This is a genomic window from Lentzea terrae, from assembly GCF_003265345.1.
GTDB classification, from domain to species: Bacteria; Actinomycetota; Actinomycetes; order Mycobacteriales; family Pseudonocardiaceae; genus Lentzea; species Lentzea terrae.
The window spans coordinates 208233-305578 of the sequence record NZ_QFWW01000037.1; the positions used below are offsets into that span (position 1 = coordinate 208233).

Here is a 97346-nt window from a genome sequence, read left to right on the forward strand (position 1 = left end):
GCCGACCAACAACGGAGATGACAGCGCCGTGGTGTGGACCCCGATTGCAGAAGAGGCGGCTCGTGCGGCAAGCGTGCTGCACCCCGACGAGTCAATGCTCCCCCGACCTACGCACCGGCGGGTCATCACCGTCGCCAACCAGAAGGGTGGCGTCGGCAAGACGACGAGCACGGTCAACCTCGCCGCAGCTCTCGCCATCCACGGGCTCAAGACGCTCGTGATCGACCTCGACCCGCAGGGCAACGCCAGCACGGCGCTCGCGGTCGAGCACCGCAGCGGCACGCCGAGCGTCTACGAGGTGCTCATCGGCGAGATCTCCATCGCCGAGGCGGCTCAGGTCAGTCCGACGTCCCCGAACCTCTACTGCGTCCCGGCCACCATCGACCTCGCCGGCGCCGAGATCGAGCTCGTCTCGATGGTCGCCCGTGAGTCGCGGCTCAAGGAAGCGCTGAGCCCGGAGGCGCTCGACGCGCTGCAGCCCGACTACGTCTTCATCGACTGCCCGCCGAGCCTCGGCCTGCTGACCGTCAACGCGATGGTCGCGGCCCAGGAGGTGCTCATCCCGATCCAGTGCGAGTACTACGCGCTGGAGGGACTGAGCCAGCTGCTGCGCAACATCGAGCTCGTGCAGCAGCACCTCAACCCGGACCTCGGCATCTCCACGATCCTCCTCACGATGTACGACGGCCGGACCAAGCTCGCCGACCAGGTGACCAGCGAGGTGCGCGGCCACTTCGGCGACACGGTGCTGAAGACCGTCATTCCGCGCAGCGTGAAGGTCTCCGAGGCACCAGGATTCGGCCAGACGGTGTTGACGTACGACCCCGGCTCGCGGGGGTCGATGAGCTACCTCGACGCCGCCAAGGAGATCGCGATCCGCGGGGCCAAGGAGGAGGGCGCATGACGGAGCAGCGCAAGGGCGGACTCGGGCGCGGCCTGGCCGCGTTGATCCCGCAGGGTCCTCCGCCCGGTGCGCCCAGCACCATCCGGCCCGCCGCGGCCGGCAACGGGGCGGCGGCGAAGGCCCAGCCGGTCGGCGAGGTGGCGGGTGCGGTCTACCGCGAGGTCGCGGTCACCGCGATCAAGACCAACCCGAAGCAGCCGCGCCAGGTGTTCGACCAGGACGCGATCGACGAGCTGTCGTTCTCCATCAAGGAGTTCGGGCTCATGCAGCCGATCGTGGTCCGGGAGCTCGGAAACGAGACCTACGAGCTCGTCATGGGCGAGCGCCGGTGGCGGGCCACGCAGCAGGCCGGGCTCAAGACGATCCCAGCGATCGTGCGGCAGACCGCCGACGACGTGATGCTGCGCGACGCGTTGTTGGAGAACATCCACCGCGTCCAGCTGAACCCGCTCGAAGAGGCGGCGGCGTACCAGCAGCTGCTTGAAGAGTTCGGTGTCACGCACGAGCAGCTCGCGGACCGCATCGGCCGCAGCCGCCCGGTCGTCACGAACACGATCCGCCTCCTCAAGCTCCCCCTCCCCGTGCAGCGGCGGGTCGCGGCAGGCGTGCTCAGCGCGGGTCACGCCAGGGCGTTGCTCGGTCTCGACGACGCCGGCATGCAGGAGGACCTGGCTGCCAAGATCGTCGCGGAGGGCATGTCGGTCCGCGCGACCGAGGAAGCGGTGACGCTCGCCAAGAACGAGAAGCCGAAGAAGGAGAAGGCCGCCCCGCGCAAGCAGATGCACGCGCCCGGTCTGCAGGAGCTCGCCGAGCGCCTCTCCGACAACTTCGACACCCGCGTGAAGGTCGAACTCGGGCAGCGAAAGGGCCGGATCGTCGTCGAATTCGGGTCAGTTGACGATCTTGAACGGATCATCGGACTGATGAGCCCAGAAGCGACAATTCGGACATCGGAGTAGGCCCATAGGATCACCCACGGGTCTTATGTCACGGTGACGATGACGCCCCGCAGCCGAGCTGGCTACGGGGCGTCACCTATTTCAGTCAGCCGACGTAGATCTTCGTGAGCGTCTGAAAGTCGGTAGCGATGACGTCACCGGGCCTGAAGACGCGCCGGGTGGCCGTGCCGACCGGATCCACGACCTCGACCCAGCCGGTGTTGCCGCCCGCCTCGACACTCGACGAGCGCGGGAGATTGACGCCGAGCGTGCCGACGCCGCCGTAGCAGTTGGTCTGCTGAGCGCCGGACCCGTCGGTCCAGTGGATCTTCACTGCGGCACTTCCGGCCGAGCACTCGATCTCCTCGGCCGCGAACGCCGGCGTGGCGATGAAAAAAGTCGCCGCCACCGCGGCGACGATCATGGGCGTGCGCAAACTGGTCCCCCTAGATCAGTCCCTCTTCGAGGACAGCATGGCGCCCAGCCGCGTACCGGCCCAAGCATTTTCAGCACAAACGAAGAGCGCGGCACCGAGAAGCTCGGCACCGCGCTCAGACCGGAAACTCAACGAGCGACAGCGCGCTCGATCAAACCGGCGTAGATCTCGCCCAACGACTGCCCCGCCGCCTCGACGGCCATCGGCAGCAGCGACGTCTCGGTCAGTCCCGGCGACACGTTCACTTCGAGGAAGTAGACGGTCCCGTCCTCGGCCACCACCGCGTCGGTCCGCGAGACGTCCCGCAGCCCGAGCAACCGGTGCGCCGCGACCGCGAGCTCCCCCACCGCCTTGGCCGACGCGGCCTCCAGCCGAGCCGGCGCGTGGAAGTCGGTCAGCCCCGCGGTGTACCGAGCGGTGTAGTCGTACACCCCGGTCTCCGGAACGATCTCGACGGCGGGCAACGCGGTCGGGCCGTCCGGGCCGTCGACGACGGTCACCGCGACCTCGACGCCGGAGATGAACTGCTCGGCCAGCACGGTGTCGCCGTACGCCAGGCACCCGACCATCGCGGCCGGCAGCTCGGCGGCGTCCCGGACGACCTGAGCACCGAGCGCCGAGCCACCCTGGTCCGGCTTGAGCATCAACGGCAGCCCGAGCGTCGAGACCATCGCGTCCAGCACGGGCTGAGCACCCAGCTCCCGGAACGTCGCGTGCGGCAGGACGACCCACTCCGGCGTCGTCAGCCCGGCACGAGCCAGCTCAGCCTTCGCGGTCGGCTTGTCCCACGCACGTCGGCACGCGCGCGAGTCGGTGCCGACGTACGGCACGCCGAGCATCTCCAGGATCGCCTGCACCGAGCCGTTCTCACCCTCGCCGCCGTGCAGAGCGACGACGACAGCGTCCGGACGTGAGGTACGAAGACGCGTCAGCAACGACGAGTCGGCGTCCCACTCCTCCACCGTCACGCCCACCGACCGCAGGGCAGCCGACAGCCGGCGACCGGAGCGGATCGAGACCTCGCGTTCGTGGGAGAGCCCACCGGACAGCACAGCGACCATTCGGTCAGCCACAGCAAAACTCCAAGGATCAGGCGGTGTCGGGCGACGGGGTCTGCGGGCCGGACAGCTGACGGCCTGACGTCGCCCCGAACGTCGCGTGCAGCTGCATCTCTTCCTCGATGACGTTCGCCAGGCGGCGGACGCCCTCACGGATGCGCTCCGGGGTCGGGTAGCAGTACGAGATCCGCAGCTGGCGGGAGCCGAAGCCGTCCGCGTAGAACCCGGTGCCGGACGCGTACGCCACGCGGGCCGTCACGGCGCGGGGCAGCATCGCCTTCGTGTCGATGCCCTCGGGCACCGTCACCCAGACGTAGAAGCCGCCATCGGGGATGTTCCACGTGGAACCTTGCGGCATGTGCTGCTCGAGAGCGGACACCGCCGCGTCCCGGCGTTCCCGGTACGCCTCGCGGTACGTCTTGATCTGACCCTTCCAGTCCTGGGTCGAGAGGTACCGCGACACGATCATCTGGTTCAGCGTCGGCGGGCACAGCGTGGCCGACTCGGCCGCCAGCACCAGCTTCTCGCGCACCGCGTGCGGCGCCAGCACCCAGCCGACCCGCAGACCGGCGGCGAACGTCTTCGAGAACGACCCGAGGTACACGACGTTGTCCGGGTCCATCGACCGCAGCGCCGGGTACGTCTGGCCGTCGAACCCGAGCAGCCCGTACGGGTTGTCCTCCACGACGAGCACGCCGTACGAACGGCAGATCTCCAGGATCTCGGCCCGCCGCGACACCGCCAGCGTCACGCCGGCCGGGTTGTGGAAGTTCGGGATCGTGTAGAGGAACTTGACCCGCTGACCAGCACGTTTGCAGGCCTCGAGAGCCTCTCGCAGCAACGACGGCACGAGCCCGTCGGCGTCCATCGCCACGTGGACCACGTGCGCCTGATACGCGGTGAACGAGCCCAACGCGCCGACGTACGACGGTCCCTCGGCGATCACCACGTCACCGGGGTCGCAGAAGATCCGGGTGACCATGTCGAGGCCCATCTGCGAGCCGACGGTCACCACCACGTCGTCCGGGTGGCCGTTGATGCCCTCCAGCGCCATCACGTCGCAGATCTGCTCGCGCAGCAACGGAACACCGTGCGCCGAGCCGTACTGCAGGGCCACCAGGCCTTCCGTGGCGACGAGATCACCGATCTCGGCCGACAGCGACTCCAGCGGCAGCGCGGCCAGGTGCGGCATCCCGCCGGCCAGCGAGACCACCTCAGGACGCGACGCGACTGCGAAAAGTGCCCGGATCTCCGATGCCGTCATCCCTGCCGTGCGCGCTGCGTAGCGGCGGAGGTGTGGGTCGAGGCTTCTGGGGCCCTGCTTAGCGGGCTGTCCGGGCATCGTCATGTGGGACTCCTGAATGGGAAACGTCCCGAGCGAGTGTAACCGTCGTCCCGTTCAGGGCACGTGCCTTCCCGGTTCCGTCACATTCGCCTACCCTCGTACGGGTCTACTGTGCGTGTTTAGGGGTGGAGGTCGGGGTGTCGCGACGCGTTGTGGGCGTCACGCTGGACAACCTGGAGCATCTCTCCAAGCACAGCCGTACGTGCGTTTTTTGGGAACTTGCCCCTCACCTGCGTGAACAGGCCGAGGAATACGGTGACACCGAGTTCGAGAAGGAAGCCTGGGTCTCCAGCGTCCTGCTCGAGTGGGGCTCGTGTGGCCGGATCATCTACTGCGACGGCATTCCGGCCGGTTCGGTCTTTTACGCACCACCGGCCGCTGTTCCGCGCAGTGCCGCCTTCCCCACCTCCCCGGTGAGCCCGGACGCGGTCCTCATGACGTCGCTGGAGGTCCTGCCGGAGTTCCGAGGGGGAGGACTCGCGCGCGTGCTCGTACAGGCCGTGGCGAAGGATCTGACGCGTCGTGGCGTGAAGGCCGTCGAGGCGTTCGGCGACATGCGCCCGGACGAAGAAGGCAGCTGCGTCACGCCCGCTGAGTTCCTGACGAGCGTCGGCTTCAAGACCGTGCGGCCGCACCCGCGCTGGCCCCGGTTGCGCCTGGAGCTGCGCAGCGCCATCACCTGGAAGGAAGACGTCGAGGCCGCCCTCGAACGCCTCCTCAACAGCGTCACCGTCTCGACCGCGGAACCCAGCTTCCGTCCCGTCTGACCACACGAAAAAGGCCCCCTCCCTTGGGTTCTAGGGATCGTTGCAACACCTGAGTTGTTCAGGGGTTGCAGTGTTCGGGATCCGTGGGGACCGGTCGCCGCAGGGACGTAAGAAGTTGGTGGCGGAACGCCAGCAATATCTTGATCTTGTGGCGAAGGGTGTGGGCACCGCGCAGGCGTGCCGGATCGTCGGGATCCACCGGCGGACCGGGCACCGGTGGCGATACGGAAGACCAAGCCAGGCCAAGGCCGGGCGGAAGGCGACTCTGCCTCCCGCCCGGCCTGCGCCGTCCTCGGACCGGTTGCTGACCATCGATGAGCGGATCGTGATCGCCGACGGGCTGCGGGCGGGCCGCTCACAGCGGTCGGTCGCGGCCGAGCTGGGCCGCAGCCCGTCCACGATCAGCCGGGAGATCAAGAACAACGCCCATCCCGGCTCGGGTGACTACCGGCCACACGCGGCCCACGACCTCGCCGCGGCCAGGCGCCCGCGGCCCAAGCTCCGCAAGATCACCGCCTGTCCCGGACTACGAGGTCTGGTGCAGGGCATGCTGGACGACCGGTTCAGCCCCGAGCAGATCAGCCGCCGGCTGCGCCGTGATCACCCCGACCGGCCGGAGCTGCACGTGACCCACGAAACGATCTACCAGACCCTCTACCTGCAAGGTCGCGGCGAACTACGCCGCGAACTGGCCCGCGCCCTGCGCACCGGCCGCACCGTCCGCAAGCCTCACCGCGCACCAGACCAGCGCCGGCCCCGATTCACCCACCCGATGATCATGATCAGCGAACGGCCCGCCGAAGCCGAGGACCGCGCCGTCCCAGGCCACTGGGAAGGCGACCTGATCATCGGCGGTGGTGGCACCTCGGCGATCGGCACGCTGGTCGAGCGGGCTACCCGGTTCGTGTTGCTGGTCCACCTGCCCGCACGCCACGACGCCGAGACCGTCCGCGACGGCCTCATCCGCACGATCGGCACCCTGCCCGAACTTCTGCGGCAGTCGCTGACCTGGGACCAAGGCTCGGAAATGGGCCGCCACCACGAGTTCAGCATCGCCACCGGCATGCCCGTCTACTTCTGCGACCCGCACAGCCCCTGGCAACGCGGCTCCAACGAGAACACCAACGGCCTGCTACGCCAATACTTTCCCAAAGGCAGCGACCTGTCCGTCCACAGCGCCGACGAACTCACCGCCGTCGCGGCACAGCTCAACCGCCGCCCACGCAAAACGCTCGGCTGGGACACCCCAGCCGAGCGCTTGACTAAACTCCTGGCCGAAGCCAGTTGATCACGTGTTGCAACGACCCCTCGAATTCGCCTCCACGTGGAGGGGGCCCTTTTCGTGTGGTCAGCTCTTCGACATCTCGTAGCGCAGCAGGTCGTTGAACGTGAACGTGCCCGTCGGCTGGTCGTCCTTGCCGAGCAGGTAGAGGCGCTTCACGGCGACGAGGATGCCCTCGGCCACGATGTCGCGGAATCCGGGCGTCGCCAGCCGCGCGCGGTCCTCCGCGTTCGTCAGGTAGCCCACCTCGACGCGGACGGCCGTGCAGCGGGTGAGCCGCAGCAGATCCCACGTCTTCGGGTGTGATCCGCAGTTCTGCATCGACGTGCGGGCGGCGACCTCGCGCTGGATGAACCCGGCCAGCGCTTCACCCACGGTCGACGACGTGCCGTTGCCGGTGCCGTAGTGGAAAGTCGCCACGCCCTGGGCGTTCGGCGAGGAGTTGCCGTCGGTGTGCAACGACAGGATCAGATCGGCGCCTGCCTCGTTCGCGAACCTGGCGCGCTCCGCCTCGTCCGGGCAGTTCGCCGGGCCACGCGTGAGCAGCGCCTCCATGCCGGTGGCGGCCATCTTGCCCTCGAGGCGCCTGGCCAGGTCCAGCATCAGGTCGGCCTCGGACACGCCGTCCACGACCACACCGCGGTCCTGACCGCCGTGACCGGGGTCGATGACGATCCGCTTGCCGGACAGTCGGGAGCCGGCGTTGCGGACGCGCTCCTGCTCGCGCAGCAGCACCGGACGGCCACCGCGGACCTTCGGCTGGAGCTGCCGCAGCGCGCGCACGGTGTCCGGACCGCACATGCCGTCCACGATCAGGCCGTAGTCGCGCTGGAAGTTCTTCAGCGCCTGCTCCGTCTGCTGGCCGAACACGCCGTTCGCCCGGCCTGCGTCGTAGCCCAGCTCCAGCAGGCGTTCCTGCAGCATCAGCACGTCGTCGCCGGTGGTCGGCTGCGACATCAGGTATGCGAGCGGCCGGTCGCCGAGTGAGAACGTCGCGTCGCGCAGCGCGCGGTAGGTCGCCGGGCCGACGATGCCGTCGATGATCAGCCCCCGCTGCTGCTGGAACGCTCGCACGGCGTGCTCGACCTGCTGGTCGAACACCGGCGGCGCCTGGGGGTCGGCCGGCGGAAGCAGTCCGAGCCTGGTCAGGGTCGACCGGATCTCGGCAACATCACTTCCGACGTCCCCGCGGCGGAGCAGCTGCATGCACCCTCGCTCGACTAGGGCGCCGAACTTGGTCGGCGCGTCAGTTGGGAAGCCCTTATTGTGCCCTGCTCCGCAGAGTGATCGATGCAGGGCTACTCACAGTCGCACCGAGATCACGTTCCCGGCACCTGACAAGCGTGACCCGCCCGTCTTATCGATAGACGGGCGGGTCACGTTGCGCGTTGCCTCGACTTTGTTCAGCCGATGCAACTTTCAGCTCAGGCCAGGACGTCCTGCAGGTCGTTGAGCAGGGCCGCCTTGGGCTTCGCGCCGACGATCTGCTTCACCGGGCGGCCGCCCTGGAAGAGGATCAGCGTCGGCACGGACATGATCTGGTAGTCGCGGGCGATCGACGGGTTCGCGTCGATGTCGACCTTGGCGACGGTGAGCTTCTCGCCGTGCTCGGCCGCGATCTCCTCCAGCACCGGCGCAACCATCTTGCACGGGCCGCACCAGGTCGCCCAGAAGTCGACCAGCACGGGCTTCTCGCTGGTCAGCACGTCGTCCGCGAACGACTTGTCGGTCACCGTGACGGTGGCGCCTGCCATGTTCTCTCCCTAACTCGCAGAAAAACTTCAGATGCTCTTGCCGTAGCCGCCACCGACCGCCTCGGCGGCGATCTCGGCGTGCTCCTCGCCGTGCTCGGCGAGCCACCGTTCCGCGTCGATCGCAGCACTGCAACCGGAGCCGGCGGCGGTGATGGCCTGGCGGTATTCGTGGTCGACGAGGTCGCCTGCCGCGAACACGCCGTCCAAGTTCGTGTAGGAGGTCCTGCCCTTGGTCAGGACGTAGCCCTCCTCGTCGAGGTCGACCTGGCCCTTGACCAGGCCAGAGCGCGGGTCGTGGCCGATCGCCAGGAAGAAGCCGGTGACGGGCAGCTCGGACTCCGCGCCGGTGACTGTGTCCTTGACCTTGATCGAGGACACCGTGCCGTCACCCAGCACGTCGGTGACCTGCGTGTTCAGCTGCCACTTGATCTTCTCGTTGGCGCGGGCGCGCTCGAGCATGACCTTGGAGGCGCGGAACTCCTCGCGGCGGTGGATGACCGTGACCGACTTGGCGAAGCGGGTGAGGAACGTCGCCTCCTCCATCGCCGTGTCACCGCCACCGACGACCGCGATGTCGTGGTCGCGGAAGAAGAAGCCGTCGCAGGTGGCACAGGCCGACACACCGCGGCCGAGCAGCTCCTGCTCGCCGGGGATGTTCAGGTACCGGGCAGCGGCACCCATGGCGAGGATGACGGCCTTGGCCTGGTACTCGACGCCGTTGGCGACGACCTTCTTGATCTCACCGGTCAGCTCGACGGACTCGACGTCCTCCGCCCGCAGCTCGGCGCCGAAGCGCTGCGCCTGCTCGCGCATCTGCTCCATGAGCTCGGGGCCCATGATGCCGTCGCGGAAGCCGGGGTAGTTCTCGACCTCAGTCGTCGTCATGAGGGCGCCGCCGTACTGCGAACCCTCGAAGACCAGGGGCTCGAGCTGCGCGCGGGCGGCGTAGACCGCCGCGGTGTAGCCCGCAGGCCCCGATCCGATGATGATCACGTTGCGCACGCTCACGGCCCCAGCAACTCCTCGATCTCGTCGTCTGACTGGCTCAACGGATCGTAGGTGCAGCTAATTCCGTGACTTGAGCGACTACCTCTGCTTGATGGTGGTGTCCGCGAGGACGCCTTCCGGCTTGTCCGGTCCGCAGGTCTTCGGGTCCAGCACGACCAGCCGGTACTGCGCGAGACCGCTCGGCAGGATCGCCATGACGGCTTCCTTGCCGTCGAGGGTGATCGGGCTGATGCCGAGCGGGTTGCCCGAGCTCGTGATCCCGCCGCCCTTGAGACAGCCCGCGAGGCGGTCCGGGGTCTCCAGCGGGCCGAAGTTCTGCGCTTTCAGCACGTCACCGACCGCAGAGCCGAGTTCGGACTCCTTCACCGCGAGCGGCGGGGCGGCGTTCGGCTTGGAGGACGACGTTGTCGGTGCCGGTTGAGCGTCGTTCGAGCTCGGCGTGGTGCCCGGCGACACGGCCAGCACGACACCGAACGCCGCGGCGGCCGCGACCAGCACGCCGGCGCCACCGAGGCCGAGCCTGCGGTTGCGGCGCTTGCGGGCCTCGTCCAGCGACACGACCGGGGCGGACGGCCGGGCCTCGGCGGCGAGCGCGGCGTCGATCCGTGCCGCCACGTGGTCGGGCATCGGGATCGGCGGCAACGCCTGCAGGTCCTCCAGCGTGGCGTCCAGGGCCTGGAGGATCTCCCTGGCTTCGGGGTCCGCCTCGACCCGCGGACGCAGCTGTGCGGCGACCTCAGGGGGCAGCACGCCCGCGTGCAGATCCGCGATGAGGTCAATCGACCACGGCGGACCCATCGGCACGCGCTCCATGCCGGTCATCGGCCCTCCCACTGACGTTGCTCTTGCACATTCACACCGTCAGCTGGGACGTTCGCATCTGCGATTCGGTTCCTGAGGTGCCCGAGAACTTTGGCGAGCTTGGCGCGACCTCGCGCACACCGGCTCTTGACCGTGCCCTCCGCAATGCCGAGCATCTGCGCCGTTTCGGCGACCGAGTAACCCTCGACGTCGACGAGCACGATCGGCGCCCGCTGCTCCTCCGGCAGTTCCATCAGCGCTTCCTGCACCATGAGGCTGGTCTCGCGGTCGCTCATCGCGTCACGGGGCGCGACGGGCTCGCCGGGACCGGCCTCTGGCAGCGGCACTGTCGGTCTTGTTTGTCGCCGTCGCATCCGGTCGAGGCACGCGTTCACCACGATCCGGTGAAGCCAGGTGGTGACCTGTGACTCAGCGCGAAACGACGAGGCCGCGCGGAAGGCGGAGATGAACGCCTCCTGCAGCGCGTCGGCGGCCTCCTCCGGGTCGCGCAGCGTGCGCAACGCCACGGCCCACATCCGGTCGCGGTGCCGTTTCACCAGCTCCGAGAACGCGTAGGGGTCACCTGCGGCGTGGGCCGAGATGAGATCGGCGTCCGAGCTGGCTGCGGCGGTCACGCCAGCACTTTAGCGAGGACGATCACAGATCATCCGAACAGGGCTACTGCGCGCGGGTGTAGAGGATCTCGCGGATCTCCGACTGGTTCTTGCCGCCACCGGCGTTCGTCAGCTGCGTGATCCAGATCAGCACGTGACCGGTCGGTTCGTGCTCGTTCAGCTGGATCTGCGTCTGCCCGTCGGACAGGTCCGCGATCCCGATGACCTTGGTCTCCTCCAGCGGGGAGTCCAGCGCGGACGCCACCCTGATCTCGACGTGCGTGCCCTTGCTCGGCGAGGTGATGGTGACCGAGGCCAGCCGCACCGGCTCGGCGAACGACGCCATCAGGCCGATGCCGGGCTTCAGGGCCGGGAACTGCTGGAAGTAGTTGTCGGACCGCCAGAACGTGTTCGCGTTGTTGTCGACCGCGCGGCTCGCCTGGTTCGCGTTGTCGGGCTGGTTCGTCACGTCGTAGACGCCGATCCGGCCGGGCTGCACCGGTCCGGCCGGTGTGGGCGCCGGCGCGGTCTGCCCGTTCGAGTTCGGCTGGTTGATCACCACGGTCGGGCCGCCGCCCTTGGACGGTTCGTCGCTGAAGAACCCGACGATCTGCACGCTCAGCCACACGATCACGGTCACCGTGGCCAGGGCGAGCACGCCGACGCTGATCCACAGCTTCTTCTTCTGCTGCTTGTCCTGGCGCGGCCGCTGCGTCGTCCACACGACCTGCTCGTCGTCGTCTTCCCGCGGCGTCACGGCCTGGATCAGCGACGTCTCGGCCTCGTCGGCCGCGATCTGGTTGAGCACCTGCAGAATCGCCGCGGACGTGCGGATACCGCCGACGGACGTGTCTTCCAGCGACCGCACCGCGACGGACGACAGCTCGTGCGGCAGGTACGGGTGCAACGCGTTCGGGGCCACGACGGACCCGTCCGGCCCGGTCGGGGCCACCGGCACGCCGCCGGGACCGCCCGGCAGCGCCCACCGGCCGGTGAGCAGCAGGTACAGGATCGCGCCGAGCCCCTTGACGTCGTCGCGCGCGATCGCGTCCGGCCGCGGACCGGGGAACGCGAGGCGCAGGCGGCCGTCCGAGGTGACCCGGATGCGCTGCGGGTGGTCGGCGCCCAGCACGAGACCGGCGTGGTGCGCGCCCTCGATGGCGGCGCCGAGCGGTTCGAGCAGGCGGGTCGCGGCGCCCGCCGGCAGCGGGCCCTCCGCGATGAGGTCCATCAGGTCGGTGCCCTGGGTCCACTCGGCGACGACCATGCCGAGGATGCCCTCGTCCGGCCGGATGCCGGTGCCGGGCGTGAGCACGTCGATGACCCTGGAGACACCGGGGTGCGTGAACGACGCGGCGTGCATGGCGCGTTCGACCGTGCGGCGGGCCCGAGCGGCGGCCTCGTTGTCGGCCAGGTCGCCCAGCAGCACGGTCAGCGCCACGTCCCGGTTGAGCTGACCGTCCCGCGCGCGCCAGAGCTCGGCGTTCGATCTGGCGTCCGCACCGGATTTCGCGAGCAGGCGGTAGCGGCCGTTGCCGATGACGCCGCCGGGGACAAGGGCGGCGTGAACTCCGCTACTCACGGGCACGAGGGTACGGGACGACGCTCACCGCCAGGGGTCACCGCCGCCGCACCAAACGGTTGATCTTGTCGATGGCCGGCTTCATCTCGGGTACCCGGAACGCCGCCAAAAGGCCGAACGCGAGCGGCAGACCGACCAACGTCACCACGATGACCTCGAGCCAGGCGGCCAGTTGCGGGTCCGACAACCCGATCGCGCTCTGGACCAGCCAGTTCACCGCCTTGGCCGCCGCGAACGCCAGCGAGGACGCGACCACGGTGAGACAGACCGTCCAGATGGTGAAGCCGGTGCGCAGCCGACCGAGCCGGATCCGCAGCCAGACCTGACCGACGATCGCGCCGAACACGAAGCTCAGCGACATCGCGAGCGAGACACCGACGGCGAGCTGCTCCGGCTCCGACACCGCGAGGAACAGGTACAGCAACGCGACGCGAACCGCCACGATCAGCGCCTGGATCAACGTCGGCGTGCGGGCGTCCTTCATCGCGTAGAAGACGCGCAGCTGCAGCAGCGTGACGGCGTACGGCACGAGGCCGAACGCCGAGAGCGAGAGCGCGAGACCGATCCGGGTACCGGACTCCACTCCCGCCTCGCCGAACGCGAAGGCGGCGAGACCGATGGCCACGCCGGAGACCGTCATCAGCGCGCTGAACGGCATCAGCAGGATCGTCGACATGCGGTTGCCGAACAGCAGGTCGCGGACGATCTGGTCGTTGTCGCCGTGCGCGGCCGCCCGGCTCATCTTCGGCATCAGTGCGGTGAGCAGCGAGACCCCGAGCACGCCGTACGGCACCTGGGCGATCAGCCACTGGTAGTTGAACGCCACCAGCGCGGTGTCCGAGTGCGTGGCGACGTTCGTGAGGAGCATCATGCTGACGAAGCCGAGTGCGACGTAGAGCAGCACCCAGAACGCCAGGCCTCCGAACTCCGACAACCGCGAGTCCCAGCCGAAGCGCCACTTGAACCGGAAACCGGTCTTCCTGAGCGCGGGGAACAGCACCATCGCCTGCACGGCCACACCGAGCGCCGTGCCGAGGCCGAGCACCAGGATGTGGACGTCGGTCATCCGGACGGGGTTGAGCGTGATCTCACCGGGCAGCATCGCGTAGACGCCCAGCACCACGATCACCACGACGTTGTTGAGCACAGGGGCCCAGGTGGGCACGCCGAACACGTGCCGGGCGTTCAGCACAGCGCTGAGCAGCGCGGTCAGGCCGTAGAAGACGATGCCCGGCAGCACGAGGTACGCGAACGCCGTGACCAGTTCCGGGTTGGCTTGGTCGGAGTCCGCGATGAAGGCGTCGGTCAGCAGCGGCGCGCACGCCACGGCCAGGACCGTGCCGACACCGAGGATCACCGTGCCCATGCTGATCAGCCACTGGGCGTACGACTCACCGCCGTCGCCGTCCTCCTTCTCGGCGCGGACCAGCAGCGGGATCGCCACGCTGGTCAGGATGCCGCCGAGGAGCAGCTCGTTGATCATCGTGGGCAGCGTGGTGGCGGCCTGGTACGAGGTGTTCAGGAGCTCGCCGCCGATGACCGCGATCAGCAACACCTTGGAGAGCAGGCCGGTGACGCGGCTGACGATGGTCGCGATGGCCATCGAGCCGCTGGCCCTGGCTACCGAAGGGCCCTGCTGCTGGGGCGTTTCTGGTTCGGTGGTCGTGGCTGTCTCGCTCACGCGCTCGACTTCTCCGGTGTGACGTTCTCGATGGACGGTGCGTCGCCGCCGTTCTCGCCGTTGCGAGCACGGACCCGCTTGTAGATGCGTCGTCCGGAGAGCAGGACGAGCGCGATCCCGGCGATCACGGTGACGATCACCGTGATGGTGCCGTACGCGGACGAAGACACCTCCAGCTTGACAGTGTCACCGAGAGCGACGCCCTCGGGAGTGGTCAGCCGGACGTTGACCGGGAACCTGCCGGACCGCAGCACCTCGACCGGCACCCGCACGACCCGCTCGCCGCGGGCGGGAAGCACCTGGTCAGCGAGGTCGAGCTTGCGGATGCCCGGGGTGTCGGCCAGCACGATCCGCACGGTGACGCGGACGTCGAGCTTGTTCGTGATCGTGACCGGGATGGGGCTGTCGCCGGAGCCGAGCAGGATCGGGCTCGCGGGCTGGGTGACGCCGACCATGCCGGTCAGCGAGTCGATCTCGCCCTGGCTGGTGAGCGCGGCGGACCGCGCCCCCTCCTCGTCCGACCGCCACGCGCCGGACATCGCGCGCAGCAAGCCGAGCCACAGCGGGCCGGCGAGGTCGCCGGGTGCGGCGTGCTCGGTGTCCTCCTGCTGCATGGCCGCGACCAGGCCGGCGAGCTCGGCGCTCTGCCTGGTCACCGAGTCGGAGATGGTGGCGGAGATCTCCCGTGCGCCGGCCTCCGGCGGGTAGGCGATCTTGGCGGTCGTCACCGACGGCACGGCCTTGGTCAGCTCCTCCAGACCGGTCTGGGAGGCGTAACCACTGGCGAGCAGCTTCTGCGCGGCGCCCAGGAACTCGGTCATCTCCGAGAGCGGCGCGTTCCACCGGCGCGGCGGCGTGACCAGCACGTTCCGGCCGTCACCCTGCCAGCCGGCGCGGAACACCAGCACGGACAGCGCGTTCTGCACGGACACCGGCTGGTTCTCGACCGGCGTCGTGACCCCGGAGAGCGTGCGCGTCCGGGAGCCACTGCCCTGCAGCGCGTCCGACACCATCGAGTCGATCTTCACCGCGGTCACCGGGTGCTGGCCGGCGATGCCGACCGGACCGGTGCCCGGCGCGTCGGACAGACCCGTCGGGTCGAGCAGGACCGACTTCATGCCCTGGTACTTCTGCTCGGGCTGCGGGGTGACGAGCTCGTCGAACGTCGGCTGGTCGAGCACGCCGTCCTCCGGCCAGACGAAGTCCGGCAACGGCTGCACGCCGAGGATCTGCTGGATGAGCTTCGGGCCGTCGGTCAGCGCGAGCGAGCGCATGTTGCCGAGCTTCGCCCTGTTCAGCGCCACGAGGTCGGCGTCGGCGTACGGCAGCGCGACCACGCAGCGGCCCGTGACGGCGAGCTTCAGGCGGTCGAGCCACAACTTCGCCTCGGCCTGGCCCTTGCCCTCGGCGCCACCGCGGACCTTGTAGCCCGTGCTCATCGCCTGGACCGTGCGCAGCAGATCGGGGTCGATGGCGGCGCACATGGAGGTGCTCATGGACGAGATGGCCTGCTCGTAGGCCTGCAGCAGGCCGTACAGGCGTCCGGTGGCCGAGAGCGACGCCACGAGGTCGTCGTCGACCAGCTCGGACTGGCCCTCGCCGCCGGCCCTGACCAGGCGCGGCCGGTCCGCGATGGGCCACAGGACGGTGAGCTTGGCAGGAGCACCCGGCTTGCCCTTGGTCTCGCCGCCGGGCACGCCCAGCACGGGCAGCAGCGTCGAGAGGGCCGCGAGCCGCGCCTGGCCGCCGTAGTCCGGCCGGCCGTTGATGTTGGCGAGGACCGGGTAGATGCCGGGCTGTTCGATCGCGAGCGAGGTGGGCGCTTTGCCGCGCAACGGCACCTCGAGCGTGAAGTCCTTCTGCTGGCCGGACTCCAGCTCGTCCGCGACCTTGGTGAAGTTCGGCTGGATGAACTCGGCGGCCGCCGGTTCCCGCAACGCCTTGCGCAGGTCGTCCTCGGTGTCGAGCGGCTGGCCGCGTTCCAGGCGCAGCACGATGTCGGACACCTTGCGGTCACCGACGTTCACGATCTTGCCGGTGATCTTGACTGTCCCCGGCGAGTCGCTCGTCACGAACCGGGGCGTGAGCTGGTCGATGTCGAGCCGCAGGAACTGCTGCTGTTGCTGGCCTGGCTGGGCGGAGAGAGATCTGGTCGCCCACACCTGGGTGGCGGGCGGCATGAACGGCAGCGCCGCGTCGTTCTCCGGTTGGACCTGCTCAACGGCGCCCGCGGGCGGCGTGACGGCCAGCAGGAACGCGGCAGCAGCTGCTGTGCAGACGAGCTTCCTCACGCTCACGCCGACTCCGCCCCGTTCCGGCAGCGGTCGGCGAGCAGTTCGGCTGCTCGGCGGACCAGACGGCGCTCATCGGCATACGCGAGTCGCTCGTCCAGCTCGCCGAGTGGCACCCACGCCACCTCGGTGACCTCCACGTCTTCGTCGGAAAGCTCTCCCCCCAGCGCTTCGAGGAGGAAGTGGTGAACCGTCTTGTGCACCCGGCGGTCGTCTGCGACGAACCAGTAGTCGATCGACCCCAACGGACGCAGCACCCTGCTATGAATACCGGTCTCCTCGGCGACCTCGCGCACCGCGGTCTGTTCCGCGGTCTCGCCGGCCTCGATGTGACCTTTCGGCAAAGACCACAGCAACCGGCCGCGCCGGTCAAGTCTGCCGATCACCGCAGCCCGTTGCTCACCGTCGAGCACCAGGCCACCCGCGGACGTCTCGTCGACGGTCTTCAGCCTCCTGCCCCGCCGCCTCTTCCGGCGCCCCGGCTTGGGGCCTCCTCCGGATCGTGCGGCTGACGCGGGCATACGGCCGATCGTACTTACGAACCTTAAGTACGCTGGTTTCTCGTGTCTCGATCGCTCCAGCAGAATGCGGTGGTGGAACAACCCACCGTCACTCCAGTCGTCGCCGAGCTCGCCGCCCGGTTCGCCGCCGAGGGCAAGCGCCTCTACCTCGTCGGTGGCAGTGTGCGCGACGCCGTGCTGGAACGCCCGACGAACGACTTCGACTTCACCACGGACGCGCGACCTGCGGAGATCCAGAAGCTGCTGACCGGCTGGGCCGACGCCCAGTGGGACACCGGCATCGCGTTCGGCACGGTGGGTGCCTCGAAGAAGGGCGAGATCCTCGAGATCACGACCTTCCGCGCGGACGTCTACGACGGCGTCACCCGCAACCCCGAGGTGACCTTCGGCGACACCATCGACGGCGACCTGGTCCGCCGCGACTTCACGGTCAACGCCATGGCGTTCGACGTCGCGGCCCGCGAGTTCGTGGACCCGACCGGAGGCCTGCAGGCGGCCCGCGACGGTGTGCTGGACACGCCGGCGACCCCGCAGGAGTCGTTCGGCGACGACCCGTTGCGGATGCTGCGCGCGGCCAGGTTCGTCTCCCAGCTGGGCTTCACCGCCGCGCCGCGGGTGATCGAGGCGATGCGGTCGATGGCAGGCGAAATCGCCCGCATCACGCCGGAGCGCGTGCAGGTCGAGCTCTCGAAGCTCCTGTGCGGCACGCACCCGCGCCGCGGCATCGAGCTCATGGTCGAGACCGGGCTGGCCGACATCGTGTTGCCAGAGCTCACGGCCATGAAGCTGGAAATCGACGAGCACCATCAACACAAGGACGTCTTCCACCACTCGCTGGTTGTGCTGGAACAGGCAATTGATCTTGAAGAAGTTGATCAATCACCCGATCTGGTGTTGCGGATCGCGGCACTCCTGCACGACATCGGCAAGCCGGCGACCAGGAAGTTCGAGCCGGGCGGCGGCGTCTCGTTCCACCACCACGAGGTCGTGGGCGCGAAGATGGTCCGCAAGCGCTTGCGGGCGTTGCGGTACTCGAAGGAGATCACCGAGGACGTCGCCAAGCTCGTCTACCTGCACTTGAGGTTCCACGGCTACGGCAACGGCGAGTGGACCGACTCGGCCGTGCGCCGGTACGTGACGGACGCGGGCGACCTGCTGACGCGGTTGCACAAGCTCGTTCGCGCCGACTGCACGACCCGCAACAAGCGCAAGGCGAACCTGCTCAAGCGGACCTACGACTCTCTCGAGGAACGCATCGCGCGCATCGCGGCCGAAGAGGACCTCGCGCGCGTGCGGCCGGACCTCGACGGCAACGAGATCATGAAGCTGCTCGGGTTGCCGCCGGGTCCGCAGGTGGGCGCGGCCTGGAAGTTCCTCAAGGAGCTGCGGCTCGACCGGGGACCACTGGACCGCGACGAAGCCGAGGCGGCGTTGCTCGACTGGGCGCGCGAACAGGGCATCACTCCGCCAAATGCGTGACGCATAGTGAGCGCATGAAATCCCCGCGTTAGCGAACTGACAGCGCCACACTGCACCATGGGTAGTGCTCATGGGGGTGATGCAGATGTTCACTTGGGGACTTTCCGCAGGTCCGGCGGTGCACGACCTGCAAGTGCTGACCGGCGACCAACGAGCGGTGCTGCGCTGTCTCGCGCGTGGTCACGCCGACCACGAGATCGCGCGCGTGCTCGACATCGGGCAGCGGCGGGTGGCGGACGAGGTGGCCGAGATCCTGCGGCGCCTGGATCTACCCGATCGGGTGGCCGCCGTCGTCTTCGCGCACGAGGCCGGGATGCTGCACCTGCCGTTTCCGCGCTAGCAGCAGCAGGTACGCGCCCAGTCCGACCAGGTAGAGGCAGGCGGCGGTGAGGATGAGGGCGGGCGAACGTCCGTCCAGGGGGACCACCGTCGCCGTGATGGACACCGCGGTGACCTGCGCGATGTTGAAGAGGGTGTCGTAGAGGGCGAAGACCCTGCCGCGCACCTCGTCGCCGACGTCGTGCTGCACCGCGGTGTCCACGCACAGCTTGACGACCTGACCGGCGAAGATGATCACGAAGCTGGCCGCGAGGATCGTCACCAGCGTCATCGGCAGCCCGAGCCCGATCTGGGCGGCGGCCGTGAGCAGCAACGAGCCGCAGATCGTCTTCTTGACGCCGAACCTGTCCACGATCCGGTCGGTGAGCACGCCGGCGAGCAGGATGCCCGCGCCGCCGGCCACGGCGACCTCGCCGAGCCCGCCGATGCCCGCCTTCAGGAAGCCGACGTCCTCCAGGCTGTAGCGCATCAGCAGCAGCGTGACCATGAGGCCGATGCCGAACGCGGCCCGGTGCGCGAGCAGTGCGGCCAGCCCGGCCGCGACGTTGGGCGTGTGCCAGGTGGCCTTCGCGCCGTCCACCAGACCTCGTGCGACGGCCTTGAACGCGTTGGGCGGCTCGTCGACCTCGTCCGGGCCCAGAATCCCGGCCTTGAACCTGCTGGCGATGAACGCGCTGGTCAGCATGCCCACCACGGCGATGCTGGTGGTCCACCCCGACCCGCCGTCACCAGCGCCGAGGAACGTGCGGAACCCGATCGCACACGCCGCGCCGATCACCGCGGTGATCGCACCCGCGGTCGTGGCCAGCGCGTTCGCCTCGACCAGGTGGTCCTCGTCGACGACGTGCGGAAGGGACGCACTCAGTCCGGAACCTATGAACCGGCCGATGCCCATGACGACGAGGGCGGAGACGTAGAGCGGCAACCCGCTCAGCCCTGCCCCGACGGCAAGTGCGGTGAACAGCACGAACGCCGCGCGGAAGACGTTCGCGACGATGATGACCTTCTTGCGGTCCCACCGGTCGAGCAGCGCGCCCGCGAACGGTCCGACGAGCGAGTACGGCAGCAGGAGCACGGCGAACCCGGCCGCGATGGCCGCGGGATCGGCCTGCCGCTCGGGGTTGAAGAGCACCGCGCCGGCGAGCCCGGCCTGGAAGAGACCGTCACCCCACTGCGAGGCGAGCCGGGTGGCGAGGAGCCTGCGGTATGCGGGGATGCCGAGGAACCGGCGTGATCCCCAGTGGTGCTTCTCCACCGCAAGCGTTGTCACCGTTGCACTCTATGCGTGTTCGGGTGAAAACCACGAAAGCCGGACCTCTCGGTCCGGCTCCCCTGGATCGGATGCCAGGTCGCCTCACGGCGCGGTGCACTACGCGGCTCCAGCCGTACGGTATTCCGCGAAGGCGGTTGTCTGTTGAGCCCGGGGGACACAAAGACATCCGACACCTGAGTCTAACGGGGCGCGGCCCTGAGTTGTTCCGGCGATCACGGATGATTTCATGGTGACGTGCGTCCCGATGCCGAGGTCGAGCCAGGCTCCCTGTTGGTTGCCGCCCCGAGCCTGAACGACCCGAACTTCAAGCGCACCGTCGTCTACATCATCGACCAACGTCCAGAGGGGACTCTCGGCGTAGTCCTGAACCGCCCCTCCGAGGTGGCGGTGCACGACGTGCTGCCGCCGTGGGGCCCGCACGTGACGAAGCCGCAGTGCATCTACATCGGCGGTCCGGTCGAGCAGAAGACGGCGCTGTGCCTGGCGGCTCTGAAGGCGGGCACCGATCCGTCCACCGTGGAGGGTCTGGTCGGTGTGCAGGGGCCGGTCGCGCTGATCGACCTCGACGCCGAACCGGACGACCTGATGCCGCTGGTGCGCGGCCTGCGGGTGTTCGCGGGGTACGCCGGCTGGGGCGAGGGCCAGCTCGCCGGCGAGATCGAGCGCGGTGACTGGATCGTCGTGACCGGACTGGCCGACGACGTGCTCGTCGGCGCGAACGTCGATCTGTGGGGACGGGTGCTGCGCCGGCAGGGCATGCCGCTGGCGCTGCTGTCGACCTACCCGACCGACGTCCGGCTCAACTGATTCACGTGAAACGTCTGGTTACAGACCGGCGAGCGGCGAGCAACCGCCACCACCGCAGGCGCAGCCGCCGCAGCCCTTGGGCTTGACCGGCTCCGGCACCAGCGCCGCCGCCCGGCTGCCCACGATCCCGCCGGCGAAGGCGATCGCGAGTGCGCCCACCAGTCCGATGATCCCAGCGGTGACGGCCAGGTCGGCCATGACGAACGCCATCGCGCCCGAGACGATCGCGACGACACCGGCCGCGACGTTCGGCACCCCGGCGACGCGGTTGGCCAGCGCGAACGTCTCCTCGTCGCGCAGTGCCGCCGCCGTGCGCACGCCGACGAAGCGGTTGCGCCGCAGCTTGCCCTGCAGACCCAGCAGACCGACGGCGCCGAGAGCGACGCCGAGCACACCCAGGACGACCGACAGCACGATGTTCACCCCATGAGGGTAGGTGCCAGCTGCAGTTCACCGAGCGGTCACCCCGGTCAGGTGTGCTGTGCGCCATGCTCAGACGACTCCTGCTCGTCCCAGTGCTGCTCGGTCTGTGCGCGACTCCCGCACAGGCACACAACCCCGAAGTCCGGTTCCTCGCCGCACACGTCGTGCCGAAAGGCCTGGTCGTGGGCGGTACGACGGTCGGTGGCATCTCCGGCCTCGACTACGACCAGCGCTCGAAGAAGTGGGTCCTGATCAGCGACGACCGCGTGGCGCCCCGGTTCTACGAGGGCAAGCTCTCACGCACGGGCGTCGAGTTCACCGACGTGCACTCTCTCGTCGGTCCCAACGGCCCGTACCCGCCGGGCACGGTCGACCCGGAGGACATCCGGGTGGATCGCTGGACCGGTGACCTGCTGTGGAGCCAGGAGGGCGACCGCACGCCCACCACGCTCATCGACCCATCGGTGCAGTTCAGCCGCACGGACGGCACGTTCAAGCGCGGGCTGCCCACACCGGAAGACCTCAAGATGAAGCCGGACAGCGGGCCCCGGCAGAACCAGGCGCTGGAGGGCCTCACGTTCGCGCTCGGCGGCAGCCTCGTCGTCACCGCGGTGGAAGGCCCGCTGTTGCAGGACGGCCCGCCGGCCACCACGACCACGGGCGCGGTCTCCCGAGTCGTCGTTCAGACGCGCGCGGGCCAGGTCGTCGCCCAGTACCGCTATCAGCAGGAACCGCTGCACGCTCCCGACGCGAGCACGGGCGTCACGGCGATCGTGGAGAAGGCGCCCGGTGTCTACCTCGTGCTGGAGCGGTCGTTCAGCCCGACAGTCGGCCAGAAGGTCCGGTTGTTCGAGTACCGCCCGTTGCAGAACCGGAAGCGCCTGCTCGCCGACATCGGTCAGTTCGTGAGGCCGGACAACCTCGAAGGCATGGCCTGGGGCCCGGACGGCACGTTGTGGCTGGTCTCGGACGACAACTTCAACGCGGCCCAGGTCACCCAGTTCATCGCGCTTGCGGTGCGCTGATACCGTTGACGACATGAGCACGGCCCGCCTGCTCCTTATCTAGCCGCGCAGACCTGATCGCAAGACGGTCGGCGCGGCAGCCCCCATGCCCTCTCTGGGCTGGGGGTTTCGTCATGTCAGGGGCAGGAACAGACGTGAGAGGGACGTTGAGATGAGCACGGACGCGGCGGAGATCCCCGCCTACCGCTACACCGCCGAGCTGGCGAACCAGATCGAGCAGCGGTGGCAGCAGTACTGGGAGGACCACGGCACCTACCACGCGCCGAACCCCGTGGGGGCGCTCAAGGGTGACGTGCCCGCGGACAAGCTGTTCGTGCAGGACATGTTCCCGTACCCGAGCGGCGCCGGCCTGCACGTCGGCCACCCGCTGGGCTTCATCGGCACGGACGTGTTCGCGCGCTACCACCGCATGAACGGCCGCAACGTCCTGCACACCATGGGCTTCGACGCGTTCGGCCTGCCCGCCGAGCAGTACGCCGTGCAGACGGGCCAGCACCCGCGCAAGACCACCGAAGACAACATCAACACGTACCTGCGCCAGATCCGCAGGCTGGGGCTGGGCCACGACGAGCGCCGGCGCATCTCGACGATCGACCCCGAGTACTACAAGTGGACCCAGTGGATCTTCTTGCAGATCTTCAACTCCTGGTACGACGAGGACTTGAAGAAGGCCCGCCCGATCGCCGAGTTGATCTCGCAGTTCGAGTCTGGCGAGCGGGACGTACCGGACGGTGGCAAGTGGTCTGAGCTGTCTTTTGCCGACCAGCAAAGGATCTTGGGCGAATTCCGCCTGGCCTACTTGTCGGAGGCGCCCGTCAACTGGTGTCCCGGACTGGGTACTGTGCTGGCGAACGAAGAGGTCACCGCGGACGGTCGCAGTGAGCGTGGCAACTTCCCGGTGTTCAGGAAAAACCTGCGCCAGTGGATGATGCGCATCACCGCGTACTCGGACCGGCTGATCGACGACTTGGACCGGCTGGACTGGCCGGACAAGGTCAAGGCCATGCAGCGCAACTGGATCGGGCGCTCGCACGGTGCCCGAGTCCGATTCGCGGTGGGAGACGAGAACATTGAGGTCTTCACGACCCGTCCGGACACGTTGTTCGGCGCGACCTACATGGTCCTGGCACCGGAACACGAGTTGGTGGACGCGATTGCGACGCCCGATCGCGTGGCAGACATCGCCGCGTACCGGCGCGCGGCGTCCCTGAAGTCCGAACTGGACCGTCAGGAGAACAAGGAGAAGACCGGCGTCTTCATCGGGGCGTACGCCACGAACCCGGTGAACGGCCAGCAGATCCCGGTCTACATCGCCGACTACGTGCTGATGGGCTACGGCACCGGCGCGATCATGGCGGTGCCCGGCCAGGACCAGCGCGACTGGGACTTCGCCAAGAAGTTCGACCTGCCGATCATCCGCACGGTCCAGCCCTCTGAGGGCTTCGAGGGCGAGGCGTTCACGGGTGAGGGCCCGGCGATCAACTCCGGGTTCCTGGACGGAATGCTGATCGACGACGCCAAGAAGACGATCATCGGGTGGCTGGAGGAGAACGGCCACGGCCACGGCACCGTCCAGTTCAAGCTGCGCGACTGGCTGTTCAGCCGCCAGCGCTACTGGGGCGAGCCGTTCCCGGTCGTCTACGACGAGGCCGGCACCGCCATCGCGCTGCCGGAATCGATGCTGCCGATCGAACTGCCGGACGTCGACGACTACTCGCCGCGCACCTTCGACCCGGAGGACGCGAACACCGAGCCGTCGCCGCCGCTGTCGCGCGCCACTGAGTGGACGACGATCGAGCTGGACCTGGGCGACGGTGTTCGCACGTACCGCCGCGACACGAACACCATGCCCAACTGGGCGGGTTCGTGCTGGTACCAGCTGCGCTACGTCGACCCGGTCGAGAGCGAGCGGTTCGTCAACCCGGAGAACGAGAAGTACTGGCTGGGCCCGCGCACGGCCGAGCACGGCCCGACCGACCCCGGCGGCGTCGACCTGTACATCGGTGGCGTCGAACACGCGGTGCTGCACCTGCTGTACTCGCGCTTCTGGCAGAAGGTCCTGTTCGACCTGGGCCACCTGACCGGCGACGAGCCGTACCGCCGCCTGTTCAACCAGGGCTACATCCAGGCGTACGCGTACGTCGACCCGCGCGGCGTCTACGTGCCGGCCGACGAGGTCGTCGAGGAAGACGGCAGGTACTTCTACAACGGCGAAGAAGTCCGTCGTGAGTACGGAAAGATGGGCAAGAGCCTGAAGAACGTCGTCACGCCCGACGAGATGTGCGAGCGATACGGCGCCGACACCTTCCGGTTCTACGAGATGTCCATGGGCCCGATGGACGTCTCCCGCCCGTGGGCGACCAAGGACGTCGTTGGCGCGCAACGGTTCCTGCAGCGTCTGTGGCGCAACCTGGTGAACGAGACCGACGGCTCGCTGCGCGTTACGGACGAAGCCCCCTCGGTCGAAGCGCTGCGCCTGCTGCACAAGACCATCGCCGGCGTCCACGACGACTACGCGAACCTGCGCTACAACACGGCGGGCGCGAAGCTGATCGAGCTGAACAACTTCGTCACCAAGCACTACGCCTCCGGCACGCCCCGAGCGCTGGCCGAGCCCCTGGTGCTGATGCTGGCCCCGCAGGCCCCGCACGTGGCCGAGGAGCTGTGGGCGAAGCTGGGCCGCACCGACTCGCTGGCGCACGGGCCGTTCCCGGTCGCCGACGAGCAGTACCTGGTCGAGGACACGGTCGAGTACCCGATCCAGGTCAACGGCAAGGTTCGCTCGCGGGTCGTGGTCTCGGCCTCTGCTTCGCAGGACGAGATCAAGGCCGCGGCGCTGGCCGAGGAGAAGATCGCCGAACTGGTCGCGGGCGGCGAACCGCGCAAGGTGATCGTGGTGCCGGGCCGTTTGGTGAACGTCGTTCTGTAGCAACGAGAAGAGCCGGCGCGGCTACGGCTGCGCCGGCTCTGCCTCGGGCCACGACTCGGGCGCCGGGCCGAACGCGCGCCGCGCGGCACGGACTGCCAGGGTGGCGACGGTGGCGTTGGCAGCGCCCCCGATCAGGGCACCGATGCCGAACGGGACTGCCCGGCCGAGCACGATGATTCCCTGCTTGGTGCCGTACTTGGTGATGAAGTTCTTGCCCAGGACTTTGTTGATCTGCTTCAGCGTTGCCGTGGGCACTGCGCTGACGAACTGGCGGGCCCAGTGCTTGGCCCGTGCACTCGGCGACCTTGCCGATGCTCTTGGAGCCGGACTCTCCGAGTGCGCGTTGACGCTGGCCTTGATCGCGAGTTGTCCACAGGCTTCAGGCGTTTCGACCTGCGGTTATCCGGATCCGAGTAGCCTGTGGACAAGGGCGGAACCAAATCGGGGGTTCGCGCGTTGCGTCACAAGGAAAAGGCGCGGGGGTGGCGAGCGCCGACCGCGGTCAGCCGGATCGACCTGTGCGGCCCCGGCTGCGATGCTGAAGGCCGCGCTCACCCACAGCACCTACCAGGTCGTCGGCCCGGAGTCGGCGAGCGGTGCCCGATCCGGCCCAGATCGGGGCGAGGATTTCGGTCCGGCGGCGATCCTGGCTCGCCCGCCGAGGCCGAGGCCATTGCGGAGCTGCGGAGCCGACCCGCCACGTACGTTCCGCGCGTACGTGCGCGACAACGCGTGCGCGACAACGCGTGCGCGACAACGCGTGCGCGACAACGCGTGCGCGACAACGCGTGCGCGACAACGCGTGCGCGACAACGCGTGCGCGACAACGTCAGCTGACGTCGTCTTCCTGGAACCCGATGTCCGTCAGCATCTGGTCGAGCATGCTGTCGAACATCGGCTCCGGGTTGCTCACCGCGAACGGGAACCTCCCGAACACCTCCAAAGCCACGTGCCCGTACAGCCGCACCCACGACTGCACCACGTGGTAGATCTTCCCCAAGTTCAGGACGTCGTCCTCGACCGTGACCCCGTGCACCGACACCGCGTCGATCAGGACCTGTTGGAACCTGACCAGGTCCTCGTGCAGCACCTCGGGCACCTCGTCGTCCGCGTGTTTGGCCACCAGGTTCGAGGCGATCAGCCGACCGGCCAGCTGCAGGAACACCGAGCCGAACTGGTCCGCGCCCAGCGGGTCCCGTGGCGAGGCGAAGACCAGGGCGAACTCCTGCGGGTGGGCCAGCGCCCAGCGGCGGAAGCGTCGACACACCGCGCGCACCTGGCACCCGACCTGGCCTGACGTGTCCTCGGCGAGAGCGTCGTAGAGCTCGGTCGCCATGTCCGCGCAGATGTCGTCGCAGAGTTGGCGCAGTAGCGCGTCGTGGGAGTCGTAGTAGCGGTAGAGCGCGGGTGCGGTGATGCCCAGTTCGCGGGCGATCGCACGCAGGGTTACTGCGTCGCGGCCGCGTTCCACCAAAAGGGCGCGGGCCGCCTGCCGAATCTCACGCTCGGTCTCCGCGCGGAGTCGTTCTCGGCGAGTGGCCTCGGTCATATGTCACTCCATCGGGTTGTAGACCCCGTCCACGGCCCCGTACGGTTTTTGGTGAACGGTGTTTACAAGAGTTCACGGGATTCACAGCACGGTAACCCAGGAGGCCGTCGTCGATGTTCGCGAAGTGGGGATCTATCGCATATCGCCGCCGGTGGGTGGTGTTGATCGCGACCGTACTGCTCGCCGTCGTCGGCGGCGTGTGGGGACTGGGCGTGTTCGACAAGCTCAGCCAGGGTGGTTACGAGGCTCCTTCCAGCGAGGCGGCGCGGGCCGACAAGGTAGCCGAGGAGGCGTTCGGGCGGCAGAACGGTGACGTGATCGTCATTTACCGCGGCGATTTCGCCAACCCGCTCGAGCTCAAGAAGGTCGCCGACCACGTCAGCGGCTTCCCCAAGGACGACGTGCTCAAGGTCAACGGGCCGGTGCCGTCCGACGACAAGCAGCAGGCCCTGGTCGCCATCACGTTGACCAGCGGTGACTCGAACGAGCAGATCAAGCAGTTCGAGGACATAAGCAAGCAGCTCGCCATCGACGGGCTGACTCAGCAGGTCGGTGGGCTCGTGCCCACCCAGAAGGCCATCAACGACATGTCGCAGGACGACCTGACGCGGGCCGAGATGTTCTCGTTGCCGCTGGTCCTGCTGCTGCTCGTGATCATCTTCGGTGGTCTGGTCGCCGCCTCACTCCCCGTCGTCGTCGGTGGGCTCGCGATCATGGGTGCGCTCGGCGTGCTGCACGGCGTCGCGATCTTCACCGAGGTCAACTCGTTCGCGGTCAACGTCGCGTCGCTGCTCGGCCTGGGCATGGCGATCGACTACGGCCTGTTCATGGTCGGCCGGTTCCGCGAGGAGCTCGCGGCAGGGCGCACCACCGAGCAGGCCGTCGGCCGAACAGTCGCGTCAGCAGGCCGCACGGTCATGTTCAGTGCAACGCTGCTGGTCATCGCGCTGGCCGGCCTGCTGCTCTTCCCGCACGGCTTCCTGAAGTCCCTCGCGTACGGCGGCATGTCGTCGGTCGCGATCGCGGCACTGGTCTCGTTGACGCTGCTGCCCGCGTTGCTCGGCGTGCTCGGGCACCGGGTCGACAAGCTCGCCATGCCGTGGCGCAAGAAGGCGCCGAGCGAGCGCGGCTGGCGCAGCCTGAGCGGCAAGGTCATGAAGCGGCCGTTGCTGTTCGCCGTCCCGCTGATCGCGGTGCTCGCCGCACTCGGAGCGCCGTTCCTCAACGTCCAGTTCGGCCAGGTCACCGAGAAGGTCCTGCCGGAGGGCAACGCCGTGCGCGTCGCCACCGAGAACATCAACCAGAACTTCAGTGCGCTCTCCAACACCGGTCTGAAGATCGTCATCAAGGGTGGCGACCAGCAAAAAGTCCAGGAGTACCTGGACAAGGTCAAGGACATCAAGGGCATCGGCGACGTCCGGCCGATGGGCGCGGACAAGGGCGTCACCGCCGCGGCCGCAGGACTCGAAAACGACGCGCTGAGCGACGAATCGAAGCAGGCGCTCAAGGACGTCCGCGCACTGCAAGCACCAACCGGCGCTGAAGTGCTGGTCGGCGGCAACACGGCCATCGTCACCGACTCGCTCGACGCCATCGCGGACGGACTGCCTTTGATGGTCGCGCTGCTCGTCGGCGCGACGCTGATCCTGATGTTCCTGGCGTTCGGCTCGGTCGTGCTGCCGATCAAGGCCGTGATCATGAGCGCGCTGTCGCTGTCCGCCACGTTCGGCGTGCTGGTGTGGATCTTCCAGGAGGGGCACGGCGCCGACCTGCTCGGAGTCACGCCGGGGCCGCTCGAGTCCGGCATCGTCGTGCTGATGGCGGCCATCGTGTTCGGTCTGTCGACGGACTACGAGGTCTTCCTGCTCAGCAGGATGGTCGAGGCCCGCAGCCAGGGCGCGACCACCGAGGAAGCGGTGAGCACCGGCCTGGCCAAGACCGGCCGGGTGATCACCTCGGCGGCTCTGTTGCTGATCGTGGTGACCGGCGCGTTCGCGTTCTCGCAGGTGGCGATGATGCGGTTCGTCGGTGTCGGCATGATCCTCGCGCTGGCGCTCGACGCGACCGTGGTCCGGATGCTGCTCGTGCCGGCCGTGCTCAAACTGCTCGGCAACGCCGCGTGGTGGTCACCCGGTCCGCTCAAGCGGATCCAGGAACGCCTCGCGCTTCACGACGAGCCGGTCGACGACGACTTCGACGACCAGGTGCGCGAGCCGGTCGCGGTCGGCTGACCCGGAGGGAAGGCGATGATGGCCGCGTCGAACTGGCGCGGCCTCGTCTCCCTCAGGTCGACCGACTTCATCCGGAACGTGGCCAGCACCGCGTTCGAACTGTCGAGCACCGTGGTCGTCGGGCCGGTGGCGAGGAAGACACGAGGGTCACCCGGCGCGATGGCGACGCTCGGCGAGTCGATGGGCAGGCGTTCGCGCAACGTCATGGTCGCCGCGTCGATCACCGCGACCGAACTCTCCTTCGGCAGCGCCAGGTAGACGGTGGAGCCGTCCGGCGTGACGGCGACGCTGCCCGCTCCCCTGCCCACGCTCAGCGAACCGACGACCTGGTTCGTGGTCGTGTCGATCACCGACAGCGTGCCCGGCGTCTGCTCGCCCAGCCGCATGCTGCTCACGTAGAGGCGCTTGCCGTCCGGTGAGATCGCCAGGTGCTGTGGCAGTCCGCCGACCTGCACCGTCGACGTCTGGAACGCGGTCGCCGTGTCGACCAGGCCGACCGTGCCGTCCTGGGCGTTGGCCACGTAGAGGATCTGGTTGTTCGGGTGGACGGCGAGACCCTGCGGCTGACCGGCGACTTTGACCGCCGCGACCAGCCGGAAGTGCTCGGGGTCCACGACCGCCACGCCACCGCTGGCCGAGACGTACAAGCGCTTGCCGTCCGGGCGCATCGCGGCCTGCGAGAGCTGGACCTGGGTGAAGATCCGGTCGATCACCGCGCCGGTGTTCGGGTCGACCTCCGTGATCGACCCGGTCCACCCGTTGACGACGTAGACGCGTTGCCCGTCCGGCGACACGGCGACACCCGTCGCGCGCCCCGCTGTGTCAGCGTGCGCGAGCACCGTGCCGGTTCTGGTGTCGACGACCTGGACGAGCCCGGTCTTGCCGACCACGTACGCACGCGGGGCTGCCGCTGTGGAAGTGGTCGTGAAGTCGTGCCGTTGCTCGACACCCATCGCCGCGATGGCCGCTGAGAGCGCTAGAACCGCGGCCACGAGCCGTGGCTTTGCCATACGCCCGATGGGACCACTTCCGGGTGCTTTCGATCTACTTCCGTCACCCGGTCGAGCGAAATCTTTGCCTTGTCGTAGTACTAGTCGGGGGTCTTCGCGCTCGCGACCAACTTGGCGTATCGGGTGCCTGCGGTGAGCAGGACCAGACCGGCACCGAGGAACGCCAGCACGCGCGCCACACCGTCCAATGCGGACAGGTCGAACAGCACCAGCTTGATCACCGCTGCGCCGACCAGGATCAGCCCGGAGATCCGCAACGCCTTGTTGTTGATCCCCTTGACCAGCAGGAACAACGCGGCGACCGTCCACGACACGGTGACCACCGAGTGTCCGAAGAGGAATCCGCTCTCGTCCGGCGACACCAGCAGCGCCGCGCACAGCACCGCACCCGCCGCGCCGTAGAGCAACACGAGCCCGGAAACAATCCACGGGAACGGGTGCCTGGCGGGCTCACGCAGCACCTGCATCTTCAGCGCGGCCCACGGCGCGGTGGCCGCGAAGACACCCAGCACGAGTGCCGTGACCAGGCCCGCCGCGTAGTCACCCGAGTCGATGCCGAGGTAGCGCGGTTCGTCCAGCAGCCACGTGATCGGCACGGCCTGCCCGACCGTCATCAGGAACCCGACGACACCGAACACGATCGACCCGACGAGCGCGCTCTTCTTGTTGAGCCGGGCCGCGAGGAACGCCAGCAGCACCGCCTCGGCCAGCACGATCGCCGTGCGAATGTCGCCGTCGAGCGCGATCACGGTCGTCTGGAACAACGCGAGCATGCCCGTCGCACCCGCCGCCGTCGTGAACGAACGCGGCAGGTCCGGGACCATCCAGATCGACAGCAGCACCGCGGCGACCGCACCCGCGAGCACGGAGTTGACCGGGTCGTCGAGGAGCGTGGTCGCGAACAACGAGGGCAGCGCCGAACCCGCCGCCAGCGCCACCGCGACGACGTCGTCCGGCCGCTTCCAGATGGTCAGCAGCGCGACCACGATGCCCACGACGGTCGTGGCGGCGGCGACTCCGACGACGGTCCACTCGTAGTCCCGAGGGATGGCGTTCGCGGTGGTGAGCAGCGAGGCGATGATCGGCGGGAAGCCGCCGGCGATCGCGAGACCCGGCCAGTTGCGCTGGATCTGGACCGGCGTGCTGGCCATCTTCAGCACCAGCAGGAAGCCGACCAGCAGCACCGTGAAGCCGTCGGTCAAGATCGGCGAGCAGATGGCACACGCTGCGACGACGCCGACCGCGAGCGTTTGCGAGTCCCACCGCAGCGCGAGCACGACACCGGCCGCCGCGACGCCGAGTCCGACGACCAGACCCACGCCGGGAGGCAGGTACTCGTAGAGGCTCGTGGCGGCGATGACGTCGAGGTAGAGGCCCGCGAAACCGGTGGCCGCCAACGCGAACGCCCCGGTGCGCCCGGCCGGGTTGCGGTGCAGCCACATGCCGATGCCGACCAGCGCGCCGCTGAACACCGCGCCGCCGATCACGCGCGGCATGGGCCCGAGCCACCCACGCTGGATGGCGAGGATCAGCAGCAGCACGAAGCCGAGCACGGTGATCGCGCCACCGACCCAGGCCAACAGCTTCGAGCCGGCGCCGTCCTTGCCGAGCTTCTCGAACAACGTCTCGCGCGGTGGCGGCGGTTGCGGCGCGGGCCACTGCGGAGGCGGAGGTTGCGGCCACTGCTGCTGGGGCGGAACCGGACCCTGGTTCGCCCAGGGACTCGGCGGAGGCGCAGGTACCGCGACAGGAGGTGCCACCACAGGTGGCGGAGCGACCGCGACCGAAGCCGAGCGCTCCCGCATCTCCGAGCTGATCGTCACCAGCCGCTGCCCGATGGCGGCGAGCTCCAGCGCGAGGCGCTGCTCGTACCCGAGGCGATCCTGTCCGTCCATGTGATCAGGGTGAGGCAGAGCACGTCTGGTGACATCCGTACACCTACTCATCCGGCTTGACTAGATCCATGTGTAATCGATTAACTACGCCCTCGTGACGACCATGAAGGACGTCGCGCAGCACGCAGGCGTCTCCACGGCCACCGTGTCGCGCGTGCTCAACGGCCATGCCGCGCCGACGCCGGAGACCCGCGAACGCGTGCTCGCCGCGATCGAGGAGCTCGGCTACCGGCCCAACGCCCTGGCGCGATCCCTCAGGACCACCAGCACCCAGACCCTCGGTCTGGTCATCAGCGACCTGCTGAACCCGTTCTTCGCCGAGATCGCCAGAGCGGTCGAGGACGAAGCCCGGTCACACGGCTACTGCGTCGTGATCGGGAACGCCGACGAGAGCGCCGAGCAGGAAGCGACGTACGTGCGCACCCTGCTCGACCGCCGGGTGGACGGCCTCCTGCTGTGCCCCGCGACCGACGACCCGAGTCTGGTTCGCGAAGTGAGCGCAGGTGGCGTTCCGCTCGTCCTGCTCGACCGGACGGTCAGGGGCGCCACATGCCCCGTCGTCCGCGCCGACGGCAGCGAGGCATTGACCGCGCTCGCCCGGCGGCTCGTCGGCGCCGGCCACACCCGCATCGGAGTGATCGCGGGCCCGCCGAACACCTCCACTGGAAGAGAACGAACCGACGTGCTCACCGCCGCGCTCGGTGGCGTCGCGCAGGTCGTGCACGGCGACTTCCGCCAGGAGAGCGGCAGCCAGGCCGCCGCCAAGCTGATCGACGACGGCGCCACCGCGCTGGTCGTCATGGACAACCTGATGGGCCTCGGCGCGTTGGGCGAGATCAGGGCCCGCGGCCTGCAGATCCCGCACGACATCGCGCTCGCCGTGTTCGACGACCAGCCGTGGTTCCCGCTGCTCGACCCGCCGATCACGGTGATCGCGCAGCCGACCGTGGAGATGGGCCGCGCGGCCGCCCGCAGCCTGCTCGCCCTGATCAACGGCCAGCAGCCGGACGACGTCCGCCTCACCGCGAAGCTCGTGCTGCGCGGCTCGTGCGGGGAGGCCGAGCTGTGAAAACCCTGATCACCGCCCGTGGCATCACCAAGCAGTTCGGCACCACCAAGGCGTTGGACGGTGTCGACCTCGACATCAACGCGGGCGAGGTGCACGTCCTGCTCGGCGAGAACGGCGCGGGCAAGTCCACGCTGGTCAAGGTCCTCGCGGGCATCCACAGCCCCGACGCGGGCACGATCGAGGGCAACGCCAGCCTCGCGGTCATCCACCAGGAACTGGCGCTGGTCCCGGAACTGTCGGTCGCGGAGAACCTGTTCCTCAACCGGCTCCCGCGCAAGTTCGGTTTCGTCGACCGCGCCGAGATGCGCCGCCGGGCACCCGAACTGCTCGACCGCGTCGGCCTCGACGTCGACCCGAACGCCAAGGTCAAGGACCTCGGCATCGCCCAGCAGCAGATGATCGAGATCGCTCGCGCGCTCGACAAGAACGCCGGCGTGCTGATCCTCGACGAGCCGACCGCGGTGCTCACCGACACCGAGACCGACCGGCTGCTGCAGATCATGGCTCAGCTGCGCAAGAACGGTGTCGGGCTCGTCTTCATCACCCACCACCTGGACGAGATCCAGCGCATCGCCGACCGCATCACCGTCCTGCGCGACGGGCGGTCAGTCGGCGTCCTCGGACCGCGCGCCACCACCCAGCACATGATCGAGCTGATGGTCGGCCGTTCGATCGAAGAGCAGTACCCGCGCGCAAGGCAGCGGCCGGGTGAACCGCTCCTGCGCCTCTCGAACTTCACCAGACGAGGCGTCTTCCGCGACATCAACATCGAGGTCCACGCGGGTGAGGTCGTCGGCATCGCGGGACTTGTCGGCGCCGGACGCACCGAGGTCGCACGGGCCGCGTTCGGTGTGGACGACTACGACTACGGCACCGTCGAGGTCGACGGGAAGCCGTTGCGCCGCAACGACGTCCAGGCCGCGATCAAGGCGGGCCTCGGCCTGGTCCCGGAAGACCGCAAGGGCCAGGGCCTCGTGCTGACCGCCACCGTCGGCCAGAACCTCGAACTGGTGACGCTCGCGAACCGCGACCAGAAGCGCCTGCACGACATCGCGGGCAAGCTCCGGATCAAGGGCCGCGTCGAGCAGCCGGTGAAGGAGCTGTCGGGCGGCAACCAGCAGAAGGTCGTCATCGGCAAGTGGCTGCTGGCCGACCCGAAGGTGCTGATCCTCGACGAGCCCACGCGCGGCGTCGACGTCGGCGCCAAGGTCGAGATCTACGAGCTCATCAACCGCATGACCGCGCAGGGCCGGGCAGTGCTGCTCGTGTCCAGCGATCTGCCCGAGGTGATCGGGATGAGCGACCGCGTCGTCGTGATGGCGCACGGCCGCGTGGCCGGTGAGCTGCCCAAGGGCGCGACCCAAGACCAGGTGATGGCACTCGCCGTGCAGGAGATTTCGGCATGAGCACGATCAGCATCCGCAGGTACGCGAGCGAGAACGGCGCGCTGGCAGGCCTTCTGCTGCTCGCGGTGGTCATCGCGGTCATGCAGCCGGCGTTCCTCAACGCGCAGAACCTGCTCAACGTCGGCGTGCAGGCCGCGGTCATCGCGATCATGGCGTTCGGCATGACGTTCGTCGTCGTCGCGGGCGGCATCGACCTGTCCGTGGGCAGCATCGCCGCGTTGGCCGCCATGGTCGGCGCACTCACCGCCGGTCCACTAGGCCTCGTCGTCGGTGCGTTGTGCGGACTCGTGAACGGCGCGTTGGTCAGCTACGGCAAGCTGCCGCCGTTCATCGCGACGCTGGCCATGCTGAGCGTCGCACGCGGTCTCACGCTGGTGTTCTCCGAAGGTCAGCCGCACGAGACTGACGCCGTGGTGACGTTCCTCGGCTCGAACCTCACGCCGAGCTTGCCGTTGCCACTGCTGCTGATGCTGGCGTTCTTCGGCATCACCGGCCTGATCCTCACCCGCACCAACCTCGGCCGCCGCATGTACGCGATCGGCGGCAACGAGGAAGCAGCCAAGCTCAGCGGCATCGACGTCCGGAAGCAGAAGCTCTGGATCTACGCGCTGAGCGGCCTGTTCGCCGCCGCCGCGGGCCTCGTGCTCGCGGGACGGCTGGGGTCCGCCGGTCCGCAGGCAGCGGTCGGCTACGAGCTCGACGCAATCGCCGCGGTCGTCATCGGCGGTGCGTCGTTGTCCGGTGGCGTTGGCCGCGCCACCGGGACGTTGGTCGGCGCACTTGTGCTCGCCGTCCTGCGCAACGGCCTCAACCTGCTGCAAGTGCCGCCGTTCTGGCAGCAGGTCGTCATCGGCGCGGTGATCGCTCTTGCCGCGTTGCTCGACTCACTTCGCCGTCGCTGATATCCCGCAACAGGTAAGGAAGACACCAATGAAGGTGACCCGACGGATCGCGCTGACGCTCGGTGCCGCTGCGCTGCTGGCGACCGGGTGCAGCGGAACAGGGGCGTCCGGAGGCCAAATCACCATCGGGCTGGCTGTGTCCACTTTGAACAACCCGTTCTTCGTGGAACTGCAGCAGGGCGCGCAGGAGATGGCGAACCAGCTCGGCGCCAAGCTGACCGTGGTCGACGCGCAGAACGACGCGACGAACCAGGTCAACCAGGTGCAGACGCTGGTGACCCAGGGCGTCAAGGCCATCATCCTGAACCCGGTCGACTCCAAGCAGGCCGCGCCGGCCGCCAAGGCAGCGGAGATGGCGAACATCCCGCTGATCTCGGTCGACCGCGCGGTCGAGGGCGGCAAGGTCGCCGCCGAGGTCGCCTCGAACAACGTGTCGGGCGGCAGCCTCGCGGCCATCGAGCTCGGCCGCGCCACGTCCGGCGAGGTCGCGCACCTCAAGGGCATCTCCGGCGCGTCGGCCTCCCGTGACCGCGGCCAGGGCTTCGAGCAGGGCCTGAACAGCGGCAACATCAAGGTCGTCGCCACCGCCGTCGCGGACTTCGACCGCGCCAAGGCCCTCAACGAGACCACGAACCTGTTGCAGGGTCACCCCAGCCTCAAGGGCATCTTCGCCGAGAACGACGAGATGGCGCTCGGCGCGATCAAGGCGCTCGGCGCCCGTGCCGGCAAGGACGTCATGGTCGTCGGCTTCGACGGCACGCCGGACGGCCTTAAGGCCATCCAGGACGGCACGCTCGCCGCCACCATCGCGCAGCAGCCGAAGCTGCTCGGCTCCAAGGCCGTCGAGCAGGCGGTCAAGGCTGCCAAGGGCGAAGCCGTCCAGCAGGTCGTGGACGTCGAGGTGAAGGTCATCACGAAGCAGAACGTGGCAGAGTTCACCAAGTGACGAAACCTCTGCTTGTCCTCGGGTCCGCCAACGCCGACCTCGTGGTCGAGGTCGGCAGGCGGCCCGCCGGCGGTGAGACCGTGCTCGGCGGTGACACCGTCGTGCTGCCCGGCGGCAAGGGCGCGAACACCGCCGTTGCCGCCGCACGCGTCGGTGCTTCCGTTTCGCTCATCGGTGCCGTTGGTGGCGACGGGTACGGCTCGCTGCTTCGCGAGTCGCTGGAATCTTCCGGCGTGGACACCGCGCTCGTGAAGACTTCTAAACGCCCGACCGGAATCGCGTACATCACCGTGACTCCGGACGGCGAGAACTCCATCGTGGTGTCGCCCGGCGCCAACGCGGACGTCTCGAAGTCCGATGTGGACGCTCTGTCGTTCGCCGGTGCGAGCGTGCTGACGTGCTCGCTGGAAGTGCCGTTGGAGACGGTGATCCACGCGATCGACGCCGCTTCCCGTGCAGGTGTCCGGCCGGTGTTGAACCTGTCGCCGGTGGCCGAGCTGCCCGCGGAGACGCTGCGGCAGCTGAACGTCCTGATCGTGAACGAGCACGAGGCCGCGCAACTCGTCGGCTCCGACTGGCGTGATCTGCTGAAGCTCGGCCCGATGTCGGCGATCGTCACGCTCGGCTCGCGCGGCGCGGCCGTGGTGGCGCAGGCCGGCGTGGTCGAGGTGCCGTCGATCGAGGTCGACGAGGTCGTCGACACGACCGGCGCCGGTGACGCGTTCGCCGGTGCGCTGTCCGCGCGGCTGGCCGAGGGCGACAACATCGTCCAGGCCGCGAAGTACGCCGTGCAGGTCGCCGCGCTGTCCGTCACGAAGGCGGGAGCACAGCCCTCCTACCCGACCGCGGCCGAGGTCAGCGCGCTAGCGGCGGGATGACCTGCACCGGCTCACCCGGCCCGGTGAAGTCGAAGACGGCGAGCTCCTCCTGATTGCCCAGCTTGGCTTCCAACCTGCGGAGCTTGCCGTCGGGGTCGAGCCAGTAGCGCAGCCGGGCGTCCGCCGCGTCCTTCTGCTTCGGCCCCTCGAAGACGTCGACGGCCGTGTCGCCGATCCGGTCCGCACGCAGCCAGCGCGCCGAACTCTGCAGCAGCAGCTGGGCGTTCTCCGGCCGGTCCGCGCCGAGGTTCACCAGCAGCCGCAGCGCACCGTCGAGTTCGGAGCCGCGCTCCTGCAGGTCGCGGACCTGCCAGTCGGCCGACGGCGACGTCGCGAACGCCATCCGGCCGAGGTTCCACTGCAGGAGGCCCTTGGAGAACTCGTCGTCCCGGCCGTCCGTGCGCATGCCCGCGTGGCCGAGGTGGTTCACGAAGTCGACGCGGCCGTCCAGCACGAGCTTGCCGCCGGGTGACGGCACGGACGCGGTGAACGCGGAGACCCCGGTGGTGTAGTTGGAGAACCTGACCAGCGCCAGGCGTTCTGCCTCGGGGATCGAGAGCGGGCGTGGATCGTTCGAACCGCAGGCCGTCAGCACCAGCAGCAAAGCCAGCGCCCTCTTCACGACTGCACCGCCGCGCGGTCCTCGAACAGGTCCTCGGTCGGCACCGCGTACTTCTCGACGTTCGGCGCCTTGTCCGGCAACGGACCGTCGGGCATGTCCGGCTGCGTGGGCGGTGCCGCGACCTGGTTGAACGGGATTCCGCGTGGTGCCGCGGGTTTCGGCATCGGGGCGCCGACACCCTCGTAGCAGCGCTCGCGGTCGAAGCAGTTGTTCCTGCCGGGCGCGCGTTTCGTGGCCACGTACAGGACGTCCTGGCCGTTGCGGGTGAGCACGTTGCCGTCGAAGCGGTTGTCGATCGGTGGCAGGTCCTCGCTGGACCCGAGCGCGATGCCGGTGCCGGGGTTGCCGGTGATCAGGTTGCGGGACACCAGGTTCCGCGTGCCACCCGCGATGCCCATGCCGAGCCCGAACGCGCCGTCGGCCTGCGCGGGCGAGAGTGCCTCCGCGTTGTCGGAGACGAGGTTGCCGACGAACGTGGCGTCCTCCTGCGGGACGAACGCCTCCTGGTAGTCGGAGTTCGAGGTCATGCCGACGCGGTTGCTGCTGAACCTGTTGCCCAGCACGTACATCCGGCCGGACGCGTTCGTGCCCTCGTAGCCGACGGCGTTGTGCTCGGCGACGTTGCCGCGCACGACGATGTCGCACGGCTTGCACTGGCCGACGTAGAAACCGGAGTCCGCGCTGCCGCTCGCGTAGCTCTGCTCGATCACGCCGTGCTGGGCGTCGAACGCGTAGATGCCGTACAGCGCGTTGTTGCTGGCCGTCACGTACGAGACGCGGAAGCCCTGCAGCGGCGGGAACTTCTGGGTGTCGAGCTTGGTGTAGCCGTTGCTGCCGCGGCCCATCCCGCCGTTTTCACTCAATCCGGTGACCAGCACGCCGTTCAGCGTGTGGTTGCGGACGGTCAGGTTCTGCACCGTCACGTCCGGGGCGGTCACCACGATCCCGTTGGCGCGCTTGACCTCGCCGTCGATGATCACGCTGCCGCGCTGGGTGCCCCTGATCGTCAGGCCCTTGGTCCTGACCTGCACGGACTCCTTGTAGACGCCGGGGGCGACGACGATGGTCGCGCCTTCCTGCGCCGCGTCCACCGCCGCCTGGATGGTGTTCAGCTGGGCCGGGACGTTGATCTCGGGACCGAGGTTCGGTTGCGCCGCCGACGAGCATCCGGCGACCAGGAGCAGTGCTGTGACTGTGTACGGAGCGCGCACAGCCGGTCACCGTAGTGCGCCGTTCGGCCTACTGTCACACTGCCCCTGTGGTCCACATCTCACGCCGTCGTCTGCTCTACGGCGCTGCTGCCATCGGGCTACTCGGCGGCTGTGGTTCCTCTGTTCGGCAGCCGGGTGTGGTGACGCCGCAGCAGCTGCACGCCGACGTCTCCGTGTGGGACGCGGATGCCGTGTCGTCTGCGCAGGTCAGCTCGACGGTGACGGTGACGTACGGGCACGGGGTCGACGGGCTGCCGGAGTTCCCCGGCGACGCGGTCCGGCCGCAGCACCTGGGCGGACGGCTGTTCCTGCAGATCTGCGGGGACGATCCCGCTGCGGTGCGCGACGCGGCTGAGCGGCTGCGGCCCGACGGCCGGTTGCGCTGGCGTGAGCAGGGGTTCTGCAACGCCGATCGCACGAACGGGTTGGGTTTCCAGGACGGCATCGTCGTGCCGAAGACCGCTGCGGAGTTCGAGCAGGAGGTCTGGCTGCCGGACGGGTCGACCATCGCGGTCGTGCGCCGGATCAAGCTCGACTTCGCCGGGTTCGCCGCGCTGCCGGTCAGCGCGCAGGAACGGGTGTTCGGGCGGCGGAAGCACGACGCCGTGCCGCTGTCCGGTGGCGACGAGGTCGATTTGTCGGCAAAGACACCGGACGGCGAGTACGTCATCCCGGCCGACGCGCACGTCCGGCGGGCGCATCCGCTGCTGGCCGGTGCCGGTCTGATGCTGCGCCGCTCCTACAACTACGCAGAGGGCCTGCTCTTCATCTCGTACCAACGTGAGCTGAAGACCTTTGTGAACACGATGTATCGCATGATCGATGGCGACGCACTTTTGCGTTACGCCACGACGACCAGCTCCGCGGCTTTCCGCATTCCGCCGCTGGATTGGTCACACTGAACTGTCGTCGGTTCCCGGTTGAAGGGTATGGTCTAGACCATGTCGAGCGCGCGGCTGAGCGGTGTCGGTGTCAGCAGCGGCCGGGCTTCCGGCCCCGTGGTCAGGGTCGCTGAGGCCCTGCCCGAACCTCCCTTGGGCCCGCGACCTGCGGATACAAAGGAAGAGGCCTCCCGCATCCGCCCGGCCACCGAGGTCGTCGCGCAGCGCCTGATGGAGCGCGCGAAGAGCGTCGAGGGCGAGGCGCGCGCGGTGCTGGAGACGACGGCGGCGATGGCCGGCGACCCGTCCCTGATCAAGTCGGCCGAGAAGCTCGTCGTCGACGAGTCCCTGCCCGCCGCCCGAGCGGTGCACCAGGCCGCCGCGAAGTTCATCTCCGCACTGCAGGCCGCCGGTGGCTACATGGCCGAACGCGCCCGCGACGTCCAGGACGTCCGCGACCGCGTGGTCGCCGAGTTGCTCGGCCTGCCTGCCCCTGGCGTGCCCGACCTGGCTTCGCCGTCCGTGCTGGTGGCGCGTGATCTGGCGCCCGCCGACACCGCGGGTCTCGACCCGTCGAAGGTCCTCGCCCTGGTCACCGAGGAGGGCGGCCCCACCTCCCACACCGCGATCCTGGCCCGTTCGCTGGGCATCCCGGCCGTCGTCGCGTGCCGTGGCGTGCTGGCGCTGGACGTACCTGCTCTCGAGGTCGACGGCGACACCGGCCACGTGCGCGAGTCCGACGGCAAGGTCCGCGCGGCCGGCACGGGCAAGAAGGCCACGTGGAACGGCGTCGGTGTGCTGAAGGACGGCCACCGCGTCAAGGTCCTCGGCAACGTCGGCTCCCCCGCGGACGCTGCGGCCGCTGCTGCTGCCGGCGCCGAGGGCGTGGGCTTGTTCCGCACGGAGTTCTGCTTCCTGGACGCGGCGGAGGAGCCGAGTGTTGCTGAGCAGACTGCTGCATATGAGGCTGTGCTGGCGCCGTTCCAGGGGAAGCCGGTTGTGGTGCGCACCCTCGACGCGGGCGCGGACAAGCCGCTGGCGTTTCTGAACCCGGACCCCGAGCCCAACCCGGCCCTGGGCGTCCGCGGCCTGCGCGTCGCCTTCGACCGCCCCGAGGTGCTCGATCGGCAGCTTCAGGCCATCGCCGCCGCCGCTGCCTCGTCCGGCGCCGACGTCTCGGTCATGGCCCCGATGGTCGCCACCGCCGCCGAGGCCTCGTGGTTCGTCGCGCGTGCCCGGCAAGCCGGCATCTCCCGGGCCGGTGTGATGGTCGAGGTCCCGTCCGCAGCGCTGTCCGCCCGCGAGATCCTGCAGGTCGTCGACTTCATCTCGATCGGCACCAACGACCTGGCGCAGTACGTCTTCGCCGCCGACCGCCAGCTCGGTGGCGTGGCCGCGTTGAACGACCCGTGGCAGCCGGCGTTGTTGCGCCTGATCGCCCAGGTCGGCGATGCGGCGACGGCGGCAGGCAAGCCGATCGGCGTCTGCGGCGAGGCGGCGGCCGACCCGTTGCTCGCGTGCGTGCTCATCGGCATGGGCGTGACGTCGCTGTCGATGAACCACACGGCTCTCGCCGATGTCGGCGCGAAGCTCGCCACGTCCAGCATGGACATCTGCCAGCTCGCGGCCCGTGGCGCGTTGGCGGCGGGCGACCCGGCGACGGCGAAGCTAGCGGCTCGCGCCCCGCACTAGTCCCAAGAATGCCGACCACGCGTCTGCCGACACCGGCAGGTGCGTGGTCGGTGCCTTGCTGTCCCGGACGCCGATGCCACGGCCAACCTCGACGCAGTCGTTCGAGTTGATGCTGTAGCTGCTCTTGCGCCAGACGGACATGCGGAACATCTCCTCAGATCAGGATGCTGGTGATCAGCTCCTTCGAGTGTTCCGCATCCAACGCCTGCTGGTCGATCAGTTTCAGCAGGTCGGCGTAGACGGCAAGGGACGCCTTGTCTTCGAGGAAGAGGCAGGAGTTCTCGCCTTCGAGGTAGACAGCAGGCTCGAACTTCTCGTACTCGAGCTGCATGAACGAGCCGGAAACCCCAGCGTGTGCACCGATTGCGGTCGGCATCACCCGTACCTCGATGTAGGAACGTTGTGCCATCGCCAGGATGTGGAGCAGCTGGTCTTTCATCACGTCCGGCGATCCGACCGGAAGCCGCAACGCCTGCTCGTGGATGTAGAACACGAACTCCCGGCTCCAGTGGAAGAGTTCGCGGCGCGCCAGCTTGGCGGCGATCACCTCCTCGTAGTCGACCGACTTGTTGCGCACCGCCCCCTGAACGAGGCCTCGCATGTAGTCGGCGGTCTGGAGGCGGCCGGGGACCAGGTTCATCGACCAGACCACGATCTTGTTGGCGAGACGTTCCTGTTCCATGAGACTGCGCATGGAATGAGGGATTTGGAGATACCCGTTCTCGCGTGACTCGTTGTAGAGCTTGATCAGGTGACGGGCCTCGTCCGGCTTGACGCGGCAGAACCCGAGCAGCATGGCCAGCTCGGCCTCGGTGACGCCACCCTTTCCCCGCACCAGGTCGGAGAGCTTGGCTTCTTGCCAGCCGAGTGCTTCGGCGATCTGGCGGTGGGTCATCCGGGTCTGCTCGATGGCGCGGCGGAGGCCCTCGCCGAACTCCCGTCCCACCACGCTGGAAATTCGTCGTGGCATGGCGATGAAGCTAGGAGTGCGGGTCCCCTTCGCTCCATCGTTTCCGCCCGAATTTCCCTGAAGGAAGTAGTTTTTGGAGGCCGCACAAGTTTTACTTTTGTGCCACTGAGTGCAGTTCTCCGAGGACAACCTGGATCAACGGGTGGTCTTCTGTCCCACGCCGTACAGCCGCAACGACGCGTCTGAGTGGCGCCACGCCATCGACTGGTACGCCACGAACGGCGTTGCGTGGCGCCAGTGCGACTCCAGCGCCGGCCGTGACGAGTGCCTGGATGGCGCGGAAGTCGTCAGAGGTGTGCCGGATCCGTGGCGCGAACCCGGCCTGCGCACACGCCATCTCGACCACGTCGCGCAACGGGTTCCCCGGCAGCGTCACGACCCAGTCCTCGTCGGCCAGCGCGGCCAGGTCGACCGGCCCGCCCGCCAACGCGTGCCCCGGTGGCAGCACCACGTCGAAAGGCTCGGCGTAGAGCGGAAACGCGGTGAATCGGTCCGTCGACCGGTGCTCCTCGGTGATCGCCACGTCGATCTCACCGTCCAGCAGCAGCCGCACGCTCTCGTGCCCCTCGGCGTCCCGCACGGACAGCTCGATCGACCGGTCCCGCAACGCTTTGAGCGCCGGCGCCACCACCTGCGTGATCGCCGACGCGAACGCAGCCACCGCGACCCGTCCCGCAGTGCCGGCGGTGAGAGCGTCCAAAGTGGCCTGTGCGCGTTCCAGTTCTGCGGCAACGACATTGGCGTGCGCGACGAGCAGTTCACCCGCAGGAGTGAGCGACACCCGTCGTCCTTTTCGGAGCAGCAGCGGGTGGCCTGCCTCCGACTCCAGCGCCGCAAGCTGCTGCGACACTGCTGACGGCGTGAGGTGCAGCGCGGCGGCCGCGGCGGTCACCGTGCCGTGGTCGGCCAACGCGCGCAACACGCGGAGCCGTCGTGGGTCGATCACCCGCTCATGATGAGGGTTCACGCGCCACAACAGCCATGCGACGCAGCTCTGCCGCGGCGGCCCACATCGCCTGCCGGGCGTGCCGGTCGCAGGCCAGGAACGAAGCGAACCCGTGCACCAACCCGTCGCGGTGCAGGTGGACCACCTCGACCCCGGCGGCCCTCAGCTCGTCGGCGTACTCGGTGCCCTCGTCCCGGAACACGTCGAATCCCGCCGTGACCACGCAGGTCGGTGGCAGGCCGCGAAAATCGGGAGCGCGCAACGGCGAGGCGTACGGCTCGAGCAACCGCGTGAGGTCTGCTGTGTAGCAGGACCGGTACCAGTCGACGACCTCGAGGTTGAGGAAGTACCCGCTGCCGAAGAGTTGCCGCGACCGGTGCTCGCTCAGCCCGTCGACGGCGGGGTAGAGCAGCAGGGTGAAGGCCGGCTTCGGCCCGGCTTCGTCGACACACCGCTGTGCCACCACGGCGGCGAGCGCTCCACCCGCGCTGTCGCCGCCCACCCCCACCACGCCACCGCCGAAGCGCTCTGCGTTGGAGACGACGTGCTGGAACGCCGCGTAGGCGTCCTCGACTCCGGCCGGATACGGGTGTTCCGGGGCGAGGGCGTACTCGACCGACACGATCCGCACGCCGCTGTGCCGGCTGAGAAAGCGGCAGATCCCGTCGTGGCTGGCCACGCTGCCGAGCACGAACCCGCCGCCGTGGAAGAAGACCAGCAGGGGCAGCGGGCCGGACGCGCCAGGAGGGCTGTACACCCGCGCCGGAACCGGGCCGCGCGCGCCGGCCACGAAGGTGTCTTGCACCTGCACGTCCGGCGCGACACCGGCGAGCAGCACGGACGACACGATGTCGAAGTCCCTGCGGACCGCCACCAGGTCGGGAACCACGTTGGGGGCGGCTCGCGGCACGGCCCGCTCCAGCGTGATCAACAGCTGCGCGGTGGGACTCAGCTGTGCGCCCTCGACTCGGACCGGCGCACCGACGAGCGCGCGGATCACCCGGTCGGGCAGGCGCAACGCGGCCGCGACCCCGAGGGTGGCCATGCGCAGGGCCACCCGCTGCCGTGAACTCCTGGACACCGGCCGATCGTTCCCCGCCCGCGTGACCAGGTGTGTCCATCTTCGAACGTTTGCGGAACGATTTCCGCGTACCTCGGATTGCTCGTCTCAGCGGGCAACGATCGGGGACTCCACTTCGCCGTTCACGGGGACGTTCTGCGGCACGATCGGGTCGATGGTCGTCCTGTCCAGCAGGAGGTACTCCGCCTCGGCGACGGGTGTGTACCCGGGCAGGCCGTGCTGGGGCGTGGTGATCAAATCCAGTTTTCTGGACGGCAGGCCGGTTTCCGGGTTGACGATGAAATGGGTCTCCACGTCGGAGAACTGGAACCTGGGCGGCGCCGCGACCGCCACGCCGACGCCGGTGCTGCCGTTGCGCAGTGGCGCCTGGTCGAGGAAGCGGACCCCGTCGATCGTCTTGAGCAGCTCGAACAACGCTCGTCGCTGGTCGTCGCTCACGTTCGCAGCCATCAGTTCCATCGCGAGTGATGCGGTCCGGTACGCGTCCTTGCCGCCGACGAGGTTCTCCAGCGTCTTCTTCAGCTCCACCGGGTCCTTAGACAGCGAGTGGAGCGAGTCGAGGCGCACGTTGCTGTGCAGGGACATCTGGAACCCGGACACAGCCGTCTTCAGCACGGCAGGTTTCATCGGTCCGACGCGCACCGAATGGTTCCCACCGACCTGGGGTGCCCTCGTCGGCTTGCCCGCCAGCTCCCACCTGGCCTCGTCCTCCCGCGAGTAGGGCTCCACCTCGCCGTCCTTCTGGATGACCGAGATCTCGGTGTCGGCGGTCAGCCACCGGTCGGTCGTCGAGCGGAACTCCACGAGGTACGGGTTCGCGGGATCGCCGACGACCATCAGCGACCAATGCCGCGTCAGCGCGTGCCACCACTGCGGAGGCGCGGCGGGCTGGACCGGCTTGGTGGGGTGCGGCAACAGGACGACCACGAGCGCGATCACCGCGGCCGCGACCAGCAAGGGAGCGAACCGCTTGACGAGCTGCGACCCGGCGACCCGGCGCCGTGGCAGCGCGATAATCCGCGCGAGGTCGCGTTCCATCCGGGCGGGATCGACCTCGGGCGTTGGCGGCTTGGCCGCAGCCAGGTCTTTCAGGAGGTCTTCCATGACTCCCTCGCACGGTCGTAGTTCGGTGTCGAGAGAGCGGCGCGCAACCGTCGTCGGGCGCGGTGCAGCCGCACGAAGAACGTCGCCGTCGTGCAGCCGAGCACCTGTGCGGCCTCCGCTGCCGGCAGCCCGTGCCACGCGACGAGTGTGAGCACCTCCTGGTCCGCGTCGGACAGGCTGGCCAACGCGGACCGAATCTCCACGACGCGCACGAAGTCGTCGGTCACCGGCACGTCGTCGATCTCGTCGTGCCACTTCTGCCGGCGCGCGGCGAGCACGAGGTTGCGGGCGATGCCGAGCAGCCACGGCAGGGCGTTCGACGGCATCTGGTCGAGCTTGCGCCAGGCGATCGTGAAGGTCTCGCTGGTGATGTCCTCCGCCCGCTGCGCACCCGCGTGGCTCGCGGCATAGGCGAGCACACGCGGGTAGCACTCGCGGTAGACAGCCGAGAAGTCCTCCACGATCGCCCCCTCCCTCTGCACGAGGTAGTGCGCCGACCGCTTCGATTCTTACCGCAGAGTGATGTGGGTCACAGGCAGTTCAACCGGTCCTGGTGAGCGACAGGGTCTGGTCGCCCTTGTCGCCGCTCACGGTGAGGTCGATCCGCTGGCCGCTGACTTTCGCCTTCATCGCGCCGCACGGGCCAGAGGTGCTGCTCAGCGCGAGGTGGTCGCCGCTCGCCTCGACCGCGCCGCCGCAGCTGATGTCCATCTGCGGCATCTGCACGTCGCGAGCTGGTAGCCGGCGAAGCCACCACCCCGATCACGGCGACGGCCAGGACGATGCCGCCGACGCCCTTCAGGTTGAAGGTGTTCCTGGTGTTCTTCCGGACGCTCTGCTGGATGACGGCGTTGTCGCCGAACGTGCCGCCGCCGACGTTGTACGCAGGGCTGTCGTTGCCCTGCGTACAACTGCCGTAGCGCGGGTCTGGTTGCTTGGCCATGTAGGGGAGGTCCTGTCCGGCGGCCTCACCGATACACGTCTTCACCCGATCGCTTGACTACATCCGCCCGCGTGCAGCAACGAAGGCGTCGACCGCCCGGTTCACGTCGTCCAACGAGTGCGCGGCCGACATCTGCGTGCGGATCCGCGCCTTGCCGTGCGGCACCACCGGGTACGAGAAGCCGATCACGTAGATGCCCTGCTCCAGCAGCAGGTCGGCCAGCCGTGCCGCCTCGGCCGCGTCGCCGATCATCACCGGGATGATCGGGTGCTCGCCGGGCAGCAGGTCGAAGCCCTCCTCGGTCATCCGCCGGCGGAACAGCTCGGTGTTCTCCCTGAGGCGGGTGAGCAGCTCGGACGAGCTCGACAGCAGGTCCAGCGTGGCGATCGCGGCGGCGGTGATCGACGGCGCGAGCGAGTTCGAGAACAGGTACGGCCGCGAGCGCTGGCGCAGCAGTTCGATGATCTCCGCGCGCCCGGACGTGTAGCCGCCGGACGCACCGCCGAGCGCCTTGCCGAGCGTGCCGGTGACGATGTCGACCCGGTCCTGCACGCCGAAGAGCTCCGGCGTGCCGCGGCCGGTCGGTCCGGTGAAGCCGACGGCGTGCGAGTCGTCGACCATGACCAGCGCGTTGTACCGCTCGGCCAGGTCGCAGATCTCGTCCAGCGGCGCGAGGTAGCCGTCCATGGAGAACACGCCGTCGGTCGCGATCAGCCGGTAGCGCGCGTCGGCCGCGTCCTTGAGCTGGCGCTCGAGGTCGTCCATGTCGCGGTTCTTGTACCGGAACCTGCGCGCTTTGCTGAGCCGCACGCCGTCGATGATCGACGCGTGGTTCAGCTCATCGGAGATGATCGCGTCCTCGGCGCCGAGCAGCGTCTCGAACAGACCGCCGTTCGCGTCGAAGCACGAGCTGTACAGGATCGTGTCGTCGGTGCCGAGGAACTCGCTGAGCTTGCGCTCCAGTTCCTTGTGCGGCTCCTGGGTGCCGCAGATGAACCGCACCGAGGCCATGCCGAAGCCCCAGTCGTCCAGGGCTTGCTTGGCGGCCTCGATCAGCCGCGGGTGGTCGGCGAGCCCGAGGTAGTTGTTGGCGCAGAAGTTCAGGACCTCGTCGCCCTGGCCGACCCGCACGGCGGCGTTCTGCGGGGTGCTGATGACACGCTCGGACTTGTAGAGCCCGGCCTCCCGGATCTCCTCGATCGTCTTGCGGAGGTCGTTCTTCAGCTCGCCGTACATCAGGCTCCCGTCCAGTCGAGGATGACCTTGCCGCACTTGCCTTCACGCGCGGTGGCAAAGGCCTCCGCGTGCTGCGTGTGGTCGTACCGGTGCGTGATGACCGGCGCGAGGTCGAGCCCGCGCTGCAACAGCACCGTCATCGAGTACCACGTCTCGAACATCTCGCGGCCGTAAATCCCCTTGATGTGCAGCATCTTCAACACGACGCTGCTCCAGTCGACGGGGAACTCCTCCGCGGGCAGCCCCAGCATCGCGATGCGACCGCCGTGCGCCATGTTCGCGATCATGCTCTGCAACGCAGACGGCTTCCCCGACATCTCCATGCCGACGTCGAAGCCCTCGGCCATGCCGAGCTCGTGCTGGGCTTCCTCGATGGTTTTGTGAGCCACGTTCACCGCGAGGTCGACGCCGACCTTGCTCGCCAGGTCCAGCCGGTGCTCGGACACGTCGGTGATCACGACGTTGCGGGCCCCCGCGTGCTTGGCCACCGCGGCCGCCATGATCCCGATCGGCCCGGCCCCCGTGATGATCACGTCCTCGCCGATCACCGGAAAGCTCAACGCGGTGTGCACGGCGTTGCCGAAGGGATCGAAGATCGCGGCCACGTCCAGGTCGACCGGCGTCCGGTGCACCCACGCGTTCTGCTCGGGCAACACGACGTACTGCGCGAACGCCCCGTTGGAGTGCACGCCCAGACCGCGCGTGTTCGCACAGAGGTGCCGCCGCCCCGCCTTGCAGTTGCGGCACGTCCCACACACGAGGTGCCCCTCGCCGCTGACCAGGTCGCCCACCTTGACGCCGGTGACGGAGGCGCCAGTCTCCACGACCTCGCCGACGAACTCGTGCCCGAGCGTGAGCGGCGCCTTGATGTTTTGGGCCGCCCAGTCGTCCCACGATTCGATGTGCAGGTCGGTGCCGCAGATACCCGTGCGCAACACCCTGACCAGCACGTCCGTCGGACCCGGCGTCGGGTCGGGGACGTCGGTCAGTTCGAGGCCAGGCCCAGCGGCGACCTTGACGAGAGCCTTCATGCGGGAAGTCTCACCCTTTGCTGCTTGTGCAGTCCATCAGGACTTTCTGAAGCTCTTGTGCAGCTCAGCTTCAAAGGCGATGTTGCGCACCATGCCGCCGAACACCACCCCGTGAAACGGCCAGACCACCGCCCAGTAGAGGTGTCCCGCGAGCCCTTTGGGCACGAACACGGCGCGTTGGCGGTAAGTGGACCCGTGTCCTCCGCTGCCCGCCACTCGAAGCTCCAACCACGCCTTGCCGGGCACCTTCATCTCCGCGCGAAGCCTGAGCAGGCTGCCGCGTTCGACCTCCTCGACCCGCCAGAAGTCGAGCGCCTCACCCACGTGCAACCGGTGCGGATCCCTGCGGCCCCTGCGGAGACCAACTCCCCCGACGAGCCGGTCGAGCCATCCTCTGATCGCCCAGGCCAGCGGAAACGAGTACCAGCCACGTTCGCCGCCAATGCCCTCGACGACCTCCCACAGCCGTTCCGGAGTGGCCTGCGTGTGGCGTTCGCGCTCGTCCGTGTAGACCGAACCGCCCGACCAGTCGGGGTCGGTCGGGAGAGGTTCGCTCGGGACACCAGGGGTGGAGGCTCCCGACCAGCGGGTCTCGACGTCGGCGTCGCGGATCTTGGCCAGCGCGAGCTCGACCGCCCTGTCGTAGCCGACGTTCTCACCAGGAAGCAGCACGCGGATGTCGTTCTCGCGGCACACCACCTCGTGCACCAGCGACTCGATCAACGGCCGCGCGATCGACCGGGGCACGGGCGTGACCAGGTTGACCCAGTGCGACGACAGTGCCGGCGTCAGCACGGGCACCGGGAGGACGCGGCGCTTGGGCAGCCCGGCCACCCGCGCGTACCGCAGCATCATCTCCAGGTACGTGAGCACGTCCGGCCCGCCGATGTCGAATGTCCGGTTCGCGTCCAGCGTCGTCGCCTCGACCAGGTACCGCAGCACGTCCCGCACCGCGATCGGCTGGATCCGGTTGTGCACCCACCGCGGCGTGACCATGACCGGCAACCGCTCGGTCAGGTAGCGCAGCATCTCGAACGACGCCGACCCGGACCCGATGATCACCGCCGCCTGCAGCACCACGGCCGGTACCGACGAGCGCAGGAAGACCTCCCCGACCTCCTTGCGGGAGGCCAGGTGCGGCGACAGCGGGCCGGCCGGATGCAGTCCGCCCAGGTAGACGATCCGCCGCACACCCGCACGTGAGGCGGCCCTGGCGGTGTTCGTGGCGGCCGCGCGATCGGCATCCGCGAAGTCCGAAGAGCGCAACGAGTGCACCAGGTAGTGGACGACCTCTACGTCCTGCATCGCCTCGGAAACGTCACCCAGCACGTCCCCGCGCACTATCTCGACGTCGGCGGCCCACGGAACGTCCCGCAGCTTCGACGGCGACCGCACCAGGCACCGCACCTCATACCCCGCCGCCAGCAGCCTGGGCACGAGCCGTCCGCCGAGGTACCCGGTCGCACCGGTCACGAGACACCGCATGCCTCGATCCTGCGCGCCGAGACGAAGACCCGCAGTTCAGCGGCCGCGCTTGATCAGCACCGACCCGCCGCGCACGTACCCGCGCACCTGGAAGTGCGGGTTGCCGATCCCGTTGCGCACCTTGTCCTTGATCTCGCCTGCCTGGATCTCGACGCCGTCGATGTTCACCGACGCGGTGGGCGGCAGCACGAGCTTCACCGAGCCGACCGACACGTCCAGCTCGATGTCGACCCGCGGCGGCACGTCGGCCTGGGTGAAGTCGAGGTTCGTCGAGCCCAGCGTGTTGTGGATGACGAGCTCGTTCGGCACGACCCAGTGGCCCTTGCGGACGGTGGTGCCGAAGGAGTTGCGCAGTTCGGTGCGGGAGCGAGCCAGCTCGTTGTTGACCATGCCGGGCAGGTCGACCAGCACCGCGTTCAGGTCGGCGCGGGTCACCGCGGCCAGTGCCGTGTCGGTGCGGGTGGTGAACTCGTCGAGCGTGATCATGCCGCGGCCCACCGCCTTGTTCAGCAAGCTGACCACGTGCTCACGCTCGGGGTCGGACACGCGTAACTCTCTGGGGTCGGTCATCTCTCTGCCTCCGGTTCGCTGTCGAGACCGTGCTCGATGGCATAACGCGCCAGCTCCACCCGGTTGTGCAGTTGCAATTTCCGCAAAGTCGACTGGACGTGGTTCTCGACCGTGCGGTGGGAGATCACCAGGCGGTTGGCGATCTGGCGTGCGGTGAGGCCCTTGGCCACCAGCCGGAGCACCTCGGTCTCCCGTTCGGTGAGCTCCGGCTTGTCCTTGGAGTCGTCCGGCGCGGCGGCCATGCGCCGGTACTCGCCCAGCACCAGGCCCGCGAGGCCGGCAGTGAACACGGCGTCGCCGGCCGCGGTCCGCGACACGGCTTCGACCAGCTCGTCCGCGGACGCCGACTTCACCAGGTAGCCCGACGCGCCCGCCTTCACGGCCTGCAGCACGTCGTCGTGCTCGCCGGAGGCCGACAGCACCAGCACGCGCGTCTCCGGCAGCTCGCCGGTGATCATCAGGGTGGCGTCGACACCGGACAGCTCGCCCAGGTTGAGGTCCATCAGCACCACGTTCGGCCGCACCGCCTTCGCGATGCGCACGGCCGACGCGGCGTCGCCGGCGGTCGCCACGATCTCGAAGCCGCGCTCCGCCAGGTCGCGTGCCACGCCTTCGCGCCACATCGGGTGGTCGTCCACGACCATCACCGAGACCGTCATCTTGCCGCCCCCTTCCTGAACACCCGAACCTCCCATTCCGTGCCCTCCCCCGGCCCGGTCTGGAGCTCCAGCGTGCCGCCCAGCGATTCCACCCGGCCTTTGATCGACTTCTCGATGCCCATCCTGCCCTCTCGGGCGGCGGACGCGATCCGGCCTTCCGGGATGCCTGGACCATCGTCCCTGACGCTCAGCACGATTTCCTCCCCGAGGTCTTCGAGGAGCACCCAGGCCCGCGCGTCCTCACCGGCGTGCTTGTCCACGTTGGACAGTGCTTCGCGGACCAACGAGTGGAGCTCGACGGCCGTGCCCGCCGTGAGCATGACCTGGGTGGCCGGAGTCGACACCTGGATCCGCGGCGTGGCCAGTAACTGCAGGCCCGGCCGCAGGTCGATCTCTCCGTCCACAGTGGAGTCGGGCGCGGCGGCCACCAGGTTCCGCAGGGCGACCTCCTGCTCGCCGGCGAGCATGGCCAGTTCCGCTGCCTCGCCACCGACCTCGAGCCCGCGTTTGCGCACGCGGGCGAGGACCTGCAGGACGCTGTCGTGGATCGAGCGCGCGAGCCGTTCCCGTTCCGCCGTCGCCGCTTCCGTGCGCTGCGCCTGGGCGAGCAGTACCGCGGAACGCCGTGCCGTCGCCGACGCCATGCCGACGACCATGCCCGCACCGGCCAGCAGCACCACGTCGCGCAGCAGGTCGAGACCCGGCAGTCCCTTGGACAGGTAGGTGAAGAGGCCGACCGTCAGCCCGCCCGCGAAGCCGGCGAACGACCCGCCGAGCGCGCCCAGCGCGACCGCGGGAACGCACGCCCAGATCGTGGTGATCAGCGGAACGTTCAGCATCAGCAGCTGGTGGTCGGACATGATCAGCGGCGACAGCAACATGAGGCCGCAGGTGAAGGCCAGGTCGACGAGCACCAACGGCCAGCGCCTGCCCCACGTAGTGCTGTAGGCGCGACTCGTGAAGACGGACCACAGCGCCATCACCCCGAGCGTGGTCCACGCGAGCCACGGCCGGATGTAACCGGATTGGTTCGCGATCACGTTGGCCGCCGCGAAGAGAAATGTGACTATGCGTAGCGCGATCACCCCGCGCCACAGCGGCGTGGCCGGGTCGTCGATCACCTTCGTCACACGTTCGGCAGGCAGTTTGGGCACGCTGTGCTCCTTTCGGCCACCATCCTGCCGCGTGAACGTGCGCTGGCTAACCCCCAGGTGGCCGTCTTCTGCCGAACGGAGGAATGTGCGACGCTCTCCGGGTTCAGGTGGGGAGGGCATACAGGTGCGCGACTGGCCGGTGTGGACACTGCGGCGGCCCGCGCTCTGCTACTGGCTGTTCATCGACGCGATCGCGCTGGCCACGGTCACTTCGGTGATCATCTGCACGCCCACCCCGTCACCCTCCGAGATCGCCAGGTTCGCCGCCATCGCGGGCACCGCCGGCGCGGTGATCATCGGCAGCTCGATCTACAGCCACCGCCTGGGCGAGACCGAGCGCAACCCGTGGGCCGCCCACCTCTCCTACCTGACGGCCGGCATCCTCGCCCTGCCGCCGAACCTACTGGTGCTGCTGCTCTTCGGCCCTGCCCTGCACTGCCTGCTGGCGCAACGCCCGGAGACCTACCGCTGGATGTTCACCCTGAGCGCCACCGCGCTCTCCGTCTTCGCGACCCGCTACCTGCTGGGCTGGTCGGACCCGCACGCCAGCCTCCTGATCATGATCCTCGGCGCGACCGTGCTGCTGACCATGCGCGCCGCCCTGATCGCGGTCGGGCTGAAACTCCGCCGCCCCTCGGCCACCTTCGACGAGAACGTCGGCGAACCCATCGACGTGATCCTCGGCATCGTGGCGGTGTCGATCGGCGGCCTGATGGGCTGCGTCGCGGAGTCCAACGCAGTGCACGCCCTGATCGCCGGCCCGTCCCTGCTCCTGCTCGAACGCGCGGCCCAGCTCCCGCAGTGGCGCCGCTCTGCCCAGCGCGACGCCAAGACCGGCCTGGCCAACGCCGTGCACTGGGACAGCCGCGCACGTTACGAGCTCACCAAGGGCTCCGGCCGCACCCGCCCGATGGCCGTGATGCTGCTCGACCTCGACCACTTCAAGAAGGTCAACGACGAGGTGGGCCACCTGGCCGGTGACGCCGCCCTCGCCGCGATCTCGTTGCTGCTCCGCGCCACCGTGCGCCGAGGTGATCTCGTGGGACGGTTCGGCGGCGAGGAGTTCGTCGTGCTGCTGCCAGAAGCCACGCCCGACGAGGCCGAGTCGGTCGCCGAACGGGTCCGCAAGGCCGTGGCCGCGTTGCGGGTCCCGACGATGGCCACCGACGGGAAGCCGCACGAGCTGCGCGGGCTGACCGTGTCCATCGGCGTGGCGACCACGACGAGGTTCGGCTACGAGCTGCCGGACCTGTTGGTGGCGGCCGACGCAGCGCTGCTGGCGGCGAAGGCGTACGGCCGCAACCTCGTCTCGATGGCCTAGAGGTCCTAGAGGTCCTAGAGGTCCTTGACCCGCTCGCCCTTGTCGTCCTTCGGTGCCGTGTCCTGCGGATCCAGCACGTCGACCTGCTCCGGGTCCTCCTCGGCGTCCGAATCGGACACCAGCGACCGGATCCCGGAGTTCAGCACCGCCAGCAACGGCACCGCCAGCAACGCCCCGGCGATCCCGCCCACGACCAGGCCGCCGGCGATGGCGAGCACCACCGCCAACGGGTGCAGCTTCACCGCCCGTCCCAGCAACAGCGGCTGCAGAACGTGCGACTCCAGCTGCATCACGCCGATGAGCACGGCCAACACCACCAGAGCGGCGATCGGTCCGTTGGTCACCAACGCGATCAAGACCGCCACCGCACCGGTGAACACCGCACCGATGATGGGAATGAACGCCCCGAGGAACACCAACGCCGACAGCGGCACCACCAGCGGCACGCCGATGATCGCCAGGCCGATGCCCACACCGACGGCGTCCACCACGGCAACAGCGGCCGTCGCGCGCACATAAGAAACGAGAGAGCCGAACCCGCGACGTCCGGCAACGTCGACACGGGACCGCACGTCGCCAGGCACCGCACGGATCACGAATCGCCAGATCCCGTCACCGTCGTGCAAGAAGAAGATCAGCGTGAACAGCGCCAGCAGCAGCCCGGTCAGCGCCTCACCGACGGTCGCGGCGGTCGTCAGCGCACCGGACGTGATCTCCGCCTGGTTCTCCTTGATCGTCTTCACGATCTCGTTGATGTAGTTCTGCAGCTGCTGGTCCGACAGGTGCGCGGGCCCGTCCTTCAGCCACTTCTGGATCGTGTCGAGCGACGCCGCCACCTGCGTCTGCAGTTCGGGCAGACCGCGGGAGAACTCGGAGATCACGAACGTCAGCACGCCGCCGAGCACACCGATGCCGAGGATCATCATCACGGTCGTCGCCACGCCGCGCGGCACCCGCCACTCGACGAGCTTCGCCACGCCGGGCGACAGCAGGGCGGCGAGCAGCAGCGCGATTGCGACGGGGATCACGATCGACGCGAGGAAGCCCAGCACGTACGCGACCACGTACAACGCGGCCACCACAACGACGAACCGCCAGCTCAGCGCGGCACTTACCCGCAGCAGCAGTGGAACGCGGCTGCTGATCTCCGACTCCCGTGCGCTCACGTGCCTCACGTTAACCGTTCGAACGCTCGCCAAGCCGGAACCTCATTAGGGATGATCCGTTCGTCAGGGGAGGACGATTTGATCAAGCCGGAAGACTTGACCGAGGTCGAACGCCAGGTCGCCGGGGCCTACGCGGGCGGCACCGAGATCGACCTGACCGGTCAGAGCGTCCGCGGTGAGGTGCTCACCGGGTTGCTGACCGGCATGTACCGCGTGCCGCGCAAGGGATTGCCCGCGCTGCGGCTGCGAAACGCACGGGTCACCGGCAAGTTCGAGCTCGAAGGCACCCGCGTCACGCGCGTCATCGACCTCACCCACTGCGCCTTCGAGGAACCGCTCGACCTCCGCATGGCCCGGCTGATCGGCCTGCGGCTGCGCGGCACCCGCGTGCCCGGCATCCAGGGTCGCAACCTCCGCGTCTTCAGCGACCTCGTCCTGGAGGCGGGCTTCACCTGCACCGGCACGGTCGACCTCACCGACGCCGCGGTCGACGGCACGTTGCGACTCGCCGGCGCCGTGCTCAGGTCCGACACGGACCACGCGTTGCTCGGCGCGCGGCTGCGGGTCAGCGGATCCGTGCAGGCCATCGCGTTGCGCGCCAACGGCGAGGTGCGGCTGCGGGGCGCGGCGATCGGCGGCAGCGTCCACCTCGGCGGCGCGCGGCTGATCAACACCGGCCGGGACGCGCTGGAGGCGTCCGGCATCGTGGTCGCGGGCAACGTCTTCTGCAACGCCGAGGGCGGCCGGTTCACCGCGGACGGCCGGGTGCTGCTCGACGGCGCGCGCGTCGGCGGGAACCTCGAGTTCACCGGCGCCCGCCTGCACTCCACCCACCAGATCGACAACCAGGTGCTGGTCCTGCCGCACGGGTCGGCCGACGAGGCGGCGACGCTGGTGGCCGACCGCATCCGGGTCGAGGGCAACCTCGAGCTCGACGACGGCTTCACCAGCACCGGCACGGTCCGGCTGCCCAACGCGAGCATCGGCGGGTACCTCCGGCTCTCGGGCGCGGTCATCGGGCCGCGCGACGTCGCGGAGGAGCTCGCCGGCGACGTCACGAACCGCATCCCGGTCGCACTGCACGCGGACGGCATGCAGGTCCGCGGCGACGTCGAGGCGCGCAGCGCGGTCAACGGCGCGGGCATCCGGTCGCTGCCGTTGCAGACCTACGGCCAGGTGCGGCTGTCGAACGCGCACATCATGGGCAGCGCCAGCATGTCCGGGGTGTCGCTGCACGGGCCCGGCATCGACGTCCTGTTCGCCGACCGCCTCGAGATCGGCGGCACGCTGTTCCTGCGCGACCTCAAGGCCAAGGGCTCGGTCCGCCTGCAGAACGCGAACATCGGCTCCACCCTCGACATGTCCGGCGCCGAGCTGACGTTGCCGAGGCTCCGCGCGAACGGCACGCAGAAGCCGTCACTGGACGCCCGCGCCATCACGATCGGCAAGGACCTCCTGTGCAGCCGCGGGTTCACCGCGGTCGGCGGCGTGCGGATCCGGCTGGGCGAGGTCGGCAAGATGGCGACCTTCAGCGACTCGCACCTCGGCTCGACCGCAGCGGACATCGCGCTCAACGCCTACGGCCTCACCGTCCACCAGTTCCGCCTGCACATCCCCGCCGGCCAGCAGCCCAAGGGCAAGATCGTGCTGAGCAGGCTCAAGGCGGTCTCGGTGACCGACGGGCCGGGGCTGTGGGACGCCGAGGGCGGCGTCGCCGTGGACGACTTCGAGTTCGCCGGCATCACCGCTGATCCCGACGTGCCGGTCGAGACCAGGTTGAAGTGGCTGCTGAAGGTGCAGCCGGACTTCGCGCCGGGACCGTACGAGCAGCTCGCCGCCGTCTACCAGCAGGGCGGCGAGGAGGAACTCGCGCAGAAGGTCCAGCTCGAGAAACAACGGCGGCGCTACTCCGAGCTCGGTCGCGCCGGCCGGGTCTGGGGCGCGGTGCAGCGGTGGACGGTCGGCTACGGCTACCGACCGTGGCTCGCGATCTGCTGGCTCGGCGTGTTCTGGCTGGGCGGCGCGCTCTGGTTCAACTGGCACCCGATGGTCAAGCTCAACAAGGACGAGGACCCGGTGTGGAACGCCTGGCTGCTCTCGCTCGACCTGTTGCTGCCCATCATCGACTTCGGCCACGACGGGAAGTGGCAGTTCACGGGCGCGTCGCAGTGGATTTCCGGGACGCTCGTCGCCGTGGGCTGGGTGTTGGCGTCGACCGCGGCGGCTGGTGCGGCTCGCGTGCTGAAACGGGTTTGATCTTGGGCCTGGCATTTCACACGATGTAGTTAACCGAGCGCTCTGAGCGTGCATTCGGGGCACCGGGACTGGCAGAGTCCCCGGCGTCGACTTGATCACCTTGATCGTCGGCGAATCCCTTGAGTGCCACCGAAGTAGCGAGGTTTCCTGCGTTGTTCTCCGCCGATCAGCGAGCGAAGACGGGAGCGAACGGCTTCCGCCGGTTCGCCACCCGCGCGCTGCTCGCCGTCGGTGGTGCGATCGCGGGTACGGCCGTCGCTTGGGCGCTCAGCACGTCTTCGGCGCACGCGACCGAAGACGTGCAGCAGTTCGACGTCGTCACCAAGATCGTCTCTGTGGACGAGAAGCTGCCGGTCGTCGTACCGGCGGCCGCCGCAGTGCACGAGGTCGACGAAGCGTTGCGCGCCGAGCAGCAGAAGGCTCGCGCCGCTCTGCCGGAGGTGCAGGTTCAGCAGGTGGTCGAGCAGATCACCGAACGGATCCTGCCCCAGGTCGGAAGGTTCGGTCAGTCCCAGGCACCCGCCACCGAGCGGTCCGTGGACGTGACCTACCAGGAGATCCCGGCCCTCACCGAGGCCGCCCAGTCGGCCCCGGTGGCCTCGCAGTTCACCGGCTCGTCCGGTGCATCGTGGACGGACCTGTTGGCGCACAACGACTTCGTTGTGCCCTCCGAGCAGCGCCCGTCCCTGCCCAGCAACCCGTTCCCGAAGCTGCCCGTCCCGGCCCCCGCGCCGGTGCAGTGCACTTCGTGCTCCGACGGTTCTGGCTCTGCGAAGGGCAGCGCGATCGCTGCTCTCGCTGCGTCCGGCAACGCTTACGGCACTGCGGTGACGCGCGCTCTCGCGCCGTCCACCGACGAGGTGACCGTGACGCCGGGCAAGCAGCCCGGTATCAACCCCGACTGATTCCAGCGCGCGGTCCGTGACAGCCCTCTCCCCTGGCTGTCCGGAAGTCGACCGTCGCGCTTTTCTTGCGCTCCTTCCGGTCGATCACCGCGTGCGACTCCCCGGTGATGACGCGCCCTTCCCCAAGCGCGTCCGGCCCCACCCCTAGAGCCCCCGTCGCTTAGACGGGACATTTGGAAGGAGACCCAATGCAGACCTGGGCAAAGCGCGGAATCCAGTCCGCGTTTGTCACTGGTGGTTTGCTGATGCTCGGTACGGGCATCGCTTCTGCCCAGGAGAACGTCAACCCCGACGCAGCGCCGTCGCCTGTTGACGCGGGCGTTTCGGTTCCCGTGCTGGTGGACCAGAACAACCTCGGCACCCCCGTCAAGAACCTGAACGTTCCCAAGATCGACCGCACGATCAGCACGGACCGCGTCACCAGCGCGGTGCCCGTCCGCACGGCCGCTCCGGTCGCGCACCCGCTGATCCGGCAGGCCGCCGAGCGCGTGCAGGGCACCGCCGCGCAGGGCCTGTTCCGCGGCAACACGATCCAGGCGCACGTCGACGCGCCGATCAACATCTGCGGCAACGCGATCGCGGTCCTCGGCAACAGCGAGGCGGCCGGCGACTGCACGCAGGAAACGCACCGTGACGGCACCATCGTCACCAACGGCGCAGGCCAGGCGCTCGCCGGCAACGTCGTCGCCGTCAACCACGTGCTGCCGGTCCAGATCACCGGCAACGCGATCGCGGCCGGCGGCAACGCCGCCACGGCGACGGACGCCAAGCAGGTTTCGACGACCGGCGGCCCCATCACCACCAACGGTGACAAGGGCGCAGCCTCCGGCAACGTCGTGGCCGAGCAGGGCGCGACGCCGGTCCAGCTCACCGGCAACGCCGTGGGTGGGGCAGGCATCGCCGAGTCCTCCTCGACCGCCGACACGTTCGCCTCCTCCGCGGGCGACGTCCGGACGAGCGGCAAGAACGGCTCGCTCACCGGCAACGCCGTGCCGATCCCGCTGGCTCCGCTGTTCGAGGTGAACGGCAACGCCGTCGCCGCCATCGCCAACTCGACCAGCGAGGCGACGCAGAGCGGCACCGCCCTCGCCGGTGGCAAGACCTACACCAACGGCGACCCCGCCACGCTCGCCGGCAACATCGCCGCGCCCGCGCTCGCCGGCCCGATCACGGTCGACGACAACGCGGCCGCAGGTGGTGGCAACGCGACCGCCATCAGCGACACGACCAACGAGTCGACCGCCGGTGGCCAGTACCTGACCAGCGGTTGGGGCTCCACGGGGTCCGGCAACATCGCCGACGCGCCGATCTCGCTGCCCACCGCAGCTGGTGGCAACGGTGCCGCGGTCATCGGCAACGCGCTGACCGAACACAAGAACGACGCGACGTCGACCGCTGGTGGCCCGGGCTTCACCCGCGGCGACAACTCGGTCCTGTCCGGCAACATCGTCGACGCCCCGCCGGCCACGGCCGTGGACGTGTGCGGCAACGGTGCGGCCGGTGGCGGCCAGGCGGCCGGCACCTGCGAGAACGACGTCAAGTCGAGCACCGCGGGCTACCAGGGCACGACCGGCAACGACTCCGTCGTCTCCGGCAACCTGGTGCAGACCCCGGTCGCCGCGCCGATGGAGGCCTACGGCCTGGCCGGTGCGCTCGGCGGCTCCGCTTCGGGTTCGGCGGACGAGACCAAGGACGTTCGTTCCAGTGGTCAGCCGAACACGGTCGACGACCACGGCACGGTCTCGAGCAACGTCGTCACCGCGCCCACCGCGGTTGCCGGGCAGGTCTTCGGCACCACGGCCGGGCTCGTGGGCAACACCAAGTCGGACACGGCCAACGACACGTCGGTCACCGCGGGCCAGGCCCCGAAGGCCTACGGCAAGAAGAGCTCGGTCTCGGGCAACATCGTCCAGGCTCCGACCTCGACGCCGGCCCAGGTCTTCGGCAACGGCGCCACGCTCGTCGGCAACAACTGGTCGTCCGGCGACAACGCCACCGACATGAAGGCGGGCGGCGACGCTCTCACCACCGGTGAGGCGGGCTCGATCGCGGGCAACGTCGTCTCGGCTCCGGTCGCGTCCGGCACCCAGGTCATGGGCTGGTCGGTCGGCGGCGGCAGCAACGTCGACGCCGCGTCCACCAACGACCTCGACTCGGTCGCCGGTGGCGACGTCGACAGCAACGGTGACAAGGGTTCGCTGTCCGGCAACCTGATCGCCGGCCAGGCCACGCCGTTCGTCGCGGTGCCCGGCAACACCGTCTCGGCTGCGGGCATCACCAACTCCGACGCGGTCACCGACACGAACATCATCGCCGGTGGCGACAGCACCACCTCCGGCGAGGACTCCTCGGTCTCCGGCAACCTGCTGCACGTCCCCGCCAACGCCGCTGCCGGCGTGTACGCGGACGCGGTGGCGGTCGCGGGTCAGGCCAACACGGTCACCGACAAGGTGTCGCACACCCAGGCGGGTGGCGACATGGAGACCGAGGGCAACGGCCCGCTGGCCGCCCGCGAGATGACCGTCCCGGTCGAGGCGGCTGCCAAGGTCGCGCGCATCCCCGTCGAGGTCGTCGGCCAGGCGACCACCGCGGGCACGAGCGACGACACGCAGCTCACCGGCGAGGAGCAGGGCACCCTGCGGGCCACCCAGCTCAAGGGCCTCGAGCTGCCCAAGGGCGTGGACAGCCTGCTGAAGGCCGACGAGGTTCCGGCGTTCCACGGCATCGACAAGCTGCCGGTGAACACCCCGCCGAACCCGGCCGACCTGGCTGCGATGGCCGGCCAGCTGCCGACCCCGGAGCTGCCCACCGTCGGCCAGCTGCCGACCGTTGACCAGCTGCCGACCGAGCTGCCGGCTCTCGCGCAGGAGCGCACCGAGCTGCCCGCCGGTCCCGGTGGCGTGGCGAGCGTGACCCCGAACGTCCAGGGCCTGCCCCTGGGCCAGGTGCTCGACGCCGCGAAGGGCCTGCTCCCCGCGCTGCCGACCGAGCGTTCGCTGCCGACCGTGCCGTCGCTGCCCTTCACCGCGCCGGCCCTGCCGGTTCCGGTGCAGCTGCCGGCTCTGCCGACCGAGCGTTCGCTGCCGTCCCTCCCGGCCCTGCCGCTGGTGCCCGCTCTGCCCACCGAGCGTTCGCTGCCCGCGCTGCCGCTGGACGGCCCGGCCTCCATCTCGGGTCTCAACCTGAACCCGACCCAGGGCCTGGCCCCGCAGGCTGAGGAGCGCGAGCTTCCGCAGCTGCCGGTGAACGCCCCGGCGCTCGCCATGATCGACCCGGCCAACCTGTTCCAGACGGTGACCGGCTCGCTGTAACACCCCGCAGGTTGTAACACCCTCCTCCGGTAAGAAGCTGAGCCCCGGCGACACGACGGTGTCGCCGGGGCTCAGTGCTGTCCGGCGGTGGCGAGCACGTCGTCCGGTTCCGCGTCGCCGTCGCTCGTCACCCAGTGGATCAGCGGGCTGTCCCCGACCAGCTGCCTGATCAGCGCAGAGATCGGCGAGCCGTCACCGAAGTCGTGTTCGGCGATGACCGCGAGAACGGTGTCGCGGTAGCGGGCGACGGTGAAGTCCGGCCGCAGGCCCGCCCGCAGTGCGCGGGCCGCGTCCAGCACCGAGTCCGGTGCCGTGATCAGCACCAGGGTCACGAGGGTGCCGCGCGTTCTGGCGCGGATCAGTGACTGCTCCAGGCGGTCGAGCAGCAGTGCGTGTCCGGGCAGGCCCGTGAGCGGGTCGTGCAGCACAGATCGTGTTTAGCCCTTGTCATGCCGGTTGACCAGCATTGCCGCGCCGAATGTGTGAACGTCACCTTCGCTCGCAGCGAAGATCTCTCCGGAGAACTCCGCGCGGGCCGCGGCCACGGCGGCGAACCGGTCGTTGCCGGGCCAGAAGTGGGTCAGCATCAGCCGTCGGGCACCGGCTTGGCGCGCCCACGATCCGGCCGCCGCAGACGTCATCAGCAGGCCAGAGGTGTCGCCGGGCCGGTCGGTGGCCTCGACGATGAACAGGTCGGCGTCCTGGCCCAGCTCAGCCAGCGCTTCCGCCGGACCGGTGTCGCCGGTGTAGGCGAGGACTTTCGTTGCTTCGAGGCGAACACCCGCGTTCGGGACGAAGTGCGGCAGGTCGATGCCGCTCAGTCGAAACGGGCCGACGGTCCACTCGCCCGGCAGCGCGAACACGTCGAAGACCTCGTGCAACGACACGTCCGGCTCCAGGCCCTGCAAGCGGTCGAGCACACCCGGCGGGCAGTACAACGGCAGCCGTCCCTGCCGCCCGTAGTGCCGCATGCGGAACAAGCCGTGCAGGTCAGCGCAGTGATCAGGGTGCTCGTGCGTGATCACCACGGCATCCGGACCGGCGGGCCACAGGTCCAGCAACCGCGGCAACGTGCCGTAGCCCAGGTCGAGCGCGAGCCGGTAGCCGGACTCCTCGACCGCGAAGCCGCTGCACGCCCTGCCCGGTTCCGGGAAGGCGCCGCAACTGCCGAGCACCGTCAGTCGCACGGCTTGCTCAACAGGATTCCGCGCGGCCCGAACCCGGCCCGCGAGTAGAAGGCGACCGCCTCCTCGTTCGTGGCGAAGATGCCGGCGAACAAGATCGAGACTCCGTGCGCGGCGGCGATCTGTTCGGCCTCCGCCACGAGAGCCGCACCGACACCCCGGCCGCGGTGTCCGTCCAGCACCACGGTGTGCACGTCGGCACCACGGCGCGGGATGAGGATCTGGTGGTCGGGCGGCTCGGGCAGCGGCACCACCTCGACCATGCCCACGACCTCGCCGTCGAGCTCGGCGACGGAGATCAACGCGAAGCCGAGCACCTGTTCGAAGTGCCGTCGCACCGCTTCGACGTCCGGGAGGCGGAAGGTGTCCGGGGCGAGCTGGACGTGACGTTCGGCGTTGGCGAGACGCAGCCGGACGAGGGCGGGGATGTCCGCGCGCTCCGCCGGCCTGATCATGCGGACCAACCGCTGTCGGTGCGCAGGCGAGCGTGCATGTGCGCGTCGTGCCAGCCGTCCGCGTGGAGCAGGGCGCTGCGCAGGGTGCCTTCGACCGGGAACCCGAGCTTGGCGGCGACGCGACAGGACGCCGCGTTGGCCGTCGAGTGCTGCAGGACGACTCGGTGCAGGCCGAGGACGTCGAAGGTCCACTTGGTCAGGGAGCGGGCTGCGCGCACGGCGACCCCGTTTCCGCGCGCAGCGGGCAGGACCCAGTACGACAGCTCCGCCGAACCTTCGAACAGCGAGATTGCGCGCAGCCCGACCTGACCGATCGGCTGATCGTCGTCGGTGATCGCCCAGCTGGCGTCCTTCTCGCTGCCCCAGCGCGTCTGCCAGCCCGCGATCCAGGCGAGCGCTTCGTCCAGCGAGTCGATCCGCTTCACGTGCCAGCGCTGGATGGCGGGGCAGTCGAACGCCGTCTGCACCGTCTTGGCATCGCTCTCGCGCCACGGCCGCAGCACCAGGCGATCGTCAACCTCGATGCGCGGTTGCGTCCGGCTCTGCAGCGAACCGGCCGGCCGGGCGGGACTGACGAGGAGAGGCACGCGTTCATGATCGCACTGTGTCCGGGCCGGGTTCCTGAGCAACTTGCTCCCGCCAGTGGATGAGGTTCTCCCGCACGACGACGGTGTCGGGATCGTCCTCACCCAGTTCCCGCACCATCCGGTCCACCGCATCGACTCCAGCACGGGCGCCCACCCCGGTGAGACCGCGCCGGCGTTGCTGCCGACTCGTTGGTGCTTCCGTTGGTGCGCAACATTCTCCGGGAAGAGCTGACCATCACCGAGCGTCAGTCCTGCATGCCGCCGCGGCCCGGCTGCTGACCGAGACGGGCGCACCGATGAGCCTGCACTCAGCCGGACGTGGCACCGCCCGTCCGCAGCTCGCACCGCTGTCAGCAGACGGCTAGGCCTGCGCCAGGTCGGTGAAGCGGCTGTAGTGCAGCTGGTGCGCCACGGTGATGGTGGCGGTCGGACCGGCACGGTGCTTGGCGATGATCAGGTCGGCCTCGCCGGCGCGCGGGTCGTCGCGTTCCCAGGCGTCCGGGCGGTTGATCATGATGACCATGTCGGCGTCCTGCTCGAGCGAGCCGGACTCACGGAGGTCGGAGAGCATCGGCTTCTTGTCGGTGCGCTGTTCCGGGCCGCGGTTCAGCTGGGAGATCGCGATGACCGGGACGTGGAGCTCCTTGGCGATCAGCTTCAGGTTTCGCGAGAACTCCGAGACTTCCTGCTGGCGGGACTCGGACTTCTTGCCGGAGCTCATCAGCTGGAGGTAGTCGACGACCACCAGCCTGAGGTCGTGCCGCTGCTTGAGGCGGCGGGCCTTGGCTCGGATCTCCATCATCGTGAGGTTCGGGCTGTCGTCGACGAACAGCGGCGCCTCGCTGATCTCGCTCATCCGGCGGGCGAGGCGGGTCCAGTCGTCGTCGCTCATCCTGCCGCCGCGCATGTCGCCGAGGCGGATGCGGGCCTCGGCGGAGAGCATGCGCATGACGATCTCGGTGCGGCTCATCTCCAGACTGAAGATGGCGCTGGTGAGGCCGTGCTTGATGGAGGCCGAACGGGCGAAGTCGAGGCCCAGCGTCGAGTTGTGGGTCGGGATCATCGTCTCGCCCGCGAGGTACAGGTGGTCGTGGTTGTCGACCTCCACACACCGCACCGGCACGGACGCGACCGGGCGCACCGCCACGATCTCGACCTGGTCGTGCCCGCCCAGGCCGGCGATCAGCTCGTCGACGTCACGGCGCAGGCGCGCGAACCGGCCGTCGATCTGCAACGCGGCCAGCAGCTCTTCGCGCTGCTTGCGGGACGCGCGCAGGTACGTCGCGGGGATGTGCGGGTCGTCGGCCAGGTCGAGGTCCTTGGCCACGCGCAGCTCGTCGTCCGTGAGCTCCAGGTCGCCGAGGCCCGACAGGAACAGGCCCAGCTTGCGCGGCGACAGCGGCAACGAGGCCGTGGGCAGCTCCCACGCCGCCGACATGCGCACGAACATGCGGCACACGCCGACGCGCTCGAACAGCTGCGCCGTCGTGCGGATCGCCCAGAAGCCACCGGTCTCGCTGCACGACTCCGTCAGCCACTGGTGCTCGGCGTCGGCCACGATCACCGTGCCGTCGGAGAACTCGACCTCGAAGCACGGGCGGCCGGCCATCACCTCGGTCGCGGCGACCACGCGCGTCGGACGGCCGTCGGCGCCGATCAGGAGGTCGCCCACGGCGACCGAACCCATCGTGGTCCAGCCGGACGGCGTGGGCAGCGGCGTGTTCAGCGCCAGCGCCTTGCCGACACCGGGACGGGCGGCGACGATGATCATCTGGCCACCGTGCAGGCCGTTCGTCAGCTCGTCGAGGTCGGCGAACCCGGTCGGGATGCCCTGCGAGATGCCGCCGCGCGAAGCGATCGCGTCGATCTCGTCCATCGTCGGCTGGAGCAGGTCCTCCAGCGCCACGTAGTCCTCGGTCGTGCGGCGGTCGGTGACCTCGTAGATCGCCGCCTGCGCGCGGTCGACCACCTCGTCGACGTCCGCGCCCTCTGCACCGTTGTAACCGAGCTGCACGATGCGCGTGCCCGCCTCGACCAGCCGCCGCAGCACGGCCTTCTCGGCCACGATCTCGGCGTAGTAGCCGGCGTTGGCGGCCGTCGGCACCGTCGCGATCAACGTGTGCAGGTACGGCGCGCCACCCACGCGCAGCAGCTCGCCGCGCCGTTCGAGCTCGGCCGAGATGGTGATCGGGTCGGCGGGCTCACCGCGGCCGTAGAGGTCGAGGATGCAGTCGTAGATCGCCTGGTGCGCCGGGCGGTAGAAGTCGTTGGGCGCGAGCGCCTCGATGACGTCCGCGATGGCGTCCTTGGACAGCAGCATGCCGCCCAGCACCGACTGTTCGGCGGCGAGGTCCTGTGGCGGCTGACGCTCGAATCCGGGTTCCGCCATACCCCGGTCGTCCACCAGCGCCACTGCCAAATCACCCCTGCGAAGAGTCGAGAGCCGGTGCCTGCCCCCTAGTTGTACAGCGCGGCACCGACAATTCCGGGTGGCCACGCTGTGCGATGACCATCGCCCGTGCCGCGACGCTAGAGGGCCCCGTCCGGAGCAAGCAAACCAGCGTGTGGATCGTCCTGTGGACAACTGGGGGACAACCTGTGGATGGTTGCGCACAGGGGCGGAAGCGCTGGGGACAACCTGTTGACAACCGGTGGAGTGACAGAAATAACCGCAGCTCAGAGGCTGTGCACAAGTTGTGGAAAAAGTTGTGCGCCACACCCTCGGCGTGTCGCGAAAAACAGCCTCTTCGGCGTGTCGCGAGCCGGGATGGCGCACGGGTTATCCACAGGACGTGGACAGGACGGCGCTGGTCCGAACGAGCGAAAGCGCCACCCACCCGGAGCATTCCGGGAAGGTGGCGCTTCAGCAATCGCAACCAGCGTGAAGTGCCCCCGAGGGGGTCACATCACGCGGTTCGAGTTGCGGGGTCTGCGGGGTCGCCCCCGCAAATGACACCGGAGTAGGGCCAAGGCGAAGCCGCGTCAGCGGCGAGCAGCCTTGGCCCGTCCTGCGGAGCGGGCTCTACTCGGCCGACGTGACAACGAGCGGCAGGGCAACGGTGACCTCCGGGTGGAGGCGAACCGTGACCGAGTGCTTGCCGGTGGTCTTGATGTGACCCGGCAGCTCGATGGCGCGCTTGTCCAGGACGAGGCCGCCCGTGGACTTCTTCACGGCCGCCGCAACGTCGGCGGTCGTGATCGAGCCGAACAACTTGTTGGAGCCGGCCGCAGCCTTCGCGGTCAGCGTCACGCCGCCCAGGCCCTCGAGCTTGGCCTTGAGCTCCTTGGCGTGGTCCAGGTCGCGCACGCGGCGGGTGTCCTGCGCACGCTGGATGACCTGGATCTGCTTCTGCGCACCGCGGGTCGCGACGATCGCGAGGCCGCGCGGGAGCAGGTAGTTGCGGCCGTAGCCGTCCTTGACCTCGACGATGTCGCCGGGCGCGCCAAGGCCGGAAACGTCAGCGGTGAGGATGAGCTTCATCGCAAAAGTTCCCTTCTCTTAGCGAGCGGTCGAGGTGTAGGGCAGCAGGGCCATCTCACGGGCGTTCTTCACGGCAACAGCGACGTCGCGCTGGTGCTGCGAGCAGTTGCCGGTGACGCGGCGGGCACGGATCTTGCCGCGGTCGGAGATGAACTTCCGCAGCAGCGTCGTGTCCTTGTAGTCGATCAGGGACGCGCTCTTGTCCTTGCAGAAGGCGCAGACCTTCTTCTTGGGCTTGCGCACAGGCGGCTTGGCCATGTGTCTCTAACTCCTGGAATACGCAGTGATCAGGTTCTGGATGACCGGTGCAGTCGGTCTAGAAGGGGGGCTCGTCGGCGAAGCCACCGGAGGAGCCGGCCGGCGGGGCGGAACCCCACGGGTCGTCTGCCGGTGCGCCACCGCTACGAGACTGCTGGCCGCCGCCGCCGAAGCCGCCGCCACCGCCGTCTCCACGGCTGACCTTGTTGACCTTCGCAGTCGCGTAGCGCAGCGAGGGGCCGATCTCGTCGACCTCCAGCTCCACCACGGTGCGCTTCTCGCCTTCCTTCGTCTCGAAGGAACGCTGGCGCAGCCGCCCGGTGACGAGCACTCGCGAACCGCGGGTGAGCGACTCGGCCACGTTCTCGGCGACCTGCCGCCACACGTTGCACCGCAGGAACAGCGCTTCGCCGTCCTTCCACTCGCCGGACTGGCGGTCGAAGGTGCGGGGCGTGGAGGCCACCGTGAAGGAGGCCACCGCGGCACCGCTCTGGGTGAAGCGGAGTTCCGGGTCGGCAGTCAGGTTCCCGACCACCGTGATCGTCGTCTCACCAGCCATGTCTTGGGAGCTCCCCTAATCGAGGTTCGTCAGGCCTTGACGGCCGACTTGGCGGGCTCGCGGCGCAGGACCTTCGTCCGGAGCACCGTCTCCTGCAGACCGAGCTGGCGGTCCAGTTCCTTCACCGCGTCAGGCGTCGAGGTCAGGTCGAGCACCGCGTAGATGCCCTCGCTGTTCTTGTTGATCTCGAAGCTCAACCGGCGCTTGCCCCACACCTCGACCTTCTCAACGTTGCCGCCCGTGGTGCGGATGACGTTGAGGAACGTGTCGAGAGACGGCGCGATCGTGCGCTCGTCAAGGCTGGGGTCGAGGATGACCATCACTTCGTAATGACGCATGAGGACCACTCACCTCCTGTGGACTCGCGGCCACGGGCTTTCCGTGGCAGGAGGGTCGTCGCGTCAGCAACTGAAGAAGGTTAACAGAGCGCGTCCGGCGACTACGCAGGGGTGCGGCGGAGCACCCAGGTCCGCACCAGCGCACCCGTCACGCAGGCCAGCAGCAGCACCGCGACCAGCACCGGGGCGCCCACGCCACCGGGACCGCCGAGCCTCGGCAGTGCCGTCGCGCGACCGGCCGCCTGCACCGGGTCGCCGTCGACGCCGTTTCCGTTGGAGGCGCGGGGAACCTGCGAGCCGTACCGCACGCCGGGCGACGGCGAGTAGAGGCCGGGCATCGCGAACGGCAGCGAGCCGTAGGTGAACAGCGGCACGCGGCCGAAGTTCGAACCGAACGAGTAGAGCGCGAAGTCGCGGTTGCCTGCGATGCCCTGCGGCGCTCCCGGTGTGCCGGGAGTCACACCCGGCTGCTGGCCAGGAGGCGTGCCGGGCTGCGGCTGAGGCTGTCCGGCCGGCGGCTTCGGGGCCTGAATCCCGCCGACCGCCTGCTGGGAGGCGTCCGCGACCGCCTTGCTGCCGTCCTGCACGGGTGCCGCGACCTGGTTCACGCCCGTGACGACCACGCCGCAGCCACTGGTCAGCGTCGCGCGCACGGTCTTGTCGAGCGTCCCGAGGATCGGGCCGAGCAACGGCAGCTTCTGCAGCTCCGCCATCACGGCGTTCGCGATCGTGGCACCGCTGATGGTCGTCGTACCGGCCTGCACCGCACCGATCGGAATGGGCTTGAGCTGGGAGAACGCCTGCTTGAACGGCTCGACGAGCGGCGGGCCGAGCAACGGCACGGCGCGCACGAGGTCCGTCACGGGCTGGAGCACTGCGTTCGGACTGAGCGAGACGGGAGTTCCCGGCGTGCCCTGCACGCTCGTGGCACAACTGCCCACGACGATGGGCTCTGCCGCGGTGGCCGGAACCGCGCCCACTGAGGCGGAGACCAGCGCCAGCAGCGTCGCGGCGGTGACGCTCAGCAGTCGCATGTGAACTCCTTTCCTACTCCCTAGTAGTAACGACCGTATGTCCTGTTCGTGACGCAGGCCATCCCCAGTTTTGCCAATTACTCCTATCGGCGGCGGCTGCGGTGGCGTTATGGACTCCGACTACCCTCGTGTTCATGCGCATCGGGGCTCATGTCCGCGACGACGACCCGGTTGACGCCGCGGCCGAACGCGGGGCCGAGGTCGTCCAGTTCTTCCTCTCGGATCCCCAGGGCTGGAAGAAACCCAAACCTCACCCGCAGACGGAGGCCCTGCTCGCCTCCGATCTCGAGGTGTTCATCCACGCCCCGTACATGATCAACATCGCGTCGCTGAACAACAAGATCCGGATTCCGTCCAGGAAGAACGTGATCCAGCACGCGGAGGCCGCCGCGACCGTGGGCGCCAAGGGCCTGATCGTGCACGGCGGGCACGTCACGAAGGGCGAGGACCCGGCGGAGGGCTTCGCGAACTGGCGCAAGTTCTTCGAGCGGCAGGTCGCCGAGGGCGGCTTCGCGGTCCCGATCCTGATCGAGAACACCGCGGGCGGCGACAACGCCATGGCCCGCACCTTCGACTCCCTCAAGCTGCTCTGGGACGCGGTCGGCGAGTTCGGCGCGGGCTTCTGCCTCGACACCTGCCACGCGTTCGCCGCCGGCGAGGACCTGGTCGGCATCGTCGATCGGGTGAAAGCGATCACCGGACGCATCGACCTCGTGCACCTCAACAGCTCGCGCGACGAGTTCGGCTCCTCGCGCGACCGGCACGACAACATCAAGACCGGCACCATCGACGCGGATCAGCTGGTGGCCGTCGCGGCCAGCGCCGGATGCCCCGTCGTCGTCGAGACACCGGACGAGGGCCAGGCCGCCGACATCGCCTACCTGCGCGACCACGCCGGCCGGTGAAATCGGTGCACGAGGTGGTGAGCGTGACGCCCGAACGAGGCGAATCAGGGCGTTTCGTGAACCGCTTCGGCAGGCCCGCCGCTGTCGTCCTCGTGCTGCTGTGCGGGCTCACGCTGCTGCTGGGCTTCATCAACAAGGACCGCTGCACCGGTCCGGCGTTCGACCAGTGGGGCCGCACGGAGCCCGACTACGCGGAGCGCAACAAGCAAGAGGTCTGCTACTCCGACATCCAGCATCTCTGGATCGGGCGCGACGTCGACCGGCACGTCTTCCCGTACGTCGACGGCGCCATCAACGACAAGGGGTACCTCGTCGGCGGCACCGTCGAGTACCCGGTGCTCTCCGGCCTGCTGATCTGGGCCGGCGCGATCTTCGCGCACAACGACGCGGAGTACCTGCTCTTCTCGTCGCTGCTGATGGCGCCGTTCGGCCTGCTCACGGGCTGGTTGCTGGGCAAGCTCGCCCGCTGGCGCGCGCTCCTGTGGGCGATCGGGCCGCCGCTCATCCTCTACGCGTTCCACAACTGGGACCTGCCGGTCGTGCTGTGCTCGGTGGCCGCGGTCTACGTGGTGCACCGCTGGAACCGGCCACTGGTCGAACGCGCGACGGTCGCGTCCGTCCTGCTGGGCCTCGGGTTCGCGTTCAAGGTCTACCCGGCTGCCTTCGTGCTGCCCCTGATGCTCTTCGTGGGCACCGGCGGCTGGCGCGGTCAGGAGCTGCCGGAGGGCAAGAAGATCGACATCCGCGGCGCGGTGCAGGTCGGCCTCGCATCGATCATCACGGTCGTGCTGGTCAACCTGCCGTTCGCGGTCGCCGGCTTCGAAGGCTGGCTCGCGTCGTTCGAGTTCCAGCAGCTGCGCAGGGTCGACATCACCACGAACTCGATCTGGTACTGGGGTCTGCGGCCGTTCATCGGCGACGACGACCTGCAGTCCCTGGTCGGTGTCCTCTCGCCGGTCCTGATCCTGGTCTCGTTCGCGGTCGCCGCGGGCTACGGCCTGCTGCGGTTCCGGCGCGAAGGCACCTACCCGTGGATCGCGGTGTCGGGCGCGATGCTGTGCGGGTTCATGCTGCTGCACAAGGTCCACTCGCCGCAGTACACGCTGTGGCTGGTGCCGTTCCTCGTGCTGCTGCGCGTGCGGCTCATGTGGGCGTTCGCGTACTTCCTGGTCGACCTGGCGATGGGCATCGGGATCTTCCGCTGGTACTGGGCGATCGAGAACGACGGCCCGTACGGGATCTACGACAGCCTCTCCGCTCAGGCCGTGACGATCGGCGTGTGGGGCAGGGCCGCGCTGCTGGTCGCGCTGTTCGTGGTGTTCCTCAACTCGCGTGATGTGACCGAGGACGATCAGCCTCGTCCGAGCGCAGCCGGTGCAACGGCTCGCCCCGTGCAGGCGTGACGATCCGCCGGTCCGGCGCGTCCTCCAGGACGCCCGCCAACGGGTCCTGATCGCCCGCGATGCGCACCAGGTCGCGCTCCGGGTGGTAGATCTCCTTCAGGATGAGCACGCACAGCCCGATGACGGCCGCATCGCGCAGCAGCACGGCGCCGAGGAACCAGTCGATCGGCAGGCCCTTGTTCTCCGTGCCGAGGTAGAAGTACATCCGCGGCACCCACACGAGCGCGTCGACCGTCATCCAGGCGAGCAGCAGCTTCCAGCGCGGCAACGCGAGCACCGCCAGCGGCACCAGCCACAGCGAGTACTGCGGGCTCCACACCTTGTTCGTCAGCAGGAACGCCGCCACGACGAGGAACCCGAGCTGCGCGAGCCGCGGCCGGGTCGGCGCGGACAAAGCCACGTACGCGATACCGGCGCAGCAGGCGAGGAACAGCACCGCGCTCACCGTGTTGAGCACGGTCGGCGGCTGCCCCTGCGTCAGCCCGGGGTCGAAGCCCTGCCAGCCGGTCCACTGCACCAGCACGTTGTAGATCGTGTCCGGGTCGGCGTTGCGCTCGCTGTTGAGGCGGAAGAACTCCTTCCACCCCGTCGCCGAGGCCGGGTTCAACGCGATGGGCGCGTTGACGAGCGCCCACGCCCCGATGGCCGACGCGGTGGTGGTGAGCCCCGCCTTCAACCGGTCAGAACGCCAGCACAGCAGGAGCAGCGGCCCGAGCAGGAACAACGGATAGAGCTTCGCCGCGCCGCCCAGGCCGATCAGCACGCCGGCGAGCGCGGGCTTCTTCCGCGCCCACGCCAGCAGACCGGCCGTGGCGAACGCCGTCGCGATGGTGTCGAAGTTGGTGAACGCGTGGACGATGACCAACGGTGACACCGCGGCGATCGCGGCATCCCACATCCGCCTGCGTGCGATCCGGGCCACCGAGAACACGGTGACGAGCCACGCCACGGCCAGCCAGAACGCCGTGACGTTGAAGTACACGATGACCGTCATCGGCAGGCCGGGCACCAACGCCACGAGCCCTTGCGCCACCCGCGCGTTGATCCACTGGAAGATGCCGGTGACCACGGGGTACTCCATGTACCGGATGTGCTCGGTCGGCTTGCCCTCGTCGTCCTTCCACGACGTGATGTACGGGAAGGAACCGGGCTGGTCGAGCCGTTCCGCGGTGTAGAGCGGCACGGTGTCGGAGTAGCAGAGCGCGGTGAACTGCTTGCTGCCCCGCCAGTCCAGCTGCACCTGGCCCTTGTCGTCGACGTACTGCTGGATGCACGGCGACTTCTGCACCCATCCGGCCAGCAGCGTCAGCACGGCGAGCAGCAGGATCACCCGCAGCGCCGTCCAGAACCAGTGCCTGCCGACCAGAGCGTGCTCGCCGAGCGGACCGCCGAAGGGTCTGCTCAGGGTGCGGGCGAGCGACTCGGTCCAGGTGGGGGCGACCCGCTCCTCGTGCGTGAGCGAGTCGGTGTCCTCTGCTTGAGGCTCGGCAGGGCTGCTGGGCACGTCGCGGATGTTACGGCCAAGACCGTTTCGCCGTGGTCAACATCCCCGACCAAAGCAAAGGACCTGGTGCGATGTGCACCAGGCCCTCGGCTAACGCGGGGTACTAACCTCCCCCGGGATCTCGGATGTCACCCGGTCCCGGTTTCGTCGTGGTCGGCTTCGTGTTGCCCGTCGTCGTGGGGTTGGGGCAGATGAGGCCCGTGCAGGGCTCGTTCGGGTCCGACGTCCTCGTCTGGGTCGGCCTGTTGTCGGTCGGCCTGTTCGGCTCGGAGGCCGGCGGCGCGCTCGACGGCGGCGCGCTCGACTTCTTCGGCGGGTTGTACTGGCCGAGCGGCTTGGCCTTCGGGAACTTCTCCATCTGCGTGCCGGCCAGCGCCTTGTTCATGAACGCCTGCCAGATCTGGCCCGGCACACCGGAACCAAAGATGTTGGCACCGGTCTTGTCTCGGATGGGCAGGTTTCCCTCGTCGCGGCCGACCCACACGGAGACCGAGATGGACGGCGTGTAGCCGACCATCCACGCCTTCGAGTTGAGGCCGGCACCCTGGCCGACGCTCTCCGACAGTTCGTGGGTACCGGTCTTGCCGGCGCACTCTCGGCCACCCGCACAGATGGTCGACCTGGAGTTCTTGGGGATCTCCTTGAGCACGTCGGTGACGTTGTCGGCGATGTCCTCGCTCTTCTTCTGGTCCGGGTCGAACGCCGAGATCGGCTTGTCCACGTGCTGGTAGAGAACGCTGCCGTCCGGGCCGGTGATCTTCAGGATGAAGAACGGCGCGCGGTAGACACCGCGTGCGGCGAACGTCGCGTACGCCGACGCCATGTCGAACGGACGGACCACGGCCTGGTCACCACCGAGCGAGATACCACCGTTCGGGGTGCCGCCGTTCTCACCGACCAGCAGCTTCTTCGGGCCCTGGCCGATGTTGACCTCGTTCGGGATGCCCGCCTGGTGGGCGGCCTTGACCGTCTTCGGCACGCCGACGTCGTTCACGACCATGTCGTAGAACACGGTGTTCAACGACTTGATCATGGCCTCGCGGACCGGGCACTCCTTGCCGCACGAGTTGTCGTTGCTGGAGTTCTTGATCGGGTTCGGGACGCCGGGGAACCTGCGCGGCGACGTGCCGTCGTAGGTCGTGCCGAGACCCTTGCCGTCCTGCAGCGCCGCGACCAGGTCGAACGGCTTGAACGACGAGCCGGGTTCCTGCAGCGTGCCCTTCGCGTAGTCGAAGGAGCCGCGGCCCTCTCTGCCGCCCCAGTAGGCGCGCACCGCGCCCGAGGTCGGGTCGATGGCCGTCAGCGACGTCCTCAACTCCTTCGGCTGCGCGCCCTTGATCATGATCTCGTCCACGGCCTGCTCGGCCGCGTCCTGCATCTTCGGGTCGATCGTCGTCTGGATGGTGACGCCGGTCTTCTGCGCCTGCTCGAACGAGACGCCGGTCTGCTCGGCCTCCAGGGCCTCCTGGACCTGGTCGACGATCAGGCCGCGCGGGCCCTCCAGCGACTTCGGCTGCGTCTCGGCGAACGACTTCGGCTGCGGCCACTGCTGCGCGTCGTAGTAGTCCTGCTTGATCCAGCCCTTCTGGAGCATCTGACCCATGACGTACTTCCACTGCTTCTGCGAGTGCTCCTTGTCCTCGGACCAGGAGGGCGTCTGGATCATCGCGGCGATCAGTGCGGCCTCGGAAGGAGTGAGGTCCTTCATCTCCTTCTTGTAGTACACCTGCGCCGCTGCCTTGAAGCCGTTCGCACCACGACCGAAGTACACCGTGTTGAGGTACGCGGTGAGGATCGCGTTGTGGTCCGACTCGTTGCTCATCTTGAAGGCCTTGACGACCTCGGTGAACTTACGGGTGTAAGTCGCCTCTTCGTTGCCGGTGGCCTTCTTGATGTACTGCTGCGTCAGACCGGAACCACCACCGGTGCCGCTGTTGGTCACCTGGAACCAGACCGCGCGGAGGATGGCCTTGGCGTCGAAGCCGGGGTTGTCGTAGAAGTCCGCGTCCTCCGCAGCCAGCACTGCGTGCTTGACGGTCTCCGGGATCTCCTCGTACGTCAGCATCGTCCGGTTCTCACCGGGCGAGGTGATCTTGGTCATCTCCTGGCCGTCGGAGTACTGCAGCGTGATCGTCTTGTTCTGGCCGGCCGCGATCTGGTCCGGCTTCGGCCATTCGACGAGCGGGTACGCGACGGCGACCGCGATCACCGGACCGAGGATCATCAGACCGAGCGCGACGAACGCACCGATCCGGACGCGCTTCCAGATCTTCTTCTTGCGCAGACGACGCTCCTCCTCTTCGGTGAGCTCCGGCTCGTCGTCGTAGTACTCGTCGTCGTAATCGTCGTCGACGACGCCGCCGGCGAGCAGGAACTCGTCGTCGGGCTCGCGGTGCGTCAGCAGGTCGGGCTCGCGCTGCGTCGGCCGGTTGACCGGAGGCAGCTGCGTGGTCCGCTCCTCACCGGGGCGTGGGGGCACGCCAGGACGGCCGGGGCCGCCCTGCGGGCCACCGGGACGACGCCCACCGGGAGGCGGGGCCATCGGCATGCCGCCGGGAGGCGTCGGGGGACGGCCCCCGGGCCCACCTGGACCACCCTGCGGGCCGCCGGGACCGTTCACCGGGCGGCCAGGGCCGCCCTGCGGTCCACCGGGCGCACCCTGCGGACCGCCTGGTCCGTTCGGGCGGCGTGGGGGCTGCTGCTGTGGGAATCCACCGGGTGGCGTGCCACCCTGGGGAGGGCGCGCGAAACCACCGGGCGGGGTGCCCGGTCGTGGCTGATTCGGGACATCACGTCTCGTGCCGCCGCCGTCCGGGTCGTCCCCGGTCGGCCACTGCGGCTCGCCTCCGCGCTGCCGGTCATCATGCTGGTCGTTCACGTGAAAAGGCCTCCCAGACCGGCGTGCATCAGCACGCGGTTCGGTGGTCGTACTTCGTTCGGAGCAGTGTCACCGGAGCGTCATTCCGCCGCAGTCCTCCGACGTGGCTTTTCCAGCCCACGCTTCCCCAGGACGTATGACTGCACCAGGTGGTTCCAACTGCACGTGCGACAAACTTCAACGACGTACACGGTGAACTCGTCGAAGAGGGTTGCCATCTTCACGAGTTCTTCAGGTGTCCGCGCCGAGCCGGTCGCGTGCTTCAGCTCGTCACCGTAGACCCACGACACGTTCGTGAGCGGTTCCTTCCGGCACACCGGGCATGGCACTTCCGTCGCCGTACCGTGGAACTTCGCAGCTCGCAGCAGGTACGGGGACGCGTCGCAGACCTCCATGGTGCCCGTGCGGCCGGAGTAGACCTCCGCCAGCAGCGCACGCCGCTGCAGCGAGTAGTCCACCACCTGCCGTTGGGTCAACACGTGACCAGAGTACGTGCCGACCGCTTTCCGATGATGGGCCGTTCAGGGCAGCGAGGTCCGGCGCGATATGACGGTGTGCCACATCCCACAGTGAAGAGGGGCGAACGATGTATCGCGGCGATATAATCACCTCACCTATCGGTGCAGGTGCGAGGAGGTGACTCGTGTTCGAGTTCGCGCTGCTCGGCCTGCTGCACGAGGCGCCCATGCACGGCTACGAGCTGCGCAAGCGCTTGCACGACCTGCTCGGAGCGTTTCGCGCGTTCTCCTACGGATCGCTGTACCCAACATTGCGGCGACTCCAACGTGCGGGCCTGATCGTGGAGGAAGGACCGGAGGAACCGGCTCTTTCTTGGGGACGTCGGGCTCGCAAGGTCTACAAGCTGACCCCGGAAGGCAAGGAGCGGTTCGCCGACCTCCTGGCCAACGCGGGCCCGCAGACCTGGGACGACGACTCGTTCGGAGTCCATCTGGCGTTCTTCTCGCGCACGCCGGCCGACATCAGGATGCGCATCCTGGAAGGCCGCCGGCGGTGTGTCGAGGAACGCAGGGAAGGGCTCCGCGAGCGACTCACGCGCACGGGTGAGCAGATCGACCGCTACACCCGTGAGCTGCACAGGCAGGGCCTGGAAAGCACGGAGCGCGAGGTGCGGTGGCTCAACGAGCTCATCGCGCACGAACAGTCCGAGCAGGACGAGTAGTACTCATCGTTGATCAAGGAGGACTCGGCAATGGGCGGAAACCGCCGCACCGTTCGAGTGGCCATCGTCGGGGTTGGCAACTGCGCGGCGTCGTTGGTGCAGGGCGTTCACTACTACCGTGACGCCGACCCGAGCACCCGTGTGCCCGGCCTGATGCACGTGCAGTTCGGTGACTACCACGTGCGCGACGTCGAGTTCGTCGCAGCGTTCGACGTCGACGCCAAGAAGGTCGGTGTCGACCTCGCCGAGGCGATCTTGGCCAGCGAGAACAACACGATCAAGATCGCGGACGTGCCGCCGCTGGGCGTCGTCGTCCAGCGCGGGCACACCTACGACGGTCTCGGTCGCTTCTACCGGGAGACGATCGAGGAGTCCGACTTCGAGCCGGTCGACGTCGTCGCCGCGTTGCGCGAGGCCGAGGTCGACGTGCTGGTCTCGTACCTGCCGGTGGGTTCGGAAGAGGCCGACCGCTTCTACGCGCAGTGCGCCATCGACGCCGGTGTGGCGTTCGTCAACGCGCTGCCGGTCTTCATCGCGTCGGACCCGGAGTGGGCGGAGAAGTTCCGCGCGGCCGGCGTGCCGATCGTCGGTGACGACATCAAGTCCCAGGTCGGCGCCACCATCACGCACCGCGTGCTGGCCAAGCTCTTCGAGGACCGGGGCGTCCAGCTCGACCGCACCATGCAGCTGAACGTGGGCGGCAACATGGACTTCCTGAACATGAAGGAGCTGGAGCGCCTGGAGTCCAAGAAGGTCTCCAAGACCCAGTCCGTGACGTCGCAGCTGTCCCGCGACATCGGCAAGGACAACGTCCACATCGGCCCGTCGGACTACGTGGCGTGGCTCGACGACCGCAAGTGGGCCTACGTCCGCCTGGAGGGCCGCGCGTTCGGCGACGTGCCGCTGAACCTCGAGTACAAGCTCGAGGTCTGGGACTCCCCGAACTCCGCGGGCATCATCATCGACGCGGTCCGCGCGGCGAAGATCGCCCTGGACCGCGGCATCGGCGGCCCGATCCTCTCGGCGTCGTCGTACTTCATGAAGTCACCGCCCGTGCAGTACTCGGACCCCGAGGCCCACGCGGCCGTCGAGGCCTTCATCCGCGGCGAGTGACTTGGTGAAAGGGCCGCCCCGCTGGTCGGGGGCGGCCCTTTCCTCAGCGCTTCGAGAGCCTGAGCTTCTGCCAGCTGCCGTCCGCGGTCCACCCGCCGTCGACCGGCAGCGCCACCCCGTTGATGTACCGCGCGTTGTCGCCGGCCAGGAACCGCACGGCCTGCGCGATGTCGTCCGGGGCGGCGAACCGCGCCATGGGCACGTGGTCGGTGATGTCCTCGTCGACGTAGTAACCGCCGGCCTGCGACTCGACGTCCATCTCGGTCTTGACCCAGCCGGGACACACGGCGTTGACCCTGATCCCCCGCCCGCCCCACTCGACGGCGAGCGTGCGCGTCATTCCGACGAGTCCGTGTTTCGTGGTGTTGTAAGCGGCCCGGTCAGCCACACCCTGCAGCCCGGCGACACTCGCGATGTTGACGACGCACCCGCTGCCTTGCTGGAGCATGATCTTGCCCAGCGCCTGGGTGAGCAGGAACGGCCCGGTCAGGTTGACCGCCATGATCCGCTCCCACTGCTCGAGCGTGGTCTCCTCGAACGGCACGATGCCGGCGATCCCGGCGTTGTTCACCAGCACGTCCACCCGCCCGTGGGTGTCCATCACGTGGTCCGTCAGCCGCTGGACGTCCGCCGCACTCGCGACGTTGCCGACGATGCCGTCCTTGCTCTCCTGCAGGTCGAACCCGACGACGGCGAACCCGTCCTCGCGCAGCACGTCCGCGATCCGCAGCCCCATGCCCTGCGCCGTGCCGGTGACCACAGCAACTCGTTGCGTCATGAGCGCCACGCTAGGGACAGTCTGCGTCAACCGGGAGACACCGTGCCCTGTTCTGGCGCTCAGCATCAGCCTTGCTGACAGAGGCTGCAGACCGTCCATTCGAACGGGATCGCAGTCGCGGGTGCAGGTTCGTCGAGGTGCCTGCCGATGACCAGGCCGACCACACGGGCAGCGCCCGCCCGATTCAACGCCACTGCGGCCGACTGGAGGCTCGCTCCGGTGGTCCACGTGTCGTCGATCAGCAGAACGCTCTTGCCCCGGACGTCGACGATGACTTCGTAGTGATCTGGCCGCATCTCGCGGGTGTTGCTGGACCGAGTGACGAGCGTCTCGGCGAACCGCCCGCGGGTCAGGCTGATCCGTCTGCCGAGAACGTCGACGAGTGGCGGCGTCCGACCCTGCGAGCTGGGCACGACCGTCACGACGTCGAACTCGTTGAGGCAGGGGTGGTGCTGGGCCAGAAAAGCCGCGAGAACGCAAGCGAGCTCGTTGGTGAACTTCCTCTTCACGTGCTCGGACTGGCTGTTCTTGTACTGGGAGAGGACGCGGGCGAGCTGTTTCTCCTTCGGCGCCAACGAGATCGACACGACATCATCGGCCAGCTCAGCTCCGAACTCCCGGTGGTGCCGGTTGCACTGCCAGCACCGGGCGAAACCGTCGGTAGGGCGTCGGCACGTCATGCACACGTTCGGGCCCCGAGCAGGTGGCGGAACCAGAAAGTTGCGGTAGCTGTCGAGAATTCGGCTGCCAGGGCTCACGTCAGAGGTCGATCAGGTCCGGAACTCCGGCGCGCAGCTCGTCCAGCACGCGCAGCAGGTGGTCGGGACCTTCGAGGACAGTCGTGTTCGGCCGCTCCGCCATCTCGCTGCCCCATGTCGTGCCCGACACGACCTCGGGCAGCAGGAAGACGTGCCGGCCGTGCTCCAGCGCGAGCCGTGCCTGGATCCGGGTGCCGCTGTGCTCACCCGCCTCCACGACGACGGTCGCGACACTGCAGCCGCTCATCACGGCGTTGCGCATCGGGAAGTGGTGCTTCGCGGGGCCGGCGTCCGGCCAGAACTGCGAGACCACCGCCCCCGTCCTGGCGATCTCCCGCTGCAGGTCCGCGTTCTCCACCGGGTAGCAACGGCGCAGTCCCGTGCCGACCACGGACACCGTTCGGCCGCCGGCATCCACCACAGCTCGATGCGCTGCCGTGTCGATGCCGGCTGCCAGACCGCTGAAGACCGTGATGTCGTGCTTGGTCAGCGTGGTCGCGATTTCGCGGGTGATGTGAAGACCCCGCGCGGTCGCGTGCCTGCTGCCGACGACGGCGACCCCGAACTGGTCGGCAGGCTCCAGAAATCCCTTGCAGGTCAGGAAAGGCGGGCGCTGGTGGACCATGAGCAGCTGGACCGGGTACTGCTCGTCGAGCACGGTGACCAGGTGGATTCCCTCGTCAGCCCACGACTCGATCTCCTTCTCGACCAGCTCCAGCCTGCTGCTCACGTCAAGAGTGACGTGGTCCAGCGTGGGCTGGTCTGGCGTGAGCAGTGCCTCCAGCGCTGCGAGGGCGGAGCCTGCTTCTTCCACGGCGTTCGTGACGTCGGCCCAGCCGCGCTCGCTGTCGCGGAGTGCGAGCAGCAGCGCCGCCTGTTCGCGCCGGTTCACCACGGTCACATCCTATCGAACACAGGTTCGACACGCTGGGCCGAATCGCCTGAAAGTGGGCGAGTCTAGCTGGAGAACCAGTGATCAACGTTAGGTTCGCGCGGTGCGCACGCTGATCGTCGCCCTCCCCGGCCTGGTCCTCGCCGGCATCGGCCTGACCCACCCGCACCACCTGGACGCGACCACCGCCCAGTGGTGGCGCGACATGCACATCATCCTGGCGGTGGTCTTCCCGCTCCTCGGTGCCGCGCAATGGGTTCTGCTCGAAGACACCCCGGCGTACGTCCGCTACCCGGCCAGGCTCGTCACCTTCGGCTACGCGGTCTTCTACGGCGCACTCGACGCGCTCGCCGGCATCGGTGGCGGCGCGATGACGCTCAACAACGCTCGTGAGGCCGCCGCGCCCGTCTTCAAGATCGGCAACCAGCTCGGGCACGTCGGCGCGTGGTGTTTCTTCGCGGCCAGTGCGGCGATCGCGGTGTGTGCGCTGATCAAGTACCGGCTCAAGGCGATTCCAGGAGCTGCTTTCCTGCTGATCGGCAGCTACCTGTTCCTCGACAGCCACATCTACTGGCCGAAGGGCGTCATCGCCTGCACTTGCATCGCGATCGGCATGGCCGCGACCAGTTATGTCAGCGCGCCTGGCAGGTCCGAGATCGACGGCAGCACCCGCACCTGAGCCAGCACGTCCTCGGCGGGCGGGAAGTGCGGGTTCGGCACCGCGAGCACGGTCATGCCCGCCGCCAGAGCCGCACGCAGCCCGTTCGTCGAATCCTCGACGGCATAACAAGAAGCCGGGGAAACGCCGAGCCGTGATGCCGCAAGCAGGTAGACGTCCGGCGAAGGTTTGCCGGCGGCGCACTCCTCCGACGACACCGCGACGGGCACCGGCAACCCGGTCACGTCGAGGAACACCTTGATCAGCACGGCCGGCGCCGACGACGCGATCGCGACCGGAAAACGCGAAGCCGCGGAGCGAACCGCCTCGACCGCGCCGGGAATCACCGGCAGGTGCGCCGCGTACGCCTTCTCCATCTCGGCGATCACCCCGGCGGAAGCCTCGGCAGGCGTGAGCCGGACACCGACCGACGACACCAGGTAGGCGCCCCACTCGGGCGTCGACATGCCCTGCATGTCACGAGTGGCGGTAGCGGTCCAGACGCCACCGTGCGCCGAGGCGAAGGACTGGCGCACCTCGTCCCACACCTGCTCGGAGTCGATCAGCACGCCGTCGAGGTCGAAGATCACCGCTTCCACGCCGGCACCGTACCTCGTGGCGCACGTACCGACGGAAGTCTGGATTGCGAGGGAGCAGCTAGGCGGTTAACAACGGCTGAACTACGGTCGGTTCCGGTTCCCGCACCGACCGTAGGAGGCCACCACCATGATCCGCCTGCCGCTCGTCAACCACCGGATCGGCAGAGCAGCGGTGACTTGCGAGTACCGCTGCGGGGACGCGTGCTTCCACGACGTCCCGAACACCTCCGGCAACCCCTACTTCGGTGACCTGATCAGCCGCCGCACCGCGCTCAAGGCCGGTGCCGTGGTCGCCGCCACCGCCGCCACCGCCTCGGTGCCGGCCGCCGCCGCACCCGAGTCCCACGGCCGCCCGACCAGGGGACTCGACTTCAAGCCCGTCGAGGTCAACACCAAGGACGAGGTCGTCGTCCCCGAGGGGTACGAGCAGGGGATCGTGATCCGCTGGGGCGACCCGCTGTTCCCCGGTGTGCCCGAGTTCGACTTCGACGCCCAGACCGCGGCGAAGCAGGCCAAGCAGTTCGGCTTCAACTGCGACTTCGCCGCGATCCTGCCGCTGGACCCGTTGGAGCTGACCGGGATCATGGTCACCAACCACGAGTACACCAGCGAGCCGTTCATGTTCCGCGGCTACGACCCGGCCAACCCCACCAGGGAACAGGTCGAGATCGCCTGGGCCGCGCACGGCCTCTCGGTGTTCATGATCAAGCGTTCGCTGTTCTCCGGTCACTACAAGCCGCGCTTCAGCAAGTACAACCGCCGGATCACGCTGCACACGCCGTTCGAGGTGCGCGGTCCGGCCGCGGGCAGCGACCTGCTCAAGACGTCGGTCGACCCCACCGGGACGCGGGTGCTCGGCACGATCAACAACTGCTCCGGCGGCGTCACGCCGTGGGGCACGATCCTGTCCGGCGAGGAGAACTTCAACCAGTACTTCGCCAACGCCGCCGGCCGCAACGACCCGAGGCTGGCCCGCTACGGCGTCACCGGCACCGCGACCACGCGCAAGTGGGAGCGCTTCGACAAGCGCTGGGACCTCGCGCAGGAACCCAACGAGGTCAACAGGTTCGGCTGGATCATCGAGCTCGACCCCAACGACCCGGACTCGACGCCGGTCAAGCACACGGCGCTCGGCCGGTTCAAGCACGAGACCGCGAACGTGCGGATCGCCGACGACGGCCGGGTGGTCGCGTACTCCGGTGACGACGAGCGGTTCGAGTACATCTACAAGTTCATCTCGAACGGCAAGGTCAAGCGCGGCAACAGCAAGGCGGCGCGCCGGCACAACATGACGCTGCTCGACGACGGCACGCTCTACGTCGCGCGGTTCAAGGGCGACAGCCCCGCGAGCGAGATCGACGGCACCGGAAAGCTGCCCAGCGACGGCAAGTTCGACGGCACCGGCGAGTGGATCCCGTTGGCAGCGGGCAAGAAGTCCTTCGTGCCCGGAATGTCCGCGGAAGAGGTGTACGTCTTCACGCGCATCGCGGCGGACAAGGTCGGGGCGACCAAGATGGACCGCCCGGAGGACATCGAGTGCCACCCGCGCACCGGCACGGTCTACTGCGCCCTCAGCAACAACGTCGAGCGCGGCGTCACCCCCGGCAAGGAAGGCGCGACCGAGCCGAACCCGCGCGTGAACAACCGGCACGGCCAGGTGCTGGAGCTGGCCGAACGCCGGGGCGACGCGCTCGCGCTGACGTTCAACTGGGGCCTGTTCCTGGTGTGCGGCTTCCCGGACGACCCGAACACGTACTTCGGCGGCTACGACAAGTCGCAGGTCAGCCCGATCTCCAGTCCGGACAACGTGGCGTTCGACCGGCACGGCAACCTGTGGATCTCCACGGACGCCGACGGCAAGCTGGACGGGCTCAACGACGGTCTCTACGGCGTGCCGCTCGAAGGACCGGAACGCGGTCACCTCAAGCTGTTCCTCACGGTGCCGCGCGGTGGCGAGACGTGCGGGCCGGTGATCGGCGAGCGGGTGATCACGGTGTGCGTCCAGCACCCCGGTGAGGTGGACGGCGCGAGTGCCGACAAGCCCGTCTCCAACTGGCCGGACCGGGGCACGTCGCGGCCGCGTCCGTCGGTCGTCGCGGTGTGGCGCAAGGGCCGTCGTCAGCTGGGTGAAATCGGTTGATCACGCTGCGTGCCGTGATCGTTCGGGCGTAGTACGAGTTCGCTTGCCGTTCACCTGCTGGACGGCAAGCGATCTCGTTGGGCTCTTAGGTTCGGCCAGTTCCCACTCTGACCGATCTCGGAGGCCTGCGTGTCTTCATCCACCGATCGGGGCCGCCGCCTGCTGCCCCTGCTCCCGACGAACCACCCGCTCGGGCGCCAGGCCGTCACCTGCGAGTTCCGCTGCGGCAACGCCTGTGCCCACGAGGCGCCCAACACGACGCAGAACGCGTACTTCGGTGACGTCGTCAAGGAGGTCGTGAGCCGCCGCGGCATGCTCAAGGCCGGCGCTGTCGTCGCGGTCGCGGGTGCCGGTGCGCTCGCGATGTCCGGTTCGGCCGCCGCCGCTCCGGCGCACGCCGACGTCGACCTCGACCTGAACCTCGGCTTCGGCCACGACAGGGACGGTCTGAACTTCGAGCCGGTGCAGCCCAACACCCTCGACGCGATCGTCGTGCCGAAGGGCTACCAGCAGGACGTCGTCATCCGCTGGGGCGACGCCGTCACGCACGACGCGCCGGCGTTCAACTTCGACGCCCAGACGCCGGAGGCGCAGGCGAAGCAGTTCGGCTTCAACAACGACTTCTGCGGCCTCGTCCCGCTGCCGGGCTGGGACCGCTACCTCATGGTGAGCAACCACGAGTACACCTCCGAGTCCTTCATGTTCAAGGACTGGGCGGCGGACAAGGTCACCGAACGCCACGCCAAGATCGCGTGGGCCGCGCACGGCATGTCGGTCGTGCAGGTCGAGCGTGAGCACCGCAGCGGCAAGCTCGTGGTGTCCAAGGACAAGAAGCAGTACAACCGCCGCATCACGCTGACCACGCCGTTCGAGCTGCGTGGCCCGGCCGCCGGCTCGAAGTACCTCAAGACCTCCGCCGACCCGTCCGGCAAGGTCGTCCTCGGCACGCAGAACAACTGCGCCGGTGGCGTCACGCCGTGGGGCACGATCCTGTCCGGCGAGGAGAACTTCAACCAGTACTTCGCGAACGGCGGCCAGGTCACCGACGCCGACACCAAGGCCAAGCTGGCGCGCTACGGCATGTCCGGTGGCGCGACCACGCGCAAGTGGGAGAAGTTCGACAAGCGCTTCGACCTGCTGCAGGAGCCGAACGAGGCCAACCGCTTCGGCTGGATCGTCGAGATCGACCCGCTCGACCCCAAGTCGACGCCGGTCAAGCACACCGCGCTCGGCCGCTTCAAGCACGAGGGCGCGAACGTCATCGTCGCCAAGGACGGCCGGGTCGTCGCGTACATGGGTGACGACGAGCGCTTCGACTACATGTACAAGTTCGTCACCGACGAGTGCTACCTGAAGGGCAACTCGAAGCGCGCCCGCGAGCACAACAAGCGCCTGCTGGACAAGGGCACGCTCTACGTCGCCAAGTTCACCGGCGACAGCCCGGCCGCCGAGATCACCGGTGACGGCACCCTGCCCAAGGACGGCGAGTTCGACGGCAGCGGCGAGTGGATCGCGCTGGCGCACAACGACAAGTCGTTCGTGCCGGGCTTCACCGCGGAGGAGGTGTACATCTTCACGCGCCAGGCCGCCGACAAGATGGGCGCCACGAAGATGGACCGGCCGGAGGACGTCGAGCCCTCGACGCACAACCGCCGGATCTACGCCGCGCTGACCAACAACACGGACCGCGGCAAGGCGGGCAAGGAAGGCCCGACCGAGCCCAACCCGCGCAACGGCAACAAGCACGGCCACGTGCTGGAGATCGAGGAGCGCCGCAGCGACAACACGGCGACCACGTTCTCGTGGAAGCTGCTGCTGGTCTGCGGTGACCCGAAGGACCCCGGCACGTACTTCGGCGGCTTCGACAAGTCGCAGGTCAGCCCGATCTCGTGCCCGGACAACGTCGCGTTCGACTCGCGCGGCAACCTGTGGATCTCCACGGACGGCAACGCCCTGGGGTCCAACGACGGCCTGTTCTCGGTGCCCGTCTCCGGCAAGCGCCGCGGCCAGGTGAAGCAGTTCCTCACCGTGCCGATCGGCGCGGAGACCTGCGGCCCGGTCATCACCGACGACTTCGTCCTGGTGTCCGTGCAGCACCCCGGTGAAATCGACGGTGCGTCGGCGAACAATCCGCAGTCGCACTGGCCGGACGGTGGCACCTCGCAGCCGCGTCCGTCCGTCGCCGTGGTGTGGCGCAAGGACCGGCGCGGCATCTGCGACTGACCTGAGTGGTCTGGCTCACTGCAGTGGAATGAACCGGTGCGGCCATCCGTCCGTGTGATGGGTGGCTGCACCGCGGACAGCCCGGGAACGTCCACATTGGCTGTCTACTTTGGAGTGAGTCGTGAAGCGTGTTGGTCTTTTCGTTGGTGCTGCTGCTCTTCTGGGTCTGGCTGCGTGCGGCACCACCAACGGCACCGCAACGCCCACCCCCGTCGCCCAGGCCTCCCCCGACGCTCCGGTCGCGGCCGCCGTCCAGGTCCCCGCAGGACAGCAGCTGGTCGGCAAGTACCAGGCCACCGGTGTGCAGACGTACTCCTGCGCGAACAACGCGTGGAAGGGTCTGGAGCCCGCCGCGACGTTGGTGGACAAGGACGGCAAGCCGATCATCCTGCACTCCCGCGGCCCGATCTGGGTGTCCACAGTGGATGGCAGCGCGGTCGAGGCGACTCCGGTCGACGGAGCCAAGAACGACGTCAAGGGCGCTGTCCCCGAGCTCCTGCTGAAGACCAAGACCGTGCGCGGTGAGGGTCTCTTCGGCAAGGTCAGCTACGTGCAGCGGCTCGCGACCGAGGGCGGCGTCGCCCCGTCCGGCGGCTGCACGGCCGGTGCCCAGGTTTCCGTGCCCTACAAGGCCCTCTACACCTTCTTCGCGCCGGCCTCCTGACGCAGAGCACTCGCCGTCTCACTTGGTGGAGTCGTTTGAACCGGTGCGGCCACCAGTCCGTAGGTCCTGGTGGCTGCACCGCTCGAACGAGAGACACGTCGCACTGTCTGTCCACTAGGAGTGAGTGATGAAGCACGCTGGTTTCGTTCTGTTCTCCGCAACTCTGCTAGCTGTAGCCGCAGGAGGCGTCGGCTCCACCGCCGCGCCGACGCAGGCGGCCATGGACATCTCCGACGCGAGGGTCGCCCCCGCCGTCCAGGTCCCGTCCGGCAACAAGATCGTCGCCAAGTTCTACGCCAAGGGTGTGCAGACCTACACCTGCACAACGGGAGCCTGGAAGGGGCTGGAACCCGCCGCCACGCTGGCGGACCGGCTCGGCCGGGCGGTCGCACTGCACTCTCGCGGTCCGATCTGGGTGTCCACCCTCGACGGCAGTGCCGTCGAGGCCGCCCCGGTCGACGGCGCCCGCAACGAGGTGCCCGGCGCGGTTCCCGAACTGCTGCTGAAGGCCAAGTCCACCAGGGGCGACGGCGTGTTCGGCAAGGTCAGCTACGTACAACGGCTGGCGACCAAGGGCGGCGTCGCACCGGCGGGCGGCTGCCAGGAAGGCGCCCAGACGTCCGTCCACTACGAAGCGCTCTACACCTTCTCGGTTCCCGCGCGCTGAACCAGCGCGACCACGGCTGCCGTGACGTAAGGGGCGACGAAACCGCTCACGTTGCCCAGCGAGTTGATCAACGCGATCCCGCCCGCCGCGGCCGTGTCACCGAGGAAACCGGTCGGCAGCGCCCAGAACGTGGGCAGGGCGGCACACACGCCGATGGCGCAGACGCTCACCGCGACCATCGCCGCGATCGGGTTGTCGAGGTGGAGCGCTACCGGGATGGCTGCTCCGCCGAGCAACATCGGCCCGGCGACGTGCCACTTGCGTTCCCCGGTGCGGTCTCCGTGCCTGGCCCACAGGACCATGGCGACCGCACCGAGGACTTACGGGATCGCGTTGATCAGCCGCGCTCGACGATGTTCGCGTCATCGTGCGCCAGTCGGTCCACTGGATCAGCAACCCGCTGAGCGTCGCCCCGAGCGCCGTCGAGATCGGCACGGCCACCATGAACAACGCGACGATCCCCAGCTGACCATGATCCGGGCGATCCACCTGCGCGCGCCGTACTTGTGCAACGCGAGGTTGCTGAACACCTCGAGGATCAGGTACCCGATGAAGAACACTCCGGACGCGAACCCGAACACCGTCGCACTGACCCGATGTTGACGCGGTCCAGGTAGTTGATGAAGTAGAGCAGGCAGAGATGGGGCAGGATCAACTTCCTGGGCACGTTACGGTTCCCCCATGAGTGATCGTCCGGTAGCCCTCGTCACCGGGGCGTCCAGCGGAATCGGCTCGGCCATTGCCCGCAGTCTGGCCCCAACTCACGATCTTCTGCTAGGCGGACGCGACGAAACGTCCCTGTCCCTGCTCGCGGCGGAACTTCCCGGCGCCGAGGCTTGGCCGTTCGACCTCACGAACCTCGCGTCCGCGGACACCGAGCACATCGCGCGCCTGGACGTCGTGGTGCACAGCGCCGGCGTCGCCCTGCTCGGTCCGTTGGGCGAGGCCTCGGTCGACGTGTGGCGCCAGACCCTGGAGCTCAACGTCGTGGCGGTCGCCGAACTGACCCGCCTGCTGCTGCCCCAGTTGCGTGCCTCGTCGGGGCACGTCGTGCTGATCAACTCGGGCGCGGGCCTGCGCGCCAACCCGGGCTGGGGCGTCTACGCGGCCTCGAAGTTCGCTCTCCGCGCCTACGCCGACGCCCTGCGCGCCGACGAGCCGACCCTGCGCGTGACCTCGGTGTTCCCCGGCCGGACCGACACGCCGATGCAGCGCGAGGTGCGGCGCCAGGAGGGCGGCGAGTACGACGCCACGCAGTACCTGGACCCGGCTTCGGTGGGGCGCGCCGTGGCATCCGCCGTGTTGGCAACGCCGGACGCGCACATCACCGAGCTCGTGGTGCGTCCTCAGCCGCGCTGACTCAGGCCGTGCGCAGTCGCTGAGCCACCGCCGTCACGCCTGCCTGGGCTTCCTGCCGGTCGACCCGCGTGGACTCCCCATCTGCCACGACGTGGTCACCGGCCACCCAGACGTCGGTGACCCGGCGCGACCCGGAACCCCACACCAGGTTCGCCAGCAACTGCGCGTCCGGTGCGTCCAACCCGGTCGCGAACGCGGGGTCGTCCGCGGCGATGTGCACGACGTCGGCCCAACGCCCGGTCTCCAGCGCCCCGATGTCCGTGCGGCCCAACGCGTCCGCCCCGCCCCGAGTCGCCATCAGCAACGCCTGCGCGGCGCCGAGTGCCGTGGCGTCCATCTTGGACACTCGAGCGAACAGCCCGGCGAGCCTTGCCTCCTCGAACAGGTCGAGGTCGTCGTTGGACGCCGGCCCGTCGGTGCCCAGTCCGACCGACACGCCCGCCGCCAGCATTTCCGGCACCCGTGCGATGCCGGACGCCAGCTTCGCGTTGGAGCCCGGGCAGTGCGCCACGCCGACGCCGAACGACGCGTACAGCGCGATGTCGTCGTCGGAGAGATGCACGGAATGCGCGGACAGCACGCGTCCGCCCAGCACGTCCGACGCCTTCAGCAACGCCGGCACCGAGCCGTACTCGGCCCGCTGCGCCTCGTCCTCGAACGGCGACTCGGCGACGTGCACCATCAGCAGCGCCCCGCGGGCCCGCGCCTCGACGGCCACCGCGGTCAGCTGAGCGGGCGAGAGCGTGTACGCGGAATGCGGTCCGTAGGCCAGCTCGACCCGTTCGCCCGGCCCGAACCGCAGCCCGTCGGCGTCGATCCACGAGGAGATGTCGTCGGTGAGCGACCGCCACTGCATGCCAGGCACGTCGAGGATCGCGCCGCCGAAGACCACCCGTGACCCGGCCTCCAGCACGGCCGACACCAGCTCAGGGCCGTGGAAGTACATCTCGGCGGAGGTCGTGACGCCGTGCCGCAGCATCTCGACCGCGCCCAGCAGCATGCCCGTGCCGACGTCGGCAGCGGTCATCCTGGCCTCGTTCGGCCACATCTGCTCCTGCAGCCAGCGCAGCAGCGGCAGGTCCGAGCCCAGGCCGCGCAGCACCGTCATCGGGCTGTGCGCGTGCGTGTTCACCAGGCCGGGCAGCAGGATCCCGGTCAACCGCCGGACCTCGCCGTCGAAGTCGGGCGCCGCCGCGGCCGCGCCCACGTACGTGACTCGACCGTCGACCACGTCCACGACCGCGTCCCTCAACACGGAGCAGGACGGGTCGCAGGGCAGGACCACCGGGGCGTGCAGACGCAGTGACATGCGGAGAATCCTGCCACTGTGATGCCGATCACAAGCATGCATACATCCGGAAGGGATGGGCATCCTCGCTGCGTCGGGTGCGGGCCGACCCCCAGGGCCCGCCCCGACCAGAACTTCTCCCCAACCAGAGGGCCCGTCGAGCATGAACCGGCGGGCCCTTTGTGCATTCGACTGTGGATTCGACGCAACCAGAGGGACGGGGCCGACGTCACATGATCATGTCGAAGAAGCCGTGCACGTCCAGTGGAGACTTCCGGCGCGCGCAGAAGCCCGCCACCCCCAAGCCGCCGACCCGGCGCTGAGTTGGCATGATCACCTCGCACGGGTACGGGCGTGATCATGCGGAGGCATCAGTGGCCGACATCGACCCACAGAACGACGACCAGTTCAGCGATGTCGAGATGACGCAGGAGTTCGAAGTCATTCGCGACGAAGTCTGAACTCTAGCGCCGTGGCACGAAACCTGGCGTGCAATTTCACGCTCAGTAGGACGCCTCGCGGCACCACGATGCGCCCGCCTGACCGCGAAATGGCCGGCAAGCTTTCGTGCCACGGCGCTAGGCCAGAGGCAGTTCGGCGCGGACCTTCCACCCGGTCGGTTCGCGTCGGCCTGCGGAGAACTCGCCGCCCAGCAGCTCCACGCGCTCGCGCATGCCGACGAGCCCGTAACCCCCAGAGCCACCAACGGGAACGCCCGACGCGACCCCGTCGTCCTCAACGCCGAGTCGCAGCACACCGTCGCTTGAGGACAGTGCAACGTCCACGGACGACACCGCGGAAGCGTGCTTCTGCGTGTTGGTCAACGACTCCTGCACCAACCGCAGCACCGAGCGCGCCAGCTCCTGCGGCACCGCGTCCTGCAGGTCGAACGAAAGCCGCACGGGCAGCCCGGATTCCGCGGCCAGCGAGCGCACGTCGTCCATCAACGACGAAGACGCGGCGGGACCGGCAGAAGATCCGTCCCGCATGGTTCCGACGAGCCGCCGCATCGCGGTCAGGGCCTCGGTGCCAGAAGACGCAATCGCCGGCAGCACATCGACCTCGCGGTTGAGCTGACCTGCCTGCGCGTGCACGACGATCGCCGTCACGTAGTGCGCGACCACGTCGTGCAGTTCCCGTGCCAACGCCATCCGCTCGGCGTTCTGGGCCGCCGCAACGGATGCCGCCAACTGAGACGCGCGTTCGTTGTCACGGGCCCGGAAGTACAGCCCGGTGCCCACCGAGAGGATGACCAGAACGGACGCGGAGATCGAGAAGCCGAAGGCGTCCGGGCTCCACTCGCGGTACTCGACCGGTGCCACGATCGGCCAACCGAGGACTTCCGCGGTGGCCATCGCCCCCAGCACCAGCACGGTTCCCACGACCGCACGAGCGCGCGAGGCCTCCCGCACGACGATCGCGATGGTCGCCATCGCGGCGCCCGCCATCGAGATGCTCGCGCCGCTCCAGAAGAGGTGCGGCGTGATCGCGACCCCGAGAAACCGCATGTAGACGGCTACGCAAGCGATCGCGAACGCCAGCGCGAGCGCCGCGTCGAACGGCCTGCGCGGCGCCAGCACGGCGATCACGCAGATCACCACGACGCCCGGTAACTGCCACCAGCCGAGACCCGTTGAGATCGCGGTGGTTTCCAGTACGGCGATGAAAGTCAGCGAGAGCGCCAGTGGCCACTGGCGTTTGGCGAGCAACCGCCAGTTCAGATCCGTGCTCTCCACGGGGTACACGGTAAAGCCGGAAGGCTTACCGCGCGTCCGACTCGGGGCTAACCCGGCATCAGCCAGAAGGCTGAGTGGGCGACCTGCGGAAATACCCTCCCGGCGGATGCCGGATGACGGCTCGGTAACGGACTCTGGAGGAGCAGTCGGGGAATTTGGAGGACGCCATGTTGTCAGTCGTGTTCACGTGGGCCGCCGCAGTGGTCGGCCTGTTGGTCCTTGCGCTCATGGCCCTGTCGGGCGTGATGATCGACTCTCAGAGTTAGGGACGTACCGGCACCAGCGTGTGATGGGGAAGTCAGACGCTGGTCAGGGAATGTTGCTGGCGGAGCAGCTCCGCCAGCCTGCTCGTCGGTTGAGGACGGGTCTCGTCCAACGCGGCCGTGAAGCGCGCCGGAGCACCGTTCCGTGCGCGCGCCGCGGCGGCGCTGTCCAACCGGAACGCGGGACGGGCCGCGGAGGGGCGTTGGCGGGAACGCAGCCACGCGAGCCTGTGCAGCGCCTCCGCGTGGTGGTCCGTGATGGTGACGGACGCCTTGTCGAACGAGTGCAGCACTGCAGCGTTCAGGTGAACGGTCGCGAAGTCCCGCCACAGCGTGCGTTCGGACGTCGTGTCCAAACCCAACGCGTCGGCGACTTCCCGCGCCACACCGTAAGCGCCTTCCTCCGCCAGTGAGCGCGTGCCGATCTCGGCGCCCACGAACCAGGAGTTGAACGGCGCCGCCGGGTAGTGCACGCCGCCGATCGACAGCCGCATGTTCGAGATGACCGGAACCGCGTGCCAGCGCAGGCCCATCTCGCCGAACCACGGCAAAGTCGGGTGCTCCAACGGAACTTCGTGCACGATCTCGGACGGCAACGTGAACAGCCGCGGTCCCTCGTGCTGCGTCTCCACCACCAACGGCAGCAGGTCGAAGCGCGACCGTCGAGCCGGCGGCCGCCATCCCATGCCCTGCATGGTTTCGGTGAACTGGGTGTAGCGACGGTCCCCCATCCCGTCGGCGTATCCGGCGTACCGGATCAGCTGCTCGTTCCAGATCACCGGACCAGGCGAGCCCGGCGCGTCCGGCGCGAAAACCGTGACCAGCGGCCGAATTTCCCCGCCGTTGGTCGCGAGCCGCAGGTGCTCGACGCATTCGCCGGCCACCGCGGCGGCGTTGCGATAGCCGCGCAGATCGCGGACTTTCAGTCGTCGCCACGGCACACCTGAGGTGCACCAACCAGAATCTCGCAGCGCGATCCGCGCGCCGTACGCGAGCTCGTTGGTGGTGTGGCGGTAGGTTCCGGTCTCGGCGATCTCGGCGCGCACCTGGGCGATGCGGGCGGACAGCGAGCCTGCGTCGGAGTGCGCCGCGTGGAACATGCGGACGAACTCCTCCGCGACGGGGAGGACGTCGGGGGTCACGGAGCGGAACGCTAAGGCCGGAACAGCTTCACGCGTCACTGCCACTCGGGGCATTTCGGGTGATCAACACCCGCCACTCCAACGAGTGAACGCAAGACCCAGTGTGTTCACTCGAACGGCTTGAGACCTCGATCAGGTGAGGTCGTTCCGGCGGAACATCAGATCGTGCGAAACGCGGCCCTCGTTCACAGCTCGCTGCTCGAACTTCGTGACGGGCCGCCAGTCCGGTCGCGGCGCCCAGTCGTCGTACATGTTGGTCAGCAACCGCTCGCCGGAGCACACCTCGAGCATCTGCTCCGCGTAGTGCTCCCAGTCCGTCGCGAGGTGCAACACGCCGCCCGGCTCCAGCCGGGACGCGACCAGCGCCACGAACTCCGGCTGCACGAGCCGGCGCTTGTGGTGCTTCTTCTTCGGCCACGGGTCCGGGAAGAAGATCCGCACGCCGTGCAACGACGCCGGCGCGATGTGGTCGGTCAGCAGGTCGACGGCGTCACCGCGCAGCACGCGCAGGTTGTCGAGCCCGCCGAGGTGCTCGCCACGCAGCAGCAGCTGGGCCAGGCCCGGCTTGTAGACCTCGACGGCGACGTAGTTGAGCTCGGGCGCGGCGGCCACGAGCTGCGAGGTGGTCTCGCCCATGCCGGACCCGATCTCCAGCAGCACCGGCGCGGAACGGCCGAACCACGAGTCGAAGTCCAGGGGCCCCTCGGGCAACGACTTCACGTCGTTGCCCATCTTCTCCCAGTACGTGTCCCAGGCACGCTCCTGCCCCACGGTCATGCGCTCGCCGCGCTGGACGAAGCTGACGATGGAACGGGGGAACTCAGGCCTGGTCACAGCCGTACAGACTAGGCGATGAGCTCGATGTCCTCGATTTGCGTACGCAGCTCGGCAACGGAGAAGTCGATGGGCTGCGCCTGGCCGGGCCCGCGGTGGGCAGGCACGAGGTGGATGAAGCCCTTGTGGCGGTCGGTGAACTGCACCGTCGTGGGCGTGGCCGGACCGTAGACACCGCTCTCGGACGGCACGAACTCCCAGTACCCGACCTCGCCGAGGTCGACCCAGGGCACGAACACCCAGCCGGGACGTGCCGAGAGCAACTCGCTCACCGCGTCCTCGACGGCGTGACCTTCGGCACGGGAACGCAGCCGGCCGCAGTCCAGTGCGCGCAGCCACCACGGTGCGGGTGCGTCCTCGACGGCACGCACGGCGCGGTACATCGCCAGCACTTCGTTCTCACTGGCGCGGTTCACCCACGAACGACGTGCGTCAGCGGGGGTCAGGGCGATTTCGGCAGGGTTGGGAGCTTCGAGCGCACTAGCCCACTCGAGGCCGAGCATTGCTTCCACACGGACCACTGGCCACCTCCGGAACCCGGGATAACCCAATTGAACGCGAATCCAAACGCCGGTGTTGTCCAGAACGCCCCTTTTCATGGCTTGTTAACAACGCTCTTACGAAACGTGTGACCCCGGGCACGTTGCGCCGCGGAGTGGAAACACGATGTAGCTGACGTGCCCCTGCTTCCCGCGCTCGCCGTCGCGCTGCCGTTGCTGCTCGCCGCGCAGACGATCGAGGAACAGGAGTGGCATTTGGGCGCGCTCGACATCTACTCCGCCCAAGATCAGGCGCGTGGTGACGGCGTGATCGTCGCGGTGATCGACTCCGGCGTGGACGCCAAGCACCCCGACCTCGCCGGGCGAGTCTTACCCGGCACCGGCTTCGGCAGCTCCAAGGGCACCGACGGCACCACCGACACCGACGGCCACGGCACCGGGATGGCCGGGATCATCGCCGCGACCGGCCGCAACGGCGGCGCGCTCGGCATCGCGCCCGGCGCCAAGATCCTCCCGATCGCGAGCGCCGAGAAGGAGCAGTTCTCGCTCGACGTCGTCGCGGAGAGCATCAGGTGGGCGGCCGACCACGGGGCCAAGGTCATCAACATGTCGCTGGGCTTCTCCAGCACGATGACGCCGTCGCTGGTCAAAGCCGTGAACTACGCGATCGAGAAGGACGTCGTGCTCGTCGCCGCCACGGGCAACGACGGCAAGGAGGTCTCCGCGCCCGCCAACATCGGCGGCGTGATCGCGGTCGCCGGCACGAACCGCGACGGCAAGCCGTGGAAGTCGTCCAACGTCGGTGCGGACACGGTGCTCTCGGCTCCGGCGGAAGGCATCGTCACGGCCGCGCCGGAAAGCGTGTACGCCAGCGGATACGCCGAGATGGACGGCACGAGCGCGGCGTCCGCGATCGTGGCCGGGGTCGCCGCGCTGGTGCGCGCGAAGCACCCGCAGCTGCCGGCCGAGGACGTCGTCAACGCGTTGATCAAGACCGCGAAGGACATGGCGGAGCCCGGCAGGGACGAAACGACCGGGTTCGGCATGGTCAACCCGATGGGCGCGCTCACCGCGCAACTCCCGCCGGTGGCGCGGAACCCGTTGCTGCCGGAACCGAAACCGTCGACCGCACAACCGACTCCGACGCTCGCCGCGCAACCGGTCGAGCCCGACGCCGACCTCTCCGACCGGTTGCCGTTCGTCGCCGGTGTCGTGGGCGCAACCGCGCTGATGACCGCACTGCTGATCGTTCTGCCGGCCATCAGGTCACGCCGACGCCCCGAGGTCAGTGTGCGTGATACTCCACCGACTCCTTGGTGAGCTGCATGAAGGCGTCCTCGAGCGAACCGCGCTGAGGGCTGAGCTCGTGCAGCACGATCTGGTTCTCCGCGGCGATCTCACCGATCTGGGGCGCCGGGATCCCGTGCACCACAAGGGCTCCGTCCACGGCGTCCTCGGTCACCGTCGCGCCGACGGCGAGAATCTCGCGCAGCTTCACGGCGTGCGGTGAACGCACCCGGACGTGGTCCTGGGTGGCGTCGCTGATGAACTGCTCGGTGGTGGTCTGCGCGATCAGCTGGCCCTTGCCGATCACGATGAGGTCCTGGGCGGTCTGTGCCATCTCCGAGAGCAGGTGGCTCGACACGAACACCGTGCGGCCCTCGTCCGCGAGCCGGTGCATGAACTGGCGGATCCAGAGGATGCCCTCCGGGTCGAGACCGTTGACCGGCTCGTCGAACAGCAGCACCTCGGGGTCGCCGAGCAGCGCGCCCGCGATGCCGAGCCGCTGGGACATGCCGAGCGAGAACCCGCCGGCCTTCTTGCCGGCGACCTCGGTGAGGCCGACGATCTCCAGCACCTCGTCGACGCGGCTGACCGGGATCTTGTTGGAGACGGCCATCCACTTGAGGTGCGAGCGAGCGGACCGGTTGGGGTGCACCCACTTCGCGTCGAGCAACGCGCCGATCTTGCGCAGCGGCTGCTTGAGTTCCGCGTAGTACTTCCCGTCGATCGTGACGTCCCCGCCGGTCGGGTTGTCGAGGCCGAGGATCATCCGCATGGTGGTGGACTTGCCCGCGCCGTTCGGTCCGAGAAAGCCCGTGACCCGACCGGGTTTGACGGTGAAGGACAGGTCGTCGACCGCCTTCGTCCTGCCGTAGTGCTTGCGCAACCGCACTGCCTGGATCATGACCTCTCCATAAGATTGTTGATGTCCAGGACGGGGTGTTCTGGATGCCCGGGACGGCGGGGTGTGGCTGATGGCTTCTTGCCGTTGGGTG

At 68.7% G+C, this 97346-nt stretch carries 92 protein-coding genes; 34 read left to right on the forward strand and 58 right to left on the reverse strand.

Features of this window, described 5'->3' with window-relative positions:
* Nucleotides 1-28 precede the first annotated feature (28 nt).
* A complete protein-coding gene (locus tag DI276_RS46210) occupies nt 29-904 on the forward strand; it encodes a ParA family protein (RefSeq protein ID WP_112276153.1) in 876 nt (291 codons plus the stop codon).
* Nucleotides 901-1863, forward strand: coding sequence for a ParB/RepB/Spo0J family partition protein (locus DI276_RS46215; RefSeq protein WP_112276155.1), 963 nt, complete (start codon nt 901-903; stop codon nt 1861-1863). Before DI276_RS46210 ends, DI276_RS46215 begins: the two co-directional genes overlap by 4 nt.
* 85 nt (nt 1864-1948) lie before the next feature.
* Here DI276_RS46215 and DI276_RS46220 read toward each other — a convergent pair whose 3' ends face one another.
* From DI276_RS46220 to DI276_RS46230, 3 genes are all read right to left on the reverse strand, one after another.
* Nucleotides 1949-2278 carry a hypothetical protein gene (locus tag DI276_RS46220; RefSeq protein ID WP_157985371.1) on the reverse strand — a complete coding sequence of 110 codons (330 nt, stop codon included), beginning with the start codon at nt 2276-2278 and terminating at the stop codon, nt 1949-1951.
* A gap of 128 nt (nt 2279-2406) precedes the next feature.
* Nucleotides 2407-3351 (reverse strand): D-alanine--D-alanine ligase family protein, encoded by a 945-nt coding sequence (locus tag DI276_RS46225; RefSeq protein ID WP_112276159.1) that lies wholly within the window; start codon nt 3349-3351, stop codon nt 2407-2409.
* Between the two features lie 16 nt (nt 3352-3367).
* Complete coding sequence (locus DI276_RS46230) at nt 3368-4684, reverse strand: aminotransferase-like domain-containing protein (RefSeq protein WP_112276161.1); 1317 nt, start codon at nt 4682-4684, stop codon at nt 3368-3370.
* 134 nt (nt 4685-4818) lie between these two features.
* On the opposite strand from DI276_RS46230, the gene DI276_RS46235 reads away from it, so the two are divergent.
* Both DI276_RS46235 and DI276_RS46240 read left to right on the forward strand, forming a co-directional pair.
* Nucleotides 4819-5448 carry a GNAT family N-acetyltransferase gene (locus tag DI276_RS46235; protein WP_112276356.1) on the forward strand — a complete coding sequence of 210 codons (630 nt, stop codon included), beginning with the start codon at nt 4819-4821 and terminating at the stop codon, nt 5446-5448.
* A gap of 115 nt (nt 5449-5563) precedes the next feature.
* A complete protein-coding gene (locus DI276_RS46240) occupies nt 5564-6736 on the forward strand; it encodes an IS30 family transposase (RefSeq protein WP_408610646.1) in 1173 nt (390 codons plus the stop codon).
* 60 nt (nt 6737-6796) lie between these two features.
* On the opposite strand, the gene DI276_RS46245 is transcribed toward DI276_RS46240, so the two are convergent.
* From DI276_RS46245 to DI276_RS46285, 9 genes are all read right to left on the reverse strand, one after another.
* Nucleotides 6797-7936, reverse strand: coding sequence for an N-acetylmuramoyl-L-alanine amidase (locus tag DI276_RS46245; protein WP_112276165.1), 1140 nt, complete (start codon nt 7934-7936; stop codon nt 6797-6799).
* A 218-nt stretch (nt 7937-8154) separates the two neighbouring features.
* A complete protein-coding gene (gene trxA / locus DI276_RS46250) occupies nt 8155-8484 on the reverse strand; it encodes a thioredoxin (RefSeq protein WP_090101891.1) in 330 nt (109 codons plus the stop codon).
* Nucleotides 8485-8511: 27 nt separating this feature from the next.
* Entirely contained in the window at nt 8512-9492 is a 981-nt protein-coding gene (gene trxB / locus DI276_RS46255) for a thioredoxin-disulfide reductase (protein ID WP_112276167.1), read from the reverse strand.
* A 78-nt stretch (nt 9493-9570) separates the two neighbouring features.
* Nucleotides 9571-10314, reverse strand: coding sequence for a hypothetical protein (locus DI276_RS46260; RefSeq protein WP_232837379.1), 744 nt, complete (start codon nt 10312-10314; stop codon nt 9571-9573).
* Complete coding sequence (gene sigM, locus DI276_RS46265; RefSeq protein ID WP_112276169.1) at nt 10311-10928, reverse strand: RNA polymerase sigma factor SigM; 618 nt, start codon at nt 10926-10928, stop codon at nt 10311-10313. Before sigM ends, DI276_RS46260 begins: the two co-directional genes overlap by 4 nt.
* A gap of 43 nt (nt 10929-10971) precedes the next feature.
* Nucleotides 10972-12489 carry a protein kinase family protein gene (locus tag DI276_RS46270; protein WP_112276171.1) on the reverse strand — a complete coding sequence of 506 codons (1518 nt, stop codon included), beginning with the start codon at nt 12487-12489 and terminating at the stop codon, nt 10972-10974.
* A gap of 37 nt (nt 12490-12526) precedes the next feature.
* Nucleotides 12527-14170 (reverse strand): murein biosynthesis integral membrane protein MurJ, encoded by a 1644-nt coding sequence (gene murJ, locus DI276_RS46275; protein WP_232837380.1) that lies wholly within the window; start codon nt 14168-14170, stop codon nt 12527-12529.
* Nucleotides 14167-16467, reverse strand: a complete 2301-nt coding sequence (locus DI276_RS46280; protein ID WP_157985372.1) for a DUF6049 family protein — start codon at nt 16465-16467, stop codon at nt 14167-14169. The genes murJ and DI276_RS46280 overlap by 4 nt, the downstream gene beginning before the upstream one ends.
* Nucleotides 16464-16982, reverse strand: coding sequence for an NUDIX hydrolase (locus DI276_RS46285; RefSeq protein ID WP_112276175.1), 519 nt, complete (start codon nt 16980-16982; stop codon nt 16464-16466). The genes DI276_RS46280 and DI276_RS46285 overlap by 4 nt, the downstream gene beginning before the upstream one ends.
* Nucleotides 16983-17024: 42 nt before the next feature.
* Between DI276_RS46285 and DI276_RS46290 the strand changes: the two genes are divergently transcribed.
* Both DI276_RS46290 and DI276_RS46295 read left to right on the forward strand, forming a co-directional pair.
* A complete protein-coding gene (locus DI276_RS46290; RefSeq protein WP_112276177.1) occupies nt 17025-18461 on the forward strand; it encodes a CCA tRNA nucleotidyltransferase in 1437 nt (478 codons plus the stop codon).
* A gap of 85 nt (nt 18462-18546) precedes the next feature.
* A complete protein-coding gene (locus DI276_RS46295) occupies nt 18547-18801 on the forward strand; it encodes a response regulator transcription factor (RefSeq protein ID WP_157985373.1) in 255 nt (84 codons plus the stop codon).
* Here the strand turns inward: DI276_RS46295 and DI276_RS46300 are convergent.
* Nucleotides 18730-20070, reverse strand: coding sequence for an MFS transporter (locus DI276_RS46300; RefSeq protein WP_232837381.1), 1341 nt, complete (start codon nt 20068-20070; stop codon nt 18730-18732). The genes DI276_RS46295 and DI276_RS46300 overlap by 72 nt on opposite strands.
* Before the next feature lie 237 nt (nt 20071-20307).
* Between DI276_RS46300 and DI276_RS46305 the strand changes: the two genes are divergently transcribed.
* Nucleotides 20308-20880, forward strand: a complete 573-nt coding sequence (locus DI276_RS46305) for a YqgE/AlgH family protein (protein ID WP_112276183.1) — start codon at nt 20308-20310, stop codon at nt 20878-20880.
* An 18-nt stretch (nt 20881-20898) separates the two neighbouring features.
* On the opposite strand, the gene DI276_RS46310 is transcribed toward DI276_RS46305, so the two are convergent.
* Complete coding sequence (locus DI276_RS46310) at nt 20899-21303, reverse strand: SdpI family protein (RefSeq protein ID WP_232837382.1); 405 nt, start codon at nt 21301-21303, stop codon at nt 20899-20901.
* A gap of 65 nt (nt 21304-21368) precedes the next feature.
* Between DI276_RS46310 and DI276_RS46315 the strand changes: the two genes are divergently transcribed.
* Together DI276_RS46315 and leuS are read left to right on the forward strand one after the other, a co-directional pair.
* On the forward strand, nt 21369-22328 hold the full coding sequence (locus tag DI276_RS46315) for an esterase-like activity of phytase family protein (RefSeq protein ID WP_112276185.1): 960 nt from the start codon (nt 21369-21371) through the stop codon (nt 22326-22328).
* A gap of 151 nt (nt 22329-22479) precedes the next feature.
* Entirely contained in the window at nt 22480-25257 is a 2778-nt protein-coding gene (gene leuS / locus DI276_RS46320; RefSeq protein ID WP_112276187.1) for a leucine--tRNA ligase, read from the forward strand.
* A gap of 21 nt (nt 25258-25278) precedes the next feature.
* On the opposite strand, the gene DI276_RS46325 is transcribed toward leuS, so the two are convergent.
* Entirely contained in the window at nt 25279-25512 is a 234-nt protein-coding gene (locus DI276_RS46325; protein ID WP_112276189.1) for a hypothetical protein, read from the reverse strand.
* Nucleotides 25513-26086: 574 nt separating this feature from the next.
* The gene (locus DI276_RS46330) at nt 26087-26806 is read right to left on the reverse strand and encodes a TetR/AcrR family transcriptional regulator (protein WP_112276191.1); all 720 of its coding nucleotides are present in this window, start codon (nt 26804-26806) and stop codon (nt 26087-26089) included.
* Between the two features lie 113 nt (nt 26807-26919).
* Here DI276_RS46330 and DI276_RS46335 point away from each other — a divergent pair, with 113 nt between their 5' ends.
* Nucleotides 26920-29037, forward strand: coding sequence for an MMPL family transporter (locus tag DI276_RS46335; protein WP_112276193.1), 2118 nt, complete (start codon nt 26920-26922; stop codon nt 29035-29037).
* On the opposite strand, the gene DI276_RS46340 is transcribed toward DI276_RS46335, so the two are convergent.
* Together DI276_RS46340 and DI276_RS46345 are read right to left on the reverse strand one after the other, a co-directional pair.
* On the reverse strand, nt 28974-30047 hold the full coding sequence (locus DI276_RS46340; protein WP_112276195.1) for a beta-propeller fold lactonase family protein: 1074 nt from the start codon (nt 30045-30047) through the stop codon (nt 28974-28976). The two genes, DI276_RS46335 and DI276_RS46340, sit on opposite strands and share 64 nt — an antisense overlap.
* A gap of 80 nt (nt 30048-30127) precedes the next feature.
* The gene (locus tag DI276_RS46345) at nt 30128-31942 is read right to left on the reverse strand and encodes a DUF2339 domain-containing protein (RefSeq protein ID WP_112276197.1); all 1815 of its coding nucleotides are present in this window, start codon (nt 31940-31942) and stop codon (nt 30128-30130) included.
* A 103-nt stretch (nt 31943-32045) separates the two neighbouring features.
* Between DI276_RS46345 and DI276_RS46350 the strand changes: the two genes are divergently transcribed.
* From DI276_RS46350 to DI276_RS46370, 5 genes are read left to right on the forward strand one after another with little or no spacing between them, the layout of a single operon-like run.
* On the forward strand, nt 32046-33011 hold the full coding sequence (locus tag DI276_RS46350; protein WP_232837397.1) for a LacI family DNA-binding transcriptional regulator: 966 nt from the start codon (nt 32046-32048) through the stop codon (nt 33009-33011).
* Nucleotides 33008-34417, forward strand: a complete 1410-nt coding sequence (locus DI276_RS46355; RefSeq protein WP_198681318.1) for a sugar ABC transporter ATP-binding protein — start codon at nt 33008-33010, stop codon at nt 34415-34417. The genes DI276_RS46350 and DI276_RS46355 overlap by 4 nt, the downstream gene beginning before the upstream one ends.
* Nucleotides 34414-35319, forward strand: a complete 906-nt coding sequence (locus DI276_RS46360) for an ABC transporter permease (RefSeq protein WP_112276203.1) — start codon at nt 34414-34416, stop codon at nt 35317-35319. Before DI276_RS46355 ends, DI276_RS46360 begins: the two co-directional genes overlap by 4 nt.
* A gap of 28 nt (nt 35320-35347) precedes the next feature.
* Nucleotides 35348-36265: a substrate-binding domain-containing protein gene (locus DI276_RS46365; protein WP_112276205.1), complete on the forward strand. Its 918-nt coding sequence runs from the start codon at nt 35348-35350 to the stop codon at nt 36263-36265.
* Nucleotides 36262-37143: a ribokinase gene (locus DI276_RS46370; protein ID WP_112276207.1), complete on the forward strand. Its 882-nt coding sequence runs from the start codon at nt 36262-36264 to the stop codon at nt 37141-37143. Before DI276_RS46365 ends, DI276_RS46370 begins: the two co-directional genes overlap by 4 nt.
* Here DI276_RS46370 and DI276_RS46375 read toward each other — a convergent pair.
* A complete protein-coding gene (locus DI276_RS46375) occupies nt 37121-37765 on the reverse strand; it encodes a hypothetical protein (RefSeq protein WP_112276209.1) in 645 nt (214 codons plus the stop codon). The two genes, DI276_RS46370 and DI276_RS46375, sit on opposite strands and share 23 nt — an antisense overlap.
* Nucleotides 37762-38976, reverse strand: coding sequence for a right-handed parallel beta-helix repeat-containing protein (locus DI276_RS46380; RefSeq protein WP_112276211.1), 1215 nt, complete (start codon nt 38974-38976; stop codon nt 37762-37764). Before DI276_RS46380 ends, DI276_RS46375 begins: the two co-directional genes overlap by 4 nt.
* A 47-nt stretch (nt 38977-39023) precedes the next feature.
* Between DI276_RS46380 and DI276_RS46385 the strand changes: the two genes are divergently transcribed.
* Nucleotides 39024-39878 carry a Dyp-type peroxidase gene (locus DI276_RS46385; RefSeq protein WP_157985377.1) on the forward strand — a complete coding sequence of 285 codons (855 nt, stop codon included), beginning with the start codon at nt 39024-39026 and terminating at the stop codon, nt 39876-39878.
* 39 nt (nt 39879-39917) lie between these two features.
* Nucleotides 39918-41549, forward strand: coding sequence for a phosphoenolpyruvate--protein phosphotransferase (ptsP, locus tag DI276_RS46390; RefSeq protein WP_112276215.1), 1632 nt, complete (start codon nt 39918-39920; stop codon nt 41547-41549).
* Here the strand turns inward: ptsP and DI276_RS46395 are convergent.
* From DI276_RS46395 to macS, 13 genes are all read right to left on the reverse strand, one after another.
* Nucleotides 41526-41690 carry a DUF397 domain-containing protein gene (locus DI276_RS46395; RefSeq protein WP_232837383.1) on the reverse strand — a complete coding sequence of 55 codons (165 nt, stop codon included), beginning with the start codon at nt 41688-41690 and terminating at the stop codon, nt 41526-41528. The two genes, ptsP and DI276_RS46395, sit on opposite strands and share 24 nt — an antisense overlap.
* Before the next feature lie 13 nt (nt 41691-41703).
* Nucleotides 41704-42519, reverse strand: coding sequence for a helix-turn-helix domain-containing protein (locus tag DI276_RS46400; RefSeq protein WP_112276217.1), 816 nt, complete (start codon nt 42517-42519; stop codon nt 41704-41706).
* 91 nt (nt 42520-42610) lie between these two features.
* Nucleotides 42611-43465, reverse strand: a complete 855-nt coding sequence (locus DI276_RS46405) for a LysR family transcriptional regulator (RefSeq protein ID WP_112276219.1) — start codon at nt 43463-43465, stop codon at nt 42611-42613.
* Between the two features lie 4 nt (nt 43466-43469).
* Nucleotides 43470-44546 (reverse strand): alpha/beta hydrolase fold domain-containing protein, encoded by a 1077-nt coding sequence (locus DI276_RS46410; protein WP_157985374.1) that lies wholly within the window; start codon nt 44544-44546, stop codon nt 43470-43472.
* A gap of 87 nt (nt 44547-44633) precedes the next feature.
* Complete coding sequence (locus tag DI276_RS46415; protein WP_112276223.1) at nt 44634-45650, reverse strand: hypothetical protein; 1017 nt, start codon at nt 45648-45650, stop codon at nt 44634-44636.
* The gene (locus tag DI276_RS46420) at nt 45635-46111 is read right to left on the reverse strand and encodes an RNA polymerase sigma factor (protein WP_198681319.1); all 477 of its coding nucleotides are present in this window, start codon (nt 46109-46111) and stop codon (nt 45635-45637) included. Before DI276_RS46420 ends, DI276_RS46415 begins: the two co-directional genes overlap by 16 nt.
* A 79-nt stretch (nt 46112-46190) precedes the next feature.
* Nucleotides 46191-46376 carry a hypothetical protein gene (locus DI276_RS46425; protein WP_112276225.1) on the reverse strand — a complete coding sequence of 62 codons (186 nt, stop codon included), beginning with the start codon at nt 46374-46376 and terminating at the stop codon, nt 46191-46193.
* A 274-nt stretch (nt 46377-46650) separates the two neighbouring features.
* A complete protein-coding gene (locus DI276_RS46430) occupies nt 46651-47829 on the reverse strand; it encodes a glycine C-acetyltransferase (protein WP_112276227.1) in 1179 nt (392 codons plus the stop codon).
* Nucleotides 47829-48860 (reverse strand): L-threonine 3-dehydrogenase, encoded by a 1032-nt coding sequence (tdh, locus tag DI276_RS46435; RefSeq protein WP_112276229.1) that lies wholly within the window; start codon nt 48858-48860, stop codon nt 47829-47831. Before tdh ends, DI276_RS46430 begins: the two co-directional genes overlap by 1 nt.
* A gap of 36 nt (nt 48861-48896) precedes the next feature.
* Nucleotides 48897-50345 carry an SDR family oxidoreductase gene (locus DI276_RS46440; protein ID WP_112276231.1) on the reverse strand — a complete coding sequence of 483 codons (1449 nt, stop codon included), beginning with the start codon at nt 50343-50345 and terminating at the stop codon, nt 48897-48899.
* A 36-nt stretch (nt 50346-50381) separates the two neighbouring features.
* On the reverse strand, nt 50382-50891 hold the full coding sequence (locus DI276_RS46445; RefSeq protein WP_332874766.1) for a DUF1707 SHOCT-like domain-containing protein: 510 nt from the start codon (nt 50889-50891) through the stop codon (nt 50382-50384).
* A gap of 20 nt (nt 50892-50911) precedes the next feature.
* Complete coding sequence (locus DI276_RS46450; RefSeq protein WP_112276235.1) at nt 50912-51574, reverse strand: response regulator; 663 nt, start codon at nt 51572-51574, stop codon at nt 50912-50914.
* On the reverse strand, nt 51571-52728 hold the full coding sequence (macS, locus tag DI276_RS46455; protein WP_232837384.1) for a MacS family sensor histidine kinase: 1158 nt from the start codon (nt 52726-52728) through the stop codon (nt 51571-51573). Before macS ends, DI276_RS46450 begins: the two co-directional genes overlap by 4 nt.
* Before the next feature lie 124 nt (nt 52729-52852).
* Between macS and DI276_RS46460 the strand changes: the two genes are divergently transcribed.
* Complete coding sequence (locus DI276_RS46460) at nt 52853-54049, forward strand: diguanylate cyclase (RefSeq protein ID WP_112276239.1); 1197 nt, start codon at nt 52853-52855, stop codon at nt 54047-54049.
* Between the two features lie 14 nt (nt 54050-54063).
* On the opposite strand, the gene DI276_RS46465 is transcribed toward DI276_RS46460, so the two are convergent.
* On the reverse strand, nt 54064-55215 hold the full coding sequence (locus tag DI276_RS46465; RefSeq protein ID WP_112276366.1) for an AI-2E family transporter: 1152 nt from the start codon (nt 55213-55215) through the stop codon (nt 54064-54066).
* A gap of 78 nt (nt 55216-55293) precedes the next feature.
* Here DI276_RS46465 and DI276_RS46470 point away from each other — a divergent pair, with 78 nt between their 5' ends.
* The 3 genes from DI276_RS46470 (at nt 55294) to DI276_RS46480 (ending at nt 61687) form a co-directional block, all read left to right on the forward strand.
* Nucleotides 55294-57471, forward strand: coding sequence for a translocation/assembly module TamB domain-containing protein (locus DI276_RS46470; RefSeq protein ID WP_232837385.1), 2178 nt, complete (start codon nt 55294-55296; stop codon nt 57469-57471).
* Nucleotides 57472-57623: 152 nt separating this feature from the next.
* On the forward strand, nt 57624-58376 hold the full coding sequence (locus DI276_RS46475) for a hypothetical protein (protein WP_112276241.1): 753 nt from the start codon (nt 57624-57626) through the stop codon (nt 58374-58376).
* A gap of 188 nt (nt 58377-58564) precedes the next feature.
* On the forward strand, nt 58565-61687 hold the full coding sequence (locus tag DI276_RS46480) for a beta strand repeat-containing protein (protein WP_112276243.1): 3123 nt from the start codon (nt 58565-58567) through the stop codon (nt 61685-61687).
* Nucleotides 61688-61758: 71 nt separating this feature from the next.
* On the opposite strand, the gene DI276_RS46485 is transcribed toward DI276_RS46480, so the two are convergent.
* Genes DI276_RS46485 through DI276_RS46500 form a run of 4 tightly spaced genes read right to left on the reverse strand, consistent with a single transcriptional unit; the run spans nt 61759 to nt 63913 of the window.
* Nucleotides 61759-62115, reverse strand: a complete 357-nt coding sequence (locus tag DI276_RS46485) for a nucleotidyl cyclase domain-containing protein (RefSeq protein ID WP_112276245.1) — start codon at nt 62113-62115, stop codon at nt 61759-61761.
* A gap of 9 nt (nt 62116-62124) precedes the next feature.
* Entirely contained in the window at nt 62125-62874 is a 750-nt protein-coding gene (locus DI276_RS46490; RefSeq protein WP_112276247.1) for an MBL fold metallo-hydrolase, read from the reverse strand.
* Nucleotides 62865-63326, reverse strand: a complete 462-nt coding sequence (locus tag DI276_RS46495; RefSeq protein ID WP_112276249.1) for a GNAT family N-acetyltransferase — start codon at nt 63324-63326, stop codon at nt 62865-62867. The genes DI276_RS46490 and DI276_RS46495 overlap by 10 nt, the downstream gene beginning before the upstream one ends.
* Nucleotides 63323-63913: a GNAT family N-acetyltransferase gene (locus tag DI276_RS46500; protein ID WP_198681320.1), complete on the reverse strand. Its 591-nt coding sequence runs from the start codon at nt 63911-63913 to the stop codon at nt 63323-63325. The genes DI276_RS46495 and DI276_RS46500 overlap by 4 nt, the downstream gene beginning before the upstream one ends.
* 55 nt (nt 63914-63968) lie before the next feature.
* Between DI276_RS46500 and DI276_RS51680 the strand changes: the two genes are divergently transcribed.
* Complete coding sequence (locus DI276_RS51680; RefSeq protein WP_198681321.1) at nt 63969-64145, forward strand: hypothetical protein; 177 nt, start codon at nt 63969-63971, stop codon at nt 64143-64145.
* Between the two features lie 129 nt (nt 64146-64274).
* Here the strand turns inward: DI276_RS51680 and dnaB are convergent, their stop codons facing one another.
* The 6 genes from dnaB to DI276_RS46530 all read right to left on the reverse strand — a co-directional run bounded on the left by dnaB (nt 64275) and on the right by DI276_RS46530 (nt 69583).
* The gene (gene dnaB / locus DI276_RS46505; RefSeq protein WP_198681329.1) at nt 64275-66302 is read right to left on the reverse strand and encodes a replicative DNA helicase; all 2028 of its coding nucleotides are present in this window, start codon (nt 66300-66302) and stop codon (nt 64275-64277) included.
* Between the two features lie 633 nt (nt 66303-66935).
* Complete coding sequence (gene rplI / locus DI276_RS46510; RefSeq protein WP_112276253.1) at nt 66936-67394, reverse strand: 50S ribosomal protein L9; 459 nt, start codon at nt 67392-67394, stop codon at nt 66936-66938.
* 18 nt (nt 67395-67412) lie between these two features.
* On the reverse strand, nt 67413-67652 hold the full coding sequence (rpsR, locus tag DI276_RS46515; protein ID WP_030480165.1) for a 30S ribosomal protein S18: 240 nt from the start codon (nt 67650-67652) through the stop codon (nt 67413-67415).
* 58 nt (nt 67653-67710) lie between these two features.
* Nucleotides 67711-68211 carry a single-stranded DNA-binding protein gene (locus DI276_RS46520; protein WP_112276255.1) on the reverse strand — a complete coding sequence of 167 codons (501 nt, stop codon included), beginning with the start codon at nt 68209-68211 and terminating at the stop codon, nt 67711-67713.
* Nucleotides 68212-68240: 29 nt separating this feature from the next.
* On the reverse strand, nt 68241-68549 hold the full coding sequence (gene rpsF / locus DI276_RS46525) for a 30S ribosomal protein S6 (protein ID WP_112276372.1): 309 nt from the start codon (nt 68547-68549) through the stop codon (nt 68241-68243).
* A 101-nt stretch (nt 68550-68650) separates the two neighbouring features.
* Nucleotides 68651-69583 (reverse strand): hypothetical protein, encoded by a 933-nt coding sequence (locus tag DI276_RS46530; RefSeq protein ID WP_112276257.1) that lies wholly within the window; start codon nt 69581-69583, stop codon nt 68651-68653.
* A 134-nt stretch (nt 69584-69717) separates the two neighbouring features.
* Here DI276_RS46530 and DI276_RS46535 point away from each other — a divergent pair, with 134 nt between their 5' ends.
* Together DI276_RS46535 and DI276_RS46540 are read left to right on the forward strand one after the other, a co-directional pair.
* The gene (locus tag DI276_RS46535) at nt 69718-70488 is read left to right on the forward strand and encodes a deoxyribonuclease IV (RefSeq protein WP_112276374.1); all 771 of its coding nucleotides are present in this window, start codon (nt 69718-69720) and stop codon (nt 70486-70488) included.
* 23 nt (nt 70489-70511) lie between these two features.
* Nucleotides 70512-71891: a glycosyltransferase family 87 protein gene (locus tag DI276_RS46540; RefSeq protein WP_232837386.1), complete on the forward strand. Its 1380-nt coding sequence runs from the start codon at nt 70512-70514 to the stop codon at nt 71889-71891.
* Here the strand turns inward: DI276_RS46540 and DI276_RS46545 are convergent.
* The 3 genes from DI276_RS46545 to DI276_RS46560 all read right to left on the reverse strand — a co-directional run bounded on the left by DI276_RS46545 (nt 71812) and on the right by DI276_RS46560 (nt 76752).
* Nucleotides 71812-73395: a glycosyltransferase family 87 protein gene (locus DI276_RS46545; RefSeq protein ID WP_112276261.1), complete on the reverse strand. Its 1584-nt coding sequence runs from the start codon at nt 73393-73395 to the stop codon at nt 71812-71814. The two genes, DI276_RS46540 and DI276_RS46545, sit on opposite strands and share 80 nt — an antisense overlap.
* Nucleotides 73396-73498: 103 nt before the next feature.
* On the reverse strand, nt 73499-75874 hold the full coding sequence (locus tag DI276_RS46550) for a transglycosylase domain-containing protein (protein WP_112276263.1): 2376 nt from the start codon (nt 75872-75874) through the stop codon (nt 73499-73501).
* Between the two features lie 479 nt (nt 75875-76353).
* Complete coding sequence (locus tag DI276_RS46560) at nt 76354-76752, reverse strand: DUF5318 domain-containing protein (protein WP_157985376.1); 399 nt, start codon at nt 76750-76752, stop codon at nt 76354-76356.
* A gap of 164 nt (nt 76753-76916) precedes the next feature.
* Between DI276_RS46560 and DI276_RS46565 the strand changes: the two genes are divergently transcribed.
* Both DI276_RS46565 and DI276_RS46570 read left to right on the forward strand, forming a co-directional pair.
* Complete coding sequence (locus DI276_RS46565; RefSeq protein ID WP_112276267.1) at nt 76917-77453, forward strand: PadR family transcriptional regulator; 537 nt, start codon at nt 76917-76919, stop codon at nt 77451-77453.
* Between the two features lie 30 nt (nt 77454-77483).
* A complete protein-coding gene (locus tag DI276_RS46570; protein WP_112276268.1) occupies nt 77484-78566 on the forward strand; it encodes an inositol-3-phosphate synthase in 1083 nt (360 codons plus the stop codon).
* Nucleotides 78567-78609: 43 nt separating this feature from the next.
* On the opposite strand, the gene DI276_RS46575 is transcribed toward DI276_RS46570, so the two are convergent.
* The 3 genes from DI276_RS46575 to DI276_RS46585 all read right to left on the reverse strand — a co-directional run bounded on the left by DI276_RS46575 (nt 78610) and on the right by DI276_RS46585 (nt 80997).
* A complete protein-coding gene (locus tag DI276_RS46575) occupies nt 78610-79344 on the reverse strand; it encodes an SDR family NAD(P)-dependent oxidoreductase (RefSeq protein ID WP_112276378.1) in 735 nt (244 codons plus the stop codon).
* 65 nt (nt 79345-79409) lie between these two features.
* Entirely contained in the window at nt 79410-80024 is a 615-nt protein-coding gene (locus DI276_RS46580; RefSeq protein ID WP_112276270.1) for a ComF family protein, read from the reverse strand.
* 79 nt (nt 80025-80103) lie between these two features.
* On the reverse strand, nt 80104-80997 hold the full coding sequence (locus DI276_RS46585) for a DNA-processing protein DprA (protein WP_112276380.1): 894 nt from the start codon (nt 80995-80997) through the stop codon (nt 80104-80106).
* 100 nt (nt 80998-81097) lie between these two features.
* Here DI276_RS46585 and DI276_RS46590 point away from each other — a divergent pair, with 100 nt between their 5' ends.
* Nucleotides 81098-81673 (forward strand): hypothetical protein, encoded by a 576-nt coding sequence (locus tag DI276_RS46590; RefSeq protein ID WP_112276272.1) that lies wholly within the window; start codon nt 81098-81100, stop codon nt 81671-81673.
* On the opposite strand, the gene DI276_RS46595 is transcribed toward DI276_RS46590, so the two are convergent.
* Entirely contained in the window at nt 81622-82251 is a 630-nt protein-coding gene (locus DI276_RS46595) for an HAD family hydrolase (RefSeq protein WP_112276274.1), read from the reverse strand. The two genes, DI276_RS46590 and DI276_RS46595, sit on opposite strands and share 52 nt — an antisense overlap.
* Before the next feature lie 127 nt (nt 82252-82378).
* On the opposite strand from DI276_RS46595, the gene DI276_RS46600 reads away from it, so the two are divergent.
* The 4 genes from DI276_RS46600 to DI276_RS46615 all read left to right on the forward strand — a co-directional run bounded on the left by DI276_RS46600 (nt 82379) and on the right by DI276_RS46615 (nt 87945).
* Nucleotides 82379-84391 carry a PhoX family protein gene (locus DI276_RS46600; protein ID WP_198681322.1) on the forward strand — a complete coding sequence of 671 codons (2013 nt, stop codon included), beginning with the start codon at nt 82379-82381 and terminating at the stop codon, nt 84389-84391.
* A 129-nt stretch (nt 84392-84520) separates the two neighbouring features.
* Entirely contained in the window at nt 84521-86614 is a 2094-nt protein-coding gene (locus tag DI276_RS46605) for a PhoX family protein (RefSeq protein WP_112276276.1), read from the forward strand.
* Between the two features lie 121 nt (nt 86615-86735).
* A complete protein-coding gene (locus DI276_RS46610) occupies nt 86736-87278 on the forward strand; it encodes a DUF3455 domain-containing protein (protein ID WP_112276277.1) in 543 nt (180 codons plus the stop codon).
* 127 nt (nt 87279-87405) lie between these two features.
* Nucleotides 87406-87945, forward strand: coding sequence for a DUF3455 domain-containing protein (locus tag DI276_RS46615; protein ID WP_112276279.1), 540 nt, complete (start codon nt 87406-87408; stop codon nt 87943-87945).
* Here DI276_RS46615 and DI276_RS46620 read toward each other — a convergent pair.
* Nucleotides 87918-88247, reverse strand: a complete 330-nt coding sequence (locus tag DI276_RS46620) for an MFS transporter (RefSeq protein WP_408610643.1) — start codon at nt 88245-88247, stop codon at nt 87918-87920. The genes DI276_RS46615 and DI276_RS46620 overlap by 28 nt on opposite strands.
* A gap of 379 nt (nt 88248-88626) precedes the next feature.
* Between DI276_RS46620 and DI276_RS46630 the strand changes: the two genes are divergently transcribed.
* On the forward strand, nt 88627-89304 hold the full coding sequence (locus tag DI276_RS46630; protein ID WP_112276281.1) for an SDR family oxidoreductase: 678 nt from the start codon (nt 88627-88629) through the stop codon (nt 89302-89304).
* Nucleotide 89305: 1 nt separating this feature from the next.
* Here DI276_RS46630 and DI276_RS46635 read toward each other — a convergent pair whose 3' ends face one another.
* A complete protein-coding gene (locus DI276_RS46635; RefSeq protein WP_112276283.1) occupies nt 89306-90613 on the reverse strand; it encodes an amidohydrolase family protein in 1308 nt (435 codons plus the stop codon).
* Between the two features lie 308 nt (nt 90614-90921).
* On the opposite strand from DI276_RS46635, the gene DI276_RS53200 reads away from it, so the two are divergent.
* Nucleotides 90922-91053: a hypothetical protein gene (locus tag DI276_RS53200; RefSeq protein WP_269814371.1), complete on the forward strand. Its 132-nt coding sequence runs from the start codon at nt 90922-90924 to the stop codon at nt 91051-91053.
* Between the two features lie 117 nt (nt 91054-91170).
* On the opposite strand, the gene DI276_RS46640 is transcribed toward DI276_RS53200, so the two are convergent.
* From DI276_RS46640 to DI276_RS46655, 4 genes are all read right to left on the reverse strand, one after another.
* Nucleotides 91171-92328 carry a sensor histidine kinase gene (locus tag DI276_RS46640; protein ID WP_112276384.1) on the reverse strand — a complete coding sequence of 386 codons (1158 nt, stop codon included), beginning with the start codon at nt 92326-92328 and terminating at the stop codon, nt 91171-91173.
* Nucleotides 92329-92626: 298 nt separating this feature from the next.
* Nucleotides 92627-93733 (reverse strand): nitric oxide synthase oxygenase, encoded by a 1107-nt coding sequence (locus DI276_RS46645; protein WP_269814372.1) that lies wholly within the window; start codon nt 93731-93733, stop codon nt 92627-92629.
* A gap of 132 nt (nt 93734-93865) precedes the next feature.
* Nucleotides 93866-94510 (reverse strand): tRNA (guanosine(46)-N7)-methyltransferase TrmB, encoded by a 645-nt coding sequence (gene trmB, locus DI276_RS46650; RefSeq protein ID WP_232837400.1) that lies wholly within the window; start codon nt 94508-94510, stop codon nt 93866-93868.
* Between the two features lie 68 nt (nt 94511-94578).
* Entirely contained in the window at nt 94579-94983 is a 405-nt protein-coding gene (locus DI276_RS46655) for a hypothetical protein (RefSeq protein ID WP_232837387.1), read from the reverse strand.
* Between the two features lie 261 nt (nt 94984-95244).
* Here DI276_RS46655 and mycP point away from each other — a divergent pair, with 261 nt between their 5' ends.
* A complete protein-coding gene (gene mycP / locus DI276_RS46660) occupies nt 95245-96387 on the forward strand; it encodes a type VII secretion-associated serine protease mycosin (RefSeq protein WP_112276289.1) in 1143 nt (380 codons plus the stop codon).
* On the opposite strand, the gene DI276_RS46665 is transcribed toward mycP, so the two are convergent.
* On the reverse strand, nt 96353-97255 hold the full coding sequence (locus tag DI276_RS46665) for an ABC transporter ATP-binding protein (protein ID WP_112276291.1): 903 nt from the start codon (nt 97253-97255) through the stop codon (nt 96353-96355). The two genes, mycP and DI276_RS46665, sit on opposite strands and share 35 nt — an antisense overlap.
* Nucleotides 97256-97346 lie beyond the last annotated feature (91 nt).

Coding starts and splice junctions, on each gene's coding strand:
- DI276_RS46215 (WP_112276155.1), top strand. CDS start 901: ATGACGGAGCAGCGCAAGGGCGGACTCGGGCGCGGCCTGGCCGCGTTG.
- DI276_RS46230 (WP_112276161.1), bottom strand. CDS start 4,684: ATGACGATGCCCGGACAGCCCGCTAAGCAGGGCCCCAGAAGCCTCGAC.
- DI276_RS46245 (WP_112276165.1), bottom strand. CDS start 7,936: ATGCAGCTGCTCCGCCGCGGGGACGTCGGAAGTGATGTTGCCGAGATC.
- trxA (WP_090101891.1), bottom strand. CDS start 8,484: ATGGCAGGCGCCACCGTCACGGTGACCGACAAGTCGTTCGCGGACGAC.
- DI276_RS46260 (WP_232837379.1), bottom strand. CDS start 10,314: ATGACCGGCATGGAGCGCGTGCCGATGGGTCCGCCGTGGTCGATTGAC.
- DI276_RS46285 (WP_112276175.1), bottom strand. CDS start 16,982: ATGCCCGCGTCAGCCGCACGATCCGGAGGAGGCCCCAAGCCGGGGCGC.
- DI276_RS46295 (WP_157985373.1), top strand. CDS start 18,547: ATGTTCACTTGGGGACTTTCCGCAGGTCCGGCGGTGCACGACCTGCAA.
- DI276_RS46315 (WP_112276185.1), top strand. CDS start 21,369: ATGCTCAGACGACTCCTGCTCGTCCCAGTGCTGCTCGGTCTGTGCGCG.
- leuS (WP_112276187.1), top strand. CDS start 22,480: ATGAGCACGGACGCGGCGGAGATCCCCGCCTACCGCTACACCGCCGAG.
- DI276_RS46330 (WP_112276191.1), bottom strand. CDS start 26,806: ATGACCGAGGCCACTCGCCGAGAACGACTCCGCGCGGAGACCGAGCGT.
- DI276_RS46335 (WP_112276193.1), top strand. CDS start 26,920: ATGTTCGCGAAGTGGGGATCTATCGCATATCGCCGCCGGTGGGTGGTG.
- DI276_RS46340 (WP_112276195.1), bottom strand. CDS start 30,047: ATGGCAAAGCCACGGCTCGTGGCCGCGGTTCTAGCGCTCTCAGCGGCC.
- DI276_RS46345 (WP_112276197.1), bottom strand. CDS start 31,942: ATGGACGGACAGGATCGCCTCGGGTACGAGCAGCGCCTCGCGCTGGAG.
- DI276_RS46350 (WP_232837397.1), top strand. CDS start 32,046: ATGAAGGACGTCGCGCAGCACGCAGGCGTCTCCACGGCCACCGTGTCG.
- DI276_RS46360 (WP_112276203.1), top strand. CDS start 34,414: ATGAGCACGATCAGCATCCGCAGGTACGCGAGCGAGAACGGCGCGCTG.
- DI276_RS46365 (WP_112276205.1), top strand. CDS start 35,348: ATGAAGGTGACCCGACGGATCGCGCTGACGCTCGGTGCCGCTGCGCTG.
- ptsP (WP_112276215.1), top strand. CDS start 39,918: ATGTCGAGCGCGCGGCTGAGCGGTGTCGGTGTCAGCAGCGGCCGGGCT.
- DI276_RS46395 (WP_232837383.1), bottom strand. CDS start 41,690: ATGTCCGTCTGGCGCAAGAGCAGCTACAGCATCAACTCGAACGACTGC.
- DI276_RS46400 (WP_112276217.1), bottom strand. CDS start 42,519: ATGCCACGACGAATTTCCAGCGTGGTGGGACGGGAGTTCGGCGAGGGC.
- DI276_RS46415 (WP_112276223.1), bottom strand. CDS start 45,650: ATGGAAGACCTCCTGAAAGACCTGGCTGCGGCCAAGCCGCCAACGCCC.
- DI276_RS46430 (WP_112276227.1), bottom strand. CDS start 47,829: ATGTACGGCGAGCTGAAGAACGACCTCCGCAAGACGATCGAGGAGATC.
- tdh (WP_112276229.1), bottom strand. CDS start 48,860: ATGAAGGCTCTCGTCAAGGTCGCCGCTGGGCCTGGCCTCGAACTGACC.
- DI276_RS46440 (WP_112276231.1), bottom strand. CDS start 50,345: ATGCGGTGTCTCGTGACCGGTGCGACCGGGTACCTCGGCGGACGGCTC.
- DI276_RS46450 (WP_112276235.1), bottom strand. CDS start 51,574: ATGACGGTCTCGGTGATGGTCGTGGACGACCACCCGATGTGGCGCGAA.
- DI276_RS46480 (WP_112276243.1), top strand. CDS start 58,565: ATGCAGACCTGGGCAAAGCGCGGAATCCAGTCCGCGTTTGTCACTGGT.
- DI276_RS46495 (WP_112276249.1), bottom strand. CDS start 63,326: ATGATCAGGCCGGCGGAGCGCGCGGACATCCCCGCCCTCGTCCGGCTG.
- dnaB (WP_198681329.1), bottom strand. CDS start 66,302: ATGGCGGAACCCGGATTCGAGCGTCAGCCGCCACAGGACCTCGCCGCC.
- rplI (WP_112276253.1), bottom strand. CDS start 67,394: ATGAAGCTCATCCTCACCGCTGACGTTTCCGGCCTTGGCGCGCCCGGC.
- rpsR (WP_030480165.1), bottom strand. CDS start 67,652: ATGGCCAAGCCGCCTGTGCGCAAGCCCAAGAAGAAGGTCTGCGCCTTC.
- DI276_RS46520 (WP_112276255.1), bottom strand. CDS start 68,211: ATGGCTGGTGAGACGACGATCACGGTGGTCGGGAACCTGACTGCCGAC.
- rpsF (WP_112276372.1), bottom strand. CDS start 68,549: ATGCGTCATTACGAAGTGATGGTCATCCTCGACCCCAGCCTTGACGAG.
- DI276_RS46530 (WP_112276257.1), bottom strand. CDS start 69,583: ATGCGACTGCTGAGCGTCACCGCCGCGACGCTGCTGGCGCTGGTCTCC.
- DI276_RS46535 (WP_112276374.1), top strand. CDS start 69,718: ATGCGCATCGGGGCTCATGTCCGCGACGACGACCCGGTTGACGCCGCG.
- DI276_RS46570 (WP_112276268.1), top strand. CDS start 77,484: ATGGGCGGAAACCGCCGCACCGTTCGAGTGGCCATCGTCGGGGTTGGC.
- DI276_RS46575 (WP_112276378.1), bottom strand. CDS start 79,344: ATGACGCAACGAGTTGCTGTGGTCACCGGCACGGCGCAGGGCATGGGG.
- DI276_RS46580 (WP_112276270.1), bottom strand. CDS start 80,024: ATGACGTGCCGACGCCCTACCGACGGTTTCGCCCGGTGCTGGCAGTGC.
- DI276_RS46600 (WP_198681322.1), top strand. CDS start 82,379: ATGATCCGCCTGCCGCTCGTCAACCACCGGATCGGCAGAGCAGCGGTG.
- DI276_RS46615 (WP_112276279.1), top strand. CDS start 87,406: ATGAAGCACGCTGGTTTCGTTCTGTTCTCCGCAACTCTGCTAGCTGTA.
- DI276_RS46620 (WP_408610643.1), bottom strand. CDS start 88,247: ATGGTCCTGTGGGCCAGGCACGGAGACCGCACCGGGGAACGCAAGTGG.
- DI276_RS46630 (WP_112276281.1), top strand. CDS start 88,627: ATGAGTGATCGTCCGGTAGCCCTCGTCACCGGGGCGTCCAGCGGAATC.
- DI276_RS46635 (WP_112276283.1), bottom strand. CDS start 90,613: ATGTCACTGCGTCTGCACGCCCCGGTGGTCCTGCCCTGCGACCCGTCC.
- DI276_RS53200 (WP_269814371.1), top strand. CDS start 90,922: ATGATCACCTCGCACGGGTACGGGCGTGATCATGCGGAGGCATCAGTG.
- trmB (WP_232837400.1), bottom strand. CDS start 94,510: ATGACCGTGGGGCAGGAGCGTGCCTGGGACACGTACTGGGAGAAGATG.
- DI276_RS46665 (WP_112276291.1), bottom strand. CDS start 97,255: ATGATCCAGGCAGTGCGGTTGCGCAAGCACTACGGCAGGACGAAGGCG.